The sequence below is a fragment of the Micromonospora globbae genome (assembly GCF_003610785.1).
Lineage (GTDB): Bacteria > Actinomycetota > Actinomycetes > Mycobacteriales > Micromonosporaceae > Micromonospora > Micromonospora globbae.
In genome coordinates, this window is the sequence record NZ_RAQQ01000021.1 from 1 (window position 1) to 115,343 (window position 115,343).

Below are 115,343 nucleotides of genomic sequence, written 5' to 3' on the forward strand. Positions count from 1 at the left end.
CGATAGAGTTACGGCGGTCATGGCGGAGGGGAAACGCCCGGTCACATTCCGAACCCGGAAGCTAAGCCCTCCAGCGCCGATGGTACTGCACTCGTGAGGGTGTGGGAGAGTAGGACGCCGCCGGACAACTTTTCCAATCGAGGGCCGCCCCAATGGGTCGGCCCTCGATTGCGTGGCGCCGCTGATGGCGCAATGAGGAAGGATGTACCCCGTGAGTTCAGGACCGCAGGGCGGCGACCGCCCCCGTCGATACGACGACCGCAGTGAGCGGTCGGGCGGGCGCGACCGGGCGCCGCGGCGCGACGACCGCGATCGGCCGCCGTATCGCGGAGACCGGGACGACCGCGGCGGCCCCCGCCGCGAGGGCGGCTTCCGCGGGGACCGTGACCAGGGCTTCCGCGGCGGCGACCGTCGCGAGGGCGGCTTCCGCGGCGACCAGCCGCAGGGTTACCGCGACGGCGGCTTCCGCGGCGGTGACCGCGAGCGCGGCGACCGTGGTGGTTTCCGGTCCGGTGAACGCCGCGGCGAGGGCTACCGGGGCGACCGTGAGGGCTTCCGCGGCGGTGACCGCCGTGAGGGCGGCTTCCGGGACCGCGAGGGTTCCCGTGGCGGCGACCGTGAGCGCGGCTACCGTGGCGGCGACCGGTCCGGCGGGTTCCGCGCCGGTGACCGTCCGGGCGGCTTCCGCGCGGCGGACCGCGACGCGGACTTCCGCGGTGGTGACCGTGAGGGCTTCCGCGGCGGTGAGCGCCGCGGCGGCGGGTTCCGCGACGGCGACCGCGGTGAGCGGCCGTCCCGTGGCGGCGACCGCGAGGGATACCGCGGTGACCGCCGCGAGGGCGGCTTCCGTGAGCGCCGCGAGGGTGGCTTCCGTGGGGACCGCGAGGGCTTCCGCGGCGGTGACCGGCGTGAGGGCGGCACCCGTGAGGGCGGCTTCCGCGAGGGCCGGCGCGACGGTGGCTTCCGTGACGGTGAGCGCGGCCAGGGCGGCTTCCGCGGGCGCGACCGCGACGGCGGTTTCCGGGACCGCGAGGGTGACCGCGAGCGCGGCCACCGCGGCGGTGAGCGCCGCGAGGGCGGCTTCCGCGGTGACCGTGAGGGCTTCCGCGGCGGTGACCGGGGCGGCAGGGACGAGCGTGGCTTCCGCGGTGGCGACCGCGAGGGCGGCTACCAGGGCGGTGGGCGCCGTGAGGGCGGCTACCGGGGCGACCGGGAGCAGGGCTTCCGTGGCGACCGCGAGGGCTTCCGTGGCGGCGACCGCCGCGAGGGCGGGTTCCGCGAGCGCCGTGAGGGCGGCGGCTTCCGCGCCGGTGACCGTGAGGGCTTCCGTGGCGGCGACCGCCGCGAGGGTGGCTTCCGTGAGCGCCGTGACGGTGGTTTCCGTGGGGACCGTGAGGGCTTCCGTGGCGGCGACCGCCGCGAGGGCGGGTTCCGCGAGCGCCGCGAGGGCGGCTACCGGGGCGAGGAGCGCCCGAAGCGGGACGACGAGCGCCGGTTCGAGGAGCGCCGGCGTGAGGGCGGTGCCGCCGAGCGGGAGGACGGGCGGACCGCCGCGCCGGCGCTGCCGGACGAGATCGTCGCGACCGACCTCGACAAGGACGTGCGCGCCGAACTGTTGTCGCTGGCCAAGCCGGTCGCCGAAACCGTCGCGCGGCACCTGGTGGCCACCGGCCAGCTGATCGACGAGGACCCGGCCGAGGCGCTGGCGCACGCGCTGGCCGCCCGCCGGCTGGCCTCGCGGATCGCCTCCGTGCGGGAGGCGGTGGGCCTCGCCGCGTACCACGCGGGGGAGTGGCAGACCGCGATCGCCGAGTTGCGGACGTACCACCGGATGACCGGCCTGCAGAGCCACCTCGCGGTGATCGCCGACAGCGAGCGCGCGCTCGGCCGCCCGGAGCGGGCCATCGACCTGTACCGCGGCGCGGACCGTGACGCGCTCGACCCGGCCACCTCCATCGAGCTGCTGATCGTCGCGGCCGGCGCGCGCGGCGACCTCGGCCAGAAGGACGCCGCCGTCGCGATGCTCCAGGTGCGCGAGCTGACCAGCGACGCCGCCGAGCCGTGGGCGGCGCGGTTGCGCTACGCGTACGCCGACGCGCTGCTCGCGGTCGGCCGCCGTGACGAGGCCCGGGAGTGGTTCTCCCGCGCCGCCGAGGTGGACGTCGACGGCGAGACCGACGCGGCCGAGCGCCTGCTGGAGCTCGACGGTGTGGTCATCGAGGGCGACGACGAGGACGAGGAGTCGGTCGAGGAGATCGCCGCCGGCCCCGGGGCGCCGGGTGCGGTGCCGGCCCGGCCGGAGTTCGTGAGCGGCGACGAGCCCGACGCCGGCGCCGACGAGGAGGCCGACGCCGGCTCCCGCGCCGACGGGGAGACGGGCGACGGAAACGCGCCGGCCGAGGACGAGCCCGCGCCGACGGCCGACACCGGGGTCGCCGGGCCCGCCACGGCCGACACGGACACGGAGGCCACCGACGCCGACACGGCGGCCGTGGACGCCGGCGGAGCCGACGAGGGGCAGCCGGAGGCGTACGCGGGGGCCGACCCGGACGACATCGCCGGCCGGGGCGGCCCGGACGACCCGGACCTGCGGGCGCGGGCCGGTGCCGAGGAGCCGGCGGACGACGGCGAGACGGGGCCGGTCGCCCGGTGAGCGCGGACGGCCCGGAGCGGCTGGTCGACGGGTACGCCCAGGTCGTCTTCGACCTGGACGGTGTGATCTACCTGATCGACCGGCCCATCCCCGGCGCCGTGGAGGCGGTCGGCCGGCTGCACGCCGAGGGGCGGGCCGTCGCGTACGCCACGAACAACGCCTCCCGCCGGTCGAGCCAGGTCGCCGACCTGCTCACCGGCATGGGGGTGCCGGCCCGCCCGGACGAGGTGCTCACCAGCGCGGCGGCGGCCGCCGAACTGCTCCGGGACCGGCTGCCGGCCGGCGCCCCGGTGCTGGTGGTCGGCGCCGAGGCGTTGCGCGCCGAGATCGCCGCCGTCGGCCTCACCCCCGTCGACCGCGCGGACGACGGACCGCGGGCGGTGGTGCAGGGGTACGGGCCGCAGGTCGGCTGGACCGACCTCGCCGAGGCGACGGTGGCCGTCCGGGCCGGGGCCACCTGGATCGCCACGAACACCGACCGGACCCTGCCGAGCGGCCGGGGACCGCTGCCCGGCAACGGCGCGCTGGTGGCCGTGCTGCGGACGGCGCTCGGCCGCGACCCCGACGTCGTCGTCGGCAAGCCGGAGCCGGCGCTGTTCGCCACGGCCGCGCGCCGTGTCGAGGGGGGTCGGACGCTGGTGGTGGGCGACCGGCTGGACACCGACATCGAGGGCGCCCGGCGGGCCCGGCTGGACAGCCTGCTCGTGCTCACCGGCGTCAGCGACGTACCCGAGCTGCTCGCCGCCGGGCCGGATCGGCGGCCCACCTTCGTCGCGCGGGACCTGGCCGGGCTCTTCGACCCGGCGGCCGTGGTGCGGGTGCCCGGCCCGCCGGACGCCGGCGGCTGGTCGGTGACCGCCCACGACGGGGGCCTGGAGCTAACGGGCAGCGGCAGTCCGCTCGACGCGCTCGCCGCGCTCTGCGCCGCCGCGTGGTCGACGACGGCGGTGCCGCCGGTGCGGGCCGGCTCGCCGGACGCCGCGCGGGCGCTGGCCGCGCTCGGCCTGCCCGCCTGAGAGAGTGTTGGGTAACCGACCGGTGACAAGCTGAAGCCGTTTGGGGCGGGTCGGTGTGTCGTGATCCCTTAAAGGATCATCCCCGCTGATCATGGCGAGTTTGTGAGGACTGACCCGACCGGCGGGGATGACGTCCGCCGAGCTTACCCGTGCGCGTTGACCGACGACATGTGGCAGGAGGTGTCGGCGCGGCTGCCGGTACGGGATCCGCGCCGGGGTGGCCGGCCGCTGGTGTACGACCAGCGGCTGATCATCGACACCATCCTGTATGTGCTGGTCGCTGGGTGTTCGTGGCGGATGGTGCCGCATGATCTGGCGCCGTGGGATGCGGCCTATCGGTGGTTCCGGCGGTGGAGCGTGCTGGGCGTGTGGGACCAGATCCACGACGCCCTGCGCGACGCGGTACGTGCCGCCGAGGGCCGTGACCGGCAGCCGTCAGCGGCGGTGCTGGACGCGCAGTCGGCGAAGTCGTCCTGCGGTGGGCAGCAGATCGGCTTCGATGCCGGCAAGAAGGTCCGTGGCCGTAAGCGGCATCTGCTGGTGGACACAGGCGGGCTGCTGCTGGCCTGCGTGGTGCACTCGGCCAGCATCCAGGACCGGGCCGGCGCGAAACTCGTCCTGACCGGCATCACGGCCCGCTACCCGCACATCGGCCTGATTTGGGCTGATGGCGGCTACGCCAACGTCGTCGATTCCAGCCTGATCGACTGGGCTCGGTCCGAGCTGGGCGTCACCCTGCAGATCGTCAAACGCAACGACGATGTCAAAGGCTTCCAGGTCCTGCCACGCCGCTGGGTCGTGGAGCGCACACTGGGCTGGCTGTCGCGCTGCCGGCGCCTGGACCGCGACTACGAGCGGCTCCCCTCCAACAGCAGCGCATTCATCAAGATCGCCCTGATCAGACTGATGGCCGCCCGCCTCGCCGGCCAGCAGACGCGGTACCACAACATCCGAGCGGAGGCGGCCTGACCGACCGCCACCCCTCAATTACCCAACACTCTCTGAGCGGGAGCAGCCGGTTCAGAGCAGCTTGCGGAGCTTCATCAGGTCGAACGGGTTCGCCTTGATCGAGACTCGGCGCGAGGCCACCGCCCGGGCGATGTCGAGTTCGCCCCGCACCAGTGCCACGAGGTCGTCGCTGCTGGTGCTCATCGCGATCTTGGCCTTGGGGTCGTCGCCGTCGGTGAGGTCGACGAGCCGACCGTCGGTGAGGCGGCCGTGGAAGGCGGTGTCGAGGTCGGTGATCCGGCAGGCGAGGGTGCGGTCCAGGTCGACCCGTTCGCGTACGGTCTCCGCGTTGCGGTCCAGCCGGGCGGCGAGCTCCTGCAACGCCTGCCGACACTCGTCCACGCTGGCCACCCGTCGCCTCCTCACCGTCGAGCCACGCCGTCCTCGGCACCGTACCGCACGGGGCCGTCGGCGGGGCCGGTAGCGTGAGACCTGCACATCCCCCGCACCGCGGAAGGACTCAGGCATGCAGGACGCGTGGCGCGCCTACCTCGAGCTGGCCATGGGCCTGACGGAGGCGCCGCGGAAGAAGGCCCAGGACGCCGTACGCCGGCTCGTCGGCTCCGGCGGCGCGACCGCCGCCCAGCTCCAGGCGCTCGCCGAGGAACTCCTCTCCACCAGCGCGGCGAACCGTGAGGCGCTGACCAAGCTCGTCCGCTTCGAGGTCGACCGGGCGCTCGGCGCGGTCGGGTTGGCCACGGCCGAGGAGGTCGCCGAGCTGACCCGCCGGGTGCAGGACCTGGAGCGGCAGCTGCGCGAGGCGCGATCGGCCGCTCCCCGGGCCGCCGGCACGGCGCCGGGGGCCACCACGGGCCGTCCCGCCGGGGCGGAACCGGCCGGCCCACCGTCGACTCCCGCTCCGGTGACCGCGACCCAGGGCGGCGCGGCGGCCTCCGGGAGGCCGGCCGGCCCGGCCGCGGAGGCCGGGAAGCGGGAGGGGAAGCCCGGGGAGCCGGGCGGACCCGCCGAGGCCGGCCCGGAGGCGTCCACCGGCACGCTCTCCGCCCCGGTCGCCACGCCGCCGGCGAAGAAGGCGGTGGCCAAGAAGGCCGTCGCCAAGAAGGCCGTGGCGAAGAAGGCGGTCGCGAAGAAGGCCGAGCCCGGCAAGGCCGTGGCCCGCCGCTCACCGGGAACGCTGAGCCCCACCGACGGGGCGGCCGAGCCGGCCCGTCCGCCGAAGAAGGCGGCCCGCAAGCAGCAGCCGGGAGGCGGCGAGTGACCCGCCCGCCCGCCGCCGGGGGGTGCCGGCCGTGACCGGCCCGTACCGTCCCGGCCCGCCGCCCGGCAGCGCGCCGGCGCCGCGGCCGGGTCCACCGCCGGGCGCCGCCGCCCCACGGCCCGGCCCGCCGCCCGGTGGCATGGCGCCGAGCCGTCCGGGGCCGCGTCCCGGTCCGCCGCCGCTCCCCGACGACATCGAGGGGGAGGGGCACCCGGCGGTCGACGCCGCCGTGCAGGCGATGATCAACGCGGCCTCGCTGTCGCCCGCCGACCAGATCGCCCAGTACGAGGCGGCGTACGAGACGCTGCGCGAGACGCTCGCCTCCATCGACCAGACCTGACACCGGAGACCGCATGGCACGTCGCAACCGGCTCGACGCGGAGCTCGTCCGCCGTGGGTTGGCCCGCTCCCGCGAGCAGGCCGCCGCGCTGGTGGAGGCCGGCCGGGTCCAGCTGCGCGGGGTGCCGGCCCGCAAGCCGGCCGCGATGGTCGACCCGGCCGACGCGCTGCTGGTCACCGGCGAGGACCCGACCTCGGAGTACGTCTCCCGGGGCGGTCACAAGCTGGCCGGCGCGCTGGACGCGTTCGCCGGGCTGGCCGTGGCCGGGCGGCGCTGCCTGGACGCCGGCGCGTCGACCGGCGGCTTCACCGACGTGCTGCTGCGCGCCGGCGCCGCCGAGGTGGTCGCCGTGGACGTCGGCTACGGCCAGCTCGCCTGGGCGCTGCGCACCGACGACCGGGTCCGGGTGTTCGAGCGCACCAACGTCCGCTCCCTCACGCCGGAGCAGATCGGCGGGCCCGTCGACCTGACCGTGGCGGACCTGTCGTTCATCTCGCTGCGGCTGGTGCTTCCGGCCCTGGCCGGCTGCACGCGGCCCGACGGTGACCTGGCGCTGATGGTGAAGCCGCAGTTCGAGGTCGGCAAGGAGCGCGTCGGCGCCGGCGGTGTGGTCCGCGACCCGCAGTTGCGCGCCGAGGCGGTGCTCGACGTGGCGGCCGCCGCCGCGCAGCTCGGGCTGGGCCTCGCCGACGTGGCCGCGAGCCCGTTGCCCGGGCCGAGCGGCAACGTCGAGTTCTTCGTATGGTTACGCCGGGACGCGCCACCGGCGGACCCGCAGCGGGTGCGGACGGTGGTCGCGGCCGGGCCGCGGGGCCCGGTGGAGTCCGGGGGCGTGCCGGACGCGGCGGAGGAGGTCGCAGGGTGAGTGCGAGCAGCGTGCGTGGCGTGGTGGGCCGCGCGGGGGCGGGTGCCGGCGTGCGGCGTCGCGCCGTGGTGAGGCGGCCCCGGTGACCCGGACCGCGCTGCTGGTCACCCACACCGGCCGCCGGCGCAGCACCGAGCACGCCCGCACCGTCGCCGCCGACCTGATCGCCGCCGGCTTCGAGGTGCGTGTGGTCGCCGAGGAGGCCGAGGACCTCGACCTGCCCGGCGTCGTGCCGGTCAGCGGGCCGGAGGCGGCCGAGGGCGCCGAGATCGTCTTCGCGCTGGGCGGGGACGGCACGTTCCTGCGCGCGGCGGAGCTGGCGCGGCCGGTCAAGGTGCCGCTGCTCGGCATCAACCTCGGCAAGGTCGGTTTCCTCGCCGAGGCGGAGATCGGCGACGTCGACAGCGCCGTGCGGGACGTGGTGGCCCGCAACTACACGGTGGACGAGCGGCTCACGCTCGACGTCACGGCCGAGTTCGACGGCGGCCCGACCATCGAGTCGTGGGCGCTCAACGAGATCAGCGTCGAGAAGGGGGAGCGGGCCCAGATGCTCGAACTCCTCGTCGACGTGGACGACCGGCCACTGTCCCGGTACGGCTGCGACGGGGTGGTCTGCGCCACGCCCACCGGCTCCACGGCGTACGCCTTCTCCGGCGGCGGCCCGGTGGTGTGGCCGGAGGTGGAGGCGCTGCTCCTCGTGCCGATCAGCGCCCACGCGCTGTTCAGCCGGCCGCTGGTCACCGCGCCGACCTCGACGATCACCATCACGGTGGACCCGTTCACCACCCTCGCCGTGTTGTCCTGCGACGGGCGCCGGGTCTACGACCTGCCGCCCGGCGCTCGCGTGACGGTGCGCCGTGGCGCGTTGCCGGTGCGGGTCGTCCGGCTGCGGGACCGCCCGTTCACCGACCGGCTGGTGGCCAAGTTCGATCTGCCTGTGCACGGCTGGCGTGGGTCGCGCCGCTGACCGCGCGTCCCTCGCGCCGCTGACCGCGCGTCCCGTCCACCCGCTGGAAACCCGCCGGACGCCCGCCCGGACGTTCCTCGTCGCCGCGTGTCCACCTGGCGACATGTCGCCGGTGCGGCGTGCCTCAGCTAGTGACCACCCGGTGATCTCCGTCGCAGACTCCCAACGGTCGCCCCCGAGGGCGCCCACCTGGAGTAGAGGAGCTGCAACGCATGCACTGGCCCCCACGCTGGCTCGCCGCCGGCGCGGTCGGCGCGCTGGCGGTCGGACTCGCCGCACCGGCGTCCGCCCAGCCGCCCGCACCGCCCGCCGGCCCCGGCCCGGCGGCGTCCACCCCGGACGCCACGCCCGTCCGCATCACGCTGATCACCGGTGACCAGGTCGAACTGGTCCGGGCCGCGCCGGGACGGGTCGCCGCCACCGTCCACCCCGGACCCGGCCGCGAGCGGATCACCTTCTCGACCGTGTCCGCCGACGGCGGTCTGCGGGTGCTGCCCAGCGACGTCGTGCCGTACGTGTCGGCCGGACTGCTCGACGAGGACCTGTTCGACGTGGAGGAACTGGTCGCCCAGGGCTACGGCGACGCGGCGCAGGGCACGCTGCCGCTGATCGTGCGCTACCAGGAGCCGTCCGGCGGGCGGGTGCGGGCGCTGGCCGGCGCCACCGCGGCCCGGCCGCTGGAGAGCATCAACGGCGCGGCCGTACGCGTCGGCAAGGGCGAGCTCGGCGCGCTGTGGAGCACGCTGCGGGCCGCGCCCGCCGCACGGGCCGGGTCGGGCGCCCCGGCGCGGCTGGGCGCCGGCATCGCCCGGGTGTGGCTGGACGGACGGGTCCACCCGGCGCTGGAGCACAGCGTGCCGCAGATCGGCGCGCCCGCGGCCTGGGCGGCCGGACGGGACGGCAGCGGGGTGCGGGTCGCCGTGCTCGACACCGGCGTCGACGCCGGACACCCCGACCTGGCCGGCCGGATCGCCGAGTCCCAGGACTTCACGGGCAGCGGCAGCGCCCGCGACGGGCACGGCCACGGCACCCACGTGGCGGCCACCATCGCGGGCAGCGGCGCGGCGTCCGACGGGCTGCGCAAGGGTGTCGCGCCCGGCGCGAAGCTGCTCATCGGCAAGGTGCTCGACGACTCCGGTTCCGGGTACGACTCGGGCATCATCGCGGGCATGGAGTGGGCCGCCCACTCCGGCGCGAAGGTCGTCAGCATGAGCCTCGGCGGCGCCCCGACCGACGGCACCGACCCGATGAGCCAGGCGGTGAACGACCTCACCGCCGACACCGGGGCGCTCTTCGTGATCGCCGCCGGGAACGAGGGCGCGGCGCGTACCGTCGGGTCGCCGGGGGCGGCCACCTCGGCGCTGACCGTGGGCGCGGTGGACCGCAACGACGACCTCGCCGACTTCTCCAGCCGCGGCCCGCGCGTGGGCGACAACGGGCTGAAGCCGGAGATCACGGCACCGGGCGTCGACATCGTCGCCGCCCGCGCGGCCGGCACCACCATGGGTACGCCGGTCGGTGACGCGTACACCACGGCCTCCGGCACCTCGATGGCCACGCCGCACGTCGCGGGCGCCGCCGCCATCCTCGCGCAGGAGCACCCCGACTGGACGGCCGGCCGGCTGAAGGACGCGCTGGTCAGCACCGCGCGGACCAACCCGGAGCTGACCGTGTTCGAGCAGGGCGGCGGGCGGGTCGACGTGGCCCGGGCACTGAGCCAGCGGGTGTACGCGTCGGGCACCGCCGACTTCGGCCGGCTCGCCAGCGGCGGCGCCGCGGCGGGGCGGACCGTGACGTACACCAACGGGACCGACCGGGCGCAGACCCTGCGCCTGGCGCTGGAGCTGCGCAACCTGGACAGCGGCGCCGCCGAGCCCGACGGGGTGTCGGTCGGCGCCACCGAGGTGACGGTGCCGGCCGGCGGCAGCGTGGAGGTGCCGCTGCGCGCCGACCCCGCCCGGCTGGACCGCGGGCCGCACGGCGGCTGGCTGGTGGCCACCGGCACGGACGGCGTCACCGTCCGCACCGCCGTCGGGCTCACCCTCAGCGGCCCGATGCACACCGTCACGCTGCGGGCGCTGGACATGGCCGGACGCCCCGGCCCCGCCCCGGTGGTCACCCTGTTCGGCGAGCACCCCGAGTCGGACCAGCTCGGCTGGCTGGGCGGCGACGACTGGCAGGTGCAGGTCGAGGAGGGCCCGTACCTGCTGCACGCCCTCATCGAGCACGGCGCCCCGCTCGACGAGCAGGTCACCCTGGTCACCGACCCGGAGCTGACGGTGGACCGGGACCTCACCGTGGTCCTCGACCCGCGCAAGGGCACGCCGGTGCGCATCGAGACCCCGACGCCGACCGAGCAGCGGGCGACGATCAGCTTCTACCAGCACCGGGTCTTCGGCAACGGCCGGCAGATCGACCACGGTGTGATGACGTTCAGCACGGTCCAGCAGGTGAACGTGACGCCGACGCGGGCGGTGCGCCAGGGCGAGTTCGAGTTCGCGTCCCGCTGGCAGCTCGTCGCACCCATGGTCGACGCGAAGATCAGCAAGGTGTCCGGCCCGCTGGACATCAACCTGCTGCACCAGTCGCCGGCACCGACCGGGCGGCGGAAGCTGCCGCTGGTCTGGGCCGGGGCGGGGACGCCGGCCGAGCTGGCCGGGGCCCGGGGCGCGGCCGCGCTGGTCGCCGGCAGCGCCGACCGCTCCGAGGACGACCAGATCGCCGCGGCCGCGGCGGCCGGCGCCGCGGCCGTGCTCATCGTCCGGCCCGCGGACTTCAGCGCGTGGACGGTGTGGCGGCCGACCGGGGACCGCCTGCCGATCCCCGCGATGGTCGTGGCGTACGACGACGGGCAGCGGCTGATCGCGGCCGTCAAGGCCCGCCGGACCACGCTGGACCTCACCCTCACCGTGGACAGCCCCTACCTGTACGACGTGTGGCAGGTGTCGAAGGGGCGCGTCCCGGAGCGGATCGTGCACCGGGTGACGGCGGCCAACACCGCCGAGGTGACGGCCCGCTACGCCGACACCGGCGGGTTCGACTGGGCCAAGGAGCAGCGGTTCGGCTGGCGGCCCTGGCAGGAGTACTCCTGGAACGACGACCAGCGGATGGTGCGGACCGGGACGACGCGGCAGGAGTTCGTGAGCGCCGGGGACTCCTGGTGGCAGCAGCGGGTGGTGCACCTGTTCACGTTCTCGAACATGGGCAAGCTGATGGGCGGGATCGTCGAGCAGCCCCGCCGGTACGCGGCGGACGACCGGGAGACCGCCACGTGGTACGCCCCGGTGGTCCGGCCGGCGGTGCCGGCCGGTGCGGGCGCGCCGGTGCCGACGCGCACGGGCGACACGCTCGACGTGCGGGTTCCCGAGTTCGTCGACGCCGACGGGCACTTCGGCCCGGCGGGCGTCAGCGAGGAGCAGGACACGGTGCAGGCCCGGCTCAGCCGGGACGGCCGGCAGATCGCGGACCTGTCCGGCGGGTGGGCGCCGGTGACCACGACGCCGGGTGCGGCCCGCTACCGGCTGGACGTGAGCACCGCGCGCTCCTCGGAGGAGTGGCGCTGGGCCACGCGTACCGAGACGGCGTGGGAGTTCACCTCGGCGCGGCCGGCCGGGGACGGCCCGCGGGCCCTGCCGCTGCTGCAGGTGGACTACCAGGTGCCGGCCGACCTGCGGGGCGAGGTGTCCGGGCGTACGGCGCACCGGCTCGGGCTCACCCTGCGGCAGCCGGCCGGCGTGCCCGCGCCGACGGGCGCCGGTGTGCGCGTGGACGTGTCGTTCGACGGCGGGCGCAGCTGGCGGGCGGCGTCGGTGAAGGGCTCGGGGACGCGGTTCACCGCGACGGTGCCGGCCGGGCGCGGCACGGTGTCGCTGCGGGTGCGGGCCGCCGACCGGGCGGGCAACACCGTCGAGCAGACCGTCATCGACGCGTACGGGCTGCGGTGACGATCCGGGGGCGGGCGGCCGCGCCGCCCGCCCCCGGGCGGGCCGTCCCCGGCTCGGCGGGGCCGTTGGGGTGGCGTCCCGGGCCGGTCTCGACCGGGGCGGCCGGCCGGGCCCCGCGGGTCAGATCCAGTTGCGCCGGGCGGCCTGGAACGCGAGGCCGGGCCGGGTGTCCACGCCGGCGGCGGCCATGAGGTCGGCCAGCCGCCGCTGCACCGTACGGCGGCTCACCCCGAGCTGGGAGGCGATGGACTTGTCCGGCACGCCGGCCACGAACAGCGACAGCAGCCGCACCTCGTCGGCGTCCGGCCGGTACCCGGTGCCGTCCGGCCCGTCCGGGGCCGGGGCGGACGAGCGCAGCGGCGTGGCGATCCGCCAGTGGCTCTCGAAGAGCGCGAGCAGCGCGTCGAGGAGCTGGCTGCGGCCGACCACGGCGGCGGTCGGCTCGCCGCTGTCCCGGTCCGGCACCAGCGGGCAGAGCGCCTGCCGGCCGTCCACGATGGCCAGCCGCACCGGGAGCCGGTCGATGACGCGGGCCTGCTCGCCCGCGCGGACGCCCTGCTCGACGTCCTCCAGCGCGCCCGGTTCGAGGAGCATGTCGCGCTCGTAGATGGCCCGGTAGCTGACGCCGCGGGCGAGCGCGTCGAACTCCTCGACGTTCTCCGGGCCGGGCATGGCCAGCGGGTTGGCCCGGCAGAACCAGAGCACCTCCTCGCGGGCGCCGTTCTGCAGGTCCCGCAGGCGCTCCCGGAGCGCGCCGGCGCCGGTGATCACCTCCACGAGGTGGGCGGCGTCGTGGCGCCGGACCCCGGCCCGGTACTCCTCGGTCAGGTGGTTGACGGCGGCGCGGGCCGCCTCGAGGGCCTCCTGCCGGCGCAGCAGCGCCGCGCCGAGCGGGACGTCGGGCGCGAGAGGTCGCAGCGGCGCGTCGGGGTCCGGCCCGGCGGGCGGCACCAACCCCTTGCCGCGCAGGCCCTCCAGGTGCGCCAGCACCTGGGTGCGGGGGCGGCCCAGTCGCTCGACCAGCTCGTCCACCCGCGCGGTGGTGAGCTGCACCAGGCAGCGGTAGAGCTCCTCCTCGCCCGGCGTCAGGCCGATGACCTCCAACACGGGGCAGAACTGTACGACGCCGGGGGGACACCGGCGACGCGGCGTCGCCGGCTGGTCAACTGTCGGGCCCCGCGTCTACTGTCGGGTGCTGTGCTGGAGGAGCTGCGCATCACCGGACTGGGCGTCATCGAGGACACCACGCTGCCGCTGACCGGCGGGATGAACGTCATCACCGGCGAGACCGGTGCGGGCAAGACCATGGTGGTGACCGGCCTCGGGCTGCTCTTCGGCGGTCGGGCCGACGCCGGGCGGGTCCGGGCGGAGCCGGGCCGTGCCGTGGTGGAGGGGCGGCTGCGGCTGAGTGGTCGGGTGGCCGGGGCGGTGCACGCCCGCGTCACCGACGCCGGCGGCGAGCCGGACGAGGACGGCTCGGTGGTGCTGAGCCGCACGGTGACCGTCGAGGGCCGTTCCCGCGCGCACGTGGGTGGCCGCAGCATGCCGGTGTCGATGCTCGGTGAGATCGGCGAGCAGGTGGTGGCCGTGCACGGCCAGTCCGACCAGCTGCGGCTGCTGCGCCCCGCCGAGCAGCGGGCCGCGCTCGACCGGTTCGCCGGCCCGGAGCACGAGAAGCTGCTCGACGCGCTGCGCGAGGCGTACGCCGGGTGGCGGCGGGTCGTCGACGACCTGGCCGACCGGCGGCGCAACGCCCGCGAGCGCAACCAGGAGGCCGACCTGCTGCGGCTGGGTCTCGACGAGATCACGCGGGTGGATCCGCAGCCCGGCGAGGACGACGAGCTGAAGGCCGAGGCGCAGCGGCTGGAGCACGCCGAGGGGTTGCGCACCGCGGCGCAGCTCGCCCAGCAGTGCGTGGCCGGCAGCGCGGAGGCCGCCGACGACACGCCGGACGCGACGACGCTGCTGGGCACCGCGCGGCGCACCCTGGAGGCGCAGGCCGGCACCGACCCGGCGTTGGGTGAGCTGGCGGCCCGCCTGGAGGAGGCGGCGACGCTGGTCACCGACGTGTCCGCCGAGCTGTCGTCCTACCTCGCCACGCTCGACGCCGACCCGGCCCGGTTGCAGGCCGTCTACGAGCGGCGGGCCGCGCTGCGCGCGCTCACCCGCAAGTACGCCGACGACGTCGACGGGGTGATCGCCTGGGCGGAGCGGGCCCGCACCCGGCTGTCCCAGTTGGACACCTCCGACGAGCTGCTCGACGAGCTGGAACGCGAGGGGCAGCGCCTCGCCGGCGAGGTGGCGGAGCTGGCGGGCCGGGTGTCGGCGTCACGGCAGGAGGCGGCCCGGCGCTTCGCCGAGCAGGTCACGGCCGAGCTGGCGGGGCTGGCCATGCCGCACGCACGGATCGAGGTGGCGGTGCTGCCGCGTCCGGCGGGCCGGGCGGAGCCGTCGCTCACGGTCAACGGTGTCGAGGTGGGTGTCGGCCCGGACGGCGGTGACGAGGTCGAGCTGCGGCTGCTGGCCCACCCGGGCGCGCCGTCGCTGCCGCTGCAGCGGGGCGCGTCCGGCGGTGAGCTGTCGCGGGTGATGCTCGCCATCGAGGTGGTATTCGCCGGTTCCGGCGGCCCGCCCACCCTGGTCTTCGACGAGGTCGACGCGGGCGTCGGCGGCCGGGCCGCGGTGGAGATCGGCCGGCGGCTGGCCCGGCTGGCCCGCAGTCACCAGGTGCTGGTGGTGACCCACCTGCCGCAGGTGGCCGCGTTCGCCGACCGGCACCTCGTGGTGGCCAAGGACACCGGCGGCGCGGTGACCACGAGCGGGGTGCGGGTGGTGGAGGACACGGAGCGTGCCCGGGAGCTGGCCCGGATGCTCGCCGGTTTGCCGGACTCGGATCTGGGTATCGCGCATGCGGAGGAGCTTCTGGCCGTGGCGGCCAAGGAAAGGCGGTCGTGACCGCCGGTATTGTGAGCGCAAGCACACCGGGGCGCGCCGTGGTGTGCTTCCCTGGGTAGGCGGCCCTGCTCAGGCATGTCGCGACAGAAAACCCTGCCTCACATGCCAGGATGGTCACGATGCGTCTACCCACGTTGCGCCGGACCCGGAACGCGGAACCGGGCGTCGTCCTCGGCACCGCACGCCTGGACCGCCGTACGAAGCGGCTGGTCGGCCGGCTCCGCCCCGGCGACATCGCGGTGATCGACCACGTCGACCTCGACCGGGTGGCGGCGGACTCGCTGGTCGCCGTCGGCGTCGCGGCCGTGCTGAACGCCAAGCCGTCGGTCTCCGGCCGCTACCCGAACCTCGGTCCCGAGGTGCTCGTGAGCGCGGGCATCCCGCTGCTGGACGACCTGGGTGAGGGCATCTTCGAGCAGGTCCGCGAGGGCGACACGGTGCGGATCGAGGGCAACACCGTCTACGTCGGCGACGAGCCGGTGGCGCACGGCGCCCTCCAGGACGCCGAGACGGTGGCCAAGGCGATGGCGGACGCCCGGGAGGGGCTCTCCGTCCAGTTGGAGGCGTTCGCCGCCAACACCATGGACTACCTGAAGCAGGAGCGGGACCTGCTGCTCGACGGTGTCGGCGTGCCGGAGATCCAGACGCAGATCCAGGGGCGGCACTGCCTCATCGTGGTCCGCGGCTACGACTACAAGGCCGACCTGGACGTGCTGCGCCCCTACATCCGGGAGTTCAAGCCCGTGCTGATCGGCGTCGACGGCGGTGCCGACGCGCTCGTGGAGGCGGGCTACACCCCCGACCTGATCATCGGCGACATGGACTCGGTGACCGACGACGTGCTGCGCTGCGGCGCCGAGGTGATCGTGCACGCGTACCCGGACGGGCGGGCCCCCGGCCTGCCCCGGGTGACGGCGCTCGGCGTCCCGGCGGTGACGTTTCCGGCCGCCGCCACCAGCGAGGACCTGGCCATGCTGCTCGCCGACGAGAAGGGCGCCTCGCTGCTGGTCGCCGTCGGCACGCACGCCACCCTCGTGGAGTTCCTCGACAAGGGGCGCGGCGGGATGGCCTCGACGTTCCTCACCCGGCTCAAGGTCGGCGGCAAGCTGGTCGACGCCAAGGGGGTGAGCCGGCTCTACCGGCAGAGCATCTCCGGTTCGTCCCTGCTGCTGCTCGTCCTCTCGGCGGTCGCCGCGATGGCCTCCGCGGTGGCCGTCTCCACCGTCGGGAAGGCGTACCTGGGCGTGGTCTCCGAATGGTGGGACAATTTCGTGTTCCAGCTGGGCCAGCTCTTCTAGCTCCCCGACGATCAAGAGGCTGCAAGCGTGATCAATTTCCGCTACCACGTGGTGTCGCTGACCGCGGTGTTCCTGGCTCTGGCGATCGGCCTGGTGGTCGGCACCGCCGCCCTCAACGGCCCGGTGGCCGACTCGCTCAAGGAGCAGGTGACCGCCCTGCGCAAGGACAACCAGCAGATGCGCCAGGCGGTCAACAACATGGAGAAGGAGCTCGAGTCCGAGGAGAGCTTCGCGGCGGAGATGTCGCAGGTCGTCCTCCCCGGCAAGCTCACCGGCCGCCGGGTGCTGGTGGTCAGCCTCCCCACCGGTCGGGAACACACCGAGGGCGTCGTGGACATGCTCCAGCTGGCCGGGGCGAACATCACCGGCCGGGTCGACCTGCAGGACAAGTTCATCAACCCGGACAACAACAACAACCTGCTCGAACTGGCCGTGACCGCGGTGCGGCCGACCAGCGCGCAGACCAGCAACCTGCCCGGCAACGGGCACGGCGTGGAGACCTCCAGCGCGCTGCTGGCCAGCGTGCTGCTCGACCGGGGGCAGGGCGTCGAGCCGGTCAGCGACGCCGACCGGCGGGCGGTGCTGGCCGCGTACACCAACGCCGGCTACCTCACCACCGAGGACCGGATCAGCGGGCCGGCCGAGGCCGTCGTGGTGGTCAGCGGCCAGCCGTACGTCGACAAGGACTCCGCGAAGAAGGACGAATCGGTCGTCAAGGTCGCCGAGCAGTTCGACCGTTCCGGCGCCATCGTCGTGGGCGGCTACGGCTCGGACGGCGACAACCTCGTGGCGGTCGTGCGGCGCGACGCCGTGCTCGCCCAGTCGATCTCGACGGTCGACAACGCCAACACCATCCAGGGGCAGCTGGTCACCACGCTGGCGTTGGTGCAGCAGCTCACCGAGAAGAAGGCCGGCCAGTACGGCGTGGGCGACAGCGCCGAGTCGCAGCTGCCTAAACTGCCCCAGTGACCGCAGCACGGGCCGTGACGCCCGTCGACGAGCCGATCGGAGTGACCGCGTGAGAATGCTGGGCCGGCTGCTGACCGCCGGTGCCGGGGCGGTCGCCGCCCGGTACGCGCTGCGCGAGGTGCGTACCTCCCCGGCCGGACCGGCCCTGGAGCGGACCAACTTCCGCGGCCGTACGGTGAGCCTCGCCGCCGGTCCGGCGCTCGCCGCCGGCGCGACCGGCGCCGCCGCCCTCGGCGCGACCAGCGGGGCGTCCGGCGCCGCCGCGGTCGTCGCGGGCCTCGGCGCCGGAGCCGTCGGGCTCTACGACGACGTGGTCGGGGCCCGGCCCGACCAGAAGACCGCCAAGGGCTTCGCGGGCCACCTCGCGGCCCTGCGCGAGGGGCGGATCACCTCCGGCCTCGTCAAGATCGTCGGCGTGGGCGCCGCGGGGCTCGGCGCGGCCGCGCTGCTCGCCGCCGACCCCCGGGTCGCCGGGCACCGCCGCCGGCAGCGGCAGGGGGCGCTCGGGCGCGGTGTGGACGTGCTGCTGGGCGCCGGCGTGGTCGCCGGCACCGCGAACCTGGTCAACCTGCTCGACCTGCGTCCCGGCCGGGCGCTCAAGTCCGGCCTGCTGCTCGGCGCTCCGCTGGCCGGCGGCCCGCACGGCGGGATCGCCGCCGGGGCGGCCGGCGCGGCCGCCGGGCTGCTGCCCGACGACCTGGACGAGACGGTGATGCTCGGCGACAGTGGCGCGAACGCGCTCGGCGCGCTGCTCGGCGTGGCGCTCGCCGCGCGGAGCGGCCCGCTCGGCCGGGCCGGGATCCTCGCCGTGCTGGCCGGGCTCACGGCGGCCAGCGAGAAGGTGAGCTTCACCCAGGTGATCCAGCGGACCCCGGGGCTGCGGGAACTCGACGCGCTGGGCCGACGCGCCGACTGACGTGACCAGACCGGCACCCCTCGCCGGCGCCGGCCGGGTGGCCGGAGCAGCCGCGCTCATCGCCGTCCTCACCGTGGTCAGCCGCCTCGCCGGCTTCGGACGCACGTCCGTGTTCACCTGGACGCTGGCCGACACCGACCTCGGCGGCACCTACGTGATCGCGAACAACCTGCCGAACATCATCTTCGAGATCGTCGCTGGTGGGGCGTTGGCGAGTCTCGTCGTACCGCTGCTGGCCGGCGCGGTGGAGGCGGGCGACCGGCGGGCGGTGGACGCCACCACCGGCGCGCTGCTGACCTGGACGCTCAGCCTGCTCGTGCCGCTGGCCTTCGCGGTGGCGCTGCTCGCCCGTCCGCTCATCGGCCTGCTCGGTCCTGGTCTCACCGCCGAACAGCAGCAGGCCGGCGCGCGAATGCTGCTGCTCTTCGCCCCCCAGCTGCCGCTGTACGGCGTCGGTATCGTGCTGACCGGGGTGCTCCAGGCGCATCGACGGTTCGCCTGGCCGGTGATCGCGCCCTTGCTGTCGAGTCTCACGGTGATCGCCGTCTACCTCGGTTTCACCGCGTGGCAGGGGCGGCTCGCCACGGTCGGGTCGGTGAGCCGGGGCGGCGAGCTGCTGCTCGCCGGTGGCACCACACTCGGTGTGGTGATGCTCTCCCTGTCGCTCCTGTTCCCGCTGCGCCGGCTCGGGTTGCACCTCCGCCCCGGATACCGGTTCCCGGCCGACGTCCGCGCCCGGGTCGGTGGGCTGGTCGTGGCCGGGATCGTGGCCGTCACCGGGCAACAGATCGCCGTGGCCGTCGCCCTCAACCAGGTGACGTACGGAGCTCGGTCGAACCCGGGCGCCTACAACATCGCGCAGACCGTCTACTTCCTGCCGTGGGCGGTGCTGGCCGTACCGCTGGCCGTGGCGGCGTACCCGACGCTGGTGGCCGCCCGCGCAACCGGCGACGAGCAGGCCTACCGGAAGACCCTGGCGCCCGCAGTGCGCGGAGTGGTGCTGTTCAGCCTGCTCGGCGCCGCGGCGCTGGTCGGCACGGCGCAGTCGGTGGGGCAGCTCTTCTTCTCTCATTCCCCGCACACCGCCGCGATCACCGCGGCGGCGATCATGGGTTTCGCGCCCGGCCTGCTCGGTTACGGTCTCTTCGCCGTGCTCACCCGAGCCCTCTACGCGCGCGGCGCGACCCGGTTGGCGACCCTGGCCACCGCGGTCGGCTGGCTGTCCGTGCCGGTACTCGCGATCCTGCTCGGGCACCTGCTGCCGGTCGCGGACCGGGTGCTGGCCGTGGCCCTCGCCAACTCCGTCGGGATGCTGCTGCTCGGCGGGCTCCTGATCACCGCCGTGCGGCGCGCCGCCGGGTCCGCGGCGCTGGCCGGCGCGTCCCGGGCCACCGCGGCCGGGGTGCTCGGCGCGCTCGGCGGTGCGCTGGCCGGCGTGGCGGTGTCCCGATGGCTCGACACGCCCGGTGACGGCACCCCGACGATGTGGGCGGCGCTCGGTCAGGGCATGCTGTCCGGAGTCGCGGTCGGCGCCGTGTTCCTCGCCGTGGTGTGGCTCGTCGACCGGCGGGACGTACGCCCGCTGCTCGCCGGGGTGCTGAGGCGCCTCGGCCGCGGCGGCGGGCGCGGGCCCGGGAACGCGGCCGGCGCGGAGCGGGACGGCAGCCCCCCGGAGCGGGGTGACGGGAAGGAGACGGTGTCCGGGTGAGCGCGGCGACGGAACCGACACCCGGCTGGTCGGGCAGCGTGGCGTTGCTGCTCGCCTCCAGCACCGGCGGCGTGGGCCAGCACGTCCGGTCGGTCGCCCGCGGGCTCACCGACGCCGGCACCACCGTGCTGGTGTGCGGGCCGGCGGCCACCGAGCAGCAGTTCGACTTCACCGGCGTGGGCGCCCGCTTCCAGCCCGTGGAGATCCCCGCCAGCCCGACGCCGGCCGACGCCCGCGCCGTCACCGCGCTGCGCCGGGCCCTGGCGACCACGCCGGTGGACGTGGTGCACGCGCACGGCCTGCGGGCCGGGCTCGTCGCGGTGCTCGCCCGGCCGGCCGCGCCGATCGTGGTCACCTGGCACAACGCGGTGCTCGCGGGCGGGGTGCGCGGTGCCCTGTCGCGGTTGGTCGAACGCGTCGTCGCCCGCGGGGCCCGCGTCGCGCTCGGCGCGTCCGCGGACCTGGTCGACCGGGCCGCGGCGCTCGGCGCCGCCGACGCCCGGCTCGCGCCGGTCGCCGCGCCGGCCCTGCCGGCCCCGCGCCGCCGCCGGGCCGCCGTCCGCGCCGAGTTCGGCGTCCAGGGCGAGCAGCCGTTGATCGTCTCGGTCGGCCGCCTGCACCCGCAGAAGCGGTACGACGTGCTCGTCGACGCCGCCGCCCGCTGGCGTACCCGCGAACCGGCGCCGGTCGTGGTGATCGCCGGCAGCGGGCCCGCGTACCTGCCGCTGGCCGCGCGGATCTCCGCGGCCCGCGCGCCGGTGACCCTGCTCGGCCACCGCACCGACGTGGCCGACCTGCTCGCCGGCGCCGACCTGGCCGTGGTGACCAGCGACTGGGAGGCGCGGCAACTGTTCGCGCAGGAGGCGCTGCGCGCCGGCGTACCGCTGGTGGCCACCGCGGTGGGCGGCCTGCCGGAGCTGGTCGGCGACGCGGCGGTGCTGGTGCCCCCCGGTGACGTGGACGCCGTGGACACGGCGGTGCGGGAGCTGCTCGACGACCCGGCCCGCCGGGCCGACCTCGCCGCCCGCGGGGCCGCGCGCGCGGCGGGCTGGCCCACCGAGGCCGACACCGTGGCGACGCTGGCGGCGCTGTACGCGGAGCTGGCGCCCACGCGCGACGGCGCGGCGGACGCGGGGGCCTCCGGGACGGGACACGGCTGATGGTCCGTCGGTTCGTCCCCGCCGTGCTGACCCTCCTGGTGGTGGCGCTGGGCATCACGGCCCTGTCCGCCCGGCCCCGGCAGGGCGTCCCGCACCGCAGCGCCGACTTCGTCGTCATCGCCGGGGTGGCCGGGCTGCGCTGGGAGGACGTGGACCCGGCGACCACCCCGACGCTGTGGCGCATGGCGGAGCGGGGCTCGATCGGCTCGCTGTCGGTCCGCTCGGCGCGCCGGCCCACCTGCCCCGTGGACGGGTGGCTGACTCTCGGCGCCGGCAGCTTCGCGGCCTGGAACGGCGCCCGGGAGTCGGGCGGCTGCTCACCGGACGGCGTGGTGGTCGAGCAGCCCGACGGCATCGGGGCGAACCTGCCCGACCAGGAGGGCGTGGTCCACCACAACCAGGAGGAGCTGCCCTGGGGCGCCGTGCCCGGGTCGTTGTCCGAGTCGGTGCGCTGCTCGGTCGCGGTCGGCCCGGGCGCCGCCGTGGCCGCCGCCCGCCCGTTCGGCCGGGTCGACCGGTACGCGCCGGAGCTGTCCGAGGACCCGGCCCGGCTGCTGCACTCCTGCGTGCTCAGCATCGTCGACCTGGGCACGGTCGAGGGCACCTCGCCGGCGCAGCGCGCCGCGGCGGCGCGGGCCGCCGACGCCCAACTGGCCCGGTTGCTCGCCGCCCGCCCGCCGCACTCGCTCGTGCTCGTGGCCGGGGTCTCCGACACCGACCAGTCGGCCCGGTTGCACGTGGCCGTCGCCGACGGTCCCGGGTGGGAGCGGGGCTGGCTCACCTCGGCGAGCACCGGCCGTGAGGGCTACCTGCAACTGGTCGACCTCGCGCCCACCGCGTTGACCGCGCTGGGCCGGCCGATGCCGGAACGCCCGTTCATCGGCCGTCCCGCCGTCACCGTGGGCGGCCGCCCCGCCGACCTGGCCGACGCGATCGCCCAGCCGCTGGACGCCGAGCGCGAGGCCGCCACGCAGCAGGGGCTCTCCGGCTGGTTCTTCGTGGTGCTCGCCGTCTCCCAGACGCTGCTGGCGGTCGCGGCGCTGCCGCTGCTGCGCCGGGCGCGCCGGCACGCCGGCCCGTACGGACCGCAGCCGGTGTCCCGGCGGATCGTGGCCGCCGTCGAGCTGCTGCTCGTCGCCGCCGCCCTGGCGGTGCCCGCCGCGCTGCTCGCCGACGCGGTGCCGTGGTGGCGGACGGCGCACCCCGGGTGGAGCTTCGGCGCCGTGACGGCCCTGCTGGTCGTCGGCGGCACCGCGGCCGTCCGGTTCGCGCCCGGGCACCGCAGCACGCTCGGCCCGCTCGGCGCGGTGGCGGGTCTCACCGCGCTGGTGGTGGGGCTCGACGTGGTGACCGGCGCGTGGCTGCAACTCAACGGCGTGGTCGGCTACTCGGCCCAGGCGGGCGGCCGGTACGCCGGGCTCGGCACCGTCGGGCTCGGTGCGTTCCTGGCCGGCGCCCTGTTGAGCGCCGGCTGGCTCGCCCAGCGCGTGCCGCGGGGCTGGCGGCCGGCGGTGATGGTGGCCGTCGGCGGCGTCGCCGTGGTGCTCGTGGGAAGCCCGTACCTCGGCGCGGACCCCATCGGCGCGATCGCGTTGACGGCCGGGCTGTGCGTGGCGGCGGCGATCGGCGGCGGGGGGTGGCTGACGGTCAGCCGGCTGGTCTGGGCGGTGATGGCGGCGCTGGCCGTCACCGTCGCCCTCGCGGTGCTGGACCTGCGCCGCCCAGCGGCGGAGCGCGGCAGCCTCGGACGGTTCCTGGCGGCGCTCGGCGACGGTACGGGCGGGCTCACCCTGCACCGGTCGAGCACGGCCAACTTCGAGACGCTGGTGGGCAGTCCGCTCACGCTGCTGGCGCTGGTGGGTGCGCTGCTGGTCTGGTTCGCCCTCATGCAGCCGTGGGGCGGGCTGATGCGGCTGTTCGGCATCTACCCAGCGATGCGGGCCGCGATGGCCGGCACCGCCGTGGCGTCCGTCATCGGCGGCGTGCTGGGCGGCGTGGCGCTGGACGTGACCGGGGCGGCCGCCGCTCTCGTGGTGCCGATGGCGTTGCTGGCCTCGCTGCGGGTGCTCGACCACTCCGCCGACCGCACCGTGCCGACGGCGGGCCGGCCCCGGCCGGACGGGGAGGGCGTCACCGGCGAGGACGGCGGTGACGGCAGTGGCGGCGTCGGCGGTGACGGCCCCTCCGGCGGAGGCGGCCCCGGTGGGGCCGGCCGGACCCGCGGTACCCGGTCGTCGACCGCGGGGACGTCGGTGCGACCGGCGGACGGCCCGTCGGGTACGGGTGGCGGCGCCGGGGGAGCGGCCCGTGCGGAGGGTCCGGACGCCGACGGGGTGGAGGCGGCCGGCAGTGCGGGTTCCGGCGCCGGCGGCACGGGACCGGCGGGTCCGGACGCGGACGCCGGCGGGGCCGAGGCGACCGGCGCGGCGGAGGCCGACGGCGCGCAGACGGCGGGCGCGGCGGGTCCGGATTCCGGCGCGGCGCCCGGCGCGGGCCGTCCCGCGGTCCCCTCCCCGCGCTCGTCGCAGCAGGTCACCGCGCGCTGACCGGTGGTCGCCGGGTGGCCGGCACGCCGGGCGGCACCTCGTGCCGGCCTGCGTCCCACCGCCGTCGAGGTGTTACCGTGGAATCCCGTGGATCGCGTGATCACTTTGCTGATCGGCTCGGCGGTCTGCACGACCGCGACGGACGACACGGGAGCAGGCCTTGGCCCCTTCAGCACGGACGACCAGGCACATCTTCGTCACCGGGGGCGTGGCCTCCTCGCTCGGTAAGGGGCTCACCGCCTCCAGCCTCGGCAACCTCCTCACGGCGCGTGGGCTCCGCGTGGTCATGCAGAAGCTCGACCCGTACCTGAACGTCGACCCGGGGACGATGAACCCCTTCCAGCACGGTGAGGTCTTCGTCACCGAGGACGGCGCCGAGACCGACCTCGACGTCGGCCACTACGAGCGGTTCCTGGACCGGGCGCTCTCCGGCAAGGCGAACGTCACCACCGGCCAGATCTACTCGGACGTGATCGCCAAGGAGCGGCGCGGGGAGTACCTCGGCGACACGGTCCAGGTCATTCCGCACATCACCAACGAGATCAAGTCCCGGATCCTCGGCATGGCCGACCCGGACGCCGACGGTCAGGTTCCCGACGTGGTGATCACGGAGGTGGGCGGCACGGTCGGCGACATCGAGTCGCTGCCGTTCCTGGAGGCGATCCGGCAGGTCCGTCACGACCTGGGCCGGGACAACTGCTTCTACCTGCACGTCTCGCTGGTGCCGTACCTGGCGCCCTCGGGCGAGCTGAAGACGAAGCCGACCCAGCACTCGGTGGCGCAGCTGCGCAGCATCGGCATCCAGCCGGACGCGCTGGTGCTGCGCTGCGACCGGGAGATCCCCGACAAGGTGAAGCAGAAGCTGTCGCTCTACTGCGACGTGGACCGGGAGGCGGTCACGGCCGCTCCGGACGCGCCCAGCATCTACGACATCCCGAAGGTGCTGCACCGGGAGGGGCTGGACGCCTACGTGGTGCGCCGGCTCGGCCTCTCCTTCCGGGACGTGGACTGGAGCAGCTGGGACGACCTGCTGGAGCGGGTGCACCGGCCCCGGCACACGGTGACCGTCGCGGTGGTCGGCAAGTACGTCGACCTGCCCGACGCGTACCTGTCGGTGAGCGAGGCGATCCGGGCGGCCGGGTTCGGCCACCGGGCCCGCGTGCAGCTGCGCTGGGTGCCCAGCGACGACTGCGTCACCCCGTCCGGGGCGGCGGCCGCCCTGGCCGGCGTGGACGGCGTCGTCATCCCCGGCGGCTTCGGCGTCCGCGGCATCGAGGGCAAGATCGGCGCGTCCCGGTACGCCCGGGAGAACCGCATCCCGCTGCTCGGCCTCTGCCTCGGCCTGCAGTGCATGACCATCGACGTGGCCCGGCACCTGGCCGGCCTGGAGGGCGCCAACTCGCTGGAGTTCGACGAGGAGGCCCGCCACCCGGTCATCGCCACGATGGCCGACCAGGAGGACATCGTCGCCGGCAAGGGCGACCTGGGCGGCACCATGCGGCTCGGGGCGTACCCGGCGAAGCTGGCCGAGGGTTCGCTGGTGGCCGAGGCGTACGGCAGCAGCGAGGTCAGCGAGCGGCACCGGCACCGGTACGAGGTGAACAACGCCTACCGTGACGCGCTCACGAAGGCGGGCCTGCACATCTCGGGCACGTCGCCGGACGGGCGGCTGGTCGAGTTCGTCGAGCTGGACCGCGAGCTGCACCCGTTCTTCGTGGCCACGCAGGCGCACCCGGAGCTGAAGAGCCGTCCGACGCGGCCGCACCCGCTGTTCGCGTCGTTCGTCCGGGCGGCCATCGCGTACTCGCAGGCCGACCAGCTCCCGGTGGACCTCGACGCGCCGGAGGCGGAGCAGGCCGCCCGCAACGGCGTCGCGGCGAAGGCGACCTCGGCGTCGTGAGCGCCGTCGAGCACCGCTACGAGGTCCGTTCCCGGCAGCAGCGCTGGTCCGGCCGGGTCTTCGAGGTGGTCACCGACGAGGTGACCATGCCGGGCGGCGGGACCGCCGCACGGGACATCGTGCGTCACGTCGGCGCGGTGGCCGTGGTGGCGCTGGACGACGCCGGCCAGGTGGTGCTGATCCGCCAGTACCGGCACGCGGTGGGTCGGCACCTGTGGGAGCTGCCCGCGGGGCTGATGGACGTCTCCGGGGAGGACCTGGCGGCCGCCGCGGCGCGGGAACTGGCCGAGGAGGCGGACCTGACCGCCGGGCGGCTGGACGTCCTGGTCGACCTGCACACCTCACCGGGGTTCACCGACGAGGTGGTGCGGGTGTTCCTGGCCCGGGACCTGGCCGACGTGCCGCCGGAGCAGCGGCACGAGCGCCGTGACGAGGAGGCCGACCTCCAGGTCCTCCGGATCGACCTCGACGAGGCGGTGGGCATGGTGCTGGCCGGCGAGATCACCAACTCGCCGGCGGTGGCGGGGCTGCTCGCCGCCGTCCGGGCCCGTGACACGGGTTGGACGGCGCTGCGGCGGGCCGACGCGCCGCTGCCGCGCTGAGTTCGGGACGACGAAAGGGGCCGTGCGGCACGCCGCACGGCCCCTTTCGTGTGGCCGGGTGTCAGTCGCGCAACGGGCGACCCTGCCCGTCGACACCACCGTTGACGAGGATCAGGATCCCGTCGATGAAGCCCCAGATGCCGCCGATGCCGCAGGTCACGATCGTCACGACGAGCTGCAGCACGCCGATCTTGGTGTGACCCATGTAGAACCGGCCGACGCCGAACGAGCCGAGCACGATGCCGAGGATGCCCGCGACGACCTTGCTCTTGTCGGAGACGCCCTGGGGGTATCCGGGTCCCTGGGGGTACCCGGGCTGATACGGAGGAGTGGTCATGACGGGACACCATATAGATCCACTGGTCTCCTGTCCGCAGCGGCACCCCCATGGTGGGACGATGATGGACAAATACTGTCCTGACGGCTGAGGGTGGCCTCCCCCGCGGGCCCGGTCCCACACCTGACAATCCGTCAGCGGGCGCCGGCACCGAATGTCACTCTGCTGGCCCTCGCGGCCCGGCGGCGCGCCTAGACTGCCGCCGGCGGGACCGGTGGACCGCGGCGGCAACGGGGCCGTCACGCACCGCGCAGTCGGGGGCCGAGAGCGCCCCTGGAGAGAGGTGACTCCATCGTGAAGGTCGGAATCCCACGCGAGGTCAAGAACCACGAGTACCGCGTGGCGATCACGCCGGCGGGCGTCAACGAGTTCGTCCGCAGCGGTCACCAGGTATTCGTCGAGTCCGGCGCCGGCGTGGGGTCCAGCATCACCGACGACGACTTCGCCGCGGCCGGCGCCAAGATCCTCCCCACGGCCGACGAGGTGTGGGAGACCGCGGAGCTGGTGCTCAAGGTCAAGGAGCCGGTGGCCGAGGAGTACCACCGGATGCGCGAGGGGCAGGTGCTCTTCACCTACCTGCACCTGGCCGCCTCGAAGGAGTGCACCGACGCGCTGATCGACCGCCGGGTCACCGGCATCGCGTACGAGACCGTGGAGCTGCCGGACCGGTCGCTGCCGCTGCTCGCCCCGATGTCCGAGGTGGCCGGTCGGCTGGCCCCGCAGGTGGGCGCGTACCACCTGCAGGCGCAGGGCGGCGGGCGCGGCATCCTCATGGGCGGCGTCTCCGGGGTGTACGCGGCCAAGACCGTGGTCATCGGCGCGGGCGTGTCCGGCATGAACGCCGCCGCCATCGCGCTCGGCCTGCAGGCCGAGGTGCTGCTGCTGGACAAGAACGTCGGGCGGCTGCGCCAGGCCGACGCCATCTACCGCGGCCACCTGCAGACGGTCGCCTCCAACGCGTACGAGATCGAACGGGCCGTGCTCGACGCGGACCTCGTCATCGGCGCGGTGCTGGTGCCCGGCGCCAAGGCCCCGACGCTGATCTCCAACGAGCTGGTCTCCCGGATGAAGCCGGGCAGCGTGCTCGTGGACATCTCCATCGACCAGGGCGGCTGCTTCGAGGACTCCCGCCCCACCACCCACGCCGACCCGGTCTACCGGGTGCACAACTCGATCTTCTACTGCGTGGCGAACATGCCGGGCGCCGTGCCACACACCAGCACATACGCCCTCACCAACGTCACCCTCCCGTACGCCCTCGAGCTGGCCAACCACGGCTGGCGCGAGGCCCTGCGCCGGGACCCCGCCCTCGCCCTCGGCCTGAACACCCACGACGGCCACGTCACCTACGGCCCGGTCGCCGAGGCCCACGGCATGAGCGTCCTCCCGCTGGCCGACGTGCTCGACTGACGGGGCGGCGGGCTGAGCACCACGACGGACAGGGCCGGCGCGGGCGGGGAACCCGCGCCGGCCCTGCGCCGCGCGGTGCGCGGCTACCTCGACCACCTCACCGTCGAACGGGGACTGTCCCCGAACACCCTCGCGTCGTACCGCCGGGACCTGGACCGCTACCTGGCGACGCTCGCCGCGGCCGGGATCGCCGACCTCGCCGCGGTCGGCACCGACCTCGTCGAGGCGCACCTGGCCCGGCTGCGCGCCGGCGAGGACGGGCACCCGCCGCTCGCCGTCTCCTCGGCCGCCCGCGCCGCCAGCGCCGTGCGCGGCCTGCACCGGTTCGCGCTGCGCGAGGGACTGGCCGGGGCCGACCCGAGCCGGGACGTGCGCCCGCCGACCCCGCCGCGCCGGCTGCCCCGCGCGCTGCCGGTCGACGACGTGGTCCGGCTGCTGGAGACGGCCGGCCCGGTCACCGCCACCGGCGACGGCGCGCCGCTCGCGCTGCGCGACCGGGCGCTGCTGGAGTTCCTGTACGGCACCGGTGCGCGCATCTCCGAGGCGGTCGGCGCGGCCGTGGACGACGTGGACCCGGACGAGGGGACCGTGCTGCTGCGGGGCAAGGGCGGGCGCAGCCGCCTCGTGCCGATCGGCGGGTACGCCGTCGAGGCGCTGCGCGCCTACCTCGTACGGGCCCGCCCCGCGCTGGCCGCCGCGGGTCGGGGCACCCCGGCGGTCTTCCTCAACGCCCGCGGCGGGGCGCTGTCCCGGCAGGGTGCGTGGACGATCCTGCGCCGCGCCGCCGAGCGGGCCGGGCTGCCGGTCGACGGTCCGGCCGCGGTCTCGCCGCACACGCTGCGCCACTCGTACGCCACCCACCTGCTCGACGGCGGAGCCGACGTCCGGGTGGTGCAGGAACTGCTCGGTCACGCGTCGGTGACCACCACCCAGGTCTACACGCTGGTCACCGTCGAGCGGCTGCGGGAGGTGTACGCGACCGCGCACCCGCGCGCCCGGGGCTGACCCGAGCCGGCGACCCCGGGGTCTCGCCGCCCGCGACCGGCGGGCCGCGCGGCTCGACCGCGACCCGTCCGACACGCCGAGCGGCTACTGAACGGCCTGCTGGCCGGTGGCGTACAGTCGGCATCGGCGGATCCCCTGGAGCTGTCGGGCCGGGGTGCGCAGCGGCGCCGCGAGGGACGTCGGACGGCTCCGACGCCGGGTGGTCGTCGGGAGGGGGCAACGAGGACATGGCGGGCAACGAGGACCGTGCCGAGACGTGGACGTCGGAGCTCCGTGAGCAGCAGGCCACCCTCGGCGCCGACCTCGGCCCCGCGGACCCGGCCGCCTACACCATGCGCAAGCCGATCCCCGAGCCGATGCCGACCGACCGGCACGGCCCGGCGCGGATCATCGCGATGGCCAACCAGAAGGGCGGCGTCGGCAAGACCACCACGACGATCAACCTGGGTGCGGCCCTCGCCGAGTACGGCCGCAAGGTGCTGCTGGTCGACTTCGACCCGCAGGGCGCGCTCTCGGTGGGGCTGGGCGTCAACCCGCACAACCTCGACCTGTCGGTCTACAACCTGCTCATGCAGGACGACATCACCGCCGAGGACGTCCTGATCAAGACGGACGTGGCGGGGCTGCACCTGCTGCCGGCCAACATCGACCTCTCCGCCGCCGAGATCCAGCTGGTCAACGAGGTCGCCCGGGAGATGGCTCTCGCGCGGGTGCTGCGGTCGATCCGCAAGGAGTACGACTTCATCCTGATCGACTGCCAGCCGTCGCTCGGCCTGCTGGCCATCAACGCGCTGACCGTCGCGCACGGCGTGCTCATCCCGCTGGAGTGCGAGTTCTTCAGCCTGCGCGGCGTCGCCCTGCTGCTCGACACCATCGACAAGGTGCGCGAGCGGCTCAACTTCGACCTGGAGCTCGAAGGCATCCTCGCCACCATGTACGACAGCCGCACCACCCACTGCCGGCAGGTGCTCCAGCGCGTGGTCGAGGCGTTCGGCGACAAGGTCTACCAGACCGTCATCACCAAGACGGTGAAGTTCCCCGAGTCCACCGTCGCGGGCGCCCCCATCACGACGCTCGACCCGGCCTCGTCCGGTGCGCGCAACTACCGCCAGTTGGCCCGTGAGGTGATCGCCGCGCAGGCCGAGCGGTAGGTGCCGGTGCCCCGTCGCGCCCCGTCCACTACGGTCGTCGCGTGACCGCCCCGCCCCTCGACCCGCCCACCGCGCCCGACCAACCGTCCGGGACCACCGCCGGCCCCGGCGCGGAGGAGACCGGCCCGGGGGAGGGCGGCTTCACCGTCCGGCTGGCGAACTTCACCGGCCCGTTCGACCTGCTGCTCCAGCTCATCGGCAAGCACAAGCTGGACGTCACCGAGGTGGCGCTGCACCAGGTCACCGACGAGTTCATCGCCTACATCCGGGCGATGGGCGACCAGTGGGACCTGGACGAGGCCAGCGAGTTCCTGCTCATCGCGGCCACCCTGCTCGACCTGAAGGCGGCCCGGCTGCTGCCCGCCGCCGAGGTGGAGGACGAGGAGGACCTGGCGCTGCTCGAGGCGCGGGACCTGCTCTTCGCGCGGCTGCTGCAGTACAAGGCGTTCAAGGAGGCCGCCGCGCACCTCGCCGAGCTGGAGGCCGAAGGCGGCCGGCGGTACCCGCGGGCGGTCGCCCTGGAACCCCGGTACGCCGAGGCGCTGCCCGACCTGGTGCTCGGCATCGGCGCGGAGCGGCTGCGCGCGCTCGCGCTGCGGGCGCTCACCCCGAAGCCGGTGCCCGAGGTGTCCATCGCCCACGTGCACATGGTCCGGGTCAGCGTCCGGGAGCACGCCGCGATCATCGCGGACCGGCTGCGCCGGGCCGGCACCGCCACCTTCTCGACGCTCTGCGCCGACTGCGAGGCCACCCTGGAGGTGGTGGCCCGGTTCCTGGCCCTGCTGGAGCTGTACCGCGAGGGCCTGGTGGCCTTCGTCCAGGAGCAGGCGCTGGAGGAGCTGACCATCCGTTGGACCGGCCCCGCCGACGGGGGGCCGGACCTGCAGATCGACGAGTACGCCGGCACCCCCGCCGAGACCGGTGCCGCGGGAACGCCGACGCCCACCGGAACCCTCGACGCGGGCACCAGCGAGGATTGACGCGATGAGCACCGAGGAGCACCGCCACTCACTGGCCGACCAGGCGGCGGCCTGGGTCCCGCCCTGGGAGCGGCCCCGCCCGCCCCGCGACACCCCACCGGACGCCGGCGACGACTCGCCACGCCCCGATCATGGTGGGGAGACGCCCCCCGAGGGGGCAGCAGCGTCGACGATCCCAGCCGAGCCCGAGCCCGCCACCAACCCCGAGCCCGAGCCCGAGCCGGTGCCCACGGCCGAGCCCGATACCGGCGGGCCAGCGGCCGCCGAGCCCGCGGCCGCCGAGCCCGATCCCGCCGAGCCCGCGGCCGGCGGGCCCGAGCCGGTGGCGGGCGCGGCGGCCCGCGTACCGCCGAAGCGGCCGGCGCAGCGGCGGCGCGCGACGCCCCCGGAGCCGGCGCGGCAGCTCGACGACGCCGAGCTGCGCGGCGCCCTCGAGGCGATCCTGCTCGTCGTCGACGAGCCGGTGAGCGAGGCGACCCTGGCCGACGTGCTGGAGCAGCCGGCGACGCGGATCGGCGCGATGCTCGACGAGATCTCCGCCGGCTACACCGCGGCCGGGCACGGCTTCGACCTGCGGCGCGCCGCGGGCGGCTGGCGCCTCTACACCCGCCCGGAATACGCGACCTACGTGGAGCGGTTCGTGTTGGACGGGCAGTCCGTCCGGCTGACGCAGGCCGCGCTGGAGACCCTCGCGGTGGTCGCCTACAAGCAGCCCGTCACCCGGTCGCGCATCTCGGCGATCCGGGGTGTCAACTGCGACGGCGTGATCCGTACCCTGGTCACCCGCGGACTGGTCGAGGAGTGCGGCACCGAACCCGAGAGCGGTGCGTTCCTCTACCGGACGACCCCCCTGTTCCTGGAGAAGCTGGGCCTGAACAGCGTCGACGAGCTGCCGCCGCTCGCGCCGTTCCTGCCCGACGATGTGGAAGAGCTGAGCGATGCCACGCGATGACCGCACACCCCCGACCGACGCCCCGGCGGGCGCCGAGCGCCTGCAGAAGGTGCTCGCCGCCGCCGGCGTGGGCTCCCGGCGCGCCTGCGAAGACCTGATCTTCCGGCGCCGGGTGACCGTGAACGGGCGGGTGGCGCAGCTCGGTGACAAGGTCGACCCGGCCACCGCCGTGATCCACGTCGACGGGGAACGCGTCGTCACCGACACCCGCCTGGTCTACCTGGCCATGAACAAGCCGCGCGGGGTCGTCTCGACGATGGCCGACGAGAAGGGGCGCACGGCGCTGGCCGACTTCCTCGGCAACCGGGTGGAGCAGCGCGTCTACCACGTCGGGCGGCTCGACGCCGACAGCGAGGGGCTGCTGCTGCTCACCAACGACGGCACGCTGGCGCACCGGCTCATGCACCCGTCCTACGGGGTGTCGAAGACGTACCTGTGCGAGGTGGCCGGGCCGATCCCGCGCAACCTCGGCAAGCGGCTGACGGCCGGCGTCGAGCTGGAGGACGGGCCGGCGAAGGTCGACGCGTTCCGGGTGGTGGACACGCTGGGACGGACCGCCCAGGTGGAGTTGACCCTGCACGAAGGGCGCAAGCACATCGTCCGCCGGATGCTGGCCGAGGTCGGGCACCCCGTCTCCCGGCTCGTGCGCACCGCCATCGGGCCCATCCGCCTCGGAGACCTGCGCCCCGGGCGTACCCGGCGGCTCACCAACGCCGAGATCGCCGCCCTGTTCAAGGCGGTGGGTGACTGACCGTTACCGCTCGGCGCGTCTTGGTTGCGCACGATTGGTAGTCCCTCCTTGCGGTGGGACGGTCCCGGTCTGACCGGCGGGTGCCGTGCCGGGTTCACGCTTCACGGCCGCCTGCCCGCGTGCGCGGGTCTTACGGTCGGCTCCACGTGCTGCCACCGGGCCACTCCCGGCGGGTTTGAACTCGGCCGCTAGTGCGGCCAGGTTCAGTGAGGCGTTGTGATCGCGGTCGATGGTGAGGCCGCACGCCTGGCAGGTGTAGTCGCGGTCGGACAGCGCGAGTTTGGCTTTCACCGCGCCGCAGCCCGAACAGGTTTTACTTGACGGGTACCAGCGGTCGGCGGTGATTAGCTGGCCGCCGTTCCAATCGGTCTTGTAGGCGAGCTGACGGCGGATCTGCGCGAATCCAGCGTCGGCGATGTGCCGGGCCAATGTTCGGTTGCGCAGCATGCCGGTCACGTTGAGGTCTTCCACCACGACCGTGCCGTACTCGCGGGCGAGTCGGGTGGTCAGCTTGTGCAGGCCGTCGCGACGCAGGTTCGCCACCCGGGCGTGCACGCGGGCGAGTTGGTTCGCGGTCCGCTGCCAGCGGTTCGACGCGCGCTGTCCGGTGCTCCGGTCTGGGCCGACCTTGCGCGACAGTACCCTGCCGAGGTGCCGCAGTCGGGTGTGCGCGGCGGCCAGGTGGCGCGGGTTGTCGACCAGCTCGCCGGTGGACAACACCGCGAGGTGCCTGATCCCGAGGTCCACGCCGATCACCGAACCCGGCCGGACCGGTGTACGTTCGGCACGATCAACCTCGACGCAGAACGCCACATGCCACCTGCCGCCGTCGCGGCGCACGGTCGCGGACATGATCCGGGCTGTGCCGGCCTCCAGCCGGCGGGCCAGCTTACGAGCCGACTCGTGCAACTTCAGCCGGCCAAGCCGGGGAAGCACGATGTGCTTGCGGTCAGGCTCGACGCGGATGGCGCCGGTTGTGAACCGCACGGACGGGGTGGTGCGGCGGCGGGACTTGAACCGGGGAAACCCGACCGGGCGTCCGGCACGCGTGCCGCTGCGCGAGTCGGCCCAGTTCTTCAACGCACGGGCCAGCTGGTCAAGACCGGTGTTGAACGCCTCCTTCGAGCACTCCCGCCACCACGGGGCGACCTGCTCCTTGCTGGCGTTCCACGCCCTCCGCAGCGCTGGTAGCGTCCACGACATGCTCGGGGTGAGCAACTGCTCCGGCACGCCATAGGACCGCTCCGCGGCCCGCTGCTCCATCACGGCCTTCACCCGCGCCAGCGCCCAATTGTGGGCAACACGCGCGGCCCCCGCGTGCGCCAGCACCGCCCGTTCCTGGACCGGACTCAGATCCAAGGCAAACCGAAACGCCTGGACCGTCAACACGCCGAGTCATCCCTGATGACGGCCTCGACAGCATGCCGCGCCCGGTCCGCGGCAACAAGCTCCTCGTAGAAGCGGACGCACAACGACACCTCAGTCACGTCGCCTACGAGATCGTCATCCACCCCGGCCGGGTCGGCCGCGAGCAACCGGCGACCCTGCGTGGCGAGAGCGGCGTCACACATGCTCCCCGCCGAACCACAACGACCGGCCTGGTACTCAACCACAATCGTCGTCACCGAATCCGGCAGCCACGCGACGAATCCCTCAGGCACCCGTCGAACGCCGAGCCACCCTCAGTCACCACCTGGTGCATCCTGAAATTGCGCTCAGCAGCCCACTCGGCGACCCGGGCCTCCTGCCGACCCAGACCCACTTCCTGCACGCCGACGGGACGCCCGCGTACATCAGCGACCTACCCCGCCCCCGAAACCCGCACCAGCCACTGGCCAGCCAACCGTCATGAAACGACCCAACCCTCGGAACAGTCAGCGTCCCGGACTCGTAACGCCGCCGCCGGTCGTATACGAAATCCCCATGGCCGACGTTACCCCTTCAAATTCACACAGCGATTGTTAATGCTCAGAATACGCAAGCACACCATCATGGCGGCGGTTGACCTCCCCGCCGGGCGGGTACCGCCACCGGTAGGCTCCGTGGCGGCCGCGTGGCGGCCGCGCGGCGTGCTTCCGTGGCGACGGCCGCGTGGTGTGCTCCGTGCGGGCGGGCCGATGGTGCCGTGGCGCGGGTCGCGCGCCCCGGCGTCCCGCGCGCCCCGGGTCGGGGCGGCGGGCATCATGGACGAGGGACATCCGCTCACGGCGCCGGAGGGCCGGCGATCCGCGAGGTACGGGCTGAGGAGGACGACGGTGGAGGAAAACGTGCGAGCCGGGCGATGCGTGGTCGCTGTGGACGGGCCGTCCGGTTCGGGGAAGTCCACCGTCTCCCGGCGGCTCGCCGCCGGTATCGGTGCCCGCTACCTGGACACGGGCGCGATGTACCGGGCGATCACCTGGGCGGTGCTGCGCTCCGGGGTCGACCTCACCGACGCCGAGGCGGTCGCCAAGGTCGCGGGTGAGGTGGACCTGCGTATCGGCACCGACCCCGAGGGGTACGCCGTGACCGCTGACGGGGTCAGCGTGGACAAGGAGATCCGTGGGCCGGAGGTGACCGGCGCGGTGTCCGCCGTGGCGGCCGTCCCGGCCGTCCGCGCGCTGCTGGTGGCCCGGCAGCAGGAGATGATCGCCAATGCCGGCCGGATCGTGGTCGAGGGCCGCGACATCGGGGCCGTGGTGGCGCCGGACGCCGACCTGAAGGTCTACCTGACCGCCTCCGAGGCGGCCCGGGCGGCGCGGCGCAGCGCCGAGGACGCGACCGACGCGGCGGCGACCGCCGCCGACCTGGCCCGCCGGGACCGGCTCGACTCGACCCGCAAGACGTCGCCCCTGCAGCAGGCGCCGGACGCCGTGGTGCTCGACACCACCGAGCTGGGTATCGACGAGGTCGTCCAGCGGCTGCGCGATCTGCTCGCCGAGCGGGGAGTGGCATGAGCGGGCGCGTCGCGGGGCGTCGTGGCGTCACGAGCGAACAGCGGATCATCGGGCACAGCACGGTCGAGCCTCGTGGCGACGCCGGCCAGAGGGAGGCGTCGGCATGAGCGAGGGTGGTTGGGTCGAGCTGCGGGAGCCGGACCTCGAGACCGAGGAGCCGACCGGCCCGCAGCCGGTGGTGGCCGTCGTCGGCCGCCCGAACGTGGGCAAGTCGACGCTGGTCAACCGGATCATCGGCCGCCGACAGGCGGTCGTCGAGGACGTTCCCGGCGTGACGCGTGACCGCGTGCCGTACGACGCGCAGTGGGCCGGTCGGGCGTTCACCGTGGTGGACACCGGCGGCTGGGAGCCGGACGCGAAGGACCGGGCGGCGGCGATCGCCGCGCAGGCCGAGGCAGCGGTGGCCACCGCGGACGTGGTGCTGTTCGTGGTCGACGCCATGGTGGGCTCGACCGACGTGGACGAGGCGGCCGTGAAGATGCTGCGGCGCAGCGCCAAGCCGGTCATCCTGGTGGCGAACAAGGCCGACAACGCCTCGATCGAGATGGAGTCCGCCTCGCTCTGGTCGCTCGGCCTCGGCGAGCCGTACCCGGTCTCCGCGCTGCACGGCCGGGGGTCGGGCGAACTCCTCGACGCGATCATGGACGCGCTGCCGGAGGCGCCACCGGTCGCCGAGCACCGGCCGCGGGGCCCCCGTCGCGTGGCGCTCGTCGGACGCCCGAACGTGGGCAAGTCCAGCCTGCTCAACCGGTTCTCCGGTGAGGAGCGGGCGGTGGTCGACTCGGTGGCGGGCACCACCGTCGACCCGGTGGACAGCCTCGTGCAGATCGGCGGTGAGACCTGGCACCTGGTCGACACGGCCGGGCTGCGCAAGCGGGTCGGGAGGGCCAGCGGCACCGAGTACTACGCGAGCCTGCGGACGGCCTCGGCCATCGAGGCGGCCGAGGTGGCCGTGGTGCTGCTGGACGCCAGTGAGCCGATCAGCGAGCAGGACCAGCGGATCCTGTCCATGGTCACCGAGGCCGGCCGGGCCCTCGTGATCGCGTTCAACAAGTGGGACCTCGTCGACGCGGACCGCCGCTACTACCTCGACAAGGAGATCGACCGGGAGCTGCGCCGGATCCCGTGGGCGATCCGGCTGAACCTGTCGGCCGCGACGGGCCGGGCCGTGGACAAGCTCGCCCCGGCGCTGCGCAAGGCCCTCGCGAGCTGGGAGACCCGGATCCCGACGTCCCAGCTCAACCAGTGGCTGACCGCGCTGGTGCAGGCCACCCCGCACCCCGTGCGCGGTGGGCGGGCGCCGCGGATCATGTTCGCCACGCAGGCCGGCGTGGCGCCGCCGCGGTTCGTGCTCTTCACGACCGGGCCGCTGGACGCCGGCTACCAGCGCTTCGTCGAGCGCAAGCTCCGCGAGGAGTTCGGCTTCGAGGGCAGCCCGATCGAGATTTCCGTACGCCCGCGGAAGAAGGTCGGCCCGGGCGGCCGGGGCAAGGCGCACGGCTGATCAGAGGCTGCGCTGTCTCCGACGTCGTACGGGGCCCTGAGCCTCCGGCGTGGGTGGCGCGTCGGGTTCTCGGTGACACGTGATCAAGGGGCCGGGGTGTGTGGCATCCCGGCCCCTTGTGCGCACTGATGCCTGCAACAACGGGGTTTTCGCCGCGCTCGGGCCAGGCATAGGCGTCGAGTCGATCGAGCCGCAAGGTCGACGGGTTCTCGCGGACCATCGACCCCTCCCACCTATCCTCCTAGGATGCTCTAGTGGTGGTGGGGCAGGTCATGCAGGCGCGGGATCGGCACCGGCACTGCTGGGCGCGTGGCGGGTGGGGCCTGTGCGGACGGCGTGAGGAAGCTGCGCTAAGCTGTACCGGCTGCCGCAGGGGAGACCACGCGGCAGCATCGGGACGTGGCGCAGTTTGGTAGCGCACTTGACTGGGGGTCAAGGGGTCGTCGGTTCAAATCCGGCCGTCCCGACTGGTTCTGACCAGCGGATATAGAAGATCATGTGTGATCTTGCGGTAACGTCCGCGGTAACGGAGATCGCTTAGCGTGGGTTCTGACCCCCGATTCCGTTACCGCGGAGGTGCAGCCTCATGGCTGTCTACGACTACCGCCTCGCCAACGGCCAGACCCGCTGGTTCTTCATCATCGATCTCCCGCCCGACGCCAATGGGCGCCGCCGCCAGCACAAGCGGCAAGGGTTCCCCAACCAGGCCGCCGCGCTGAAGGCGGAACAGGAAGCGCGCGCCGCCTACGGCGGAGCGGACCTCGGTGCAGACGGCAGCGTCGCCGCGGAGCTGGAAAGCTGGCTCAACGAACGCGAACTGGACGTCCAGGAGACGACGCTCAGCAACTACCGGGACGTCATCCGCTGCTACGTGGTTCCACACATCGGTGGGCGGCAGCTCTACGCCCTCGACAAGCGGGTGATCCACGAGCTGTACAAGAAACTGCTGAAGTGTGGCGGCAAGAACGACGGGCCGCTGTCGCCGACCACCGTCCGTATCGTGCACCGGATCCTCATGAAGGCGCTGGGTGACCTGGGGGTCAATGTCGAGGGCGTGCGGCAGCCCCGGCAGGCCGAGAAGGAGACGATGGGGCGCAAGGGCGTTTGGACGCCGGCGCAGTCGGCCAAGTTCCTCAAGTACCACGCCGACCACCGACTCCGGGCGGCCTGGGTGCTGGCGATCGTCGTCGGTGCGCGGCGGGGGGAGCTGGCGGGCCTCAAGTGGCCGCGCGTGGATCTCGATCGCGGCGTGCTGCTGCTGCATTGGCAACGCACCACGACCAGCAACGGGGTGGTGGAGAAAGCGCCCAAGGGCAAGAGCAAGCGGGCGGTAGCGCTCGGGCCCGCGCTGGTTGCGGAACTGCGCGCCCACCAGGAGCGCCAGGACGTGGAGAAGGCCGACGCTGGGGTCCTGTACCACGACGGTGGCTACCTGTTCTGCCGGGAGGACGGAGAGCCGTACTACCCGAAGTACTTCACCGACCAGTGGGCGAAGGCGTGCGCGGACGCGGGGGTGCCCGTGATCGCACTGCACGACGCCCGTCACACCTCCGCTACCACCGGCGCTGACGCCGGTGTGCCGGAGCACGTGATGCAGCGGCGGCTCGGCCACGCCGACAGCCGCACGACGCGCGAGGTCTACACCCACGTGTTGCCGGAGAGCGAGCGGAAGGCTGCCGAGCTCATGGAGGCGGTGCTCGGCGACGCAGCGACCTGGTCGCCGAAGGATAGGTAGGCCGACAGCTGGGTCACGCCCCGGCGGCAGTGCCGGGGCACGGTTCCGGCGAGGTGGCGGCCCGAAGCCCCGGGCATCGGCACGGTAGCCAGGTGCTGTGGCCGTTGCCGTTACCCGGGGCGGTTGCTCTCACTTGGCAACGCGCCGAGTAACCGGTCGATCGCATCGTGAGGGCTGACGCCGGTACCGGCGTGCTCACGACCTCAGGGGAGGGCGCGGACGATGTCAACCACCACAACTGGCGGGCGCAACCCGGGCCAGGCGCTGGACCAGGTCTGGACGATCGAGGCGGTGCGGGAGCTCGGCGTCACCACCGACGTGGAGACCGCTGGAGCGATCCTGGGAATCGGGCGCACCAAGGCCTACGAGCTGGCCAAGACCAACGAGTTCCCGGTGCGCCTGCTGCGCGTCGGCCGGCGGTACCTCGTGCCCGTCCCGGCAATTCTCAAGCTGCTCGCCATCGAGTAGCCGCCCTGCCACCAGTCAGGGGCTGGGAGCCCCAACGGCGGGCCCTCCTGCACGGCCCGGGATCAATTTGGTTGGTTCGCCGACAACACCAAGAGAACGACGGCGCGCACGGCTTGGAGCCGGCGCGCCGTCTGCTGTTGTCGGAGTCGTTACGGTTCCACGGCTGGGGACGGTGCCGATGAGTCCATGCCTTCGGTGAGTTCCCCGGTCAGCGGGGCCAGGCTGCGAAGCGTCGCCGCAGCCGTTCAACGTCGGCGCGAGTGAGCTGGTATGGCACAAAGGCCTCGTCGGGCATCCTGTCCAGGCGCCGGCCCACCGCTGGAACGTCCTCGGCCTCAAGTCCGGGGTCAACGCGGCGGGCCATGGCCAGCAGCTGGGCCGGGGTGTACTGGTCAAGCACCGCGGCCACATCAACGTAGTCACGCTCGCGGGCTCGTCCGACGAGCGCGGTGACTTTCCAAGCGAGCAGGTCGGCCAGGTCCATGACCGGGCCGACATCCATCACCACCGGAACGTGCAGCCGCGCCTGACAGGACAGGCTTAGCCGGACCACCTTGTTGCCCCGTTGGATCTCCCACTCCGTCATGTGGTCGTCAAAGCCGTAGATCATTGCCGACAATTCGCTGTCGTCGGCGACCGGTGTCACCTGGAAACCAGCTTCGAGCAACGCCGTCTGCACGGCCTCGGCCGCTGCGGCGACTCCGTCGGCGCGGTCGGTGAAGGCGTCGACGTCCTCGGTCGGTCGGTCGACGACTCCGTGCAGGAGCAAGGCCAGCCCTCCGCCGAGGGCGAATCCGTGCTGCTTGGCCACGGAGAGCGCGATCCGTGCGATCTCGACGTGCTCTGGGTCAGGGTGCGGCATCAGGCTGCGGCCGAAATCTGGCGCAGCACCGTATGCCGGTCCTCCCATGCGTGGCGGACACCTCGCGGCAGGTAGAGGTCGTTCCATACCCGGATCAGGGTGGGACCGTCGAGCCAGGCGCAGAGTTCATCAACCCGTACCGCTTCGGTCAGCACGATCTCGTACAGGGCGTTACGCGCCCATTCCTGGTCTAGGTCGAGGCGGCGGTCTGGCCGCCAGAGCAGCCGGTGTGGCAGCTCCACGACACCGCTGGTCGGCCCGTGCAGGGCGGCAAGATCGTCTACGACCACGGCGGAACGGCCCGGTCGGGCAAGATACCGCCGGGCGGAACGGGTCGAGGTGACGCCCATGCGTCGAGGGTAGCGCCTCGAACGGGCAAAGACGGCATGGCTGCCGATGCCAACCGCAAGGCCGATCAACGGCTGTTGGTCATCGGTTCGACACCCGGCCTGTCGGCATCGCGACCGCCACTCACGGCGCCGACCCGCTAGGGCCTGTGTCGAAGTCGGTCACAGCCATTCGTTGATGGCGGCGACCTGCACGGTGGCTTCGTAGCGCACGGCGAGCTTGTCGAATCGGGTCGCGACGGCCCGGTTGCGCTTCAGGCGGTTGATCCCGCATTCCACGGCATGGCGCTGCTTGTACCGCTCGGGGTCGAAGGCGGGTGGTCGGCCGCCCTTCGAGCCGAGTTTGCGCCGGCTGGCCTCCTGGTCAGCCTTGGACGGGATCGTCGCGGCGATTCCTCGTCGGCACAGGTAGCGGCGGTTGGCTCGGGACGTGTACGCCTTGTCAGCCAGGACCCGGTCGCGGCGGGTGCGGGGCCGGCCCGTCCCGAGGCGGGGTACCCGGATGCCATCGAGCACCGGAACGAACTGTGGGCTGTCCCCGCGTTGCCCGGCGGTCAGCACGATCGACAGCGGCTTTTGCCCCTGCTCGCAGGCCAGGTGCGGCTTTGTGGTCAGCCCGCTCCGCGACCGCCCGAGAGCGTGGTCGGCTGGCTCGACCGTGACCCCACCGGGCGGTTTGGCCTGCAGGTCCCCCTTTTGCCGCCCCGGCAGCCTGCTGATGCGCTCGGGCGACCGACGAGTCCACCGACACGTCCCACGTGATCCGCCCGGCCGCGTCGGCCGCTGTCTCCAAATGCGATCAAGATCTTCGCCCAGGTCCCGTCGCGCTGCCAGCGGCGGAACACCCCGTACGCCGCGGCCCAGGACCCGTAGCACTCCGGTATATCCCGCCACGGGGCGCCGACCCGAGTCCGCCACCGGTTCCCATCAATGAGCTGCCGCTTTATCCACCTCGGCGGCCGACCTGGCCTACGCCCGACAGACAGCAGCGGCTTCAGCGCCGCCCAATCGGCGTCGGTCAGGTCGTGCCGCCTCGTCACCGCTACAGTGGCCACGAGGTCTCCGTGCTGATGGTCTTCTTGGTCGATGAACCATCTACCGAAGGCCTCGCTATTTATCGATCAGCGACGCGCCGTCTCTCGCCCCTCACGCCGGACTTCGACACAGGCCATAGGAGCGCGTCCACGGTGGTGGGCGTGATCCAGCGGCCATCCGGGTCCGGGAGCATCGTGGCGGTCACACCGTCACCATACCGGTGGAGGGTATGCGGGACTGCGCTGTCTCAGGCAGCCAGGGAGGGCTCAGCGCCTGGCCAGTTCCTCTCTGACGGCGTTCACTGCGTGGTCACGGAGGTATTCAGCGAAGCTCTGTGCTTCCTCCGGTGTCTCGTCAAATACGTAGTAGTCATCCCCTGCCACCACTCCGCTTGAGGTGATCGGCAAGGGGTTGGAGTACCGGTCCTCCATCCAGAGCCCGTAGACCACCTCCGGCGCGCGCCCCGCCACCTTCTGCAAGGTGGCCTCATGGAGCGACAGCGCTTCCAGGAGTTCGGACGTGGATGCCTGGGTAAGGCGCTGGCCCCGGACGTTCGCCAGCCCCTCGCCCATCGACCAGGCCGCCCAGAGCGGCTTGGCCACGGAGATCACGATGGGTTGTTCGGTCACGTTCTGTCCCCTTCAGACGGTCAGGGTTGAAACGGCCAGGGTACGACCAGTCGGAGGCAGGGCGGCCAGGGAGGGCTCAGGAGGAGGCGTCCTCCGCCGCGCGCCGCGACTCCTCCTGGATCGCGGTGGCCGCCTCCCGACTGGTGATGCCCTCCCGGACCAGGACGCCGGACAGGCGCTCCGCCCAGTGGGCCCTGATGTCCTCCAGGTGGGCCGGGTCCACGTTGTACGTGCCGTCCAGGCGGATCACGATGTCCGACCCCCGGCGGCCAGGGTGGGGGACGGCCATGACCTCCAGCCATCCAAACCGCTCCGCCAGGAAGCCCCGGGCGTCCATCTCCGTCATCTGGCGTCTCCTTTGCTAGGGCCTGTTAGTGCCCGAGCAACTCTTCCTCAGCCTCGGGGTTGTGTGGCGGCGGGCGCGTACCCGGTGGCGTACGGGGTGGGAGCAAGATATGGCCATTGCTTATCAATCTGCGACCGGGCGCGGTCGCAGATTGGCAATGGAGGGCGGGCTGTGTCCGCCGTGCCGGTCGGGTGCGGCGTTGGTAGCCGCTGGCGTTGCCGCCGCCGGCAACGCCGGGGGCGCACAGTGGCGACGATGGACAGCACCAAGCCAGCCTCGCCTCGCACGGTCCGGCATCGCACCCACAGCCGGCCGGCTCGCCCGCACGCGGTGTTGCTCAGGCTGTCCGATGAGGAGAAGGCGGCGATTGACAGGGCGGCGGCCGCTGCACAGCTGACCCCGACCGGCTACGCGGCCAAGGCCGCCGTCGCCGCTGCCTCCGCCGGGCAGGCACCCGCTGGCCCGACTGACGATCTGCGCGATCTGCAGCACGAGTTGTTCGCCGCGCGCCGCGCTGTGGCGATGTTCGGTAACAACGTCAACCAGGCCGCCGCGGCCTTCAACGCCACCGGTCAGCTGCCCGACTGGGCCGCCGACGCCGTCCGGCTGTGCGCGGCCGCCGTGGCCCGGCTCGACGAGGTGATCTCCCTGATCGACAGGAGGCTACGGTGATCACACGGGTGCACCGACGCGGATCGCGAGTCGGCGGGCTGCTGCGCTACCTGTGGGGCCCGGGCAAGGCGGAGGAACACGTCAACCCTCACCTGGTAGCCGCCTGGGACGGCGCGGGCCTCCTGGCTGACCTGGAGCCCGAAGTCACGGCCACGGGCAGGCGAGATTCCCGTGGGCTGACGGCGTTGCTGGAGCAGCCGGTTCGCGCCGGCTACCGGCCGCCGAAGAAGTTCGTGTGGCATGCCAGCATGCGGCTGGCACCTGAGGACCGGCATCGTAGTATCAGCGACACGACCTGGGCGAGCATGGTGGAGCAAATGCTCACCGAGGTCGGCGTCGCCACCACCGCCACCGATCCGGGCCTGCGGTGGATCGCCATGCGGCATGCCGACGACCACGTGCACATCGTCGCCACGCTGGTGCGCGAGGACGGCCGTACCGACTGGCTGCGCAACGACTACCCGCGCTGCGTCCAGGCCACCTACAACGTGGCCCGCCGCTACAACCTGCACCGCCGGGTCCCGCCGGCGGACCGCACTGCCCATCGTCGTCCCCACCCGGTCGAGATCAGCAAGGCCCGTCGTACCGGCCGCGCTCAAACGCCCCGTGACGAGCTACGCCAGCGCGTACGAGCGGCCGTGGCCGCCGCTGGATCGGAGGAGGAGTTCTTCGCCCGGCTGCGTGAGGCAGGAGTGCTGGTGCGGCTCCGGCACAGCAGCACCGATCCGGGGCAGATCACCGGGTACGCAGTGGCACTCCCTGGCGGACACACAGCGGACGGGCGACCGGTGTACTTCGGCGGGGGCCGGTTGGCACCCGACATGACGCTGCCGAAGCTGCGGCTGCGGTGGGGCTCCCCGAAGCCGCTGTCGGCGCCGACCGTGGGCCGGGCGGAACGGGTCGAGGCGATGCGCCAGGCCGCCGCCGCAGTCACCGCGGCCGCCGAGGACATCCGCCGGGGCGTCCGTACCGCACCCGGCCGAGCGCAGGCCACCGCCGTCGCCGCGGCTGACCTGCTCACCAGCCTCGCGTACGCGGTGGAGGGCGACCGGCGCGGGCAGCTACACCGGGCAGCCGAAGTGTTCGACCGGGCGGCCCGGGACCTGTACGGACGGGTACGTCGATCCACCGGCCGTTCCCAGGAGATGCGCGCGATATCGCGGCTGGTAGCGCTGATGGGCCGAATCTCCGGCGACGACGACGCGGTCGCCGCCCTCGCGCTGGTGATGGACCTGGCCCGGCTCGCCGACGCACTCGAGGACCTGCGGCGGGCCGAGCAGCGCCTCCACCAAGCCGAGGCGGCCCGAGCCGCAGCCGCCGAGCTGCGGCTGGTAGCGGGTGGCCGGCAACAGGTGGTAGCGCTGGCGCTAACTCCCATGCCAACGCCCGAGCCGACAGTGGGAGGCGGCCGGCGTGCCGTGCGCGGCCGTTGAGCAGACAGGGGAGGTGCACGTGCCGCGCCCGGAGCAACATGAAGACCCGATGGCCGAGACCCGCCAACAGTTCCTGCAAGGGCTGGCCACGATGGCGACTGTCGGCGAGGCAGGCGCCCGGTGGGCCGCCGTCGGCATCCAGAACAAGGCTGCCGAACGGGAACGCGACGCCCAGCGTGAGCAGGCCGCCGCGACGGTTCGACGCGAAGCCGACCGGCTGGCCGCCAAGGTACGGGCGGAGCGGGAACGCATGGCGGCGTCGCTGGACGGTGATTGGTTGGTCAACAAGGCCACCTTCGCCGAGGCTGCCGCCGTCTGGCGTACCGCGACGATCCATGCCAGCAGCGACCCGGTAGCCAGGCGGGCGGCAGAGTTCGCCGAGCAACGGCTACGGCGGATCCGCCCAGATCTGATGACCGCGTACGAGCGCCATCGGCAGGCAGGAGCGCCGCTTCCCGAGGCTATGCGGGCCGCCGCGCGGGAGGTGTGGGAGCGCGATGCCCGCGCCGGCCGCCGTCCGCATGGCGGCGCTCGGGCGCACGGCGGCACACCCGACCGGCAGGGGATCAGCCCGGACGGCCCAGCCGCACTGCCACCGAGCGGCAGAGGGATGGTCGACGACTTCGACGCCGCTGTCCGCCAGGAGGCGATGAAGCTGGCTGAGCACGTCCGGCCGGAGGCCCTCGACGAGCTGCAACGCCAATGGCGTGCGACGGGGAAGCTACCCGCAGGCGATCCGGTGCAGCTGCTCCGCGACCTCTCGGCGGAGATGAGCAAGGCCGTCAGGGCCGGCGAAGCCGACGGGCGGCCGGTCGAGGCGATTCGCCTCGCCCAGAACCATGTGGAAGAGGCCCTGGCCCGGGATCTGCAAGGCCGGGCTGGCACCGAGCGCGGTCAGGGGGTGCGCGACGCCGGGACGGTCGACAACCCCCGCACCCCAGGCGATGAGCATGCGGCGGGGCAGGCAGCCAGCGTGCTTCACGACGACAGCGCCGATCACACCGTCGCCACCGCGGCTGCCATCCGCCACGCCGAAACCGTTCAGACGCCACCCTGGGCGCAGGCCTTCCCGAAGCTTCGCGTGGCACAGGTCACCCCGGCGGTCGCCGGGAAGCAACCCGCCCCGGCGGTCACCGCTGTGCCGACCCGAGGCAGGCCACGATGACGGCCACCACGTCGCAGCGGAACCGCACGGCCGCCGCTACCCAACTCGAGGAACTCGCCGCCCAGGTAGCGAAACTGGCGGCGCAGGTCGCCGACCTGCAGCAGGTCCAGGCCGAACGTACCCAGGACGGTGACGGGGAGAAGCAGGCACCGCTGTACTCGACGGTCGAGGAATGGGTGACCAAGTACCTGCTGCCCACCTTCCCGCGCCCCGTCGGCGAGGTCGGCCTGACCCGCTGGCACTGGTGCGAGCAGTGGTGGCGCCATGATGAGGCGGTGACTCGGCTGACGGCCCTGTGGTACGGCTGGGAACAGGCCCGACTGCAGATGACCGGCATGCTGCCCTGGCTTCGAGAACTCGACCACCAACTGCCCATCCTGTGTGGCGACGACGGACCTTTCCGCAACTGCGCTGCAGGCGGCGATCTCGGCGAGAAACGACACCGCTCATCGCCGGAGGTACCAGCCCAGCCCGCACCAGACAACTGGTGGAGGTGGTGGGACTAACCACCGCTTGTGACACCAGAAGCGGCCATGTCCGGAGGGCAAGAACGGTAGGGGCAGACGAAAGTTCAGTGCCCGCCGTTCCGTGGATGATGTTTCGCGCTACGGCAGGTCCACCCATCCGCGTGCGCAGCGCTTCTTCTTTCGGTCACTGCAGGTCGGGCCCACGCTGCCCTCACCGGCTTTGTCGTGACCGATCCGCATGGTGAGCTCCCTCCAGCCCGTCGGCTACGCCAAGCGGCATCGACTCGAGGGTTGGGATGATTCCGGCGTGGCTGGTACGGCGCCGCCTCGCGAATCATGTCGCAGGGCCGGGTTAGATTCAGCCGTGTGCGGCTGGCTCATGGGCTGCCAGATCAGATGCGACGTCGAGGAGGGCCGTTGCGGCTCACAAGGGTGTACGTCCGGTTCTTCAAGTCGTTCAACTTCGACTACGAACGCCGCGCGAAGGAGAACGCCAAGCGCCACGAATGGGAGATCCTCCCTGAAGGCTGGTATCCGCACGTGCGTCTCGACGTGGATCCGCAGGTCACCGCGGTAGTTGGGGCAAACGAATCGGGCAAGAGTCACCTGCTGGATGCGATCGAGTGCGTCATGGGTAGACGGCCAGTTACTCGTAGCGACTTCTGCCGTTACTCACAGTTGTATTCCGTGGAGACCGACCAGGTGCGCCTGCCTGACGTGGGCGCTGTCTTCACCGTTGGGCAGGAATCCGAGTCCACGCGGCTGGCCGAGCTGGGCGTGATCTGTGCAGTGGATGAGACCTTCTTGTTCATGCGGCCAGGTGATGGGCACCCGTTCATCGTGTGCGGCGAGACGACAACCGAGCTCGGCGACAGCGAACAGGTGAAGGCTCTCGAGGCGGTTCTGCCGCAGGTGCTGCGCTTCTCGACGAGCATCGCCGTTCCCGACAGCGTGCCGATCGCGTCCCTGTGGGGTGGACGGCTGGGAAGTCTCGCTGACCGACGTGTTCGCGGGGCGTTTCTTGATGCTGCCGAGCAGGCAGAGCCAGAAGCCGACGAAAAGACCTGGGCGCAGATCAGCACGAAGCTGTGGTCGTTCGTCCGCCGTCCCGCAACCGTTGCCGAGACGGAGCAGGAGCGCAGGAAGCGCGCTGAGACGACATTGGCCCGGCAGCTGTTGGTGGACGTCGCCCGCATCGACGAGAGCGTCTTCAAGGAGCTGCAGAAGGCCATAACGAACGGCAAGGAAGGGGAAGTCAGCGGCCTGGAAGGAAAGATCAACGAAAGCCTGGCGCGCCACCTGAACCTTTCCCGCTGGTGGAGCCAGGACACCGACTTCAAGCTGTGTGTCACGATCCGGGAGCGTGAGCTCGTCTTCACCATCCGGGACCGAACGGGAACCGAGTATTCGTTCGGTGAGCGCAGCCGCGGCCTGACGCACTTCCTCGCCTACTTCGTCCAGCTGCGCGCCCACCGGCCCAGTGAGGACCGGAGCGAGATCCTGCTTATGGATGAACCGGACGCCTACTTGTCGAACTCAGGACAGCAGGACCTCCTCCGTGTTTTGGAGAACTTCGCCGTTCCAGACGACGGCCTGCGTGCCGATCAGGTCGTCTACGTGACACATTCCCCTTTCCTGATAAACAAGAATGCTGCCTCCCGACTCCGTGTTCTCGACAAGGGCGCGCAGGAGGAGGGCACCCGCGTCGTCAAGGACGTCGTACGCACCCACTACGAACCCTTGCGGTCTTCGCTGGGTACCTATGTGGCCGAGACGGCGTTCATCGGCGGCAAAAACCTAATTGTCGAAGGCACTGCCGACCAGGTCCTTCTGGCCGGGGTATCGAACGCACTTCGTGCGCGTAGGCCGGAGGCAGCCCGCCTTCTGGACCTTAATGAGGTCACGATCGTGCCTGCGGGAAGCGCAGACAGCGTCCCGTACATCGCCTACCTCGCGCGAGGCCGCGACCCGATCAAACCTCCGTGTGTGGCGCTGCTCGACGGCGACGACGAGGGCAGGAGGGCTGTCGGGAAGCTGAGGAAGAGCGAGGCGAACCGGAAGCCAGTCTTGGACGAGAAGTTCGTCGTCTGCCTCGATAAGTGGGCCGAATCCACCCGGACGAAGGCTGACGCTGGTGCCAGACCAGAACTCGAGGGCGGTATCGCCGTGGTCGCGTCAACCAAGTCTGGCGTCGTCACCGAGATTGAAGATCTCATCCCGCCACGCATCGCGGTTCAGGCCGCCAAGTCCTACGCGAGCCGGCTGCTTGGACTCGGCTCCGAGGAAACCGATAAGATCAAGGAAAGCGATCTCAAGGACCGGCTCGACTCGGGTGGACCCCTCTGGGACGCGATCCGAGCCCTGTTCGCGGATACGCTCGGCGAGCACATCGACAAGGTCGGGTTCGCCCGCGAGGTCGTCTCCTACTTGAACGCGCTTCCCCGAACCGGCTCACGCCCACATGGTGTGAAAACGCTCGAGGATAACTTCATCAGCCTCTTGAGCCATCTCACCGAGCTGCTCGACCAAGCCTCGGCGTTGGAAGCAAACCGCCGCCGCGAGAAGCGCATGGGCCGCATCGTCCGTGGGTTCCTGGACGACTACCAGACCGGCGTCACGCGCACGCTCGCAGACAGCCGGCTGCGCGAGATCGAAAGCAGTCTGGACGACTCGGCCGCGCACGATGTCTTTAGGCTTGGCATTGCGAGACTGCGCCGCGACTTCGCCCTCCGGACAGATCCGACCAAGCCCATCGAGAACTTTCCCAGCTTCCGACAGAGGCTGGAGGACCTCACCCATCAGGAGCGCCTGGAGAGCCAAGAACCTGATGAAGAACATGCTGGTCCCGGCTACTGACCGGTTGTACGAGGGCTTTGTCTGGCCGTTGGTTGACTCGCCCTGCAAGCCCGACTTGTGCGAGTCTTGCCGCGGAATCCATTTGTTGAACGGAGTGCCGAGTGGACGTTGACGAGCAGACCGGTTGGTGGTGTTTGCCCGGACGGGAGGACCGAAGGGTCCCCGGGGTGTTGACCTTCGATGTCGAACGCGGGGGCAAGCTGACGTTGATCGGTGGGCTTGTAGAGGTTGAGGAGGTGGCCACCGCCGTCACGAGGAATGGCGAGACGAGCATGGCCATCGGCGAGGACGAGATCGAAGCGGCAGGTACCTATGACCGGGTTCTCGGCATCGTTGATCGCAAGCCGGTAACACTAGAGCATTGCATTGAGGTACACCGCTCGGGCGGCTTGTTCGCGGCTACCACGAAGCAGATCATCCGCGTTGGCCGGATTCTCCATGGCGCACAGTTCGGGAGCGGCGAGGCAGGCGGCGACGGTCTACAGGTTGGGCTGGATTGGTTGACTGAGTGGACACAGCGCAGCGGTGTCACGGGTAACGTGAAGATCAAGGAAGGCCAGGAGACGCTCTACACGATGGAGGGTCGCAGGCTGCCAACGGACTGGATCGAACTCGAGGGTGGTGGCCGCCTCGGGCTGCACCACTCCATTCGGGCTGAGATGGATGTGACCGCACCCGCGTTGGAGCAGACATTTCAGTTTGAGCTGGACTACCCCGACGTCCGTACTGCTGACGAACTGATCGACGTAGCCTCTGATCTTCAAGATCTCATTTCGATTGGAACGGGGCGGACGGCGGCGTTCAAGCGGCTCGTCCTTTTCCATCCCGATGTGTACCAAGAAACCCCAGCCGGTCGATGGCACAAGCCGATTGCGGTTCATGCCCAGTGGCCCGCTGAGAGTACCCAGCGGTCGGGACGGTGGAGTAACCATGAGGCGTACTTCGGCCTAGAGGATCTCGGTGGGATGCCGGGCGTGGCGAAGTGGCTCATCGTCGCCCGCAAGCACCGGGAAACCCTCGGGAAGGTTATGGCGACGCGGTACGCGGCGTCGATGTATGTCACTGATCGCTACTACAACCGCGTGGCATCCTTAGAGGACCTGAACCGAAAAGAGGCGGGCGACGGCAACCAGACGGTCTCACTGAACCGGCGTCTTACCCGGTGCGCCCAGTTGGCTGGTCAACCGTTCGCGAACCTCGTAGCGCACGTGGACGAGTGGGTTAAAATCGTCAAAAGTGACCGAGACGACATCGGACACCACTTCGGGCGGCGCCAGAGCCAGCACACGTTGGAGCAGTTCTACCTCTCTGAAAGCACGTATTGGCTGTATGTTCTGTGTCTACTGCGCCTCGCGGACGCGCCAGACGCCGTCTTCGCTCAGATTGCCGGCAACTATCAATTCGAGGGCTTGGCCCGCCGACTCGCAAAGTTCATTCCACCGCCCGGGACTCCGTAACACAACGTTGCGGCTGACGAGCTTGAGAGCGGTGCAGGCTTCCGAATGCCACATGCCCTCGTGTTGGAACCCCATTGAGGGTCATCGCCGCCCAGTTCACTGAGCTGTATCATCAGTCGGGACTCCAAGCGGGCGAGGGAATGCACCGCTACCCCGTCCACCACTGGCAATCCACGCCACGGTGCCACGTCGACGACTACGCAACCCGCGCCCGCCTTCCACACGCCGCATGAAACTTGACACAAGTGTGAAGAACCTAGCGACCAAAGATCGTTAGTACTGCTACGGCGGATCTCCATCTTGAGCGGTCCGTCCGCGTTCGGTGATCGGAGCGAAGACTGGCTTGCTCGAGTGTCAGAGGCGCCCGAGCAGCTCAGCCTTCTTCGCCGCGAACTCCTCATCCGTGAGGATGCCGGCGCCGTGGAGCGAGGCGAGCTTTTCAATCTGCCCAACGACATCCGGCTGAGCCGCGGCCACGGCCGGCGTCCCCGGCGTGCCTCGCTGGATCACCGAGGAGGCGAGGTCCAAGATCTTGTCGGTCACGCCGGGCTGCGCCTGAAGCTCCGAAGACTTGGCCTGCGCGGAGGCTTCGGTGACGACCTGCCGGCCCTGGAGCAATACGGAGAAGACCGTGAACAGCTTCTCCGGCAACTCGAGGACGGACTGATCGCCGTCGGCCCAGTTCACACGGACTATCCGCGGGGGCTTCATGGCAGCTCCGAGGCTGGCGCCGACAGCCTTGCCGATCCTCCCGGGCAGAGCAGCCGTCGCGGCAGCCCGGCCCATGGCGCCGACGACACCTTCCTGGCCCGGAAGTTCCTCCCACTCGAGCACGGTCTCGGCGTTGAGCTTGTACCGCTTGAAGGGGTTGTACGGGTGCGGGATGACGAGTCCGCCCTGGCCTGAGTCAACGCTGGCGCCCGTCAGGCGGCCACCTACCACGCGTCCCTGGTTCGTCACGTGCGAACCGTAGATCAACGCTTTGGCCCACGCAATCGTCGTGCGGATGAAATCGACCTCGCCTGTCGGCTCGAAACACCCGAAGCTGCCAACCGCCGTAGCAGTGCCAGTGAGGCACCGCCTCGGACCGCCCAGTCGGGTGGTTGAGCTGGTCTTTACAGTCACTGGCGTCGCATCACCGCATCCATAGCCGCAACTGTGGAGGCGGTCATGGCTGCGCATGTGGTGACGGTCAACGAGGTGCTCGACGGTCATGTGGCGTTGGATATCCAGTGCCTGGACCGCATCTACCTCAACGCGTACGTGCCGAAGTTGCAGACCAGCTCGCAGGTCGTGGCGTTCCTGTCCGGACACCTCGGGTTCCCGTTCCCCAGCCCGGCGCTGTTCAACCAGATCGGGCAGCGGTTCCGCCGGGCGGTGGCCTCCTACGCCGAGGCCAACGACATCCCGTGGGTCAGGTTCGGCAAGGGAGACGACAAGCTCGCGGTGATGCGTCCCTACCTTGCCCGCCAGGCTGCCACCGGCCGGTTCGGGGTGGCCGCGGTCGGGGTGGCGCAGGAGTTCCAACGGGTGTGAGCCGCCCTGGAGGGCACAACCTCCACCGGCACGCCGCAGTGGTCGTTCTACAAGGCCGACCGCAGGGTGACCTGCTACTACTTCTACCTGTGGGACGACGACTTCGGACCCGCGTTCGTCAAGGTGTGCGCCTACTTCCCCTACCCGGGCAAGATCTGGATCAACGGGCACGAGTGGGCCAAACGCCAAGCCAGCAAAGCCGGCATCGGGTTCACCGAACTGTCCAACGGGTTCGCCGCCTGCGACCAACCCCAAGCGTTGCAGGACATCTGCGACCGACTCGGCCCCGGCACCATCAACGTCTTCGTGCAACGCTGGCTGGCCCGGCTGCCACTGCCGTTCGGAGACGCCGACCGGGACGCCGGCTACTGGTGGGAGACCTCCATGCGCCAAGTCGAGGTCTCCCGCACCATCGTGTTCGACGCCCCCCGCCACGCCCGCGGCTTCTTCGAAGCCCTCATCGCCGACAACCTCGACCTCGGCCGACCCCACAACGTCGAAATCATCTTCGGCCGCCGGATACGCCGCGACACCCTCGGCACCTTCCGCACCGCCATCGACCGCCGCGACAACGGCGGCGTCCTGCTCAACGTCTTCTACCGGCACTCCCGCATCAAGCAGTACCTCAAAGACGGCCGCGCCATACGCATCGAAACCGTCATCAACACCCCCCGCGACCTGGACTGCCAAGCCCGCCTGCACAACCTCGACGACCTGCAGACCAAGGCCCGTGCCTGCAACCGGCGGATCCTGGATGCTGAACGTGTCGGTCAGAGCTGCGTCCTCGCGAGTCCAGCCTTCGAGCGGATCGCGCACCCCACCGTTGACCCGGCGGGTGGCAGGACCCCAGCCCTACGGTTCGGCGATCCTCGGGTCATGGCCCTGACCGGCGCCCTCTGCCACACGCTGCTCGCCGCAACCGGCAAGAACCTACGCGTCTTGATCGCCGGGCTGCTCGGCAGCGACTACCGCCCCAACCAGATGGCCTACGACCTACGCCGACTCCGACTCAACGGCCTCATCCGCCGGCTACCCCGCTCCAACCGCTACATGCTCACCGACGACGGCATCCGCATCGCCATCTTCTACACCAAGATCTACAACCGGCTCCTGGTCCCGCTCACCGCCGCCGACCAGCCCCAAGCCCCACCAGCCCAACGAGCCGCGCTGACCACCATCACCCGCCACGTCGACGACTACGCAACCCGGGCCTGCACGTCAAGCCGTACCTGGCTGTCCACTGGTGTCGGGCCGCAGGTGGTGTATCACCTGTTCCAGGTGCGCGAGTGCGGCGATCGCGACAGTGTCGACCCCGGCCCCGGTCTGGGCGACGATGCGTCGGGCCACCCGGATTGCCTCATCCGGGCTCGCCGCCTCAAGCAGCAGCGGCACTAGAAGGCGCACCGCTGCGCACCTGCCGTCGATGTTCTCCAGCAGCCGGGGATGCCGCTCGACGAGCCGAGCGAGGCGGTGGTCGACCACCCTGTCGAGCATGGGTTGTGCCTGCCGTCGCAGGGCAGCACGCAGCTGGGCCTTGCCGTTGGGGCGACACAGCAGGTCTGCCGGGTCGGCACCGACGCTGAAATCGGCCGCCAGCAGCGGGCCGAGCGGGCGTGGGTGCCGGAGCAGTTGCCACGCGCGGTCCAGCGCAGCGTGGCCCGCCGGGTCCGCATCGAATGCAGCGATCAAGCCCTGCGTGGCGCCGGGCAGTTGACGCAGGACCGTGGCCTGGGTGTCGGTCAGCGTGGTGCCGCACGGTGCGAGAGCGACCGCTCCGACGCGGCCTGACCAGGAGTAGGACAGCCAGACTGCGAGGACGTCGGCGGGCCCTTCGACAAGGACCGGGGTCCATCGTGCGGAGAGCCGGTCCTGTTGCTCCGCGACGCCGAACAGCAGCCGTCCCTTGTTGTAGATCGGCGTCTGGGGACTGTTGATGTACTTGGGGACGTCGTCGCGGGTGCCGGGGCTGGATCGGCCGAGGAACGCTACGGCGTGCCCGGCCGGGTCACGGACCGGGAACATGATCCGGTCCCGGAACATGTCGATGAGTCGGTCCGGGTCGTCGCGGGTCCGGATCGCCAATCCCGCGTCGACCAGTTCCTTCGCTGTGAACCCGCTGGCGCGCAGGTGGCGTGTCAGCGGGTTCCAGCCGGGCGGGGCGTATCCGATCCGCCAGGGCCACTCCCGTTGCACGAGGACACCGAGTCCGCGCCCGGCGAGGTAGGCCCGGGGGCCGTCGGCGCGTTCGAGCTGGACGCGGTAGTACACCACCGCGGCGTCGATGGCCGCCAGCAGCCGCCGGGGCTCGACGCCGGTGCCGCGTACCGGTGGCGTCGGGTGATTGAGTCGAGGTGCGCCCATGGCTTACCTCCGATATCCAAGCTAGCTTCAGCCGGCAGATCCGCGCCAGGAGCGCTGTGCCATGCGATCCCGGCGCGCGGCGCGGGTGCGCTGCGCCTGGCGGGTCATCTCGGCGGTGGAAGCAGCGACGGCCGTTGTGAGCTGCTCGGCGAGCGGCTCGTCGTACCAGGGCAGCAGGTTGAGCATGGCCACCTTCACGCCGGTGGCGAACAGCAGTGCTGAGCCCTTCGGCAGAGCCCGGATGTGTGCGGGGTCGAGGATGCGCTGCCGGCGTACCGAGGTCTGGTACGACGTATGCCCCCGTCCGTCGCGCGAATGGGAGGCGACGGTGACGTCGTGTTCGCCGACGAGTCGGGACAGATCCTCGGCGAACCGCGCGTCGTCGATGCCGGCGCCGACCAGCTTGACCGTGGCCGCCGACCACAGCGCGTCCATGCCCTGCTCGCCCCAGACCCGGGTGCCTTGGCGGTAGGACTGCAGGATGGTCAGCGGGATGATCGCCCGGCTGCCGAAGTGGCTGTACAGCTCTGGTAGGTCCGCGATTTTGCAGATGTTCGCGGCCTCGTCGAGGCATGCGATCAGCGGCGGGTCGAGCCGGCCGCCGTGCGCCTCGGCGACCGCAACGGCGGCGCGCAGCACCTGGTCGGTCAGGCCCGCGACCAGCGGGGCGGCCGCACCCGCGCCGTCTTTGGACATCAGGTAGAGGGTGTCGGTGCTCTCGACGAACGTCTCGACGTCAAGTGCCGGCAGCGGTAGGTCCGGTGGCGTGACCCAGGCCATGATGGTCGGGTTGGCGAGGCATGCTGCGGCGGTGCGGGCTGTCTCGTAGAGCCCTTCGCGGGTTTCGGGGGCGCCGGCTTGGCGGCCGGACATGGCCCGCGCGGAGGCGCCGAACCCATGGTTCTTGAGGATCGCCGCCGGTTCGCGGGACGTGGAATCTGACAGCCACGCCTGCACCGTGGCCAGCGTGCGACCCTCCAGGGCTGCGGCCAGGATGAGCGAGGTGAGCAGGTCCAAGGCTCCCTGGATCCAGAAGTCGTCGCTGCCCTGGGAGTTGCGGACCTGCTGGACGAAGTGGTTGGCCAGTCGGTGGGCGTCCTCGACGTCCTCCACGGCGGCGAGCGGGTTCCACCACCAGCCTTGCGGTACGTGGGCGATGGATTGCGGGTCGAACACCCACACGGTGCCGTGCTCGGCCCGGACGGCCGCCGTGGTGGCCCACAGGTCGGGCTTGTTGCTGGTAGCCAAGGCAGCCCCGGGCGCGTTGAGGATGGACTGCACGGCCAGGGCGGTCGTCTTGCCGGCGCGTGGAGCCATCACCGCGAGGATGACGTCCTCCCAGGAGGAGTAGAGCCGGGGACCCGAGCCGCGGCGCCGCCGGTGCTCGCCGAGCAGCACCCCGGCCGACGCGGCCGGGATGTCCTTGACCGGGAGGTTGGCCAGGGCGCGGCGCAGCCGGCGGGCCTTGGCCGCCACGGCGGGCAGCGCCATCGGTCGTACGTCGGCCGGCCCGGCCAGCGACGGCAGCGGATCCTCCGCATCGGGCTTGCGCCCCTGCCACCAGGCTGCGGCGAGCGTGACCAGGCCGACCAGGGTCAGCAGCAGTACGGCGTAGACGACCCCGACGGTGCTCGGGGAAACCCCGGGCCACAGCGCCGGCCAGTCAGCGCGCAGCAGCCGTTCCAGGTACAGCGAGCCGAAGCCCGGCCCGGCCCGATGCCGGACCACGGTGGCGACGATGCGTCCGGCCAGCCAGGATAGCCACAGCAGGGCAAAGACCGCCCACACCAGCCCGAGCATCAGGAAAGGCGTGAGGGGGCCGCCGGCGGTGCCGCGCGGCTCAACAGGCCGGGTGTTCACGACTGGGCCTGCCGGATCGCCGTGTCGGTGTCGTAGAGCTCCCACTCGTCGCCGACCAAGGTCAGCGACACCGGGAGCCCGTTGCGTTCACCGGTCTTGATCAGGTACTTGCCTCGGCCCGGATGTACGGAGCCGGTGAACCAGGCTTCGGGCGCGGCCCAGGACGCCACCAGTTCCCGCTCGGGCCCGGACAGTTTGATCACCTCGTTGACGCGGGTCAGCTCCCGAGGCGGCAGCCCGGCGAGGATCTTGATGGCGGACCGTTCGATGAATCCCTGCGCCTTGGCCCGGTCCTCGGGTGTGGGTAGTGCGTCGAGGTCGGCCAGGGAGTGGGTGACCATGACGCTGGCCATGCCTCGCTGTCGGTTGAGTCGGGTGAGCGCATCGGCGTGCTCGACCAGGCCGGACGCGCCCCGCAGGGCTCGCCACAGCTCGTCCGTCACGCCGAGGTACTGCCGGCGCGGTGCCAGACCCTGATCGGCCAGCACGGAGGCGGCGTCGACCATGCCGAAGCCGTACGCCCAGGTGCACAGCATCGCGGCGGCCACCAGCTGGTCACCGGCGGCGGCGACCTGGGAGATGTCAACGCTGACGGCCGGGGCGTCCAAGTCGAGGGGCTTGGTCGTTGGGCCGTCGAACACTCCGCGCAGACTGCCCTCGCACAGCAGCGCCAGGGTCGGCACCAGCTGGTCGACGCGGCGGCGGTACTCGCCGTCGGTGCGGGCCCGGGCCGCGGTTAGGAGCTCGTCGGTGCCGGCTTCGACCAGGCGCAGTACGTCGGGCACTGTCGGATCCTGGTCGAGCCGTTCGGCGAGCACGTCGATCGCCCGCCCGAGGATGATCTCCTCGGTGTTGTTCAGCGCCTGGCCGCGTACCAGGGCGCACAGGGCCAGTAGCAGGGACATGCGTCGGCCGCGGATTTCCAGGCGTAGCTGCCGGGCGTCGGTGCTGCCCATTCGGGCGAGCGCGCTGCCCAGCGGGCCGGAGTCCAGCGGGTTGAGTCGGTCCAGGCCTCGGCCGATCCGGATGACCTGCCCGCCAAGGTGCTCGACGAGTCGGGTGTAGTCGGGCTTGGTGTCGCCGAGGATGAGGGCGCTGGTGCCGAATCCGGTCATGCCGGTGATGAGCCGTTTGACGACCGTGGACTTGCCGACGCCGGGCTGGCCGAGGACGAACACGCCCGGGTTGGTGATCAGCCCTTCGCGTAGCCATTCGAGTGGGTCGAGGCAGACGACTTCGCCCCACAGCATGTGCCGTCCGATCGGCACCCCGATGGTGGGTGCCCCGGAGCCGGCGACGAACGGGTAGAGGCCGCAGAGCTGGACGGTGGTGCCCTGGTATTCCATGCCGGGGGCGATGTGGCTGGCTCGGCCGGTGCCGGGGGCGCGTACACCCCATGCCGGCGCCAGCCGGGCCGTGTCGACGGCCGTTGTCTTCATCGGTTCCTCCTGGTCACGGGCTCAGCGGGGCCAGTGGCGGACCAGCTGCGGCGGGCAGACGCCGCAGGGCAGGGTGGTCGCAAAGCCGGCGGCCTGGCTGGCGCGCAGCTGCCGCAGCCGGATCTTGGCCACGTCGGCGCGGGACTCGACGTCGGCGATCGCCCGGCCCAGGTCCTCGGCGGTGAGGACGGTGGTGGTGACGAACAGCGACATCAGGCCCACCCCTCCGCCGGTCGCTTCCTCTCGGGCGGCCTGCAGAGCTCGTTCCCGGTCGGCGTGGTCGCGGGCGGACTCGTCGCGTTTCTGCGCCCGGTTGTAGGCCGCGCGGAACGCCGCAGCGTTGACCTCGCTCTCGACGATCCGCGCGGCCTCTCCGGCGGGGAAGGGGCGGTAGAGCAGCGACACCCGCTTGGGGTACGGACCGGGGGCGAGCAGGCGGGCCAGGACGTCGGCGTGCACGTGCTGGCGCGGTGCCTCGTGCCACGCCCACGACACCGACGTGCCGGAGTCGTGTACGTACCGGTCGAGGTGCTCCTCGGCCATCACCGGCCCGGCGGTTTCCCAGTCCACCCACCGACTCAGGTCGAGTCCGGGGGTCGCGGCCAGCCGGGCCACGTCACCCCGGCTGGCCGGGTCGAAGGCCGTACGGACGATGGCCGAGACGTTGTCCGCGCTGGCCCGGCCGAGGACGGTCAGGCCGCAGCTGCCCAGCGAGTCCTGCAGGCCGGGCAGCGTGCGGCTGATTTCGTCCAGGGCCTCGTCGAGGTTCCCGGGCTTGCTGGGTGAGGCGCCGGGCTTGAAGGTCACCGAGACCCGGGTCTCCACGTCCGCGGCGGCCGCGGGGGACACCTCCACCAGCCGTTGCAGCACCCGCCGCGCCGAGGCGGGCCCGTGGGGCACGATTCGCCGGCTGACGTGGTCGGCCAGCCGCGAGCCGGGATCGGGTGCGGTGTCCACGGTGACCGTGACGTGGTCGACGATCGGCAGGTAGCCCAGGTTGGCCAGCCAGCCGCCCCAGTTGGCCACCCACGCCGCGCTGGCGTCCGGGTCGGCCAACCAGGTCGAGGTGGCCGCGCAGCGCAGCGTCACCGTCAGAGTGCTCAGCCGCTGGTTGTAGACCACCCCGTAGCCGCCGCTGTCGTCATCGACTGTCAGCAGGGTGGTGGGCGCGAGCACGCCCGGCAGCTGCCAAGCGTGCTCGCCGGTCACCATCACGCCGGAGCGGTAGGAGGTGTAACCACGGCTGGTGCCGATCAGCCACCGCACCCGCTGCGCGATGCCCGCCGACAGGGGAACTCCGTCCCAGCGCACGACCAGCAGGGCCACGAGCAGCACACACGGCCCGGCGGACACGGCCAGTGCTCGCAGGCCCATTGACCCGGAGATGATCAGTACGGTGATCGTGGCGAGGACGACGAAGGTCTGCGCCGGTCCGAGGCCGAACAGTCCCATGCCGCGCGCTCGCCGCCAGCCGCCGTAGGTGCGTACCTGTGCCTGTTCGCTGCTCACGACGGCGAGCTCCCCTCCTGCATCGCGGAGCTGGCGGTGTTCGCGCCCGCCTTTGCTGCCGTCACCCCGGCCTGGGCGACCAGCGCGGCACCGATGACCACGGGTGCCGCCGGGCCGGTCGCAGCCCCGGCGGCACCGGCGGCCGCCGTCCCGCCGCCGGCCGCAGCGCCGCCGGCGCCAGCCCCACCGGCTGCCGCCCCGGCGGACGCGGTGGCTCCGGTGCCGGCCGGCACGGTGGTGGTTGGCGTTACCGGTCCCGCCGGACCGCTCGCGGTGGCGCTGCCGTTGACGACCTTCGGGGCGTTGCCGGTAGCGCTTCCCGCGCCGCCCGTCGGGGGCGGCGTCGTCGGGGTCGGCATCGCTCCGGTTGGGCCGTTACCAGAGGAACCACTGCCGCTACCGGGTCCCTTGGAGTCCATGTAGCGGGCGTGGTCGCCGGCGCTGTGACCACCGATCGCCCCGCGCATCGACGACGCCGCGTGCAGCCCGGCGGCTGCGCCGGCCCCGGCCATGCCCAAGCCCCCGCCGCCCGAGGCGATGCTGCCGGTGAAGATCGTGAAGAACTTCATCAGCGCCGGCAGGGCGATGATCGACAGGGCCAGCATGCCGAGGCCCATCAGCCAGTCCCGGCCGTTACCGCGCATCATCACGAACGAGGTGGCGTACACCGACACCGCCGCCGGCTTGTACAGGGCCAAGGCCAAGGACCAGCCGAGGGTCTTCTGGAACATCTGGCTGGTGCCCCGGGTGACGGTTCCTACAGCGGCCAGCTGCAGCAGCCCGGCCAGGACGATCACCGAGCCTTCCCGGAAGACCATCAGGATGGTCTGGACCACGGCGGCGAGGATGACAACGATGCCAATCAGGATCATCACGAACGGAGCGACCGCAGCGCCCGGCAGCAGCAGCCCGCCGAGCGCCACGCTCATCGTTTCGTTCGGCGGCTTGTTCGAGTCCTTGAAGATCGCCTCGTTGAGAAGCCACATGGAGTAGCTGTCACCGACCTTGAGGACCAGGTGGGTACCCGCAACGCCGATGCTGCCCCACAGCGCGGTATTCCAGATGCCGCGCACCGCTTGCAGAAGCGGCTCGCCCTTGCGGGTGATCACGATGGTGATGCCCTGCCAGATCAGGCCGCAGACCAGCAGCAGGATCGTGATCGGCAGCATGAAGCCGCGCAGCTGCTGCGCCGGACCGTCAGCGCTGTTGCAGTGGGCGACCCAGTCCGAGGCCCACCGCCCGGGATCTGAGCCGGTGGTGGGGCACAGGTTGTTCGACGGGATGAGTGTCCAGCTGGTCAGCAGCCGAGCGACCCATTCGATGGCCTCTTTCACAGCGCCGGCCAGGCCGTCGAGAACCATGTTCACCAGCGAGTCGCGGACCGCCTCGGGGGCGTTGATCCCGTCGACGATGACGCCGGTGCAGGTGGCAGGGACGAACGGATTACAGAACGGCACGAGAATCACCCGCCTGCGGTGAAGGGAAGAAAGGTGGCGATGTCAGCGGCGGACGCTGCGGTGACGGCCCGGTCGAACGTGCCGCCGGTTGGTGCGAGCAACGCCCAGTCCGAGCCGGTCCAGCGCAGATGTACCTCGGTGCTGGCTATGACCGGGGCACCGGAGGCGCCGGGGGCTTCGATCAGCAGGCGCAGGGACGCCTCGGCTTCGGTGTAGCTGAGAATCCGGTAGCCCCGCAGGGTGGCATACAGGGTGCCGATGGGCTGCCCGTACGCCATTCCTGCCTGGAAGCGAAGCGCGTCGTACGCCTGCACGACCTGGACCCGCAGCGCGGGCGCGTCCCGCCCAACTACCTGGGTGCGCAACGCCGGCTCGAAGACCGCGGGCCCGACCTGCGGATTGACGCGCACGACGATGTGGACGGCGGCGAGGACCGCACCGGCACGGTCGTGCGCGAAACCGCTAGCCAGGCCGTTCTCGGTTAGACGGGGGCCTGACTGGTTCGAAACAGGCACCGAGACCCCGGCGACGTCGGACCAGTCGAGGTCGGAGGGTAGACCACCGCTGGCGCCGCCGGCAGCGCCAGCGGTGGTGTCCGTAGCAGCCGGTGCAGCCGGGCGACCTTGCGTGGTGACAGGTCGGCTCGGCCCCGTACCGAACACCACCGCCACGGTCAGGGCCCCCGCCACCGTCGCTGCGACCAGAAAAATGGCGAGGATGCGGCGACGCGTGTTGTGTCGGGCTCGGGTGATGACGTCGTAGGTCATGGCTCAGCCCGGCAGGACCGCACCGACGACGACCGCCGCGACCGCACCGCAGGTGAGGCCCGCCAGCACCCAGGGGATGCCGGCCGCGCCGTCGGCGGCGAATGCCGACCGGTTGCGACGTCCGACGGCCATCATGATCCCGCAAACGAGCAGGCCACCGACGCCCGCGACGATGAGGATCCACTTCATCCAGCCGATGAACAGGTTTCCGGCGGCCTCCAGGCCGGGTGGGGGAGTCGGCGGAGGGGTGGGCGCGGCCAGGACGTCGATCGCGGCCCCGGCGAGGTGGTGAGCAAGCACAGCAGTCTCCTGAAGGTCACGATGCCCCGGGTGGACATCTGCCAGGGACGTTGACGTCGCGGGGCTGACGGCAGCGTTGACGTTGGTGTAGCCGCCACCGCTACCGCTGCTACCAGTGGCGGCTGGCAGCGGTAACGGCCCTGGAAAGCCGCAACGGTCGTCGCCATGAACGCGCGATCTCGAGCAACAGCCGCACTGGCGCTGTCGCTGGCCGTTGCCGGCTGTGCTGCCGGTGGCCAGCCCGAACCGGCCACGCCAAGCACCTCCGCCGTGACGACCGCCACCACGGCTGCATGCGTACGGCCGCCAGTGCAGCCTGGGTTCGCCTACGCCGACCCGGGGGAGGTGTGCCGCCGGTTCGTGGCAGCCATGTACAGCGCCGACACCCGGAGCGACGCCGGGCCGGGCGACGCCTACGGGAGGGCCGTCAGCTTCGCCAGCGGAGCATTGGCCGGGCAGAGCGCGGCCGCAGAGCTCGACGGCCGATGGCTGGCCTGGTCGGCCCACCGTGCCTACCTTGACGCGCACGTGGAGCCCTTCGTCGACGCTCAGCTGCCGCCGGACACGGCGATCACTGCCCGGCGCGCGGTCCGCGTGACCGCCACTGCAGTCGGCGAGGACGGGTGGCGGGGCTGGACCGAGCACAGCGTCGCCGACTGCGTCCTTCACCGAGGCGGTCCTGACGGGCCCGGGTGGCGGGTCACGGACTACGAAATCCGCCAGGCGGGTTTGCGGTGACCCGTTTGTGGCCCCTACTGGCCGGGGGCATCGCCGTTGTGGTGCTCGCGCCGCTGGCGCTGGTAGTGCTGGTCGGCCTCGTAGTGCTCGGAGCCAACCCGACAATGGCGTGCACCGTCAGCCCGCCTACCGCATCGGTTAGCTCCACGCCGGGGTGGAGCAGCCAGGGCCCGTGGAACGCCGAGCAGGTCGGCAACGCCGCGATCATCGTGTCCGTCGGCGCCGAGATGGGGGTGCCCCGCTACGGCTGGGAAATCGCCGTGGCGACTGCGATGCAGGAGTCAACACTTCGAAACCTCGGCCACCTTGGCGTGGACAACGACCACGACTCCCTCGGGCTGTTCCAGCAGCGACCCAGCCAGGGCTGGGGCACGCCGGAGCAGATCCTCGACCCGCGCTACGCGTCCCGGAAGTTCTACGAGCACCTGGTCAAGGTCGACGGTTGGCAGAACATGCCGCTCACCCGGGCCGCGCAGGCGGTGCAGCGGTCCGCGTACCCCAACGCGTATGCGAAGTGGCAGCCAGAGGCGCAGCAACTCGTGGCGGTGGCCAGCGACGGCTTGAACATCGTCTGCACCAGCGACGGCGGGGACGGGCTGCCGCCCCTGGACGATGCGGGCCTGCCCGACGGGTTCACCCTGCCCACCGACCCGCAGCTACGGGCCGTCATCTCATTCGCCCTCGCCCAGAGGGGCAAGCCGTACGTGTGGGGCGCCGAGGGACCAGACAGCTACGACTGCTCGGGGTTGATGATGGCAGCCTGGGCCAAGGGCGGCGTGAAGATCCCGAGAGTCACGGCGGACCAGGTTCACACCGGCGTCGCCGTCACCTCCCTGGCAGCGATGCGGCCCGGCGACCTGATCTTCATACCCGGCTCCGACGGCACCATGGCTCGCCCTGGTCACGTCGGCATGTACATCGGCATCGACCGTCGTGGCCGCCAGTACCTCATCCATGCGCCGAGAAGCGGTGACGTCGTCAAGGTCGTCCCCGTCACCAACTGGAGTCGGCAGGTCGCCGCGATCCGACGGCCAATGGGGGTGGCGTGATGTATGTAGGTTTTCACTGAGGGTGTCGGTTTCTCAGATCCGTGCCGGCACCGATGCCGATTCCGACAGGGTGCGAGAGCCCGTTCGGTGTAGCGTCGAGCTGTATCGATCTAAAGCCAGCACGATCTCCGCATGCCTGGGCAGGACGGCGTTCGCCGCTGAGGCCCGGCCGGTCCGGAGCCGGCTCACCCGATGGCGGTGAACGCGGCTGTGCCTTGGCTGCTGGGGTTGGTGGCGATGCCGACGTAGCCGCTGACGAGGTACGGTGCAGCGCCGGGGGTGGGCTGCCGGTCGGCGCCGGTGCGGGCGTCGAGGACCAGGGGGCCGTTGTCGGTGGTGCCGTAGACGGCGCCGTGCCAGGCCGTGGTGACCTTCACGGCGGTGCGGTTGGCGGCCGTGTCGGGTAGTTCCCACAGCAGCTTGCCGGTTTGGGCGTCGTAGCCGCCGGTCCAGTTGTCCGCGGCGCAGACGGTCGTGCTGGTCTGGTCGTAGTGGCAGGTGAGCTGGTAGGACGCAGGGCCGGAGGACTGTCCGGACTCGACGGCGGCGCCGGTGGCGGACGCGACGAGCCGGTAGTAGGCCCTGCCGTTGCCGTAGTCGCGGCCGGTGACCAGGACGTGCTTCGGGCCGGCCGGCTGCACCCGAACCTCGGTGCTGTCCTGCGGGTCGGTCCAGCGCTGGTTGCCATCGGTGGCGCCCACTCCGGCGGTGCGGAGTTTGATGCCGGCGGAGTCGACGGCCAGCGAGCCGACGGCGACGTCGCCGGCGACGGTGGTGGCCGTGAAGTTGACCTTATTCCAGGCCAGGGTTTTGCTGGTCAGGTTAATGCCGTAGGTCGTCGTGCCGGCGCGAACCACGACGACCGAGCCGGCGGTACCGACGACGGCGGTCGGGCCCGTGGCGTCGGCGGGCACGTCGACGACGATGGCGGGCAGCCGGCTGGCGTCGACGGCGCTCACCGCGGTCAGCTCGATGGCGGTGCGCGCCGGCGTGGTCCCCTGGCCGGGAATGCTAACCGGGAAGGCGGCCAGGGTAGTGGGCTGGCCGGCGACGTCGGCGAGCACCGGCGGGCCGGCCAGGTCTCGGTGCGCCACGTCGTCGGCGACCTTGTTCTCCGGGGAGATGGTGGCCCGTACCGTGCCGGTCAGGGCGTCGACGGCGAGCAGACCGGTCGCCGTGGCGGCGAACAGGGTGGTGTCGTGCAGGACAGCGCGGCGCCCGAGCACCTCGACCCCGCTCGTCAGCTCGGCGGGCAGCGGTACCGGGGCGGCCGGCTCGAAGCGGGTGGGCGGGTCGTAGCTCGGCCGGGCGGTGGGTGAGACGGAGGCGGACGCCTTGTCGCCGGGCGCGGGTGTGCCGCTGCTGCCGCACCCGGTCAGGGCCAGGGCTGCGATGAACGCGGCGACCGTCCTGCGGCTTGAAGGTCGCATCCGTGTTCCTCCCCACTGAATCTGCCGATGATCGGTGTCCCGTGATGCGTCCTGCCGCGATTTGCCGGTTGCCCGGAGGTCGGCCGGCGCACCCGTGCGGACGGCCGTCGCGGTCAGCCCTGCTCCGGCCTGTCCTGCTCGCCCGTGCCGAATCGGCGGTTGCCGCCGGCGGCGATGGCCGCGAGCCGGCTGGCGAGAGTGCGGACGGTGCCCTGCTCGCCGGCCAGGCGCTGTTCCAGTTGCTGGCGGCTCTGCTCGGCCAGATCGAGCTGCGCCTGCTTGCTGTGCAAGGCACGGTGCGTCGGTCATACGCCCAACCTTCAGCGACCCGCCGCAGGCGAGCGCGGGAGATTAAGCCGGTAGGTCACCGGCGGCAAGGGCCGCGTCATGATCCGATCCAACCATTTCGCCGCGATCGTCGCCGCCCCTGCCAGCCCCGCACCGCGAAGAAACGAAACGGTCTTGAGGTCAATCGCGACATCTTCGTGAGAAGCAATCGCTCCAGTGCTGGTCCACGCGACCGTCGCTGACAAGATCCACGAGAACCTACAGTGTAGAGTCTCAGAATCGATGGGGCACTTTTAGGCAGCTTGGCCACTGTCCGGCCAGGGGCTATCTCCTTGAGACACACTGAGGAGTGCTTGCTGATCGTTCCAAAGGTTCCGCGCCCAGGTCTGTGATCTCTCGCGCCGGCTCTCCTTCTTGGCTTCCCAGCCGACGACGATCGGGGCGATGCCTACCTTGGCGCGATGCCATTCGATCAGCCGGGACTCGAGGACGAGCGCGTCGGCGTAGTCGATGGTTGGCAACCAGCCGACGGTTGCGCCGAGGGTCTTGAGCATGTGAACGACGGACACCTCCCAGCGGTCTTCGGGGTCGTACTTCACGATCCAGTCGTCATAGTCGGCGAGCCGCCGGGCAAGTGACGCTGCGGAGCCGATGTAGAGAACGCCGCCTTGGACCGACCACACGTAGACGCCGGGCTCTGCAGGCCGCGTGCCATGGTTCCAGCTCCTCGCAGCGCCGAAGTGGCGCTCCAGCGCGGGTGCGAGCTCGATAACCTCAAGGACCTCGACCGATACCAATGCCGTCATGGCGACAGGGTACGAATGGGGTACGACAACTCGTTTCATGGTCGGCAACGTTTGGGCATTACGACCCGCACGCGCTCGTCGGCTTGCCGCCGGTCACTCCCGCTGAGCCGTCGCCGCCCAAGCGCAACTTATCGAGGAAACCGACCGTCGGGCTACATGGCGCAACTCCGGCTGGAGGCCCGAGCATGTTGCTTCGCTGCATATACGTGGTCAAATCGTAGGGTGTTGACTGTTGACGCCGCGGACTACCCAGGCGGTGCCCAGGCTAGCAGCGCGAGCATCACGACCGCGCCAGCGATGAAGAACGGACCCACCGCAATGTGCGCGCCGAGACGTATGCGCCTGCCGATCAGAAGAACTACCCCCACCAGCCCAGCGCTCAGTAATCCTAGATACACCCCAGCGAGAGCGCTGCTCCAGCCCCACCACCCGAGCAGAGCGGTCACCGAGATGAGTAGCTTGATGTCGCCAAGGCCCATGCTGCGGCTCCCCATGATCAGTCCCAGCACCAGGAACGCTGCAGCGGCGACGGCAGCGCAGATCACCGCGTCGAACAGGTGGTCCCACGAGGCGTCGGTGGCAGCGCCGACCGTGAGCAACGCGAACACGCCGGCGACCGCCGGAAGTGTGAGGATGTCAGGTAGGCGGTGCACCTGGGTGTCGATGAACACGAGCGGCACCGCGCACCCGGCCCACCACAGGCCGGCTAGCATCACTGGGATCGTTGGAGCGGCGAGAACGACGGTGACCACCGCCACCACGGCACAGAGCTCCAGCAGGTACGGGACCGCACCAACTCGGTGGCGGCACCGGCCGCATCGGCCGCTTGGCAGCAGCGATGTCCAGCCAGGGCTATTTGGGCCCACCTCGACCCCGCAGTGACCGCAGCTGCGCTGGCTGCTCTGGCCAGCCGGTACTGCCAGCCGAACGACCAGCCAACGCAGCAGTGGCGCCACAGCGAGGATGAGCAGGAGCGACGTGATCCTGCCCGGCGCACGAGGGGCGTCGCCCGACCGCGTCGGCGACAGCACCGGCGAGCCGCTCATGCCCTGCTTCGGTCGGTCGAGTGGTCCTGCTGGGGGCCGAGCTGGCTGATCTCGTACCCGTCGGGGTAGGTCTTGGTCTTGATCCCGTCGGCGAACATCGCTGTCGTCCGCGGCTTGCCGAACCAGCGCTGCAGCCGGGAGCGCCCCTTCAGCGCGAGGTGTAGACCAGCCCTGACAGGCCAGGCGGGCGGATCGACCTGCATCGCGGCTCGCAGGCGCTCGTCGTACAGGGCGCCGACCAGGGCGTTGCCCAGCGGTGCGAGTGGCTTCGGGATGCGGGTGAGCATCAGCATGCGGGTGGCCCGTTCGATGGCCGCTGCGTCGTCGTTCGGCTTCAGGTGGGCAGCGTCGTGGGCGTCGAACCAGGTTGCGAGCGCCTCGTAGGAGTCGGGGATGTCGGTGATGCCCATTCGGCGGCCGAGCTCCCGGTAGAAAAGGTAGGTGGCCTGCCGTTCGTGGCAGCATGGGCGGCGCCAGCCGTAGCGCTGCAGCCATCGGGTCGGGATCACCACCAGGCAGCCGAGGACGTAGAGGTAGTCGTCGTTGCTGATGTCGTACGGGCGGTGGATCTGGTTGACGCGTCGCAGCGCGTCGCGGCCTCGCGGCTGCTCGAAGCCGTTGAGCAGCATTTCGTACATCAGGAGACCGGTGTCGTCGATCCGCTTCTGGGTGCGCTCGGTCAGCTCGCCGGTGGCGGTATGCACTGCGGCGATCGACGGGATGGAGAACGACCGGTTGAAGGCGAGGTTGAGCCCGAGCTTCATGTCCCACGGGAACTCGTATCGCAGCATCGTCTGGTAGATGGCCAGGTACTCGCGCTCGGGGTCGAGGGCGCGGATGCGAGCGAGGTTGGCGTAGCGGGCCTTCATCGTCGGGCGTCTCCAAGCGGGATCTGCGAGGCGGGGAGATGTCGGGACGCGGTGAGCGTCCGGGCCACCACGGGTGATCGGGCGTAGGCGAGGGAGACGAGCGTCAGCCAGGACACCTCGCCGGCGTAGCCGCCGGAGGGACGATGCAGCTCGTCCGCGGGCTGGGGGAGTTCGACGGCACGGCCGGCGCAATGGGCACGCAGAGCGCAGGCCAGGTGGGCAGCCTCAACCGCGGCTCGCTGCTCCTCTGCGGTCAGCTCAGCCTGCTCGGCGAACTGCTCGGCCAGCTCTGTCACCCTGGCGTCCATGTAAGGGCGCAGGGCGAGTCGCGCGTCCCGGATCTCGGCGACGCGGCGGGTCAGGGCGTAGTCGATGTCCCGCACGGCCGTGAGGGGTCGGCGCAGGCTCGCATCGAGTTCGAGTTCCGGCAGGGCGGTGATGAGGTCCCGCCAGAGTGGTTCCAGCCGCCGGTAGCAGCGGAAGTCGTCCCAGCGTCGTGTGATCGTGAGGATCGGACCCCACGCGGGCATGGTGAGGCCGACCATCATGAGCAGCGCGCTGATGGTCACCAGGACCGAGGCGATCTCCCGTTCGCCCGTCGGCCGGTGGCCGCTCCAGTAGGCGATCAGGTACACGATCTTGTTGATGCTGTAGAGCAGGGCGAAGGCGGCGCCGACAGCCGTGACGCGAAGGCCTCGGCGCAGCCAGGGACGCCCGCAGATCCGGGCGAAGCGCCAGCACAGCCGGGAGATGTCGATGCAGTAGGCGAAGAAGCCGAGCGCAATGAAGACCAGCAGGTACGCGGTCACCGCGGGGTCGGTGGCGTACTCGACCGTGAGGAGCACCGGGGTGTCGTAGGTGAGCGTGTAGGCGAACAACCCGGCCATGGTGAGGAAGGCGCAGCTGGTGACCAGTATCCAGCGTCGGGTGCGGGCGGCGGCCTTCCACCTTGGAAGCGCAAGGTGGAGCAGCATGCTCTCGGCACTCGCGGCGATCGTCATCGCGCAGGCATGGGAGAGGACCTTGGCCAGGTTGGGCAGGCCCGACGTGCGGTCGATCGAGGCTGCGAGGGGCGGAACGGCGAGCGTAATCCCGACGGCGAAGGCTCCGATGGCCACGCAGATCGCGCCGCGCGCGTGGCTGGGATGCCGGCGCTGGAGCCGCAGCATGTACCCGAATGCGGTCCAGCCAGCGAGGGCGCAGATGGCGTACAGGGCGGTATCCATCAGCGCTACCAGTCGGGGTGTTCCAGCGAGCGCCGCAGCCGGCCGTACAGCTCGGCATGTCGGCTATCCAGCGGTGAGTCGTCCTGCTCGCTACCGCCGCTGTGTGCCCGTCGAAGAAGCAGCGAACCGATCATCTCGGCCTCACGCTCCTCGGCGGCGGCATAGTTGCTGCGACCGAGGCTGCGTTGGACCAGCTCCGGGTCGAGGTCTGGCAGCAGCAGCCGCGAGGCGTCCGGATCCAGAATCTCGGTCGTCCGATGACCGGCGATCAGGTGTCCCAACTCGTGCCCGATGATCAGCATCTGATGCAGCGGCGAGGTGTCCTGCTCGAAGAAGATGGCGTCGAAGTCGCCGGTCGGTACGAACATCCCGCACACCGTGTGTGCCGGCAGGCTGATTGGGACCAGGTGGATGGGGCGGCCGCGTCGTTCGCCGAGAATCTGGCACAGCATCCGGATGTCGGACCGTTCCGGCACCTCCAGGTCGGCGAGCAGTCTCTCGCAGCGCTTGCGTAGTCGGTTCAACGTCACGTCAGCGTTCTCCCGCTCATTGGCGTGCTGCCACCGAAGGATCAGCACTGCTACCTGCGTTCACCAGGCGCGTCGCTCGCACTCCCAGAGCCCGAACCCTCGGCCACGGCCCGCAAGCGCGCCACCATCTGCTCGATCAGCTGGGTGTCGGTGGCGGAGAGTCCACTGTCGGCAAGCACCTGGCGTAGCGCCACCTGCTTGATATCCATCCGACGGAGCTCGTTGAGGAGTCCGATCTGGTCCTGGACTCGACGTGCTGCCGCCTCGTCGACGAAGTAGCCGGGGCTGACGCCAAATGCGGTGGCCAGGGCCCGCACGTGCGACATCCGGGGATCGCCGGCCACGCCGCGGCGTAGCTCTCCAATGTAGGCCGCGCTGATCGTGACACCGGTAGCGTCCGCCGCTGCGTTGATCTTATCGGCGATCTCCTTATTGGTGTACCGGCGTCCGGGTTCGTCGGAGTCGCTGAGCTCCTCCGGCGTGGGGCGAATCTTGTCGAACAGGTACTCCAGCCTGGCGGCCAGCGTGTCGAGGGGCGGCAACTCGAGCTCAACCTGCTGATCTTCGACCATGATTCTTCACCCTCCAGCGACCTAAACAACAGTGTCGCATCTATAAGCGTACGCGAAACAGATGTTGACACGCGTACCGAGCGTGAGCGTATGATCGCCACTGCGTTGAGCAACGCCTGTTTAGCGAAGGCGGCGTCCGCTCAACGACCGTGTTTCGGGGGTCGACAGTTGGCCCACGGATCCGAACGGGGGTACGGCCGGTGGGAGGGATCAACTCCACAAAGGATGGAACGGGGAATCCAACTCCCAGCACCCGCTGGCCCTCGCGGCGGGCAGTTCGGGGCAACCGGGAGCGGCACCCCGGCCCGGACGCCGTCGACCGGAGGGGGCGCTGGGCCGCACGGTAGGGACACCTTCGGGCGGCCCAGCACCCAGCGGGCTCCAGCCATCTGGCATAGGCACGTCCGCCGGCGAGCGGCCAGTGGCGTCCGTAGGTCGGCGAAGCGACCACAACGCACCGGGGCTGAGCGCCCGACCACGCATCGCCAGCGGCAGGTGAAGGCCATGCCAGCCATCAGAGGAGATACGCCTTGATTGCGATCACCAGCAAGGCCGTGAGCCCGAGAGTGCGGTGGCTCGCCGCCGGGCTCACCGGCACCGTGCTAGCCGGGGTGACGGGGTGCGGCGACGACAAGCCTGCCGTAGCGCCGAGCTCGAGCCCCTCAGCGGCGTCGTCATCGCCATCACCGACGGTCGACGCCGAAAACGCCGAAGCCGAGGCGGCAGCGCTGACCGCCTATCAGAACTACGTCCGGAGCTACGTCGCCGCCTCGAACAAGGGTGACTACAACGCGAAGCTCGACAGGTTCGTGGCGGACCCGGCGTTGCTGACGGTGCGCCAGGACCTGCTGATCAAGTTTCAGCAGGGGCTCGTTACCACCGGGGAGCCGGTTTCGGCGCCCGCCGTGAGCAAGGTCGACACCACCCGGCGTCCGTTCACCGCCGAGATCGAGGACTGCTTCGACACCAGCGGGTGGGATGTGGTCTCCAAGAAGACCGGCAAGTCGGCGCGTACCAAGGGCCAGGCAACGAGGTACGTGGTGATCGCCCAGGCTGAGCTGTTCGGCGATGGCCAGTGGCGAATCCGCGAGGTCAGCGCGCAGCGGGAGAGGTCATGCTGAGGCGTACGCCGATCGCCGCCTCAGTCCTGATCCTGGTGGCCAGCGTCGGCGCCCTGCTCGCACCCGGCCCCGCGTACGCCGACTACGAGCACTGCGATGCGCTGGGCAACTGCTACTGGGTGGTGGAGAAACCGGGAACCGGCGGCGGTGGAAACGCCGGTGGAGGCAACAACGGTGGCGGCAGCGCGGGCCAGGGGTGCAGCTACGAAGGCCAGCCCGTGCCGTGCGTGGTCGACGAACTCGGGGTCTGGGACGGCTCCTGCTACGTCAAGCGCGTCCCACCGCCGCCGGGCGGCCGGACCGACGGCTACTGGAGCATCCGTACGTGCGTCTACGGCGACATCGCCTCGCAGAGCCCGGCTACCTGGTCGCCAGACCCGCCCGCCGGGATCCTGCCCTCGTACCAGGAACTTGCCCAACGAGCCATCGCCGAGATGAAGCTCGACGGGCCGAACATCGGGATTGCTCCGCGGACGAACGGCTCCGGGTTGGTCGGACTGCCGATCTGGCTCTGGAACAACGTCAGTCCGACCACCTGGGGGCCCATCACCCGGACCGCGGCGGTGCCAGGTCGGTCGGTCACCGCTACCGCCCGGGCGCAAAAGGTCGTCTGGAGCATGGGGGACGGCAACTCCGTCACCTGCACCAAGCCCGGCACGCCGTACCAGCCGTCCTTCGGCAACCGGAAGTCACCGGACTGCGGATACGACGGCTACTCACGGCCAAGCAGCACCCGATCCGGAGGTCGGTACACCGTCACGGCGACCACCTCGTGGCTGATCACGTGGAGCGGGGGAGGCGGGAACAGCGGCTCGCAGTCCATCGACCTTTCCTCCACGACCACGCTCGACATCGGCGAACTGCAGGTGATCACGTCATGACCAGCGCCCCGACCCCCTCCACCCGGGCCACCCCAACGGTTGCCGCGCCGTACGCCGTGCCCCGAGTCGCTCCGCAACGACGCTGGCGCCCGGCCCTCGTCTGGCTCGCGGTGGCGCTGATCGCCGCCGGTGGGCTGATCGCTGCGGGCGTGCTGCGCAAGGTCGGCACCACAGCCGAGTATCTGGCGGTGGCCACCCGGGTGGAGGTCGGCTCCACGATCGGGCGCTCTGACCTTCGCACCGTGCGCATCACGGTGGACCCGGCCCTCAAGCCCGTCCCGAGCAGCTCCGCCGACGCCGTCATCGGCAAGTTCGCCGCGGTCGCGCTGGTGCCCGGTACCCTGCTGACCCAGGCGCAGCTCACCGACACCGCCGTGCCGGGACCCGGCAGGCAGTTGGTCGGCATCAGCCTTCCGCAGGAGCGCATGCCTGCTGAGCGGATCAAACCTGGTGCCGAGGTCCTCCTCGTCGTGACCACCGACGACGGTCCGGTCGCGAATCAGCAGCCCACCGCCGCACCGATCAGCATCAAGGCCACCGTCATCGACGTGCGGGACGGCGTGAAGGAGGGGACGACACTCCTCAACGTCGCCGTCGTCGAACGCGACGGGCCACTCGTGGCCGCACGCGCCGCTGCGGGCCGGATCGTCGTTGCCCTGACCTCGGGGAGCTGACGTGGCACTCATCGCGATGGTCTCGGCCAAGGGCTCGCCTGGCGTCACCACCACTGCGTTGGCCTGCACACTGTCCTGGGGCGGACGGACGGTGCTGGCCGAATGCGACCCCGCAGGCGGCAGCATCCTGAGCGGGTACCTCTCAAGCCTGGATATTCCGCCGCTCGGCCTGCTGCCACTGGCGGCGGCTGCCCTGCGCGACCAGCTCGCCGACGCCTTCGCCCGCCAGCTGGTCGACCTCGACGCCGATCATCCGGGCCGACGGCTCTTGCTGCCCGGCATCAACGACCCCGTACAGGCGGGGACCATCCGCCCAACCTGGGATCCGCTGGCAGTGTTCTTCACCGAGCTGGAGCGCGGCGAGGACGGTTACGACGTCATCGCCGATTGCGGCCGCTTGACCACCAGCGCGCCGCCGTGGCCGCTGCTGTTCCGCGCCGACCTGGTGCTCCTCGTCGTACGGACGGCAACCCTGCGAACCATCGCCCCGGCTGCGGCCGCGGCCGAGCTCCTCCGCCGAGAACTTACTCAGCACGGACAGGGACACGACGCACTGGCCCTGGCGCTGATTGGCGACGGCCCATACAGCCGGCGGGACATCGAACAGCGGTTGCAGCTCCCAACGTTGATGGAGCTGCCCGACGACCGGCGCACCGCCGAGGTACTCAGCGACGGTGGCGGCCGGCTTCGGGGCAGCCAGCAGTTGTTACGCGCCGCCGCCAGTGCTGAACCAGCCGTACGGGAGGCGATCGCACGCTGGCGAGCGCATCTCGTGCCCACGTCGCCGACCGGGAGCAACCATGCTCGATAAGCGCGGACCCAGCGGCTCGACCTGGCCGGCATCGGTCGACCGGATCGCCGCGAACGGCCACCGCTGGCCAACCAACGGCACCGCAGCCGCCGCCGTACCTGATCCTGGCCCGTCGCCCACCGCTGATCAGGCGGTGACACCGGTCAGCATCGACTACGCGGCGGTGCGGCTGCTGCGCGCCCGGGTCAGCGCGGAGCTGACTGCCGCACTTCGAGAGACACCGAACGTCTCTCCCGGTCACCGCCAAGCGGAAGCGGAACGCATCGCCGCGCGGCTGGTACGCGACCACGTCGACACCCTGCACCAAGCCGGGCAGCCGATCTCACAGGCGGAAGAGGACGCCCTGCTCGACGCCGTCGCCGCCGACATGTTTGGCCTGGGGCGTCTACAGCAGCTCCTGGATCGCAAGGACATCGTCAACATCCACATCCTCGGCTGCGACAACGTGCGGATCGAGCACACCGACGGGCGGATCACCGTGGGCGAGCCGGTCGCCGACAGCGACAAGGAACTGGTCGACATGTTCCAGGTACTCGCGATGCGCGCCGGGGCGACCGAACGTTCGTTGTCGTCGACGAAGCCCTGGCTGGACATGCAGCTGCCTGACGGGAGCCGCCTCACCGTACTCATGCAGGTATCGGTGCGGCCCTACGCCGCCATCCGCCGGCACACCCTGATGGACGTCAGCCTGGAGGACCTGCGCGACCGGTACGGCGCCGTGGACGAGCTGATCTGCCAGTTCCTCAAGGCGGCCATGGCCGCCGGTCTCAACATCATGGTCGCTGGGCTCGCCGACGCCGGAAAGACCACACTGCTACGCGGGCTGGCTCGCGAGATCCCTGCCGGGGAGCAGTTCGTCACCCTCGAGGAATCGCGCGAGCTCGGCCTGCACACCACCGGTCGGCACCGCTGGGCGATGAGCCTCGAATCCCGGGAAGGCCACGGCTCCCGCGGTGCCGATGGCCGACCGGCCGGCGAGGTCACGATCATGGACATGATCCCGCTGACCCTGCGGATGTCGGTCCAGCGGATCATCGTTGGCGAGGTCCGGTCTCGGGAGATCGTGCCGATGCTGCAGGCCATGGCCACCAGCAAGGGATCGCTCTGCACCATCCACGCTCGCCATCCCCGAACTGTCATGGACCGCGTCATCGAGCTAGCCCTGCAGCACGGTCCCGAGATGACCGCGGAACTGGCACGACGGATGGCTGCCGGCGCCATCGACCTCATCGTGTACGTCAGCGTCGAGGACGAGACCAAGCTTGGCGGCCGCAAGCACCGCTACGTCTCAGAGATCGTCGAGGTCGGCGGGATGAGCGGCGACCAGCTCGTCACCACGCAGATCTTCGGACCGGGGCCGGACGGGCGAGCCGTGCCGCGACACCTCCCCGAACGGCTACTCGAATCCTTCCTGCGGGTCGACTACGACCCTCGCCAGCTCACCGGCTACATCCAGCAGGGCGAGCACAACCGAGGCGCCTGGACCACTCGCCTCGACACATTGACGAGGCGGCCATGAGCCTGCTCGACCTCGCCGCTGTGCTGGCGGGCCTGCTCGCCGTCGCCGGGGCGATCGTCGGTGTGCTCGGCGTCGTGGGAACCACCCGCCCGCCCCGTCCGCCGTCGGCTTTGCAGCAGCGTGCCCGCCGCTGGTGGGTTGGGCCCGGGCGAACGCGGCGTGAGCAACGCAGCCACCAGGTCAAGGTGATCACCGCGGTCGTTGCTGGCGCACTGACCTGGCTCCTGACCGGCTGGCCCGCCGCCGGGGCCATCATCGGCATCGCCGTTCCGGGCATACCCTGGCTGTTCGCCGCCGGTCGCGCTGAGAAGCAGGCGATCGCTCGGCTGGAGGCCGTTGAAGCCTGGACCCGCCGGTTGGCGGACATCGTCGCCCGAGGGATCGGCCTTCAGCAGGCAGTCGTGGCGACCGCGGCGACCGCGCCGCAACTCATCGAACAGGAGATCCGTGACCTGGCGGCGCGGCTGCAGGCCGGCGGTGACCCAACCGCCGCCCTGCAGCAGCTGGCCGACGATCTCAACGACTACACCGCCGACCAGGTCATCGCACCGCTCATGCTCCACGTCACCGATCGCGGTGAGGGCCTGCACGAGGTGCTGACCGGCATCAGCCGGTCCATTGCCGCCGAGATCGAGATGCGCTCAACGGTCGACGCCAAGCGTGAAGGCCCCCGCTTCGCGGTGCGGTTCCTGACCGGCATGGCCATCTTGCTCCTGGCCTACGGGGTGATCAATCCGCACTACCTGCAGCCCTACGGCAGCGTGCTGGGGCAACTCGTCCTGCTCTTCCTCGCCGGCCTGTACGTCGTGCTCATGACCTCGGTACGCAAACTCAGCCTCCCGCCGAAACGGGAACGCCTACTGCCGCCGGCCGACAGGCAGACCGTGGGAGCACCAGCATGAACAACGGTCACCTCACCGCCATGGTCATCGCCGGCGCGTTGACGGGGTTCGGGCTGTTCCTGTTGGTCGTACAGCTGATCCCCGCGCCGCCGGCGCTCGGGCCCGCGCTTCGCCGGCTACATCCCATGAGCACCCCGAGCAGCACCCCGGCCAGCATCAGCTGGCTCCGACGTCGATTCTCGGTGCCGCACGCCGACCTGCGGCTCCTCAACCGCAGCACCGACCAGTACCTCCTTACCCTCGGGCTGTCCGCGCTGTTCTGCCTCGTCCTGCCCGCCCTGATCACCATCGCCGTCGCGGTGCTGCCTCTGCCGATACCCGTGTTCGTCCCCGCCGGTGGCACGGTCGCCGCCGCGGTGGCCGGCGTGGTGTTGGCCCACCGGGAGGTCGTCGTCAAGGCCGCCACCGCCCGGGCGGAATTCACCCGAGCCATGTGCACCTACCTCGACCTCGCCGCCCACCAGGTGCTCGGTGGTCACGGCCCGGTCGAGTCGCTGGACCGAGCGGCCAGCGTCTGTCAGGGCTGGGTATTCGACCGAATCCGGGAAGCCCTGCTCAGCGCACAGCTCCAGCTACGGCCGCCGTGGGACGAACTGAAGGTCCTCGCCCGCGACATCGAGGTCGTCGAGCTGGGCGACCTGGCAGACATCATGCGGACCGCCGGCAACGAGGGCGCCAACGTCCATCAGACGCTGCGCGCTCGCGCCGACTCGATGCGAGACCGGATCCGTACCGAGGCTCTCGCCCAAGCCGAGCTACGCACCAACAAGCTCGACATCCCCGCCGCAGCGCTGATCCTCGTGCTCCTCGTCCTCATCGGCTACCCGTTCATGGCCCGACTGTTCGTCCGCTGACGCGGCACAACCCACTCACGGAGGGAACCGCCATGCACACCATCCAGGCACTCGTCGCCCAGCTGGCAGCCCGCTGGCAGAACCTGACCACGCCGGCTGAGGCAGAGCGAGGCGACAGCCCGGTCGGCACCGCCGTCATCACCGCGATCCTCGTAGCCGGTGCCGTCGTCGTCGCCGGGGCGATCGTTGCCGTCGCCAACGGCTGGGTCGCGCTCATCCCCACCCAGCCGTGACCATGAGAGCGGCCCTCATCCGCCCGCTCTCGGCCCGGCGCGGGCGGATACACCCCTGCCACCGCGACCGTGGCAGCTCGCCGGTGGAGTTCGCCATCATCGCGCTGCCGATGCTCCTGCTGACCTTCGCCGTCGTCCAGACCGGGTTGGTCTTCTTCGCCCAGTCCATCGCGCTGGCTGCCGCCACCCAGGGCGTCAACGGCGCCCGTGGCTACCAGTCCACGGCCGCAGCCGGCGAGAGTCGAGCCCTCAACTTCCTGTCCACCGCCGGAGCCGGCCTGGAGAACCGGCAGGTCGTCGTCACTCGTACGGCTACGGAGGTACGAGTCACCGTCACCGGCCGGGCGATCACCGTGCTTCCCGGCTTCAATTGGACGATCAGCAGATCCGCGCACGGCCCCGTAGAACGGCCGACCGCACCATGAGGAGGCGATGGACCCGCCGGGAACGCGGGTCGGCATCCATCGAGATGGCAGTCGTCGCGCCCGCCATCCTGGCGTTGTTCGCCAGCGCTGTCATCGCTGGCCGGGTCAACCTCGCCCGTCAGGCGCTGGAAGCGGCGGCCTACGACGCTGCACGAACCGCTTCCTTGGCACGCACCTCAAGAGAGGCGAACGCCCAGGCGCAGGAGGCCGCCCGAGCCACGCTTGAGGCCCAGGGGCTGAGCTGCAGCAGCTTGAACGTCATGGTCTCCACCGCAGGCTTCGACGTCCCCGTCGGGCAACCCGCCACTGTCACCGCCACCCTGAGGTGCCGTGCGACCTTCTCCGACGTCGCACTGCCCGGCATGCCCGGCACGGTGCCGATCAGCGCATCCTTCACCAGCCCGTTGGACACATACCGGGGAAGATCATGAAAGCGGCCATCCGCCGGCTGAGCGACGACGACGGCCGGGTCACGATCTGGTTCGCCGTTCTCGCACCCGCCTTTCTCGCTCTGATCGGCCTCATAGTCGACGGCGGCGCCAAGGTACGCGCCTACCAGCGCGCGGACAACATCGCCGCCGAGGCGGCCCGTGCTGGCGGCCAAGCAATCAAGGCCGGACAGGCCATAGATGGCGGCGCCAAGGAGATCGACCCCTCGCGGGCCGCCTCCGCCGTGCAGGCGTACCTCGACGATCTCGACGGGGTCGCCGGCAGCGTCCGCGTCAACAACCCCCAACAGCTCACGGTCACCGTCACCGTCACCTACAACCCGATCCTGCTCGACCTGTTCGGCGGGGGCGGCGGCACGTCGGTGACCGGCCGGGCGACCGCGAACCTGATCGCCCAGTAGCAGCTCGCAAAGGAGCAACCGTGGCACGCACCGCAATCACCGCCGGCCGCGGGCGACAGGCCCTTACCGCCATCGGTGCTCTCGTCCTGGTTGCCCTGATCGCTGCTCTGCCGATTCTGCTGCTCTGGGCCGCCGGCAACCCTCTTGCCGAGCTCGGCGGCTGGTTCGCCACCCTCACCGACGACCCGGGCGCCGCGGTCAGGCAGGTCTGGCAGGCACTCAGCACGCGTGACGACGGAGATCTGTTCCTGTGGGCCCTGTCGCTGGTCGGCTGGGTGGCCGCCGCCCTGGCCGCGTGGACCTGGGTCACCTTCCTCGTCGCCGTCGTCGCGGAGGCCGCCACGCAGGTACAGGGCCGCCGGAAGGGACGCATTCCGCGTCGCATCGCCCAGGTTCCCGGCATGCGTCTCCAGCAGCGAGCCGCAGCCGCGCTGGTGGCTGCCATCCTCGGTGGCCTCGCTGCGCCGGCCCTGGCATCGGCTGCCGCCCCCGCCGCCGCCGTTCAACCCATGACGGTCGGACCCGCAAGGGCTGCCGAGGGGACCGAACAGCCGAGTCCCGCGCCGACCCATGCAGCGACGGCAGAGAATCACCTCGAGCACACCGTGGAGCGCGGCGAGAGCCTGCTGGCCATCGCCGAGCGCTACACCGTCTCGTGGCAGCGCCTGGCCGAGGCGAACCACGGGTTGCCGCAACCAGACGGGCGCAGCCTCCAACCAGGTAACACCCGGGTCTACGCCGGATGGACCCTGCGCATCCCGCTGGCCACCGCCCCGACCGCCACCATCACGTCGACCCAGGCCTCACCTGCTGCAGCTACTGCTCGGATCAGCTATTTGGTCGCACGCGGTGACTGGCTGTCGGGTGTAGCACAGCGCTTCCTTGGGGACGCCGACCGCTACGTCGAGATCGCCGACCTCAACCCGCAACTCAAGAGGCGTGACGCTCGCTTCCCCGACCACATCGAGCCCGGATGGCGGATCCTGCTGCCCAAGGAGGCTCGCGATCGCGGCCCCGTCGAGCGAGCTCAAGGTTTGGTCGTGAATGGCGACCGCGCCCGGCCGAGCCCGCCCGCTTCGGAAGCTGACAGCGCGTCGGCCGATCCCCGTCCAGGGGCAGCCGCCGACAGTCCCGCGGATGCGTCCGGTTCGAGGCGAGGAGACGCGAGCTCGTCGCCGGCCGTCGCTCCCACAAGCCCGCCGACTGCTACGGCTACGCCCTCCGCCTCGGCCAGCTCACCTGCCGACGAACGGACAGCTACGGCACGTTCCACCGATGAGCCGACCACCGCTGAAGCGGACCAGGGCAGACAGCCAGCCGAGAACGGCGAAGTCAACGGGGGAATCGTCCTGGGGTCGCTCGCCGGCGCAGGTCTGCTCTCCGCGCTGCTGCTCGCCGCCGTCGTACGTCGGCGAGCCCGCCAGCGCCAGCACCGCCGGCCCGGTCGCCGACTACCGCATCCCCGCAGTGGGGCGACGGAACGCGCGCTGCGGGTCGCCGAGCAACCTGCCGATGTCGACCGGCTCGACCTCGCCCTGCGCAGCCTCGCTGCGGCGCTGGCCGAACGCGAGCAACCCCTGCCGGACATCGCCGCCGCCTGGATCGTCGACCAGAGCGTCACCGTCGTGCTCACCACACCGGGGGCCCAGCCACCCGCGCCATGGATTGACGACCTGGGGCACTGGACCCTGCCCGGGGATGCCACCGTGCCAGCCGTCACCGAGCAACTCGCGCCGCTGCCCGCCCTCGTCGCCGTCGGGTCCCAGCCGGGCCGGCACCTTCTGCTCGACCTCGAACGCCTGGGCAGCCTCGCCATCGCTGGTGACAGCGAGCGCACCCTGGCCCTGCTGCGTTATATCGCCTGCGAGCTGGCGTGCAACGCATGGTCCGACGACGTCGAGATCATCGTCACCGGCTTCCCGGCGTACGAGGCCGAACTTCTGGTCGCGCTCAACCCGGACCGGGTGCGGGCAGCCTCGTCTGTCAGTGAGGCCGTCAATCGCCTTCGACGGCGAACAGCCGCAGTGGCCGCCGCCCTCTCCGCCTCCGGAGCAGCGGATGCACTCGCGGGCCGTATCTCCGACAACGGCGAGGCATGGGCGCCCCAGGTGCTGCTCGTGGCCGATCCGCATGCCGACGACCTCGATCTGCTCGACGAGTTCGGCAAAGAGCTACGGGAGGCCGGCCGGTGCGCTGTCGCGGTCGCCAGTACCACCAGGGTCAACGCGGCGACCGGCCCGAACACGGCCATCATCGACGAGGACGGGATACTGCAGCTTGCCTTGCCGTTCCTCCTCGTCGAGGGAGCTGCGGCGGGGTTGCCCGTATGCGAACTGGAACCGCTCGTCGAGATCATGGCGCAGGCCCGGAGCGCCACGGACGAGTCGATCCCGCCGGCCGCCGAGCCGGAGGACTGGGCCGAGGGCACCGATGCGGCCGGCTCAGTGCTTGAACTTCTCACCGCGGCCGCCGTTGCCGAACCCGCGATATCGCAGGCATCCGAGAACGGTGAGTCGAACCTCTCTGACGCATCGGCACCGTCAGATCCCATCGTCGCTGTCCCGCGGATCGACAGCGGCCACGCGGGTTACGCCCGGCCACGGCGAGAGGTCAACGCGGCGATCCGGCAGCGCCGCCGCCAGTCCGACCCCGAACTCGATTCGGACCTACGGGCCTGGCGTGAGCAGGACAGCGCTCGTCCCCGTATCGGCGTACTCGGCCCGGTGGATGTCGACGCACCGGGCCCGGCGCCTGCTCAGCGCCGTCGCTTCCACGCGGAGCTCATCGTCTACCTCGCCCAGCGCGGCGCTCGCGGAGCCTCCGCCGAGCAGCTCACCGACGCGTTGTGGCCCGAGCAGCAGGTCAAGGACGCCAGCCGCCGCGTGGCTATCACGCGGGCCCGGCGATGGCTGGGGGAGAGGCAGGACGGCAGCGCCTGGCTGCCCGAGATGGGATCCGATCGGCTGTACCGGCTTGAGCCGGGATACCTACTGGACTGGCACCTGTTCCGCCGCCTCCGCAGCCGCGGGCAGAGCCGCGGCCCGGCCGGGGTCAAGGACCTACGCGCCGCGCTGGAGCTGGTACGCGGAGCACCACTCGACGGCGCCGACCGGGCGTACGCAGTTGGAGCACGCAATCCCTTCACCTGGCTGCCCGAGTCCGACATCTATCCCGGGCACATCACGTCTGCGGTGGTGGACACTGCCCACGACCTCGCCGAGCTGTACCTCGAGGCGGGGGACACGACCGGAGCTCGGTGGGCCGTACAGCAGGCATGGCTGGCCGACCCAGACCGCGCTGACGACGGACCCTGGCGCGACATCATGCGGGCTGCCCACGCAGAGGGACACGCCGCAGAACTACGCAATCTGCTGGGGGAGCTGATGCGCGCCCGAGAGGCCGAGGTGCCGGAGGACTTGACGCCGGCCACCTATGCCCTGCTGCGCGAGCTTCTTCCAGATTTGCTCGCTGCCACTACTGCGAGCGGAGCGGGAGGAGCAGCGCCCAATTGAAGATCTCTGACCGATGGACCTGATGGAACCACAACCACGACTTGTCGTCACGACAAGGATGAATCAGAACGGGGTGAACCAGCTTGCGGACCTCAAACCAAGGTGACGTCATGAAGTACATCGAGGCGGCGAATCAGATCAACGCGCTCCTGCGCGACGAGCCCGATGATCTCGTTGCAGGCGGCGCGATGTATCTGGCATGCGAAGCCTGGAAGCAGTTGGCCGGCAGTGACATTGCCTGGGATCGCTTCGGCTTGGAACTCCTCGACGTTCGAGCAAGGCACTACTCGGATCACCAGGATGTAACCGTCGACGCTGAGGGCCCCGTACGGGACGACGCGGAGACCCGCCTGGCCGTGACGGACATGGTGGAGCAACTCGCCCGATACCACCAACGATGCGCAGTCGACGGTCGCCTTGGGCTTGCTGGCCGGCTCAGTCACGACGCCGCTGCACAGCAGTTACGACGTGCGGCGGCGGCTCTGGGATGAGTTTCGGCTACTGGCACAGGGAGGCGTTGGAGGCGCTGAGCGCAGCAACTGCAGCGATGGGGCAGCGGCAGGCGATCACCGCAGCGGACATCAACGCTGCTGTCACGGCCCGGTCTGCGCTCTTCACCCAGTTGGCCCGAGTGACTGAGCTACTCGTCGGGGGCCGTCCGGCAGCGGAAGTGCCGAATCGGGCGGGAGCTGCGGCAATCCTGAGGAGGCGTGGACAGGCGCTGACGCAGTTCTACGTCGGGCTTCGAGCCGCGGCGATCGTTGACCGGCAGTTTCCATCCGCTCCCGACGCAGTCAACACGGAACCGGCGCGCTCGTTGCGTCGCGCCACGGACGCCGTCGGCGTGATCGGCGACATCCTCGCCAGTCACGTTCCACCAGGACGAGGGCCCCGCACACCCGAAGGCCTCGCCATCCGAGCCGGCGGCGGCGTCCAATCCGGCCTCGCCGAGATCGCCAGGCTAACCGTGCGCGCGGCGGCGATCGATATCGCACTGCCCGGATGGATCGATCATGGGCAGGGGCACCTGGTTGAGATCTACCGACCAGTGGCGGAGGCCGCACGATGGACCGCCGGTAGCGGGCTGAGCGCGGTCGCCCGCGACCTCATCGCTGCGGGGCGCGGACAACCTCCGCTGGACGACCTCGACGTCGCCCGATCTCCGCTGAATCCTGCTCCAGGCGTCAGCACCATAGGCGGTGCGATCACGGCTATCGCCGCCGCACGGACCTGGATGTGGCACAACCCGGGGCAACTCACCGGCGCCCACCTGCGGCTCGGGACTCAACTCGGGTTGGCCGTGCACGTCCTCAGGAGCGGTGGTGATCCCCAGCTGGTCGGCGGGTGGCGTCAGGCGGCCATCGCAGCCAGGGAGCTTCGCGCCACCCCGCCAGTCGGCCCAGCTCGGGATGCCGCGGCCGAACTGGCAGAGGCGCTGCGCTGGCTGCAATCACAAACACCCGCTCATCGGGGTGATCCCGCGACTCCACCCGACCAAAAATTCGCACGTCTCGACGCGGAACTCCCGTTCATGGCCGCCACGCTTCACAAGGGGCTGAACGCTGCTCTGCAACGACGCGATCTGTTCGTCCGGGCAGAGTCGGCCTTGAGGCGTCAGACCGGATCACTCGTCTTCCGCGCCACTGAGAGGTGGCGACCGGCCGTGAGCGATGACGATGTGGTGCAGGATCTCACCCGAGCGCTTCTGCAGCGGCATGATGCGGACAGGCACGCCGACCAGTCAGTTGCGGCTCGGGCGTTTCCGCATCCACTACGACCGAGGTCTTCGACGGCTCAGGCATCGGTAGGCTCGGCCGCCAATGCGAGGCCGGGGCGGGACCTCCGTCGATCACGATGACTCGGGGTGGTCGCGTGAGGCCTCCTCTCCTGTTGCTCTTCGAATTCGCGTTTACTGCGGACAACGCCCACTCTTACCGCCCCACGGATGACTTCTCGTGCCAGGACGATCACCGTCCGCCGAGGAGCCATTGACGCTGTTGATCACAGTCCAGTACCGTTCGTGTTCGCACAAGAGCCGAACGACGTTCAACGGGGGAACATGAGCGGCTTCTACGTAGATCCGGCTGGCCTGAACGGGCTGTACAACGTGCTGCATCGGGCATCCGGTGATGTCGATGACGCGCTCGCGTACGTCAAGCGGCATTGCGACCTGACCTTCGCCGAAGAAGGTCTGCTGGTCATCTTCGCCAGCCCGCACAAGCTGGCGTACGACCGGATGACGCAGGGCCTGCAGCGGCTGGAGACCGTCACCCGGAGCGCCGCGACCCAGATCAACCTCGCCCAGCGCGCCTACGCCACCTCGGACGCGGAGTCGGCAAGCCGGATCGACCAGACCAATCCGGGCGCGAAAGACCCGGCGGCGATGTGGAGCACGTTCAGCACGGGCCGTCCCGACCTGTGGCCCACCGCCCCCCGTTCTCCGTTCGCTGACGTTGCCGAGCCGACCAGCAACCTGGTTTCGCCCAATTATGCGACCGCGGTCGAGATGTGGAAGATCAACCCTCTCGCGGATCTGGTCAGCCCTGCCGCCTGGCTGCGCCAGGTCAGCGTGTGGCTGTTCGGGTACGACCCGTTCGAGGACTGGACCAAGCAGCTCAGCGGTGACTGGGACGCCTACATCCACTGCGCCGCAGCCTGGCGGATCGTCGGCAACGCGCTACACGATGTCGGCTGCAACCTCGTCGCCACCGCCGCGGATGTACCGGAAGTCTGGCGTGGCCAGGCCGCGGAGGCCGAGCAGGAGTTCCAGCTCACGCTCGGCAGTGCGGCCATGGCCTTGCACCCGACGTGCGACCAATACGCCGAGCTCTACACCAAGGCCGCCGAGGCTGCCAAACAACTCTTCGAGGTGGTCAGTGGCCTGATCGCCAAGCTGATCGACGTTCTGATCGTCGTCAACCTGGCCTCGGCCGTCGGCACGGCAACGATCGAGACGGGCGTGGGGCCGGTCGTCGGTTACGGCGTGGCCGCCTACTACGCCTGGCAGGCGTACGACCTCTACAACGAGATTTCGACCTTCTATGGCAACGCCGAGGCCACCTTCAAGGGCATTGCCGGCACCATTAGCATGATTCAAGCTGGCGCGGCCGTCGCTGCGCTTCCCGATCTCAAGTCCTATCAGCACCCCGGACAGCAGGGATAGGCCATGACCGACGAGATCCTCCGCCAGCCACTGGCCCGCGCGGTCCTGACGACCCTCGCCCGCAGCCGCGGCGGCGACGATCCGCTGGGTTCCCTGGCCCGTACCGTCCTCGGCGGCGAGGCGGACCTGCGCGCGGCGGCGGCTTTCTCCTGGCATGGCCGGGCGCTGGACGACGCCTTCACGGCGTCGCTGAACGAGCGCGACGCCCTCCCGCGGGACGAGCGCGCCGAATGGGAACGGCAGGCGCAGCAGCTTCGTGACGCGGGCGCAGCGTTGACCGTCGAGCTGGAGCCTCTGGGTGGTGCCACCAGCGAGGGCCGGGAGGAGTGGCGGTGAACGCCCGCATGCGATGGAGACTGGCCGTCCCGCTGATCGGCCTGAGCCTGCTGATGGTGGTCCCCGCCGTCTACGGCACCTGGGTGTTCTGGTCCGATTTCGGAAACACCTATCGGTCGCTCAGCGTCGTCATCTGCCTGGCTCTGCTGGCACAGTTGGCGTTGGCGGTGTCGATCGGTGTGCGGCCGACCCGGGACGTGCCCTGGCTGCGGATCGGACTGATCGTGCTCGCGTTCCTGCTGGCCTGCGGGGTCGCGGCGGTGCGGAGGTCGGTCTGACATCGACTGCACCGAAGCCAGCCGTGACGCGGGTGGCGAGGCATGTTAACCAGGCCATGTGCACGGCGTTTGTCGCGGCGCGGGCGGGCGAGGAGGCACGGCAGGCGGGCGGCCCGGGTCGCCGTCCTCCGCGATCGCCGGGGTCTCGCCGAGGATTTTCCGCTCTCGCGATAGCCGGCCGAGGTCTGCGGAATCCGCGCGCCACCGTGACCCGACCGGCTGCGGCTGAGGGCCCGCGAACCTGTGACGGACTCATCGGTTCCGGATGGGATGATCGATGAGTTCGGCACACCAGGGCGGGGGAGTTCGTGAACAGCGAGGCCAAGGATCTGAGCGCACTGGTCTGGTCCGTCGCCGACCTGCTGCGTGGTGACTACCGGCAGTCCGAGTACGGCAGGGTGATCGAGCCGTTCACACTGCTGCGCCGCTTGGACCTGATGCTGCAGCCGACAAAGGAGGAGGTTCTCACCCGCTTCGGCCAGCTCGACGCGGAGGGTGTCGCCGACGTCGATGCCGTGCTGCGCGAGACCACGGGCCTGCCGTTCTACAACACGAGCCGGCTGAGTTTCCAATCGCTTGCGACCGACCCGGTGAACGTCGCCAGAAACCTGCGGTACTACCTTGCCGGTTACTCGGCTCTCGTTGCCGACGTGCTTGAGGCGTACGACTTCGACCGGCAGATCAGGCGCTTGGACGAAGCTCGGCTGCTCTATCCGGTGGTTTCTCGTTTCGCCGAGTTCGATCTGCGGCCGCAGACGGTTAGCGACCACCGGATGGGTGCTGTCTTCGAGGAACTCGTCCACGCCTTCGCCGAGACCAACTACGACGCCGCCGGCGAGTACTTCACACCTCGAGACGTCGTGCGGGTGATGGTCGATCTGTTGGTGCCGCAGGACCAGGATGCCGGCGGGCGGACGGTTTACGACCCCGCCTGCGGCATCGGCGGAGCTCTTCTCGAGGCGTGTAGGCAGATCGAGATAAATGACCCCTCCGCCACCGTCGAGGTATTCGGCCAGGAGCTCAACGCGCAGACGTACGCGATCTGCCGGTCGAACATGCTGATGAAGGGCGACGGCGCCGACCGCATCGTCCATGGAAACTCGTTGAGCCAGGACGGTTTCCCGGGCGCGACGTTCGACTACCTGATTTCGGCCCCGCCGTTCGGCATGGGTTGGAAGAACATCCAGGACATCGTCAAGGACGAGGCGTTCAGGCTCGGATTCACCGGGCGATTCGGCGCGGGCCTGCCCCGGATCAACGACGGATCATTGCTGTTCCTGCAGCACATGATCTCGAAGATGAAGCCGCCGGAAGACAAGCGGAAGCCGCGTCGGGATCCTCTTCAACGGATCACCACTGGACGTGGGAGGCCCCGGTTCGGGTGAGTCTGAGATCCGCCGATGGATCATCGAGAACGATCTTCTCGAGGGTGTCATCGCGTTGCCCGATCAGCTTCTCTACAACACGGGCATCGCGACCTATTACTGGATCCTGACGAATCGTAAGGACAGCGAACGTCGCGGCAGAGCCGTTCTTCTGAACGCCCGCGACGAATGGCAGAAGATGCGCCGGTCGCGTGGTGACAAGCGCAAGTACGTCGCGCCGGACCAGATCGCCGCCGTCACCGAGACGTACCGGAAGGCGGTCGCCATCTCACGCGACCCGCATCATCCCTGGTACGCCCGCGTGCGGCTGCTCCGCAATGAGGAGTTCGCCTATCGCAGGGTCGTCATCGACCGCCCGCTGCGAGCCCGGTTCGAGTTGACCGAGGAGACCGTCCGCCGCCTTACCACGGAAGCTCCGTTCCGGAACGTCTTCGGCCGGGAAACCCTGGCCGAATCGCTGGGCCCGTTGACCGGGTCCTCGTGGGCAACTAGGAACAAGGCCCTCGGGGTGCTGCGTGCGGCGGTGCGCAACGGCGGGGAGACGTGGCCCACCACGGCGGGATTCCAGAACGCGGTGAGTCGGCTCCTCCGGGTGCCGGACCCGGACGGGGAGATCCAGAAGAACGGCCGGGAAGTCGAGGCGGATCCGACGTTAAGCGAGTCGGTCGACCTTCCGGCCCACCGGGATCCGGAAGAATTTCTGCGCGACGAAATCCGGCCGAGGCATCCCGATGCATGGATCGATCCCGCCAAGATCCGGACCGGCTACGAGATTTCGCTTACCCACTTCTTCGTCGCACACATCAACTCTGATTTCGATTCGCTCAGACGGTACGCGCGCCTGGAAACAGCCAAGGTGACGTTGTCCGGCGACGACAACGGCGGCAACGGATGGCGTCATTTGAGCATCCAGGACCTGCATGATGTCGACTCCGCGGCGGCCCTGCCGGAGGCGCCGGAGTTCCGAACCGCCCCGATGACACTGTGCCGCGGCGGCGACCTGGTCGGATGGCCCGGCAACTGGCGGCTGCTCCCGCCGAACTTCGGCGAGGCCGTGACTTCGATGTTTGTGTTGCATCCGATCGAAGGCCGCGGTCGCCTACTGTGCGAATGGCTGAACTCGCGCCCGGAAAATCCGCACTCCGTCCGGATGACTCCCCGTAAGCTGATGGACATCCAGGTCCCCGTCGATCTCCTCGACGAGGAGATCGAGAATTGCCTCGAGGCGGTGCAGGAGAGCCGACGCAAGATTCAGGCGGCGGCGTCGAACACCCTCCCGAACGTATTCAGCGGGAATCAGACGGACGTCCGGCGGCTCCGAGACGAGATCCGGTCGGCTGCCTCCGAGGCCGGGCTCGTCGCCGACCTGATGCGCCCGGTCGAAGACCCGGTGGGACGAGCCGAATGGACCTATCCGTTCCACATTGCGTCCCTCGCCCGGCGCTACCGGATCAGCACCCATCCCGCGGAACAGAAGGACGGCCTGCTCAAACTCGGCGAGGGGATCGCCCGGGTGCTCGGCATCCTCGCGTTGAGCGAGTTGATCGCCGATCAGGGCGGGTTCACCGCAGCCCTTCGTGGTGGCCAGTTGCGGACGGGAGCCACCTTCGGCACCTGGACGACGATCATCAGCCGGTTCGCCGACGGCCTCGCCGCGCCGAGGCTTCCCGACCTCGCCCGGATTTGCGATGTGGGCGGCATCCGTGACGCGCTGGCCGCGATCAAGCGGCTCCGCAACAGCACCCACCACTCGCACGGTGTACGCGCGACTCATGAGATCGAGAAGGACGTGGAGACGCTCGAGCCGCACGTCATCTCAGCGCTCACGACGGCCAACTGGCTTGCGGCTAACCCCTGGGACTGGGTGGAACGCTGCGAGTACCTGGACGAGTCCTCGTACCGCCTCGTCGGCCTGACGCTGCGGGGTAGTCATCCCAGCTGGGAACCGTTCGACCGGCTCAGCACCTCCCCGTTGCGGCCGAACCGGATCTACGTCAACGGTGCCGGCGGGAACCCGGTCGACCTGTGGCCGTTGGCGGCGGTCAGTCTGTGCTCGCGATGTCACACTCGCGAGTTGTTCCTCCTCAACCAGTGCCAGGACGAAACGCTGATCCTGCGAAGCCTCGAAGAGCACGAGTTGGAGATCACCTATCCGCTTCCGATGCTTCATGAGTAGCCCGCGGTAGTCGAGTATTACGCTGCCGTCCCGGTCATCGGTCGCGGTGGTCATGACGTGAGGTCGTTGCAAATGGGTTCGCTGTTGGCTCCGCCCGCCCGGCCCGGCCTCGCCTTCCAGGTGGTTGCCACGGTCGCGGGTCTCTCGCGTCGTCGTGGACGGCTGGCTGAGCCGCGTCCAGCAGGGCAGCACCTACGAGGTGTGGCAGGTGGCCGGCACCGCGCTGTTGCTGCCGATCCTTTTGGTTAGCGCCGCGGTGGCCCGGGTGTGGTCCGGTTCCGGTACCAGCACGACCTACCCGGACGCGCAGCGTTGGATCGCCGATCTGCTGCGAGCCAGCGACTGCAACAGTCGCTCCTGAGCGACGCTTGGCAGGCGGCCATACGCCGTTCCAGCCTGCATGATGTCGATAAGCCCAGCCATGCTTCGGGCGTCGATGACCGTGAGGATGCTGCGGTGGCCCAGTATGTCACGTGCAACGTAGGCGTCACCGAAAGCGACGGCCTGGTCGATCAGGTCCGCAGCGAGGCTTGGTACCTCGGGGTGGTCCATTTGGCCGACTGCATCGATGACCGTAAGCCCGAGGCGAGTGTGAAAGACGGCAAGGCTGGGCGTGGGTGCCAGCCGCCGGTAACTGCGGAGCAGCGCGTCGAGGTCGGCCACTTCCGGTTCGCCGGCGGCCCTGGCGCACAGGTATGCCAGACATGCGGTGACGGCCTCCTCCCACGGCTCGCCACTGGCGGTCTCGGCGATGATCGTGCCTGCGCGTTCGATGTCGCCGGAGGTGACGTGGGCGATGACCGCGACCTGGCGCCCGTCGAGCATCCGATGGCCGATGCCATTGTTCTGCTGGAGGTGGTCGTAGGCCTCTTTCCACCGGCCGGCGCTGGTGAGTGCTCGGGCACCGTCCGCGAGAAGCACCCCCCACAGCCACCGCCGCACCTCGCGATGATCGTCCTTGGTCCGAGTCAGCCTGCTCGCCGGCAGGGGGTGGCCGTCGATCAGGGTGTCGGCGCGGGATGAGACAGCCTGGAAGAGGTCCCTGAGGAGCCGAAGAGCGGAGTCGCCGTTGCCGGCTCTGATGTGCAGGCGGGCGAGGTTGACCAACGGCTCCAGGGCATGCCGCGCGGCCTGCGCGCCCAAGGGGAGGGCGCGCAGGTGCACGTCGGCATGTTGGTGGCACCACTGTCGGGCCAGCTCGGGCTGGCCACAGTCCGAGGCGATCAGCGCTGCCTGGTTGTAGACGGCAGACGCCGCACCCAGGTCGCCCTCCCGATCCGCGCGGTCGGCGAGGGCGCGCAGGTCGTCGACGCGGATGGTCAGCGCTTTGGCGGCGGGCCGCGGGCGGGCCACGAGGGGGAAGCGCCGGAGAACGTGGCTGGTCGGGTCCATCGTTACTGCCAGGTGACGGTGATCGGGTGGTGCGGCCGGGGGAGGACGAAGTGTCCAGCCGACGGGTTCGCCTCGGTGGGCGCGTCGGGGATCTCGAAGTGTACGGTCCGGGCGCGGTAGTCGGCGTCCCAAACGCGGATCTCGTCGGCGACGTGCTGGGCGAGGTCCTTGCCGGAGGGGCCGTGGCCGAGAACGCCCACCTCGTACAGTTTGCCGCCGTCGGCGGCCGGCGGTGCTGGCCTGATGGTGAGGTACGCGAGGTCCTGGCCGCGGGTGGTGGCCATCGCGCCCCACGGGAACATGGGGGAGACGGTGCCGCGCTCAATGGCCTGGGGTTGGACGTTCATCCGCATGATGGCGTTGTCGAGGCGGCAGGCCAGCCACAGATCCAGCCACTCGTACGGCACCATCGGCGGGAAGAGCACGCCCGTCCACAACTCGTGCCGCTCGCTCTCGAGCACACCAGCGAGTGCGGCCGCGTCGACGTTCTGGTCCTTGTGTATCTGCAGGGCCACGTCCTGCTCGTCGGTGAGGGTGACGAGGCGCCGGGCGTCGTCGCCGATGCCGCGCAACGGCATGAAAACGGCCAACTCACTGCCGACGTCGCGCCATCCGCCTTCGTACCGTTCGAAGATGATCGAGCGCGATGCGGCGCCGCACAGCCGGAGCGGCACTACCAGCCGCCCGTCCGGGGCGAGTTGCTCCAGCCACGCGGTGGGTGTTTCCCAGGCACCGACGGTGGCGATGATCCGGTCGTACGGGGCACCGTCGGGGTGTCCGAGCGCACCGTCACCGCGCACGACCTCGACGTTGGCGACGCCTGCGGCCGCGAGGTGTTTCCGAGCCCCGTCGACGAGGTCGTCGTCGACGTCGATGGTGACGACGCGTCCGTTGTCGCCGACGATGGCGGCCAGGAGGGCCGCGTTGTAGCCGGTTCCGGCACCCGCTTCCATGATCCGGTGGCCCGGTTGGGCGTCGAGCTGTTCGAGCATCATGGCCACGATCCGGGGCTGCGAGGCGGCGCTGATCGAGATGCCGCGGCCGTCGGTCTTGGTGTAGACCGGCCCATCGGCGTACGCCTGCTCCAGCGGCACGCCGGGCAGGAACAGATGCCGTGGTGTCTGCCGCATGGCAGCCTCGACTCCTGGCGTCCGGATGACGTTCTCGGCGCGTAGCCGGTCCGTGAGCTCGGTGCGCAGGTCGGCGGGTTCACGAAGCGTGGTCATCTGGTCGACGCTAGCGGCCGGCGGGGTGGGTTCTGAGGCGGACACGATGCTCCTCCTGATGGGGTCGAACACGTTTCTCACCGCGAGCGCGGCGAGGGTGGACTGGTCGCGTACGGACAGGCCCATGCGGTTGGCGTGGAAGATGACATGGTGGGCGATGACCGCGCGTAGGCCGCGTCGCAGGCGGCCGTGCCTTGCCAGGTCTGCGAGGGCCTGACCGGCTGTCTCGAACGCGTCGAGCCATGCACCGTAGCCCGCGAGCGGGCTGGCCGACGCGGGACGGCTCAGGCTCCGAATGTCGGCGGTCATGAGCCGGTTCATCGCCCGGGCCAGGGTGGCGGTGGCGGCGCCTTCGGCGGGCAGGGTCGGCATTGGGCGTAGGTCGGAGACCTTGGCCCAGACGTCGCCCTGCTCGAACCAGTCCAGGCCGGCGCTGCGCATCAGCACGCTGCACAACAGGACGGCGAGTTCGCGTCTGCCGAGCGTGGCCGAGTCGGCGAAGCCTGGTCCAAGGAGCAGCTGTCGGCTGTCCTGGTGAAAGAGGTTGTGGGCGACGTGCATGCCGCCCGAGCCGCCGAAGGCCAGCGTCTCCGGCTCGTAGGTGCCTCGGGTCCAGTTGACGATGCGGTCGTCAACGGCGAGTGTCTCCAGCAGGTCCTCGACCAGGTGAGAGGTGGGGTCATCGGGTACGTACCGCCACCGCCACGAGGGGTACTTGCGGACGTACCACCAGCCGTGCAGGACGCCGTCGTTCTGAGCAGCAGCGAGCGCCGGGGCCAGTACGGTGGCGGCGATCTGCTCGGCCGCGGCCGGGCTGGGGAACTCGACGGTGTACTGCCGCCAGTCAGGTGTCGGCATCGGATCGGACATCCTCACTTCAGGGGGTGGGCAGGTCGGACGGTGAGCAGGCAGGAGTCCCAGGAGCTGTCCGGCGTTGACGCGGTGCTGCAGCTCAGGGCGGCCAGGGCCACTCCGGCGGCGCCTTCGAGCAACCCAGGGCCAGGCGCGGCCGCGATCAGGGCAGCAGCCGTACGCCGAGGGCCGGCACCCGCTGGGTCGATCATGCGGAGCAGGTGGGGGACTCGGGCGTCGAGGCGGGCGGCAGTTCCAGGGGGAGCGTCGGCGGCAATGCGGTGGGCGATGTGAGCGAGGCCCGCGTAGCCGTGGCACAGGGAGGGGTCCGTCGTTGCGGCGAGCTGGCGCGGGTCGATCAGGGCGCGGGCGAGCGCGTCTCCGGCAGCCACGCGACGGACCGGGTCACCGGTCGCAAGAGCGGCGAGCTGCTGCGCGTGTGCGAGGCCCGCGGTGCCGTAGCACCATGACGGCCGCTGGGCGCTCGGCTTCGGGGCGTGGCCCGCGCGCAGCTGCGCCCTGGTGATCCAGTACGGCCAGATCGGGCCGGCGTCGGTATCGCTGCGCCACCGGTCGAGCCACGCGCAGACGGTCGTGATGGCTGCGAGGTGACCCGGGACGAGGACGCCTTGCAGGGCGGCGAGCGCCAGGAGAGTCAGAGGCCCGGCGATGCCATGGGCCACCCCGGTATTGCCGTGCCCGCCGGGAAATCGGTCATCGGTGCGTCCGTTGGGGCCGCTGCCGGTCCACCAGCCGGGCAGCGCCTCGCCGTCGCGGTGCAGGGGAGTGGTCAGGCGGACCAGATACTCGAGTACGCTGCGCAGCTCCTTTTCGCCGGATGGCCGGCGCAGCAGGTACGCCCCGAGCCCGGTGAGCCCGCGGATCGTGTCGAACTCGGCGAGGGCCGGTAGCTCGCCGACGTCGATGCGCGCATGCGCGGCGGCCACGCGACGCCGCGCGTCGGCGGCGATCGCCGTGTCGAGGCCGTCCAGCGCGCGGGCGTACGAGCCGGGCTGGTGGGCGGCAGCGCATGCCAGGACGTGTGCCAGCGCGGGGGCGCCGTGGAAGGGATGGCTGTCGGGGCCTGTCGTTACCGGGCCGCTGGTAGCGGCGGTGAGCCAGTGATGGGCGCGTTGCCACGGTCTTAGCCCCGCCGCTGCCAGCTCAACGTGCAGCAGCGCGATGCCGGGTACGCCGAGGGCGAGCGACTGCCGCCACCAGGGTTGGTGGATCGGCAGGCTGGGATCGTCGGGATGGGTGAGCAGGTCGGCGACCGCGACGGCCAGCTCGTGGCCTTCGTACGTGAGACTCATGACCGGCTCCGGGCGAAGTACGCCAGGGCTGCGGCGCGGGCGAGGTAGCGACACTGGTCCTCGTCGTCGAAGTCGATGCCGACCGCGCGGATGTAGTGCGCGTGCATGAGTGAGCCGAGGACGTCGTCGGGGTCGATGCCGTCGGTGTGCGGGCCGGGTAGGTGGGTTCGGTACACGGCGAGGGCGACGTCTCGGTTCTTCCAGGCGTCGGCGATGGCGGTGCCGCCCGGGGCCGCGCGGAGCGCTGCCCAGTCGCCGCCGGGGTGGGCGAGGCGGACGGCTTCGCGGAACAGCGGCCGGGGGACCGGCTGTGGTGCTGTAGCGGGCACATGGTCGATCAGCCAGCGCATGCCGGCCTCGACGCTGCCCGTGTAGGCGACAGCGATGGCCGCGACGTGCGCGGCGACCAGCGCCTGCCGGCTCGGGCGTGCCGGCTGGCGCAGCTGCGTCACCACGGTGTGGGAGTCGGCGATGAAGACCCCCTCGGCCGCCTGCATCGCGGGCCCCGACCCCCACCGGCCGGTCTCGGGATATGAGGTGGCGTACTGCACCTCCCGCAGCAGGCCGCGCCGGCGCAGGTCGTCGGCCCACGCGCTGACGCGCTCGGCCGCTGGCCCGAACGCAGACCTGTCGGGTAGAGCGATACGCAGGCGTAGGTGCTGGTCCGGGTCGCGGAACCGGAGGAACCACCAGTCGGGCGGAGCATCCCAGTCGGCGAGCAGCCGAGGCAGGTGCTCGGCCAGGAGGAGGTCCTGCCGGCGGATGTCCCCGTACAGCTTCGCCAACAGAATCCGCGAGGCCGCCGGACTCTGCCCCTGGTCACGTCCGATGACACGGGCCGGTGTCGGCGCGGGCAGCGGCGGCCAGGGCGGCGGCTCGGTGGCGCGCAGCGCCACGATGACCTCGTGCGGGCGGCCGCCGCACCACCCCAGGTCCTCCGGAGTGGGCGCTTCCACGAGGACCGCTCGTGGCGCGGTGAGCAGATGGGCCCGCAGCAGGGCCTGATGCGCCAACTCGTCGAGGTCCAGCGGCAGCCTCCGGTCAGCCTCGACCAGGTGCACCCGGCGCGGCAACCGCCGGCGCACCCGCCACTCGTGCAAGGCGGCGGCCCAGGCGTCCCAGGGCTGGTCACGGTCCGGCACTTCGGCGGACTCCAACCGCCAGGTCGCCGGTGCCAGGATTGCCCGCCCATAACGCACTCGTGGAAGGAAGGGCAGTCTTGCTCGTGCCGCAGCACCCCAGTCGAAGGCCGTGACCTGAGCGCACTGGGCGCGTCCGAGCTCGATGAGGAATCGAGCCAGGGGCGGCGTGTGGGTTCGCAGGTTCAGCGCGTGCATCCCGACCGCCTCGATCCGGTGGCCCCGGTCCGGCACCGCGAGGTACATGCGCCGGCCGTCGCACCCCACCGCCAGGTCGTCGATGGTGAGCACCGACGGGCTCGGCCACCGGTGCTCGGCCAAGCTGATCACCGCAGGCAGCACCTGAACGGCGCGCGCGACGTGCGCGGTAGCGGGATCCAGCGGCGGGAACGACACCTGAGCCGGCACGGTGTCTCGGTCTCCGGCGGGCAGGTCGGCCAGGCCGACGACAAGTCCTGCCGCGTCCCTCGGTCTCAGTACGCTGAGGAATCGGCCCGTGAGCCCTCCGGCAGCCCGGGAGATGGAGGTGACTTCGATCGAGAACCTGCCGCGCGCCAAGTCCTTCTCGTCGGCAGCCTGCACGCGTACGCACGCCTCCAGATGCGGAGGCAGGCGCAGCCGCTCCGGGCCCAGCTCCAGTTGCTCGATCAGCGTCTCGTCGAGGACGACCTCGCGTGCGCCGTCCAGTGCCGCTCGCTGGGCCACGCCGAGCAGCACCTCGTCACGCCGAGACATCGGCGAGCGAGGCTCTGCGGCGAGGCTGCCCGGATAGCCGTCCGGCAGGCCGATGCCGCTATCCGGGTCGACGACCTCCCGCAACGGCACCAGCGAGCCGATCCCGTAGCGCTCATATAAGCGCTGGTGGTAGGCCCGCCACGCCGCGGTGCCGTACGGGTAGGCGCTCAACCGCGTCAGCACCAGCGCGGCGCGTTCGACCTCCCGCGCTACCTGATCGGGAAGCGTCACCGAGGCGTCCAGTCGGAGATCCACCGCGAGCGGCTCGTGCTCGGAGAGGGCGAGGCTACGCATCCGGGAGGCCACCAGCAGTCGGGCTGCCGAGGCCTCGCCCGGCCGTACCGCGTTGTGGCGCTGCAGTCCAGCGTGGATCTCCTGGAGGGCACGAACCGTGCCGGCGACGGGCGTGCCCACTCCGCCGCCGACCTCGTCGAGTTGATGCAGCAGGTATTTCAGCGCGTCCGGCTCGGTGCTGGGAGCATGCAGGCTCGTGATGAGAGCGCGGTGCGCGATCAACTCGGTGAGCATCGCCATCACGACTGCCGCCGACGACTGGGGAAACGCACCACAAAGCTGGGCGGCAAGGACTTCCACCCGGATCGGGCAGCGAGCCGCTTCGATGGCGGCGCGTACCGGTGCTGAATGACGCAGGGAGACCTCCACCGCGCCCAGCTGTCCGGTGGACCCAGCGTGCGGTTGGTAGGGGACGATCAGGCGGTTATCACGGACCGTCAGCGTGCTGTTCGCGACCACCGGAAGGCGGGACAGCAGTTCCGGGCACCCTTCGAGATGGGCGATCACGTCGGTGAGCCAGGCGGCGCCGGCGCGGGCGATTGCCTGATGTGCCGAGCCCCATCGGGTAGGTGCTCGCGATCCGAAGACGGCAGGTGCGACGCCGGCGAGAAGCCCAAACGGCGTCGGGCGACCGAGCAGGCGCTGGGCGTACCGGGCGACGGCGTGGACTGTTCGCCGGGCCTCGCGTACGGAAGATTGGTTACCCGCGCAGAGCCTGCTGACCTGCATCGCGAGCACTGGGCTGGAATGGGCTACCGCCTCGGCCATGGCGTCGATGGCCCAGACCTGCCGTAGCCACGCCACCCACGAGGGCACAAGGTCTGCGCGGGGTTCGGTCAGGTCTGGCCACGGGGGCAACTCGATCGCAGGGCGGGCGACAGCGCGGACGAGCGCCGTGTTCATCGCCCGATAGCCAGCGGCTTCCATGGAACGGCTCACGTGATCACCTCGGCGAGACAGGGGCTACCGGCCGGCGCCGGGCGCTCGCGGCGGCGCCGGCCGGCCTTGCGGAGCCCGTTGATCAGGCGACGTTGGTGGTGCAGGCGGTGCAGGTGCTGCCGCAGCCGTCATCGGTCAGGTTGACCAGGCCGGCGACGTCCGCCACCTCCAGCAGGCTGACGTCGAGGTCGAACTCGTCGTCGCTGCCCGTCGCGCTCAGCTCCAGGGTGCCGCTTGCCATGTGTGCCTCCTCTCGAGGTTTCGCGGGCCGCCTTGGCCCGCGATGAAGCTCGGCGTCCGCGTTCTTGTGACGGTCGCCGCTACCGCCGATTCAGGCGGAGATCGAGGTGCCGATGGTTCGGACGGCTGCCTGCTACTTCAGGCGGATGACCGCTGTGTCGTCGCAGGCGGAGACCGCCGCTGGTTGCACCAGTCGAAGGGACCGGGCGGGCCGAGGGCCCTCTGGGCGACGATCACGAGCAGGTGTTTTGGCAGCTGAGGAAGCCGTCCTCGGGTAGGTAGCGATGACTCGTGCTGCCCAGGAGTAGTACTCGCAGGGGAAGGGTTTGAGCTGGCGGAAGTAGACGTAGCAGCCGAGGCAGAAGCCTTTGTCGTCCCGATGGATGTCCAGGACCACGCGCGCGGTCGCGCGGAAGTCGCTCTCCGCGGGATCCTGCGGAGCCTGAGCGCGCTGGTTCTTGACCATGCCGGCGGCGTTCATGGCGAGATCTCCTGCTCGGAGTCACCGATCTCACTGTCGATCCAGACCAGCTCAGCGCCGTGGATGAGCTCGCAATGCGCAGCTCTGCTGCAGACGGCGACCGCCTCGCCGTCGAGGCTCACCGAGACGGCGGATCCGTTGGGGAGCTCGATACCCCAGGCGACCACTACTGGGCGGTCATCGGCGTCGGCGTAGCTGGTCAGAGCGAACCGACGCGGAGCTATCTGGTCATGTCCGATCACGAGTCGCTCCGGTAGAGGGGACGCGCGCAGGGCTGGTGACCTGCTCCACGTACGGCCTTCTGCTGTCGTGAATGCCCGCGATGGCGTGCCGGCGAACGTTGGCACCGGCACGCCACCGCGGCGCCGGCGGTCCAGCTCAGGGATGCACGGGGGACGGCGATCCCGAGCAAAACGGACCTCCGGCATGCGCGGGCGAGAGTGACAGCGACGTCTCGGGTCAACGTCGGTGTGCTCTCCAGCCGCGCAATGGTCCGAGGCGAGCGGGCCTCCTGCACAGCACCCACCCCGAACCCGTCCAGGCCAGCCTGCCGACGCCCGTGCTCACCTTTCACGGCAGTCGGCCCCGGAGACGGCTCGGCTTTGGTGGCCGGGCCTCCACTGAAGGCCGGGTGATGGCGATGGCGTCTAACTGGCACGCCAACGACCCTCGCCGATGGCGCTGCCGGCCAGCTAGCCAACGGTGAGCGCCCCACGGTGGGCTTCTCACCGTGAGACGACGGGCCGCATGGCCTGCGGCAGGGCGGACATCCTGCACGCGGCCGACTACTGTGCGCAGTATCCGCGCTCGGAGGGAGTGACATCCATGCAGCGGGTCGTCAGGCCGCAGTGGTGGCACGAGGGCGTTTACCGCGGCGTTGCGATGCGGGCCCACCTCGCCCGCCACGACATCGGAGCGGTCTTCGGCTTCCTCAAGGAACGCGGCTTCAGCTGGTCGGCGATCGCGACCGCAACCGGGCTGGGGGCGAGCCGGGTCTCGGAGATTGCCTCCGGCCGTCGAATCGTTACCGACTACTCCGTGCTCGAGCGGATCGCCGAGGGGCTGAACATCCCGCGCCACTACATGGGGCTCGCCCTCGACGAACAAGCCCTCCAGCACCGACAGGGCTCGTTCTCCGGCCAGGCCGGACCCGTCGCGCCGATCGATCACCGAGAACTGCTCGGCGTTGTCGCAAGCATCGCGGTCGGTGCCATACCCGCCGACGTGGAGCGGTGGCTGCCCAACTCCGAGCAGATCGCCGTCCCGGCAACCGTCAGCCCGGACGAAGTAGCCACCGTTCGTGCCGTGACCGCCTTCCACCGCCGTCTCGACGCCGCCGCCGGAGGCGGCCGTTGCCTGCAATCCGCACGCGGATACGTGGCGTGGGCGACACAGCTCCTAGAAATGAAGAGCAGCGACGCGGTCGCTGCCGACCTGCGGGCCGCTCTCGCCGAGCTGCACAACCTCGTCGGCTGGGTTGCACACGATCTCGACGATCACGACACGGCCCGCCGCCATCTCACGCAGAGCCTCGTCCTGGCACGGCAGACCGATTCGCTGCCGCTTCTGGCCAACACCCTGTATCGCCTCGGGCGGGTCAGTCTGCACCAGGAGCAGCCCGCCGACGCGCTGCAACTGTTCGGTCTTGGGCAGCTCGCGGCACAGCAAGCCGGCTGTCACGCCAGCGTCGCCATTTTGCACGCCAACACCGCCTGGGCCTACGCGCTCCTCGGTGCCGACCACCAGGTTGTCGACAGTCTGGCCCGTGCACGAGGCGAGCTCGAGCAGGCGGACCTGGACACAGCACCGGCCTGGACCCACTTCGCGCTGACCGAGGCCGACGTGCACGGCATCTCCGCCGTCGTCTACTCGGCCCTCGCTCGCCATCCCGAGCACGTGCGCTACGTCGACCGCGCCGCCGAGCACTCCCACCAGGCGGTGCGGTTGCGACAGCCTCAAGACCGGCGGTCCTTCATCTTCGACACGATCTCCGTCGCCACGGCGAGTATCCTGGCCGGTGATCTCGCTACCGCTAGCGAGTATGGGATGAAGGCGGTGGGGCTGATGGCGGACGGGATGCGGTCGGCTCGCGTCAACGATCGTCTGAACGCCCTGTGGGGGCTCTCCGCACCCCAGGTCGAGCGGGAGCCGGCGCTCGCTGCTCTCGGCAGCCGAATCGCGGAGCTGCAGGCGGTCTGATGACCACCGCACTTAGCGACGCTGTCGCCTCGGAGCTCCATGGGCACTTGAGCGAGGTCTGCGCCCAGATCGGCATCGACCGGGATGGCGCCAACCTCGTCAAGTACACGATGAACGCCGTGTTCCTGGTGCCACCATTCGTGATCCGACTTGCTGCCGGTCCCCATTCTGCGGCGCTCGCCCGCCGGGTGGTATCAATCACGGCGAGCCTCGAGAAGGTCGGCATGCCTACCGTGCGGCTTGCTCCCGGTGTCGCTGCCCAACCGCTCTTCAGTGGGGATTGGGTTGCCACCGTATGGGAGTACGTTCCGATCGTCAGCGACGAGCCCAAGCCGGTCGACCTTGCCGCGCCACTCCGTGCCCTCCACAGCGTTGAACGGCTAGATGTAGCGCTGCCGCGCTGGTCGCCTATCGAGAAGTTTCGTCGGCGTCTCGACACTGCCGCAGCGCTACCGCCCAAGGAAACCGTCGAGCTGGAGCGGTGGTCGAGAACGAAGCTGGGGATCGGGGCTGCAGACCTCCTGCGGGAGCTTCGTCTGCGCTGCGACCAGGCAGAAGAGGATCTCGATCGGGTCGCGTGGCAGCTGCCGCCAGGCGTCATCCACGGGGATGCCCACACCGGGAACGTCCTCCTCCCTGCCGCAGGTTACGGCGCGGTCGCCCGCCCAGAGCCGCTGCTGTGCGACTTGGACGGCGTGTGCATTGGCCCGCGGGAGTGGGATCTCGTACCAACCGCCCACGGCGCCACCCGCTTCGGTCGCTCACCTGCCGACTATCAGGAGTTTGTCGATGTCTACGGGTTCGACATCACCGCGTGGGCAGGCTGGCCGGTCTTGCGCCGCGTTCGGGAGCTGCAGCTGGTTACCAGTACCATCGACTCCCTCGCTGGCCGTCCTGACGTAGCTCGTGAGTTGGCGCACCGACTTCGATCGCTTCTCTCCGATGATTTTGGCGTCATGTGGCGTCGCTACCAGTAGTGCCTCTGTAGCTCAATTGGCTACAGGTAGCCAGGGAAATGGACAAAAGCCGCCATGCTGGGTTGAGCGAGCTTGGGGCCGACGGCAGGTTGCGCAGGCGGGGACAGCGGGGCCGAGGCCGCCACGCCCATCAAGACGCGTAGCAAGGCCGGGGCAATCTGGACGAAGATGTGCCCGTCGGCAGCAGTTGCTGCCGACGGGCTTCTGGGCTGACGCTTAGTGATCTTCCTCGAAGCCGGATTGGTCGAACTTGAGGGCGTTGCTGTTTTCCGAGACCGTGCGGATCTGAAACTCCGAGAACCCGTGGGGTGCCTCGGCCTCGATTTCGACGCGGACCTTCAGGTTGACCCCCGGCGTGGAGGTCAGGTGCTGGATCACCTCGTCCATCAGCTTCTTGAAGTCCAGGGCGTAGTGAGTTGAGTCGAGGGTCTTGCTCCCGAAGAAGTAGCCGATTGTCGGTTTCGGCGATGGGGCTGGCTCAGGACCGGGACCGGGCTGCGGACCAGGACCGGAGCCAGACCCAGTACTTGGGTTCGACTCCGGTCCAGGCTCAGGGCCGGGTTCAGGGGTCGTCTCTTGCTGCCGCTGTGCGAGCGCCAGCTCGGGCTTGACCAGGAGCATCGAGTCCGTGGCCTGGCCGAAGTTGCCATCGGACGGCAACATAAGTCCCTTGTACCGTTCGCCGTCGTACTCAAGGGCAACAGCAAAGCCCTCCTGCTGCCACAACAGCGGCTGGTCCGCGATGCCACGGGCCAGCACAGACCTATCCCGCAGCCGTGGCATGTAGGGGTACGTCGTGTACTGGCGCCACAGATCGCCGACCTTGACGTGACCGTTCTCCCACAGCTTCGGCAGTCGGTTGAGCCAGAGCGAGATCGCCGCTGCCGCCTGCTGGGTCGCCAGCGCCCCATCAGCACCGAGCCGCTTCGATACACGCTCCGCCAGCGACGTCGACTGCCCCTCCGCCTTCGTGGCGGCTATCACAAACGGTGATCCCGGGTCGGGAGCCTCCGGTACGAGAGCCCAGTGGTAGCTGCCTAGCAGCCGAGAGTTGACAGTGTCCTGCGCCTGCCGCTTCTTGTCCGTCGCCTGATTCTTCTGGTTCTGAGTGAGATCGAGCTCGTCGGCGTTGTCCAGCACGTGCGACCACCCGAGGTAGTCCCGTACCGCCGACTCGAGTTCCTCCATGCGGTTCACGTCGGCCGCCAGGAAGACCAGCATGTTGCGGTGCACTCGATGGGCGGTCCCACGGTGGTCGGTCGCGGACCGCGCGAACTTCATGGCGCTGGACTCCTGGTCCCCCTTCTTGTGGGTGACCTTGGGGTGCAGGATGACCAGCCGTGCCTCGTCGGTGTCGGGGATGTCGCCGTTGTCCTCCGGGCAGATGTGCACGCCCGCGAAGTCGCCACGCCGCTGAGCCTGGTCGGTGAGCCTGCGGCGCACCTCGGCCCATACCTCTTCGACGTGTAGCCGCTCGGCCTGGTCCTTGGCCCGCCGGGTGATGTTGGCCTGGAGGTCGTACCAGTACTTCCCCGACCCGGAGTAGAAGTAGGTCGCCCGATCCCCGAGTGCGGAGAGCGCTGAGTGGAAGTTGCCCGGGATGTCGCCGGGGATCGCGGTGCCGAGGAAGACGCGCTGACGTTCCAGCCCCTTGTGGGCCGAGCCGATGGTCGGGGCGGCACCGAAGAAGATGGCCCGGGCGAGCCGTTTGGTGACCCGGCGCGTTTGAAGTAGCGGCTTCTCGTTATCGATCTTGGTCGGCTCGGAGTTCGGGCCGTCGACGTCGGCGTCGATGATCGCCTTCCATGAGTCCTGCAGATACTGCGTGAGCTCGGAGTTCACCGCTGATGTTGCCAGCGGGATCGACCCGGGCATGATCAGCGGTCCGTTGTCCTCCCCGACCCACAGCGCGTGGATGACGGTGTTCATCAGGCGCAGCACGCCGCGCGTCCGCTGGAAGCGCTCGAGGCTCGACCAGTCCTCGTAGAGCCGGTCGAACAGCTCCGGGTGTATCGGGTAGGTCCGCTTGATCCGGTCCTCGTATGCCCCGTCTCGCGCCTCGCGGGGGAACTCGTCGCTGTGCTTGCGGTAGAACTCCACGAACGCTCGTGCCGTCGCGCCAATCGAGGCCAGCGCGGCCGCATCCGGGGCGACGAAGAGCCGTTGCCGGACGATGTGGTAGGCCTCGTCGGAGGAGGCGGGCCGCCACTGGTCGGCGACGCGGCGCACGACATTCTGGAGCCGCTGCAGCGCCTCAAGGCCGCGGCGTCCGCCGACCTCCTCGGCGTTACCGGCGACGACCTCGTTGGGATCCTTCCCCGTCTCCGATGCGGGGATCGAGATCGCCAGCAGCACTCCGCTGGTTGCCTTGGCCGCCTCGGTCAGGGACTGGGCGAAGGTGAACTGGGTGTCGAAGGTGCCGCCGGTGATGCCTGCGGCGGTCGCCTCCTCGGGGTGGTCCGGCAACTGCCGGGCATAGGCCACCCACTCGTCAATCAGGATCACCGCCGGCGAGTACGCCGCGAGCAGGTCGTGCAGCGCCCGGCCGGGGTTGGTGCCGGCTCGGTCGGAGTCCGCAACCATCTTGTACGCCTCGGCACCGCCCTCCACACCACCGCCGAGTTGCCAAGCCAGTTCGCCCCACACCGTTCTCACCACGGTGCCGTCCGGCTTGGTCTCGCCGGTGGGGGCGAAGTGATTGCCGACGATGGCGACCCGGTGGGCGTCCTTGATGGTGTCGTAGCCCAGCGGCCCCAGCAGGTCCTGGGTGTCCTGGGGGAAGGACCCGAGTGGCGTGCCGCCCGCCAGGTGCCAGAGCGCCAGCATCGAGTGGGTCTTGCCGCCACCGAAGTTGGTCTGCAGGTTGATGACCGGGGACGCGTTGTCGTCCCCGGTCATCCTCCGGACCGCGCGGTCGACCAGGTCGCGCAGGCCCTCCGTCAGGTAGGTACGGGAGAAGAACTGCACCGGGTCGGCGTAGTCGTTGCCGGCCTGTCCCTCGGCAACCTTGAAGAGGTCGGCGGCGAACTCGGAGGCCTGAAAGTTGCCGGTCGCCACGTCGTCGTGCGGTCGCAGCACCTCGCGCCACGGCCGCAGCCCCGTCGAGTCGGCCGTTTCGGCGGCCGCCTTGAGCGTACGGCGGTCGTCCTTTTCCGCCGTGACCCGGCGCAGATTCAGCCGGATCTTGCCCACGTCTGCGGCGGCCTCGGAGGCACCGATCCCCGACAACAGCCGTTCTGCGGTGTCGAGCGCCCGGTAGGCGTCGTCGTTGCTAAACGAGGCGCCATGCGCCCAGCCGTTGCGCACGTCGCGCAGCTCGCTGGCGTAGGACTGCTGGAGCTTCGAGAGCTGGCCTTCGAACGGGAACCAGCCGGGCTTGACCTGGTGAGGGATGTTCTCGGTCAGCATGCGCAGCTGGAGCTGCGGGTCGCTCGTCGAGTAGGTCTTTCCCGAGATCCCGTTCTTGGCGTCCTTCAGTGCGACCAGTTGCGTCCAGTCGTGGCCGCCGGGCAGGTGGGGCGACAGGACCCGGGTGATGAAGTCGCTCAGCGCCGGAGACAGCGCATCGAACATCTGGCCGATGCGGTCGCGGTTCGAGATCGCCATGTCAGTTGAGCTCCCACTCCTTGACCAGAATTCCCGTGAGCTCGACCTGCCGTCGTTCGAGCACGTCCGGAGTCCAGACCGGCTCCATGATCACATTGGTTGTCAAGGCAAAGCCAGTGACGCCGGCTGCGGGACTGAAGTATTTCTCCTTCTTTGTCGCGAAGTCGTAGTTCTGCGCCTGGCTGTTCTTGTTCCTGTTGAGGAGCAGCAGGTTCCCGAGGCGGTGCGTCCAGAAGGCGCGCTCATCCTCCGCGAAGTCCTTGACCCACTGGCTGTCGTTCCGGGGGTTCCGAGGAAGCACATGCTCAACGGTAATGATCTTGTGCTTGTAGGAGACACCAGGGGCATTGGCCAGCAGCTCGTCGAGCCTAAGCAGCACGTACTTCCGAACGGGCTGCACCTTGTACAGCTCCCCGTCGAGGCGTTCGCGCGTCTCGTGCCGCTCGTCGGCAGTGAGGTCGAAGGCCTCCGCGTCGACACCAGCGCCAGCGTCGAGCTGCTTGAGCAGCTCGATGTACCGGGTCACCCGAGGGGTGGTGTAGACGCGCCGCAGCAGCATGCTGGCTGCGAGCCGCTCCAGCCGGCGCAGGAAACCGTCGAGAAACGCGGGGTCGTCGTCGTGGTTGCGCAGTGCCCACAACGCCGGCGGACGCCAGTCGTTGTTGTCCAGCTGGACCAGACGTCGCAGCCAGTTGTTGACCTTGGACCAAGAGGCGTCATGCTCGTCGTAGTCCTGATTGAGCAGGTGGGTGTACGCCGTGGCGTAGGGCATGAGCATGTCATCGACGAAGCTCGTGGCCCTACCGGTCTTGGTATAGGCGTTGAGCACCTGTTGGGGAAACTCGATCAGCAGCTCGCGCTGGCCGCGTGCCTTCGCCACGATCATTCGGAGGTGCAGGAACAGGTCGGCGAAGGTCGTACGCCCGAGGTTCTGCTCCGCGGTCTCCCACGACTTTGCGTACGCCTGCTGCTGCGCCGCGTCGATAGAGCCGATCACTTCGGACTTGAAGATGTCCGAGGGCTCGAGGTCGAGACCTCGGGCGTTCATCACGCTGAAGATGCGGTGGGCGCTGGCCAGATCCGGCGTGCTGACAACCACCAGGAAGGTCCGGTTACGGGCGAGGGCCGCGAGCGCACTGCGCTTGTCGTCGGTCCAGGACGACAGTCGTTCCTGCAACACCTTGGCGTTGTCCCGGATGGCCCGGTGGCTGTCGTTCGCTAGCGCATGGTCGCTGAGCTTCAACAGGTCGTCCAGCCGGTTGGGAGTCTGCACGTACGTCGTGAAGAACCCGGAGTCCTGATCGCGCAGCAGCAGGCGAGGCTTGGCCTTGATGCCGTCGAGAGCCACGCCTGGCTCCAGGACCATGTCGCGCAGAACGACAGCGACCTCGTCGTTTTCGGCGAGATCTCGCAGGACGGCGAGCAGGATGCTGAGCGTCGTCAAACGCTGCTGACCGTCGATGACGTCCGCCCGCGGCGCGTTCTCATCCGGCTTGACCAGGACCAGAGAACCGAGAAAATACGGCTCGGCTGCGTCCCGAACGAGGGCGTCCTCAAGGTCGTCGAGAAGCTGCAGGGCCTGCTCGGTGCCCCAGGCGTAGGGTCGCTGGTAGTGAGGGATCGCGAAGTCGAAATCAGCAGAAAAAATCTTCTTCAGCGGATGCTCGTGCGCCTTTAGCGGCATCAGTCATCCTCCGCGGAGAAGTCGAACTCGCCCTGCTCGTGAGCCGCCGGGGCGGCCTTGGAGGCATCGACGACGTCACCCCAGGACTGGGCGACGGCGTTGAAGCTGATGGCGTCCTTGGCCCAGCCGTTTTTCTCCGCGACAGAGAACAGCAGGAACGCCAACTCCTTTACCAGGTCGAGGTCGATGGCACCGTCCGGACGACTCTGGGTGGTTGCCAGGAACGCACCCGCCGCCGGAACTCCTTCGGTCTCGAGGATCCGGATCGTGTGGTGCAGAACCTCCCACGTCGACGTGTGCTCGTCGGCCAGAACGTCGTAGTCGGCGGGGGTGTCTGCGGGTCTGATCAGAGTGACCTTGCCAGCACGGCTGGTCAGGATCGCGTCCCGGTCCATGCGCTCCACGGAGGTGTTCCGGGCGCGGGCCAGATTGTCGGCGTCGCCGAACGTTCCCGTGTTGTAGCCGTGCTGGCGATACCACGCGATCGCGAAGCGGGTCGTGGGGTCGAAGTCGCCCTCCTGCTCCCCGACCACCTGGTCGAGGATTTCGTTGATCCGTGCCAGCGCCGACCGCACCGTCATCCGCGAGCCGTCCGGCTCCAGCACCTTCGCGTACCGGCTGAACACTGCCATACCCGGGCCGATCGCGGCCTGCGGCAGATCCACGGGCGCGATCGCGGCCTGCTGCAGCCTCCGCAAGGCGTCCGGGAGCTCCGCCTGAAGGGCGGAAATCAAGCCGCGACGATCAGTAGTCGGCGCATCATCAGGTCGCGGTCGCAGGGACAGGACTATGGACGAGGCCAAGGCATTTGTACCGAGGCCGACTGCCCGTGTACTCCGCTCACTACGGATCGGCCAAGTCGATGTGATGGACCATCCGGACTTGATCATGCCGTCCAGCAAAGTCTCCCAACCAGAAGAGCTTGTCCCCTCATTGGAGTCTTCGGACTGCTTGAAAGCGTAATAGACAGTAATTGGATAATCGGCTCGCGCGCTGCTACGGGCTTGCGTGAAGACGTTGCGGAAACCGTCCTCAAAGAAAGCCTTTGCGCCCTCCTTCCCGTGATGGCGGTACTGGTTGGCGACCAACTCCTCGGATTTGGGAACCAGCATCGTGCTCAACAGCTTGGGGTGAATGGCGCGCAATGCGCGACGTTGCCAAACATAGAAGAAATCTGACAGGTCCGAGTAACCGATGTTGTCGTAGTAGGGAGGGTCGGTGCTGAGCACCGCCTCGGAGAAGTCGGCTGCCTGTGCCGGTTGCTGTCGAGCACTACTGCCGTCAGGTCCCACCAGACTAATCGAGGCGGCGGCAGATTCAATCGGGCCAGCGATAGAGACCTGACCGAAGGGGCACGCCTCGACAAAATCCCACGCCATGGGGACCGCCTGACGAGCGAAAAGCGCACGGACATTCTCGTTAGTCTGGTTCCATGAGCAGATCGCATTGGAGAGGTCCGCGTAGCGCGACACAGCCAATCCGAGATAGGTTGCTACAGCATCGGCGTAGGCCGCAGCCCCGTTACCATCGGACTCCAAGCGCGGACCCTCTTGCTGACCAGCGGCGAGAGCATCACGTTCGATGCGATCCCGAGCTTCGCCGACAAGATCGCTGAACGTCGCCAGAGCGGCCAGTTGCCGGTTAGTGAAGAGGTCCGTCCACTTGGTCATTCCGTAGGCCTGCACTCGGAAGCTGGGAGCCTTGGGTGGAATACCCGCATCGGGAATATCCGTCGGCTGATCCACCACGGCGGCTTCGACCTGATCGGGAGTTGGCGGAAGGTAAATACGCTGTCGGCGCCCCTCCGCAACTACGGCCATGAGTTGTTGCCGCAGCCGCCCCTTCTGCCCTTCGGCACGGACGTATTTTAGGTCAACAGAAGCGTGACACGCGAGGCATGTGGCACCCGTACGTCCGACTGTGCCATCGCTGGCTCCGGCCGGGCCTTTGGCCGGGTCGTGATCAATGGCGAACTCGACTCGGAGTTTAGAAGCATGGGCAGGGTCAGCCACGACCGAAGGAACGATGTAAGCTTCCTTCCCCGTCTTCTTGCTGAGCCACCAGGACCGCACAAGCGGCATCTCAATCCCGCAGGCAGGGTTGGCGCATGTCACCGTCCGAGCCCAGATCCATGCGGTCACGGGCCCCTTCGACCCATCCGGGAAGGTTGCTTCCGGGTAGAGCTTGCCGATGCGCCTTTCAGCCTCCTCCCGCATCCACGTGCCGTAGGCCCGGACGTCGGCAGCCAGCCCCTCTGCACCCATCCAGGTCGTTTTGGATTCGGCCACGCCGGGGAACACCGGCAACTGGTCGCGAAACCTCGGTGGGATCTCTACAAGCGCCTTGTTGATGAGGACCGCGACCGGATTGAGGTCCGAGGCGTATGCCTCCAGGCCCAGTCGTTGCGCTTCGAGCGGAATCGTGCCGCCCCCTGCGAACGGGTCGAAGATACGTGGTGGGTTGCCATCGCTGGACTTCACGATCTCCCGGTGGGCGGCGGTCCACACCGAGGGATCGTTCCAAGAGGCTTCCCAGACCGACATGCGCCGGATGAGAGCGTGCAGCCTTTCTCGCTCTGCTCGCTGGGCCTCGTCAGTGGGAAACTCCTCCGGGCGCGCAGACGGGTCATCGACGAGCTGCGCAAACAACACGGCTCTGGCCGCGGTGTGGGGGCGACGCGCCCACCAGATGTGCAGAGAGCGCGGGTGGTTCCGCGTGAACGGTTCCTTCTCACGGGCCGACTCGCGATTGATCGTCTCCAGCGGAAGAGCGACCTCGATCAGCTTGCGCTTCATCAACTTCCTCTAGCTCTGTGTTCAAAAAGGCGCGGTGCCGGCGGCCCAGGTCTTCGACCAGTTGACGCGGACGCCGGTAGCAGCGAGGTCGCCGAAGTCGACGCTGGCGAAGGGGTCGGCGACATACCGTACCTGGTCGTGCTCGGGGCCGGCCTTGCTGACGGTGACCAGGGCGAGCCGGTAGTGGGGGCGGGCGTTCTTGCCGGTGACGACCTCGTTGTGGGTGACGTAGAAGTCCTCGGCACCCTCGATGCGTGCCTTGACCTCGATGCGGATAGAGGGGCCGCCGCCGGCCGGGATGGAGAGGACGTCGTACCCGGGGTTGTTGAAGGCCTGCTCCCGTGGCTTCCGGCCGAGCTCATGCTCGGTGGCGAGCACCAGCTCGACGCCGCGCCGCTCGACGGCCTTGGTTTCCTTGGCGTGGATCGGAGCGTCGCCGGGGATCTCGGCCTCGACCATCGACAACGGCAGCACGAGCGCGGCCGTCATGACGCGTGGCGGCTTGGTGACCAACTGTGCCTGCTGGCCCAGCAGCGCCAGGCGGGCCTCCCGGCGGGCCTGGAGTTCCTGTGCCTTGCGCAGAAGGCTCTCGGAGCTCTCCTTTGGCTTTGTGCCGGCCTGCTCCTTCTCCTGGGCAGCGATCGCCTCCCCGATCAGCCGATTCGACTCGTGCGCCAACCGCTGGTCGACCCGCATTCGGGTGCGCTCAACTTCGGCGAGCCGGCGGGGCGAGACCTCGGCGAGGTAGTCCTTGAGCTGGTGGCCGATGATCCAGGTCCGGGCCCGGGACTCGGCGTCACCGAGCCAGGCCAACTTCTTGGCCGCAGCCACGGCCGGGGTGTTCGGAGCGGCCACGCAGTCGAGGTACGGTGCCGGGCCGGCGGGCGTGACCTGGCCGGTGGCGTCGACGTAGGCGTAGCCGAACCGGCGCGCGATGGACTCCTCGGTGCCGTCAACGACCTCCTCGACGACACCGACCAACAGGGTCGGCTCCTCGACCTCTGGGGAGACCAGGACGGTGCCGCGCTCGAGGGTGGGTCGGAGCTGGGTGATGGTGAGCTCAGCGACGGCGTCGTGGAGCGGATGCCCGGGCGCGAGGAGGTCGGCGCGCGGCTTGTCGGCGACGTCGATGCGGTCGAGCTCGAAGGTGACTCGCTCGTAGCGGGTGGCGACGGGGCCATGCTTGGTGACGGCGCGGACGGCCGCGGGGACGTGGGTGATCTCGTAACGGCCACGCTCACGTCTGGCGAGCCGGCCGCCGAGGCGCTGGAATGCCAGGCGGAAGGCCCATTCGATGTAGTGCGGCTGCAGCCGGCGGGCCCGAGCCTCCTCCATGAGTCGCTGCATCTGTGCCAGGTCGGCGTCGGACATGGCGTCGTGGGTGAGTGCGCGTTCTTCGAGGAGTTCCTTGAGCCCGTGGGCGACCGTTTCGTCGATGACCTGTTCCATCTTGGCTCGGGTCTCGGGGAGGTCGCCGTATCGGATGGCCTCGATCAACAGCTCTCGGAGTGGGGTCTCGTCGAAGGCCGCCCCCAGGACGTCGAAGACCTTGCCGCCGTAGGCCTTGCGCTGCTCCTCGACCTTCTGCAGCAGCCGGGTGAACACTTCGCCCTCGCGGGTGTTGGCGGCGACGAGGTTCCAGAGGCGGCACACCTCGGTCTGCCCGATGCGGTGGACGCGGCCGAATCGCTGCTCGATGCGGTTGGGGTTCCACGGGAGGTCGTAGTTGACCATCAGGTGGGCGGCTTGGAGGTTGAGGCCTTCGCCGGCTGCGTCGGTGGCCAGGAGGATCTGGCAGGCCGGGTTCTTGGTGAACTCCTCGGTGATGGCGCGTCGGTCGGCGCGTCGGACGCCGCCGTGGATGGCCTGCACGGTGGCCGGCTTGCCGAAGAGCGAGCGGATCTTGCGGGCCAGGTAGTCGAGGGTGTCGCGGTGCTCGGTGAAGATGATCAGCTTGCGGGGCTTCTCGGCGCCAGGGTGGATGAGATCGTTGTCTTCGAGGATCTTGCGCAGCTCGACCCATTTCCGGTCGGCGTCGAGGTTGCGGACCCGGCGGGCGACGTGGATGAGCTTGTCGAGGTCGGCCAGTTCGGTGTTGAGTTCGGCGATGGTGCGGGCCGCGGTGGCGGCGTCGAGCAGCTCCTCCTCGAGCTGCTCGACCTCTTCGGCGCTGTGCTCGTCGTTGTCCCAGTCGCGGGGGTTGATCGGGGCGGGCTCGTCGCTGACCCCGCGGCCGTGGATCAGGTCGTCGCGGCGGCGTTTGAGTCGTTCGGCGCGTCGGACCAGGGACTGATAGATCGCCTCGGGGCTGGAGGCGAGGCGTCGCTGGAGCACCGTGAGCGCGAAGCCGACGGTGTTGCGACGCTTGTCGTCCAGCCGTGCAGCACGGTTCATCCCTTCGCGCACGTACTCGGTGACGCGCTCGTAGAGGTCCTGCTCGTCTGCGGTGAGCTCGTAGGGCACGGTCTGAGCAATGCGTTCCGGGAAGAGCGGTTTGCCCTCGAAGGTGAGCAGGTCCTCCTTGACCATGCGTCGCATGAGCCCGCTGGTGTCCGGGTTGTGTATGCCGGCCTTGAACTTGCCCTCGAAGCCGTCGCGCTCGAGCAGGGTGAGGAAGAGTTGGAAGTCCTCCTCCTTGCCCGCGTGCGGGGTGGCGGTCATCAGCAGCAGGTGCCGGGTGCGGTCACGCAGTTTCTCGCCGAGCTGGAAGCGGCGGGTCTTATTGATCTTGCCGCCGAAGTAGTTCGCGCCCATCCGGTGGGCCTCGTCGACGACGACGAGGTCGAACTCGGCGTCGTCGAGGTGGGCGGTCAGGTCTTCGTTGCGCGCGAGTTGGTCCATCCGTGCGATGAGCAGCGGATACTGCTCGAACACGCTTGACCCGAGCGCGGCGTCGACCATGGCCGTGGTGAGGATGTCGAAGCGTAGACCGAACTTGAAGAACAGCTCGTCCTGCCACTGGTCGACCAGTCCACCGGGAGCCACGATCAGGCAGCGCTTCACGTCGTCGCGGAGCAGGAGCTCCTTGACGTACAGGCCAGCCATGATCGTCTTGCCGGCGCCAGGGTCGTCGGCCAGCAGGAACCGCAGCGGCATGCGGTCGAGCATCTCGCCGTAAACGGCTCGGATCTGGTGGGGCAACGGCTGCACGTCGCTGGTGGCCACCGCCAGCATCGGGTCGAACAGCCCGGCCAGGGAGATCCGTTGCGCCTCGGCGACCAGCCGGAACTCCTCGGCGGCGGCGTCGAACGGCCGGCTGCCCGCGTCAGAGAGACTCAGTTTGGCCTCGTCGGCCCGGAAGAGCACCTGCTGGCGCAGGCCTCCGTCGAGGGTCTTGTAGGTCAGCTCCACAGCCTCGCGGCCATGCCACTGCGCTGCCAGAACCGAGACCGCCTCGCCCGGCACCACCCCGGTCACCCGAACGCCCGACGAGAGATCCTCGAGCCGCACCAGCCACCTCCAGAACGACAGCCAGCAGAGCTTACCGACGAGCACCGACACTACTGACGAGCGCAAGGCCGGCGCAGGCTGCGCCAGCTGGTGTTGCGTGTGTCGGTGTCGCTTTCCTGACAACTGTCTCCGGAGGTCCCGTTCAGGTGGGGGGTGCACTACGATCCGTCCGCAAACCCCTCGATTTCTGCGGTGAGCATGAACAAGACAGAGCGCGAACAGATTCGTCGCCTCATGGCGGACTTCACGCAATGGAGCCACCGTGCCGAGGAGGTACAGGACTGGCACCAGGCTGTCCAGGACGCGGCCAGCAGCGATGAACGAGCCCTGCGCTCACGGAGTGTCATGGTCGGCCGGGCCGGTCAAGCCGCCTGGCGTGTGCTCCCGCTTCGAAAGAGTGACATTGGGGTCGTCAGGCGCTTGTGGGAGCGGGCCACGCTTCCCGTGCCGACGGCCCACGACCGCTCCCTGCTGCAACTGCTCACCACGGATGCACCCCGTGCCATCGCCGACGTCGCCCCCATGCTTGGCCTCGGTCGTTTCTTCACCGGGTCGGCGAAGAAACAATCGGCGGCTGCCGCTGCCGAGTTTTTGCGCCATCACCACGCGGCGATCCTCCGGAACGATCAACCTCGGCGGTTGGAGTGGCTCGGTGCCTTCACCGCGCGCGCCGATCCACGGCGGCTCAAGTTCGAGATCCTGCTCGATCCAGCCCTCCGATTCGACCTTGTCTCCGGGCAGACCGCCCCGGCACCCGAGATCCTGGACCGGTCGGTCGTCGACGGACTGCCCGAGGCGCTGGACGCCATCGCCAAGGTCGTCGCAGGCGAAGCCTCGTACCGATCGGCGGCACAGAAGGCGGGTGAGAAGGTCAGACGCGCAGAGGTCCAACGAATCCTCCAGGAGATGCCGGTGGATGCGTTGAAGACCGCCACCCGCGATCGACTTCGGTTGGGGCCACTCGGCGAGGCGGGGATCAGCACGGTTCAGGACGTGCTGAACGTCGGCTTGGCCCTTCAGGCACTGCCGGGCGTCGGGGAGACTTCAGCACGGCGCATGCTCGGAGCAGCGCAAGCCTTATGGCAGACGACGTACGACGAGATGCCCGTCCGCATCGACATCAATCACCGCCATTCTGAGACCACCCAGCTGCTGCGCTGCCTCGCCGAATGGGACTCGTGCCGGCAGACCCGAGGCGCGGCCGCCGACCTCGAACGTGCATCCGAACTCGCACCGCTGCGGGCAGCGATCAACGGCGAAACCAGTCACCTGCTCGTCATACCGGCCAGGCAGCTCGCCGCCTCGGGGCTCTCCGAGAGCATCCAGATCGTTAAACGGCGAGCCGAACTGCTGGGCATGTCATCGGGATCCGGTCGCAAGAGCGCCGGCGCGGACCCATGGGAAGACTTCCTTGCTCGACCTGCCGACTACTTCGCCATGCTCGCCGAGCTGGGGTTCGTCACCGAGGACGAGAACGCGGTGCACGGCGATCTCCCGGAGGAGATCATCCAGGCGGTACGCGATCAGGCACTCGACGGTGAACACCTGACCGCCTCGCTGCGCGGCTACCAGAGCTTTGCGGCCCGTTTCGCCCTGGTGCAGCGCAAGGTCATCGTCGGGGACGAGATGGGCCTCGGGAAGACCGTCGAGGCGATTGCGGTCCTCGCACACCTGCGCAGCAGGGGTAAGACTCATTTCCTGGTGGTGTGCCCGGCTGCGGTGGTGACCAACTGGGTTCGCGAGGTCACCGGCAAGTCGAAGCTGCGCCCGCATCGGGTCCACGGACCGGAACGCGACCGGGCAGCCCGTACCTGGGTGCGGGATGGCGGCGTGGCCGTCACGACCTACGAGACCCTGGCGTGGTGGGAGCCGGCGCTGCGGGAGCTCCGCGATCTGGCGTGCGTCGTGGTCGACGAGGCCCACTACATCAAGAACCCTCAGGCACGGCGGACGACCAGGACAAGGGAACTCATCGCGCGCTCGGACAGGGCGATCCTCCTCACCGGCACGCCACTGGAGAACAAGGTCGACGAGTTCCGCAACCTTGCCTCCTACGTACGGCCTGACCTCACCGTTGACGCCACCGACCTGTCGCCGAGGACGTTCCGGCGGCAGATCGCGCCGGCCTACCTGCGCCGGAACCAGGAAGACGTACTGACCGAACTCCCTGAGCTGATCGAGGTTGAGGAATGGCTGCCGATGTCCACGGCGGACATCTCGCGATATCGGGGGGCGGTCGAGATCGGGAACTTCATGGAGATGCGCCAAGCGGCGATGCTCCAGGGAGCCCAGTCCACGAAGATGCAGCGCCTGATCGAGATCGTCCGCGAAGCGGAGGAGAACGAGCGGCGAGTCATCGTGTTTTCCCACTTCAGGGAAGTGCTCGGCCTGGTTGCCCGGTCGTTGCCGGGGCCGGTCTTCGGGCCACTCACGGGGTCGGTGCCAGCCGGTCAGCGCCAGCAGATGGTGGACCAGTTCTCGTCCGCCAGGCACGGCGCCGTCCTCGTTGCCCAGATCGTGGCCGGCGGCGTCGGGCTCAACATCCAGTCCGCAT

Annotated in this window: 94 protein-coding genes, 1 tRNA gene, 1 rRNA gene and 1 pseudogene (1 of these 97 running past the window's edge); 59 read left to right on the plus strand and 38 right to left on the minus strand. The window is 70.4% G+C overall.

Annotated elements, in window-relative coordinates:
• Positions 1-9 precede the first annotated feature (9 nt).
• Positions 10-126, plus strand: a 5S ribosomal RNA gene (gene rrf, locus D7I43_RS24780).
• Positions 127-217: 91 nt separating this feature from the next.
• On the opposite strand, the gene D7I43_RS32510 is transcribed toward rrf, so the two are convergent.
• Positions 218-1,657: a hypothetical protein gene (locus D7I43_RS32510; protein WP_147427288.1), complete on the minus strand. Its 1,440-nt coding sequence runs from the start codon at positions 1,655-1,657 to the stop codon at positions 218-220.
• Between D7I43_RS32510 and D7I43_RS24785 the strand changes: the two genes are divergently transcribed.
• The 3 genes from D7I43_RS24785 to D7I43_RS24795 all read left to right on the plus strand — a co-directional run bounded on the left by D7I43_RS24785 (position 1,616) and on the right by D7I43_RS24795 (position 4,638).
• Complete coding sequence (locus D7I43_RS24785) at positions 1,616-2,653, plus strand: tetratricopeptide repeat protein (protein WP_420870241.1); 1,038 nt, start codon at positions 1,616-1,618, stop codon at positions 2,651-2,653. The two genes, D7I43_RS32510 and D7I43_RS24785, sit on opposite strands and share 42 nt — an antisense overlap.
• Positions 2,650-3,669, plus strand: coding sequence for an HAD-IIA family hydrolase (locus D7I43_RS24790; protein ID WP_120330972.1), 1,020 nt, complete (start codon positions 2,650-2,652; stop codon positions 3,667-3,669). The genes D7I43_RS24785 and D7I43_RS24790 overlap by 4 nt, the downstream gene beginning before the upstream one ends.
• Positions 3,670-3,771: 102 nt before the next feature.
• A complete protein-coding gene (locus D7I43_RS24795; protein WP_420870239.1) occupies positions 3,772-4,638 on the plus strand; it encodes an IS5 family transposase in 867 nt (288 codons plus the stop codon).
• Positions 4,639-4,689: 51 nt separating this feature from the next.
• On the opposite strand, the gene D7I43_RS24800 is transcribed toward D7I43_RS24795, so the two are convergent.
• The gene (locus tag D7I43_RS24800) at positions 4,690-5,028 is read right to left on the minus strand and encodes an SCP2 sterol-binding domain-containing protein (protein WP_120330973.1); all 339 of its coding nucleotides are present in this window, start codon (positions 5,026-5,028) and stop codon (positions 4,690-4,692) included.
• Between the two features lie 115 nt (positions 5,029-5,143).
• Between D7I43_RS24800 and D7I43_RS24805 the strand changes: the two genes are divergently transcribed.
• From D7I43_RS24805 to D7I43_RS24825, 5 genes are all read left to right on the plus strand, one after another.
• Positions 5,144-5,896, plus strand: a complete 753-nt coding sequence (locus D7I43_RS24805; RefSeq protein ID WP_120330974.1) for a phasin family protein — start codon at positions 5,144-5,146, stop codon at positions 5,894-5,896.
• A gap of 31 nt (positions 5,897-5,927) precedes the next feature.
• Positions 5,928-6,236: a hypothetical protein gene (locus tag D7I43_RS24810; protein WP_192902261.1), complete on the plus strand. Its 309-nt coding sequence runs from the start codon at positions 5,928-5,930 to the stop codon at positions 6,234-6,236.
• A gap of 13 nt (positions 6,237-6,249) precedes the next feature.
• On the plus strand, positions 6,250-7,101 hold the full coding sequence (locus D7I43_RS24815) for a TlyA family RNA methyltransferase (RefSeq protein WP_120330975.1): 852 nt from the start codon (positions 6,250-6,252) through the stop codon (positions 7,099-7,101).
• A gap of 82 nt (positions 7,102-7,183) precedes the next feature.
• Positions 7,184-8,068: an NAD kinase gene (locus D7I43_RS24820; protein WP_120330976.1), complete on the plus strand. Its 885-nt coding sequence runs from the start codon at positions 7,184-7,186 to the stop codon at positions 8,066-8,068.
• A gap of 212 nt (positions 8,069-8,280) precedes the next feature.
• The gene (locus tag D7I43_RS24825) at positions 8,281-12,012 is read left to right on the plus strand and encodes a S8 family serine peptidase (protein WP_120330977.1); all 3,732 of its coding nucleotides are present in this window, start codon (positions 8,281-8,283) and stop codon (positions 12,010-12,012) included.
• Positions 12,013-12,132: 120 nt separating this feature from the next.
• Here the strand turns inward: D7I43_RS24825 and D7I43_RS24830 are convergent, their stop codons facing one another.
• The gene (locus D7I43_RS24830) at positions 12,133-13,119 is read right to left on the minus strand and encodes a helix-turn-helix domain-containing protein (RefSeq protein ID WP_120330978.1); all 987 of its coding nucleotides are present in this window, start codon (positions 13,117-13,119) and stop codon (positions 12,133-12,135) included.
• A 90-nt stretch (positions 13,120-13,209) separates the two neighbouring features.
• Between D7I43_RS24830 and recN the strand changes: the two genes are divergently transcribed.
• From recN to D7I43_RS24875, 9 genes are all read left to right on the plus strand, one after another.
• On the plus strand, positions 13,210-14,967 hold the full coding sequence (gene recN / locus D7I43_RS24835; RefSeq protein WP_120330979.1) for a DNA repair protein RecN: 1,758 nt from the start codon (positions 13,210-13,212) through the stop codon (positions 14,965-14,967).
• Positions 14,968-15,086: 119 nt separating this feature from the next.
• A complete protein-coding gene (steA, locus tag D7I43_RS24840) occupies positions 15,087-16,265 on the plus strand; it encodes a putative cytokinetic ring protein SteA (RefSeq protein WP_120330980.1) in 1,179 nt (392 codons plus the stop codon).
• Between the two features lie 27 nt (positions 16,266-16,292).
• The gene (locus D7I43_RS24845) at positions 16,293-17,234 is read left to right on the plus strand and encodes a copper transporter (protein ID WP_120330981.1); all 942 of its coding nucleotides are present in this window, start codon (positions 16,293-16,295) and stop codon (positions 17,232-17,234) included.
• Positions 17,235-17,283: 49 nt separating this feature from the next.
• Positions 17,284-18,150, plus strand: a complete 867-nt coding sequence (locus tag D7I43_RS24850) for a hypothetical protein (RefSeq protein ID WP_120330982.1) — start codon at positions 17,284-17,286, stop codon at positions 18,148-18,150.
• Position 18,151: 1 nt separating this feature from the next.
• The gene (gene murJ, locus D7I43_RS24855; protein WP_120330983.1) at positions 18,152-19,858 is read left to right on the plus strand and encodes a murein biosynthesis integral membrane protein MurJ; all 1,707 of its coding nucleotides are present in this window, start codon (positions 18,152-18,154) and stop codon (positions 19,856-19,858) included.
• Entirely contained in the window at positions 19,855-21,018 is a 1,164-nt protein-coding gene (locus tag D7I43_RS24860) for a glycosyltransferase family 4 protein (protein WP_120330984.1), read from the plus strand. The genes murJ and D7I43_RS24860 overlap by 4 nt, the downstream gene beginning before the upstream one ends.
• Complete coding sequence (locus D7I43_RS24865) at positions 21,018-23,564, plus strand: hypothetical protein (RefSeq protein ID WP_120330985.1); 2,547 nt, start codon at positions 21,018-21,020, stop codon at positions 23,562-23,564. The genes D7I43_RS24860 and D7I43_RS24865 overlap by 1 nt, the downstream gene beginning before the upstream one ends.
• A gap of 160 nt (positions 23,565-23,724) precedes the next feature.
• The gene (locus D7I43_RS24870) at positions 23,725-25,464 is read left to right on the plus strand and encodes a CTP synthase (protein WP_120330986.1); all 1,740 of its coding nucleotides are present in this window, start codon (positions 23,725-23,727) and stop codon (positions 25,462-25,464) included.
• Positions 25,461-26,066, plus strand: coding sequence for an NUDIX domain-containing protein (locus D7I43_RS24875; protein ID WP_120330987.1), 606 nt, complete (start codon positions 25,461-25,463; stop codon positions 26,064-26,066). Before D7I43_RS24870 ends, D7I43_RS24875 begins: the two co-directional genes overlap by 4 nt.
• 61 nt (positions 26,067-26,127) lie before the next feature.
• On the opposite strand, the gene D7I43_RS24880 is transcribed toward D7I43_RS24875, so the two are convergent.
• The gene (locus D7I43_RS24880; RefSeq protein ID WP_120330988.1) at positions 26,128-26,403 is read right to left on the minus strand and encodes a TM2 domain-containing protein; all 276 of its coding nucleotides are present in this window, start codon (positions 26,401-26,403) and stop codon (positions 26,128-26,130) included.
• 294 nt (positions 26,404-26,697) lie between these two features.
• Here D7I43_RS24880 and ald point away from each other — a divergent pair, with 294 nt between their 5' ends.
• From ald to D7I43_RS24910, 6 genes are all read left to right on the plus strand, one after another.
• Positions 26,698-27,813 (plus strand): alanine dehydrogenase, encoded by a 1,116-nt coding sequence (gene ald / locus D7I43_RS24885; protein ID WP_120330989.1) that lies wholly within the window; start codon positions 26,698-26,700, stop codon positions 27,811-27,813.
• Between the two features lie 12 nt (positions 27,814-27,825).
• Entirely contained in the window at positions 27,826-28,818 is a 993-nt protein-coding gene (locus D7I43_RS24890) for a site-specific tyrosine recombinase XerD (protein WP_120330990.1), read from the plus strand.
• Positions 28,819-29,045: 227 nt separating this feature from the next.
• Positions 29,046-29,969, plus strand: a complete 924-nt coding sequence (locus tag D7I43_RS24895) for a ParA family protein (protein ID WP_120330991.1) — start codon at positions 29,046-29,048, stop codon at positions 29,967-29,969.
• A gap of 41 nt (positions 29,970-30,010) precedes the next feature.
• Positions 30,011-30,949: a segregation and condensation protein A gene (locus D7I43_RS24900; RefSeq protein ID WP_120330992.1), complete on the plus strand. Its 939-nt coding sequence runs from the start codon at positions 30,011-30,013 to the stop codon at positions 30,947-30,949.
• A gap of 4 nt (positions 30,950-30,953) precedes the next feature.
• A complete protein-coding gene (gene scpB / locus D7I43_RS24905) occupies positions 30,954-31,901 on the plus strand; it encodes an SMC-Scp complex subunit ScpB (RefSeq protein WP_192902262.1) in 948 nt (315 codons plus the stop codon).
• Positions 31,888-32,652 (plus strand): pseudouridine synthase, encoded by a 765-nt coding sequence (locus D7I43_RS24910; protein ID WP_120330993.1) that lies wholly within the window; start codon positions 31,888-31,890, stop codon positions 32,650-32,652. The genes scpB and D7I43_RS24910 overlap by 14 nt, the downstream gene beginning before the upstream one ends.
• A 3-nt stretch (positions 32,653-32,655) precedes the next feature.
• Here the strand turns inward: D7I43_RS24910 and tnpB are convergent, their stop codons facing one another.
• Entirely contained in the window at positions 32,656-34,041 is a 1,386-nt protein-coding gene (gene tnpB, locus D7I43_RS24915) for an IS607 family element RNA-guided endonuclease TnpB (RefSeq protein ID WP_120330994.1), read from the minus strand.
• On the minus strand, positions 34,035-34,313 hold the full coding sequence (locus tag D7I43_RS24920; RefSeq protein WP_120330995.1) for a hypothetical protein: 279 nt from the start codon (positions 34,311-34,313) through the stop codon (positions 34,035-34,037). Before D7I43_RS24920 ends, tnpB begins: the two co-directional genes overlap by 7 nt.
• 594 nt (positions 34,314-34,907) lie before the next feature.
• Between D7I43_RS24920 and cmk the strand changes: the two genes are divergently transcribed.
• From cmk to D7I43_RS24945, 5 genes are all read left to right on the plus strand, one after another.
• Entirely contained in the window at positions 34,908-35,588 is a 681-nt protein-coding gene (gene cmk / locus D7I43_RS24925) for a (d)CMP kinase (protein ID WP_120330996.1), read from the plus strand.
• Between the two features lie 103 nt (positions 35,589-35,691).
• Positions 35,692-37,092 carry a ribosome biogenesis GTPase Der gene (der, locus tag D7I43_RS24930; protein ID WP_120330997.1) on the plus strand — a complete coding sequence of 467 codons (1,401 nt, stop codon included), beginning with the start codon at positions 35,692-35,694 and terminating at the stop codon, positions 37,090-37,092.
• A gap of 393 nt (positions 37,093-37,485) precedes the next feature.
• Positions 37,486-37,559 (plus strand) — tRNA-Pro (locus tag D7I43_RS24935).
• A gap of 119 nt (positions 37,560-37,678) precedes the next feature.
• Positions 37,679-38,827, plus strand: coding sequence for a tyrosine-type recombinase/integrase (locus tag D7I43_RS24940; protein ID WP_120330998.1), 1,149 nt, complete (start codon positions 37,679-37,681; stop codon positions 38,825-38,827).
• A 222-nt stretch (positions 38,828-39,049) separates the two neighbouring features.
• Positions 39,050-39,295, plus strand: coding sequence for a helix-turn-helix domain-containing protein (locus D7I43_RS24945; RefSeq protein ID WP_120330999.1), 246 nt, complete (start codon positions 39,050-39,052; stop codon positions 39,293-39,295).
• A 208-nt stretch (positions 39,296-39,503) separates the two neighbouring features.
• On the opposite strand, the gene D7I43_RS24950 is transcribed toward D7I43_RS24945, so the two are convergent.
• From D7I43_RS24950 to D7I43_RS24970, 5 genes and pseudogenes are all read right to left on the minus strand, one after another.
• Positions 39,504-40,106: a nucleotidyl transferase AbiEii/AbiGii toxin family protein gene (locus D7I43_RS24950; RefSeq protein ID WP_240033141.1), complete on the minus strand. Its 603-nt coding sequence runs from the start codon at positions 40,104-40,106 to the stop codon at positions 39,504-39,506.
• Between the two features lie 50 nt (positions 40,107-40,156).
• Positions 40,157-40,507, minus strand: a complete 351-nt coding sequence (locus tag D7I43_RS24955) for a hypothetical protein (RefSeq protein ID WP_120331001.1) — start codon at positions 40,505-40,507, stop codon at positions 40,157-40,159.
• 159 nt (positions 40,508-40,666) lie between these two features.
• Positions 40,667-41,559, minus strand: a pseudogene (locus D7I43_RS24960) (IS5 family transposase).
• 246 nt (positions 41,560-41,805) lie between these two features.
• Complete coding sequence (locus D7I43_RS24965; protein ID WP_120331002.1) at positions 41,806-42,168, minus strand: hypothetical protein; 363 nt, start codon at positions 42,166-42,168, stop codon at positions 41,806-41,808.
• Between the two features lie 76 nt (positions 42,169-42,244).
• Positions 42,245-42,514, minus strand: coding sequence for a hypothetical protein (locus D7I43_RS24970; RefSeq protein ID WP_120331003.1), 270 nt, complete (start codon positions 42,512-42,514; stop codon positions 42,245-42,247).
• 255 nt (positions 42,515-42,769) lie between these two features.
• Here D7I43_RS24970 and D7I43_RS24975 point away from each other — a divergent pair, with 255 nt between their 5' ends.
• From D7I43_RS24975 to D7I43_RS25000, 6 genes are all read left to right on the plus strand, one after another.
• Entirely contained in the window at positions 42,770-43,186 is a 417-nt protein-coding gene (locus D7I43_RS24975; protein ID WP_147427289.1) for a MobC family plasmid mobilization relaxosome protein, read from the plus strand.
• Positions 43,183-44,619 carry a relaxase gene (locus tag D7I43_RS24980; RefSeq protein WP_120331005.1) on the plus strand — a complete coding sequence of 479 codons (1,437 nt, stop codon included), beginning with the start codon at positions 43,183-43,185 and terminating at the stop codon, positions 44,617-44,619. Before D7I43_RS24975 ends, D7I43_RS24980 begins: the two co-directional genes overlap by 4 nt.
• A gap of 49 nt (positions 44,620-44,668) precedes the next feature.
• Positions 44,669-45,784 (plus strand): hypothetical protein, encoded by a 1,116-nt coding sequence (locus tag D7I43_RS24985; protein WP_147427290.1) that lies wholly within the window; start codon positions 44,669-44,671, stop codon positions 45,782-45,784.
• Positions 45,781-46,290 carry a DUF4913 domain-containing protein gene (locus D7I43_RS24990; RefSeq protein WP_120331007.1) on the plus strand — a complete coding sequence of 170 codons (510 nt, stop codon included), beginning with the start codon at positions 45,781-45,783 and terminating at the stop codon, positions 46,288-46,290. Before D7I43_RS24985 ends, D7I43_RS24990 begins: the two co-directional genes overlap by 4 nt.
• A gap of 378 nt (positions 46,291-46,668) precedes the next feature.
• Positions 46,669-49,107 carry an AAA family ATPase gene (locus tag D7I43_RS24995; protein ID WP_158610149.1) on the plus strand — a complete coding sequence of 813 codons (2,439 nt, stop codon included), beginning with the start codon at positions 46,669-46,671 and terminating at the stop codon, positions 49,105-49,107.
• Positions 49,108-49,208: 101 nt separating this feature from the next.
• Complete coding sequence (locus D7I43_RS25000; protein WP_120331009.1) at positions 49,209-50,564, plus strand: ApeA N-terminal domain 1-containing protein; 1,356 nt, start codon at positions 49,209-49,211, stop codon at positions 50,562-50,564.
• A 354-nt stretch (positions 50,565-50,918) separates the two neighbouring features.
• Here the strand turns inward: D7I43_RS25000 and D7I43_RS33275 are convergent, their stop codons facing one another.
• Positions 50,919-51,524, minus strand: coding sequence for an SHOCT domain-containing protein (locus D7I43_RS33275; RefSeq protein ID WP_204985284.1), 606 nt, complete (start codon positions 51,522-51,524; stop codon positions 50,919-50,921).
• Between the two features lie 210 nt (positions 51,525-51,734).
• Here D7I43_RS33275 and D7I43_RS33280 point away from each other — a divergent pair, with 210 nt between their 5' ends.
• The gene (locus tag D7I43_RS33280) at positions 51,735-52,100 is read left to right on the plus strand and encodes a hypothetical protein (RefSeq protein WP_204985285.1); all 366 of its coding nucleotides are present in this window, start codon (positions 51,735-51,737) and stop codon (positions 52,098-52,100) included.
• A 1,218-nt stretch (positions 52,101-53,318) separates the two neighbouring features.
• Here the strand turns inward: D7I43_RS33280 and D7I43_RS25015 are convergent.
• From D7I43_RS25015 to D7I43_RS25055, 7 genes are all read right to left on the minus strand, one after another.
• The gene (locus D7I43_RS25015; protein ID WP_158610150.1) at positions 53,319-54,371 is read right to left on the minus strand and encodes a toprim domain-containing protein; all 1,053 of its coding nucleotides are present in this window, start codon (positions 54,369-54,371) and stop codon (positions 53,319-53,321) included.
• 117 nt (positions 54,372-54,488) lie between these two features.
• Complete coding sequence (locus tag D7I43_RS25020; protein ID WP_120331070.1) at positions 54,489-56,261, minus strand: type IV secretory system conjugative DNA transfer family protein; 1,773 nt, start codon at positions 56,259-56,261, stop codon at positions 54,489-54,491.
• A gap of 56 nt (positions 56,262-56,317) precedes the next feature.
• Positions 56,318-57,760, minus strand: a complete 1,443-nt coding sequence (locus tag D7I43_RS25025) for a hypothetical protein (RefSeq protein WP_120331011.1) — start codon at positions 57,758-57,760, stop codon at positions 56,318-56,320.
• Positions 57,761-57,781: 21 nt separating this feature from the next.
• Positions 57,782-59,269, minus strand: coding sequence for an SCO6880 family protein (locus tag D7I43_RS25030; protein ID WP_120331012.1), 1,488 nt, complete (start codon positions 59,267-59,269; stop codon positions 57,782-57,784).
• Positions 59,266-60,735, minus strand: coding sequence for a hypothetical protein (locus D7I43_RS32515; RefSeq protein WP_147427291.1), 1,470 nt, complete (start codon positions 60,733-60,735; stop codon positions 59,266-59,268). The genes D7I43_RS25030 and D7I43_RS32515 overlap by 4 nt, the downstream gene beginning before the upstream one ends.
• Positions 60,732-61,493 carry a DUF8175 domain-containg protein gene (locus tag D7I43_RS25050; RefSeq protein ID WP_120331016.1) on the minus strand — a complete coding sequence of 254 codons (762 nt, stop codon included), beginning with the start codon at positions 61,491-61,493 and terminating at the stop codon, positions 60,732-60,734. Before D7I43_RS25050 ends, D7I43_RS32515 begins: the two co-directional genes overlap by 4 nt.
• Before the next feature lie 3 nt (positions 61,494-61,496).
• Positions 61,497-61,793, minus strand: coding sequence for a hypothetical protein (locus D7I43_RS25055; RefSeq protein ID WP_120331017.1), 297 nt, complete (start codon positions 61,791-61,793; stop codon positions 61,497-61,499).
• A gap of 779 nt (positions 61,794-62,572) precedes the next feature.
• Between D7I43_RS25055 and D7I43_RS25065 the strand changes: the two genes are divergently transcribed.
• A complete protein-coding gene (locus D7I43_RS25065) occupies positions 62,573-63,580 on the plus strand; it encodes a C40 family peptidase (protein ID WP_147427293.1) in 1,008 nt (335 codons plus the stop codon).
• 185 nt (positions 63,581-63,765) lie between these two features.
• On the opposite strand, the gene D7I43_RS34170 is transcribed toward D7I43_RS25065, so the two are convergent.
• The 8 genes from D7I43_RS34170 to D7I43_RS25100 all read right to left on the minus strand — a co-directional run bounded on the left by D7I43_RS34170 (position 63,766) and on the right by D7I43_RS25100 (position 70,347).
• The gene (locus tag D7I43_RS34170) at positions 63,766-65,010 is read right to left on the minus strand and encodes a serine/threonine-protein kinase (protein ID WP_120331020.1); all 1,245 of its coding nucleotides are present in this window, start codon (positions 65,008-65,010) and stop codon (positions 63,766-63,768) included.
• A gap of 113 nt (positions 65,011-65,123) precedes the next feature.
• The gene (locus D7I43_RS32815) at positions 65,124-65,300 is read right to left on the minus strand and encodes a hypothetical protein (protein ID WP_158610152.1); all 177 of its coding nucleotides are present in this window, start codon (positions 65,298-65,300) and stop codon (positions 65,124-65,126) included.
• A 291-nt stretch (positions 65,301-65,591) separates the two neighbouring features.
• A complete protein-coding gene (locus D7I43_RS25075) occupies positions 65,592-66,104 on the minus strand; it encodes a GIY-YIG nuclease family protein (protein WP_120331021.1) in 513 nt (170 codons plus the stop codon).
• Positions 66,105-66,349: 245 nt separating this feature from the next.
• A complete protein-coding gene (locus tag D7I43_RS32820; protein ID WP_204985286.1) occupies positions 66,350-66,817 on the minus strand; it encodes a prepilin peptidase in 468 nt (155 codons plus the stop codon).
• A gap of 329 nt (positions 66,818-67,146) precedes the next feature.
• Positions 67,147-68,019, minus strand: a complete 873-nt coding sequence (locus D7I43_RS25085; protein ID WP_120331023.1) for an oxygenase MpaB family protein — start codon at positions 68,017-68,019, stop codon at positions 67,147-67,149.
• Entirely contained in the window at positions 68,016-69,245 is a 1,230-nt protein-coding gene (locus tag D7I43_RS25090) for an MAB_1171c family putative transporter (protein WP_120331024.1), read from the minus strand. Before D7I43_RS25090 ends, D7I43_RS25085 begins: the two co-directional genes overlap by 4 nt.
• 5 nt (positions 69,246-69,250) lie before the next feature.
• Entirely contained in the window at positions 69,251-69,823 is a 573-nt protein-coding gene (locus tag D7I43_RS33790) for a hypothetical protein (protein WP_240033142.1), read from the minus strand.
• A 2-nt stretch (positions 69,824-69,825) separates the two neighbouring features.
• Positions 69,826-70,347 carry a hypothetical protein gene (locus D7I43_RS25100; protein WP_120331025.1) on the minus strand — a complete coding sequence of 174 codons (522 nt, stop codon included), beginning with the start codon at positions 70,345-70,347 and terminating at the stop codon, positions 69,826-69,828.
• A gap of 530 nt (positions 70,348-70,877) precedes the next feature.
• Between D7I43_RS25100 and D7I43_RS25105 the strand changes: the two genes are divergently transcribed.
• The 19 genes from D7I43_RS25105 to D7I43_RS25190 all read left to right on the plus strand — a co-directional run bounded on the left by D7I43_RS25105 (position 70,878) and on the right by D7I43_RS25190 (position 89,467).
• Entirely contained in the window at positions 70,878-71,468 is a 591-nt protein-coding gene (locus D7I43_RS25105) for a hypothetical protein (protein ID WP_120331026.1), read from the plus strand.
• Complete coding sequence (locus D7I43_RS25110; RefSeq protein WP_120331027.1) at positions 71,462-72,349, plus strand: hypothetical protein; 888 nt, start codon at positions 71,462-71,464, stop codon at positions 72,347-72,349. The genes D7I43_RS25105 and D7I43_RS25110 overlap by 7 nt, the downstream gene beginning before the upstream one ends.
• 110 nt (positions 72,350-72,459) lie before the next feature.
• Positions 72,460-73,023 carry an SAF domain-containing protein gene (locus tag D7I43_RS25115; RefSeq protein ID WP_240033143.1) on the plus strand — a complete coding sequence of 188 codons (564 nt, stop codon included), beginning with the start codon at positions 72,460-72,462 and terminating at the stop codon, positions 73,021-73,023.
• Between the two features lies 1 nt (position 73,024).
• Positions 73,025-73,834, plus strand: a complete 810-nt coding sequence (locus D7I43_RS25120; RefSeq protein ID WP_120331029.1) for a CpaE/TadZ family protein — start codon at positions 73,025-73,027, stop codon at positions 73,832-73,834.
• Positions 73,824-75,353 (plus strand): TadA family conjugal transfer-associated ATPase, encoded by a 1,530-nt coding sequence (locus D7I43_RS25125; protein ID WP_120331030.1) that lies wholly within the window; start codon positions 73,824-73,826, stop codon positions 75,351-75,353. The genes D7I43_RS25120 and D7I43_RS25125 overlap by 11 nt, the downstream gene beginning before the upstream one ends.
• Complete coding sequence (locus D7I43_RS25130; protein WP_120331031.1) at positions 75,350-76,255, plus strand: type II secretion system F family protein; 906 nt, start codon at positions 75,350-75,352, stop codon at positions 76,253-76,255. The genes D7I43_RS25125 and D7I43_RS25130 overlap by 4 nt, the downstream gene beginning before the upstream one ends.
• Positions 76,252-77,109 carry a type II secretion system F family protein gene (locus D7I43_RS25135; protein WP_120331032.1) on the plus strand — a complete coding sequence of 286 codons (858 nt, stop codon included), beginning with the start codon at positions 76,252-76,254 and terminating at the stop codon, positions 77,107-77,109. The genes D7I43_RS25130 and D7I43_RS25135 overlap by 4 nt, the downstream gene beginning before the upstream one ends.
• A 32-nt stretch (positions 77,110-77,141) precedes the next feature.
• A complete protein-coding gene (locus D7I43_RS25140) occupies positions 77,142-77,342 on the plus strand; it encodes a hypothetical protein (protein WP_120331033.1) in 201 nt (66 codons plus the stop codon).
• A gap of 2 nt (positions 77,343-77,344) precedes the next feature.
• A complete protein-coding gene (locus D7I43_RS25145; RefSeq protein WP_120331034.1) occupies positions 77,345-77,767 on the plus strand; it encodes a TadE/TadG family type IV pilus assembly protein in 423 nt (140 codons plus the stop codon).
• Complete coding sequence (locus D7I43_RS25150) at positions 77,764-78,198, plus strand: TadE/TadG family type IV pilus assembly protein (protein WP_120331035.1); 435 nt, start codon at positions 77,764-77,766, stop codon at positions 78,196-78,198. Before D7I43_RS25145 ends, D7I43_RS25150 begins: the two co-directional genes overlap by 4 nt.
• Positions 78,195-78,617, plus strand: a complete 423-nt coding sequence (locus D7I43_RS25155; RefSeq protein ID WP_120331036.1) for a TadE/TadG family type IV pilus assembly protein — start codon at positions 78,195-78,197, stop codon at positions 78,615-78,617. The genes D7I43_RS25150 and D7I43_RS25155 overlap by 4 nt, the downstream gene beginning before the upstream one ends.
• A 20-nt stretch (positions 78,618-78,637) precedes the next feature.
• Positions 78,638-82,129, plus strand: coding sequence for an AfsR/SARP family transcriptional regulator (locus D7I43_RS25160; protein WP_120331037.1), 3,492 nt, complete (start codon positions 78,638-78,640; stop codon positions 82,127-82,129).
• Between the two features lie 110 nt (positions 82,130-82,239).
• Positions 82,240-82,620 carry a hypothetical protein gene (locus tag D7I43_RS25165; RefSeq protein ID WP_120331038.1) on the plus strand — a complete coding sequence of 127 codons (381 nt, stop codon included), beginning with the start codon at positions 82,240-82,242 and terminating at the stop codon, positions 82,618-82,620.
• Positions 82,617-83,987, plus strand: coding sequence for a hypothetical protein (locus D7I43_RS32520; protein WP_147427295.1), 1,371 nt, complete (start codon positions 82,617-82,619; stop codon positions 83,985-83,987). Before D7I43_RS25165 ends, D7I43_RS32520 begins: the two co-directional genes overlap by 4 nt.
• 201 nt (positions 83,988-84,188) lie before the next feature.
• Complete coding sequence (locus D7I43_RS25170) at positions 84,189-85,292, plus strand: hypothetical protein (RefSeq protein ID WP_120331039.1); 1,104 nt, start codon at positions 84,189-84,191, stop codon at positions 85,290-85,292.
• A gap of 3 nt (positions 85,293-85,295) precedes the next feature.
• Positions 85,296-85,628, plus strand: coding sequence for a hypothetical protein (locus D7I43_RS25175; RefSeq protein ID WP_120331040.1), 333 nt, complete (start codon positions 85,296-85,298; stop codon positions 85,626-85,628).
• Positions 85,625-85,906: a hypothetical protein gene (locus D7I43_RS25180; protein ID WP_120331041.1), complete on the plus strand. Its 282-nt coding sequence runs from the start codon at positions 85,625-85,627 to the stop codon at positions 85,904-85,906. The genes D7I43_RS25175 and D7I43_RS25180 overlap by 4 nt, the downstream gene beginning before the upstream one ends.
• Before the next feature lie 308 nt (positions 85,907-86,214).
• On the plus strand, positions 86,215-87,291 hold the full coding sequence (locus D7I43_RS34175; RefSeq protein WP_120331042.1) for a type I restriction-modification system subunit M: 1,077 nt from the start codon (positions 86,215-86,217) through the stop codon (positions 87,289-87,291).
• A complete protein-coding gene (locus tag D7I43_RS25190; RefSeq protein ID WP_158610154.1) occupies positions 87,269-89,467 on the plus strand; it encodes an N-6 DNA methylase in 2,199 nt (732 codons plus the stop codon). Before D7I43_RS34175 ends, D7I43_RS25190 begins: the two co-directional genes overlap by 23 nt.
• 294 nt (positions 89,468-89,761) lie before the next feature.
• On the opposite strand, the gene D7I43_RS25195 is transcribed toward D7I43_RS25190, so the two are convergent.
• The 7 genes from D7I43_RS25195 to D7I43_RS25225 form a co-directional block, all read right to left on the minus strand.
• Positions 89,762-90,859, minus strand: coding sequence for a hypothetical protein (locus D7I43_RS25195; protein ID WP_120331044.1), 1,098 nt, complete (start codon positions 90,857-90,859; stop codon positions 89,762-89,764).
• A gap of 2 nt (positions 90,860-90,861) precedes the next feature.
• Entirely contained in the window at positions 90,862-92,943 is a 2,082-nt protein-coding gene (gene fxlM / locus D7I43_RS25200; protein WP_120331072.1) for a methyltransferase, FxLD system, read from the minus strand.
• 14 nt (positions 92,944-92,957) lie between these two features.
• Positions 92,958-94,250 carry a lanthionine synthetase C family protein gene (locus D7I43_RS25205; RefSeq protein ID WP_120331045.1) on the minus strand — a complete coding sequence of 431 codons (1,293 nt, stop codon included), beginning with the start codon at positions 94,248-94,250 and terminating at the stop codon, positions 92,958-92,960.
• Positions 94,247-97,357, minus strand: a complete 3,111-nt coding sequence (locus tag D7I43_RS25210) for a lantibiotic dehydratase (RefSeq protein WP_240033145.1) — start codon at positions 97,355-97,357, stop codon at positions 94,247-94,249. Before D7I43_RS25210 ends, D7I43_RS25205 begins: the two co-directional genes overlap by 4 nt.
• 82 nt (positions 97,358-97,439) lie before the next feature.
• Positions 97,440-97,598 carry an FxLD family lanthipeptide gene (locus D7I43_RS25215; RefSeq protein ID WP_120331046.1) on the minus strand — a complete coding sequence of 53 codons (159 nt, stop codon included), beginning with the start codon at positions 97,596-97,598 and terminating at the stop codon, positions 97,440-97,442.
• A 132-nt stretch (positions 97,599-97,730) separates the two neighbouring features.
• Entirely contained in the window at positions 97,731-98,078 is a 348-nt protein-coding gene (locus tag D7I43_RS25220; protein ID WP_120331047.1) for a hypothetical protein, read from the minus strand.
• The gene (locus D7I43_RS25225) at positions 98,075-98,320 is read right to left on the minus strand and encodes a hypothetical protein (protein ID WP_120331048.1); all 246 of its coding nucleotides are present in this window, start codon (positions 98,318-98,320) and stop codon (positions 98,075-98,077) included. Before D7I43_RS25225 ends, D7I43_RS25220 begins: the two co-directional genes overlap by 4 nt.
• 583 nt (positions 98,321-98,903) lie before the next feature.
• Here D7I43_RS25225 and D7I43_RS25230 point away from each other — a divergent pair.
• Both D7I43_RS25230 and D7I43_RS25235 read left to right on the plus strand, forming a co-directional pair.
• Positions 98,904-100,277: an NsdA family TPR-like regulatory protein gene (locus D7I43_RS25230; RefSeq protein ID WP_147427296.1), complete on the plus strand. Its 1,374-nt coding sequence runs from the start codon at positions 98,904-98,906 to the stop codon at positions 100,275-100,277.
• The gene (locus D7I43_RS25235) at positions 100,277-101,254 is read left to right on the plus strand and encodes a phosphotransferase (RefSeq protein WP_120331050.1); all 978 of its coding nucleotides are present in this window, start codon (positions 100,277-100,279) and stop codon (positions 101,252-101,254) included. The genes D7I43_RS25230 and D7I43_RS25235 overlap by 1 nt, the downstream gene beginning before the upstream one ends.
• A 216-nt stretch (positions 101,255-101,470) precedes the next feature.
• Here D7I43_RS25235 and D7I43_RS25240 read toward each other — a convergent pair whose 3' ends face one another.
• From D7I43_RS25240 to D7I43_RS25255, 4 genes are read right to left on the minus strand one after another with little or no spacing between them, the layout of a single operon-like run.
• Positions 101,471-104,860, minus strand: a complete 3,390-nt coding sequence (locus D7I43_RS25240; RefSeq protein WP_192902263.1) for a Swt1 family HEPN domain-containing protein — start codon at positions 104,858-104,860, stop codon at positions 101,471-101,473.
• A 1-nt stretch (position 104,861) separates the two neighbouring features.
• Complete coding sequence (locus tag D7I43_RS25245) at positions 104,862-106,544, minus strand: DUF262 domain-containing protein (RefSeq protein ID WP_120331051.1); 1,683 nt, start codon at positions 106,542-106,544, stop codon at positions 104,862-104,864.
• Positions 106,544-109,339, minus strand: coding sequence for a DUF1156 domain-containing protein (locus D7I43_RS25250; RefSeq protein WP_120331052.1), 2,796 nt, complete (start codon positions 109,337-109,339; stop codon positions 106,544-106,546). Before D7I43_RS25250 ends, D7I43_RS25245 begins: the two co-directional genes overlap by 1 nt.
• A 21-nt stretch (positions 109,340-109,360) precedes the next feature.
• Positions 109,361-113,041 (minus strand): helicase-related protein, encoded by a 3,681-nt coding sequence (locus D7I43_RS25255; RefSeq protein ID WP_204985287.1) that lies wholly within the window; start codon positions 113,039-113,041, stop codon positions 109,361-109,363.
• On the opposite strand from D7I43_RS25255, the gene D7I43_RS25260 reads away from it, so the two are divergent.
• Positions 112,988-115,343, plus strand: partial view of a DEAD/DEAH box helicase gene (locus D7I43_RS25260; RefSeq protein WP_120331076.1) — the 5' portion only. Its footprint extends 317 nt past the window's final position; 2,356 of the gene's 2,673 nt are visible here — the first part of the coding sequence; it begins with the start codon at positions 112,988-112,990; the stop codon falls past the right edge of the window. The two genes, D7I43_RS25255 and D7I43_RS25260, sit on opposite strands and share 54 nt — an antisense overlap.

Excerpts from the sequence above, each read along its gene's own strand:
- D7I43_RS25240 (WP_192902263.1), bottom strand. The coding sequence starts at position 104,860 with ATGGCGATCTCGAACCGCGACCGCATCGGCCAGATGTTCGATGCGCTG.
- D7I43_RS32820 (WP_204985286.1), bottom strand. The coding sequence starts at position 66,817 with ATGCTAGCCGGCCTGTGGTGGGCCGGGTGCGCGGTGCCGCTCGTGTTC.
- D7I43_RS25175 (WP_120331040.1), top strand. The coding sequence starts at position 85,296 with ATGACCGACGAGATCCTCCGCCAGCCACTGGCCCGCGCGGTCCTGACG.
- D7I43_RS25150 (WP_120331035.1), top strand. The coding sequence starts at position 77,764 with ATGAGGAGGCGATGGACCCGCCGGGAACGCGGGTCGGCATCCATCGAG.
- D7I43_RS25230 (WP_147427296.1), top strand. The coding sequence starts at position 98,904 with ATGCAGCGGGTCGTCAGGCCGCAGTGGTGGCACGAGGGCGTTTACCGC.
- D7I43_RS25140 (WP_120331033.1), top strand. The coding sequence starts at position 77,142 with ATGCACACCATCCAGGCACTCGTCGCCCAGCTGGCAGCCCGCTGGCAG.
- D7I43_RS24825 (WP_120330977.1), top strand. The coding sequence starts at position 8,281 with ATGCACTGGCCCCCACGCTGGCTCGCCGCCGGCGCGGTCGGCGCGCTG.
- D7I43_RS25135 (WP_120331032.1), top strand. The coding sequence starts at position 76,252 with ATGAACAACGGTCACCTCACCGCCATGGTCATCGCCGGCGCGTTGACG.
- D7I43_RS25195 (WP_120331044.1), bottom strand. The coding sequence starts at position 90,859 with ATGGACCCGACCAGCCACGTTCTCCGGCGCTTCCCCCTCGTGGCCCGC.
- der (WP_120330997.1), top strand. The coding sequence starts at position 35,692 with ATGAGCGAGGGTGGTTGGGTCGAGCTGCGGGAGCCGGACCTCGAGACC.
- D7I43_RS24880 (WP_120330988.1), bottom strand. The coding sequence starts at position 26,403 with ATGACCACTCCTCCGTATCAGCCCGGGTACCCCCAGGGACCCGGATAC.
- D7I43_RS25020 (WP_120331070.1), bottom strand. The coding sequence starts at position 56,261 with ATGCTCGGGCTGGTGTGGGCGGTCTTTGCCCTGCTGTGGCTATCCTGG.
- D7I43_RS24970 (WP_120331003.1), bottom strand. The coding sequence starts at position 42,514 with ATGACGGAGATGGACGCCCGGGGCTTCCTGGCGGAGCGGTTTGGATGG.
- D7I43_RS25130 (WP_120331031.1), top strand. The coding sequence starts at position 75,350 with ATGAGCCTGCTCGACCTCGCCGCTGTGCTGGCGGGCCTGCTCGCCGTC.
- D7I43_RS24985 (WP_147427290.1), top strand. The coding sequence starts at position 44,669 with ATGGCCGAGACCCGCCAACAGTTCCTGCAAGGGCTGGCCACGATGGCG.
- D7I43_RS25110 (WP_120331027.1), top strand. The coding sequence starts at position 71,462 with ATGCTGAGGCGTACGCCGATCGCCGCCTCAGTCCTGATCCTGGTGGCC.
- D7I43_RS24945 (WP_120330999.1), top strand. The coding sequence starts at position 39,050 with ATGTCAACCACCACAACTGGCGGGCGCAACCCGGGCCAGGCGCTGGAC.
- D7I43_RS32520 (WP_147427295.1), top strand. The coding sequence starts at position 82,617 with ATGAGTTTCGGCTACTGGCACAGGGAGGCGTTGGAGGCGCTGAGCGCA.
- D7I43_RS25235 (WP_120331050.1), top strand. The coding sequence starts at position 100,277 with ATGACCACCGCACTTAGCGACGCTGTCGCCTCGGAGCTCCATGGGCAC.
- D7I43_RS25205 (WP_120331045.1), bottom strand. The coding sequence starts at position 94,250 with ATGAGTCTCACGTACGAAGGCCACGAGCTGGCCGTCGCGGTCGCCGAC.
- D7I43_RS25155 (WP_120331036.1), top strand. The coding sequence starts at position 78,195 with ATGAAAGCGGCCATCCGCCGGCTGAGCGACGACGACGGCCGGGTCACG.
- D7I43_RS25125 (WP_120331030.1), top strand. The coding sequence starts at position 73,824 with ATGCTCGATAAGCGCGGACCCAGCGGCTCGACCTGGCCGGCATCGGTC.
- D7I43_RS25245 (WP_120331051.1), bottom strand. The coding sequence starts at position 106,544 with ATGCCGCTAAAGGCGCACGAGCATCCGCTGAAGAAGATTTTTTCTGCT.
- D7I43_RS24895 (WP_120330991.1), top strand. The coding sequence starts at position 29,046 with ATGGCGGGCAACGAGGACCGTGCCGAGACGTGGACGTCGGAGCTCCGT.
- D7I43_RS24975 (WP_147427289.1), top strand. The coding sequence starts at position 42,770 with ATGGACAGCACCAAGCCAGCCTCGCCTCGCACGGTCCGGCATCGCACC.
- D7I43_RS24940 (WP_120330998.1), top strand. The coding sequence starts at position 37,679 with ATGGCTGTCTACGACTACCGCCTCGCCAACGGCCAGACCCGCTGGTTC.
- D7I43_RS24815 (WP_120330975.1), top strand. The coding sequence starts at position 6,250 with ATGGCACGTCGCAACCGGCTCGACGCGGAGCTCGTCCGCCGTGGGTTG.
- fxlM (WP_120331072.1), bottom strand. The coding sequence starts at position 92,943 with ATGCCGACACCTGACTGGCGGCAGTACACCGTCGAGTTCCCCAGCCCG.
- D7I43_RS25250 (WP_120331052.1), bottom strand. The coding sequence starts at position 109,339 with ATGAAGCGCAAGCTGATCGAGGTCGCTCTTCCGCTGGAGACGATCAAT.
- D7I43_RS25145 (WP_120331034.1), top strand. The coding sequence starts at position 77,345 with ATGAGAGCGGCCCTCATCCGCCCGCTCTCGGCCCGGCGCGGGCGGATA.
- D7I43_RS25215 (WP_120331046.1), bottom strand. The coding sequence starts at position 97,598 with ATGGCAAGCGGCACCCTGGAGCTGAGCGCGACGGGCAGCGACGACGAG.
- steA (WP_120330980.1), top strand. The coding sequence starts at position 15,087 with ATGCGTCTACCCACGTTGCGCCGGACCCGGAACGCGGAACCGGGCGTC.
- D7I43_RS24865 (WP_120330985.1), top strand. The coding sequence starts at position 21,018 with ATGGTCCGTCGGTTCGTCCCCGCCGTGCTGACCCTCCTGGTGGTGGCG.
- D7I43_RS33280 (WP_204985285.1), top strand. The coding sequence starts at position 51,735 with ATGGCTGCGCATGTGGTGACGGTCAACGAGGTGCTCGACGGTCATGTG.
- D7I43_RS24955 (WP_120331001.1), bottom strand. The coding sequence starts at position 40,507 with ATGGGCGTCACCTCGACCCGTTCCGCCCGGCGGTATCTTGCCCGACCG.
- D7I43_RS25085 (WP_120331023.1), bottom strand. The coding sequence starts at position 68,019 with ATGAAGGCCCGCTACGCCAACCTCGCTCGCATCCGCGCCCTCGACCCC.
- D7I43_RS25220 (WP_120331047.1), bottom strand. The coding sequence starts at position 98,078 with ATGAACGCCGCCGGCATGGTCAAGAACCAGCGCGCTCAGGCTCCGCAG.
- D7I43_RS34170 (WP_120331020.1), bottom strand. The coding sequence starts at position 65,010 with ATGCGACCTTCAAGCCGCAGGACGGTCGCCGCGTTCATCGCAGCCCTG.
- D7I43_RS24910 (WP_120330993.1), top strand. The coding sequence starts at position 31,888 with ATGCCACGCGATGACCGCACACCCCCGACCGACGCCCCGGCGGGCGCC.
- D7I43_RS25170 (WP_120331039.1), top strand. The coding sequence starts at position 84,189 with ATGAGCGGCTTCTACGTAGATCCGGCTGGCCTGAACGGGCTGTACAAC.
- D7I43_RS25090 (WP_120331024.1), bottom strand. The coding sequence starts at position 69,245 with ATGGATACCGCCCTGTACGCCATCTGCGCCCTCGCTGGCTGGACCGCA.
- D7I43_RS25075 (WP_120331021.1), bottom strand. The coding sequence starts at position 66,104 with ATGACGGCATTGGTATCGGTCGAGGTCCTTGAGGTTATCGAGCTCGCA.
- D7I43_RS25050 (WP_120331016.1), bottom strand. The coding sequence starts at position 61,493 with ATGACCTACGACGTCATCACCCGAGCCCGACACAACACGCGTCGCCGC.
- scpB (WP_192902262.1), top strand. The coding sequence starts at position 30,954 with ATGAGCACCGAGGAGCACCGCCACTCACTGGCCGACCAGGCGGCGGCC.
- D7I43_RS24990 (WP_120331007.1), top strand. The coding sequence starts at position 45,781 with ATGACGGCCACCACGTCGCAGCGGAACCGCACGGCCGCCGCTACCCAA.
- D7I43_RS25165 (WP_120331038.1), top strand. The coding sequence starts at position 82,240 with ATGAAGTACATCGAGGCGGCGAATCAGATCAACGCGCTCCTGCGCGAC.
- D7I43_RS24805 (WP_120330974.1), top strand. The coding sequence starts at position 5,144 with ATGCAGGACGCGTGGCGCGCCTACCTCGAGCTGGCCATGGGCCTGACG.
- D7I43_RS25025 (WP_120331011.1), bottom strand. The coding sequence starts at position 57,760 with ATGAAGACAACGGCCGTCGACACGGCCCGGCTGGCGCCGGCATGGGGT.
- D7I43_RS25100 (WP_120331025.1), bottom strand. The coding sequence starts at position 70,347 with ATGGTCGAAGATCAGCAGGTTGAGCTCGAGTTGCCGCCCCTCGACACG.